90 protein-coding genes and 2 tRNA genes (1 of these 92 running past the window's edge) are annotated in these 115,343 nt (G+C 36.1%); 42 read left to right on the plus strand and 50 right to left on the minus strand.

Translation table 11 applies throughout. The features are described 5' to 3' along the window. Positions 1-392: 392 nt before the first annotated feature. The 3 genes from pth to QWY86_RS14170 all read right to left on the minus strand — a co-directional run bounded on the left by pth (position 393) and on the right by QWY86_RS14170 (position 2,844). Complete coding sequence (pth, locus tag QWY86_RS14160; protein ID WP_290242994.1) at positions 393-953, minus strand: aminoacyl-tRNA hydrolase; 561 nt, start codon at positions 951-953, stop codon at positions 393-395. A 228-nt stretch (positions 954-1,181) separates the two neighbouring features. Further along, positions 1,182-1,766: a 50S ribosomal protein L25/general stress protein Ctc gene (locus tag QWY86_RS14165; protein ID WP_290242995.1), complete on the minus strand. Its 585-nt coding sequence runs from the start codon at positions 1,764-1,766 to the stop codon at positions 1,182-1,184. A gap of 136 nt (positions 1,767-1,902) precedes the next feature. Continuing rightward, positions 1,903-2,844, minus strand: coding sequence for a ribose-phosphate pyrophosphokinase (locus QWY86_RS14170; RefSeq protein ID WP_290242996.1), 942 nt, complete (start codon positions 2,842-2,844; stop codon positions 1,903-1,905). 352 nt (positions 2,845-3,196) lie between these two features. On the opposite strand from QWY86_RS14170, the gene QWY86_RS14175 reads away from it, so the two are divergent. Next, entirely contained in the window at positions 3,197-6,226 is a 3,030-nt protein-coding gene (locus tag QWY86_RS14175) for a glycosyltransferase family 117 protein (RefSeq protein ID WP_290242997.1), read from the plus strand. Positions 6,227-6,451: 225 nt separating this feature from the next. After that, entirely contained in the window at positions 6,452-9,493 is a 3,042-nt protein-coding gene (locus tag QWY86_RS14180; protein ID WP_290242998.1) for a DUF2723 domain-containing protein, read from the plus strand. Positions 9,494-9,848: 355 nt separating this feature from the next. Here the strand turns inward: QWY86_RS14180 and QWY86_RS14185 are convergent, their stop codons facing one another. The 17 genes from QWY86_RS14185 to QWY86_RS14265 form a co-directional block, all read right to left on the minus strand. Beyond that, complete coding sequence (locus QWY86_RS14185; RefSeq protein WP_290242999.1) at positions 9,849-10,811, minus strand: acetyl-CoA carboxylase carboxyltransferase subunit alpha; 963 nt, start codon at positions 10,809-10,811, stop codon at positions 9,849-9,851. A 70-nt stretch (positions 10,812-10,881) separates the two neighbouring features. Next, positions 10,882-11,745, minus strand: a complete 864-nt coding sequence (locus tag QWY86_RS14190) for an SPFH domain-containing protein (RefSeq protein ID WP_290243000.1) — start codon at positions 11,743-11,745, stop codon at positions 10,882-10,884. A 646-nt stretch (positions 11,746-12,391) separates the two neighbouring features. Next, the gene (locus QWY86_RS14195) at positions 12,392-13,951 is read right to left on the minus strand and encodes a S10 family peptidase (protein WP_290243001.1); all 1,560 of its coding nucleotides are present in this window, start codon (positions 13,949-13,951) and stop codon (positions 12,392-12,394) included. Positions 13,952-14,080: 129 nt separating this feature from the next. Beyond that, positions 14,081-15,661, minus strand: coding sequence for a SusD/RagB family nutrient-binding outer membrane lipoprotein (locus QWY86_RS14200; protein WP_290243002.1), 1,581 nt, complete (start codon positions 15,659-15,661; stop codon positions 14,081-14,083). Positions 15,662-15,680: 19 nt separating this feature from the next. Beyond that, complete coding sequence (locus QWY86_RS14205; RefSeq protein ID WP_290243003.1) at positions 15,681-18,956, minus strand: SusC/RagA family TonB-linked outer membrane protein; 3,276 nt, start codon at positions 18,954-18,956, stop codon at positions 15,681-15,683. A gap of 182 nt (positions 18,957-19,138) precedes the next feature. Beyond that, complete coding sequence (locus QWY86_RS14210) at positions 19,139-20,197, minus strand: FecR family protein (RefSeq protein ID WP_290243004.1); 1,059 nt, start codon at positions 20,195-20,197, stop codon at positions 19,139-19,141. Between the two features lie 381 nt (positions 20,198-20,578). Then, positions 20,579-21,133, minus strand: coding sequence for an RNA polymerase sigma factor (locus QWY86_RS14215; protein ID WP_290243005.1), 555 nt, complete (start codon positions 21,131-21,133; stop codon positions 20,579-20,581). Positions 21,134-21,260: 127 nt separating this feature from the next. Next, positions 21,261-23,144: an alpha-amylase family glycosyl hydrolase gene (locus tag QWY86_RS14220; RefSeq protein ID WP_290243006.1), complete on the minus strand. Its 1,884-nt coding sequence runs from the start codon at positions 23,142-23,144 to the stop codon at positions 21,261-21,263. A 95-nt stretch (positions 23,145-23,239) separates the two neighbouring features. After that, complete coding sequence (locus QWY86_RS14225; protein WP_290243007.1) at positions 23,240-24,607, minus strand: MFS transporter; 1,368 nt, start codon at positions 24,605-24,607, stop codon at positions 23,240-23,242. A 111-nt stretch (positions 24,608-24,718) separates the two neighbouring features. Then, a complete protein-coding gene (locus QWY86_RS14230) occupies positions 24,719-26,398 on the minus strand; it encodes an alpha-amylase family glycosyl hydrolase (RefSeq protein WP_290243008.1) in 1,680 nt (559 codons plus the stop codon). 149 nt (positions 26,399-26,547) lie between these two features. Further along, positions 26,548-28,866, minus strand: a complete 2,319-nt coding sequence (locus tag QWY86_RS14235; protein ID WP_290243009.1) for a glycoside hydrolase family 65 protein — start codon at positions 28,864-28,866, stop codon at positions 26,548-26,550. A gap of 165 nt (positions 28,867-29,031) precedes the next feature. Further along, entirely contained in the window at positions 29,032-29,718 is a 687-nt protein-coding gene (gene pgmB, locus QWY86_RS14240; RefSeq protein ID WP_290243010.1) for a beta-phosphoglucomutase, read from the minus strand. Between the two features lie 147 nt (positions 29,719-29,865). Then, positions 29,866-31,710, minus strand: a complete 1,845-nt coding sequence (locus tag QWY86_RS14245; RefSeq protein WP_290243011.1) for a glycoside hydrolase family 13 protein — start codon at positions 31,708-31,710, stop codon at positions 29,866-29,868. 178 nt (positions 31,711-31,888) lie between these two features. Next, positions 31,889-32,893, minus strand: coding sequence for a SusE domain-containing protein (locus QWY86_RS14250; RefSeq protein ID WP_290243012.1), 1,005 nt, complete (start codon positions 32,891-32,893; stop codon positions 31,889-31,891). 18 nt (positions 32,894-32,911) lie between these two features. Beyond that, positions 32,912-34,495, minus strand: coding sequence for a RagB/SusD family nutrient uptake outer membrane protein (locus QWY86_RS14255; protein ID WP_290243013.1), 1,584 nt, complete (start codon positions 34,493-34,495; stop codon positions 32,912-32,914). Positions 34,496-34,508: 13 nt separating this feature from the next. Continuing rightward, a complete protein-coding gene (locus tag QWY86_RS14260; protein ID WP_290243014.1) occupies positions 34,509-37,469 on the minus strand; it encodes a SusC/RagA family TonB-linked outer membrane protein in 2,961 nt (986 codons plus the stop codon). 422 nt (positions 37,470-37,891) lie between these two features. Then, entirely contained in the window at positions 37,892-38,917 is a 1,026-nt protein-coding gene (locus QWY86_RS14265) for a LacI family DNA-binding transcriptional regulator (RefSeq protein ID WP_290243015.1), read from the minus strand. A 260-nt stretch (positions 38,918-39,177) separates the two neighbouring features. Here QWY86_RS14265 and QWY86_RS14270 point away from each other — a divergent pair, with 260 nt between their 5' ends. Next, on the plus strand, positions 39,178-39,537 hold the full coding sequence (locus QWY86_RS14270) for a response regulator (RefSeq protein ID WP_290243016.1): 360 nt from the start codon (positions 39,178-39,180) through the stop codon (positions 39,535-39,537). Between the two features lie 55 nt (positions 39,538-39,592). Here the strand turns inward: QWY86_RS14270 and QWY86_RS14275 are convergent, their stop codons facing one another. Then, on the minus strand, positions 39,593-39,958 hold the full coding sequence (locus QWY86_RS14275) for a DUF6717 family protein (RefSeq protein ID WP_290243017.1): 366 nt from the start codon (positions 39,956-39,958) through the stop codon (positions 39,593-39,595). Positions 39,959-40,020: 62 nt separating this feature from the next. On the opposite strand from QWY86_RS14275, the gene dinB reads away from it, so the two are divergent. From dinB to QWY86_RS14290, 3 genes are all read left to right on the plus strand, one after another. Then, positions 40,021-41,121, plus strand: coding sequence for a DNA polymerase IV (gene dinB, locus QWY86_RS14280; protein ID WP_290243018.1), 1,101 nt, complete (start codon positions 40,021-40,023; stop codon positions 41,119-41,121). 132 nt (positions 41,122-41,253) lie between these two features. Then, positions 41,254-41,835 (plus strand): hypothetical protein, encoded by a 582-nt coding sequence (locus tag QWY86_RS14285; protein ID WP_290243019.1) that lies wholly within the window; start codon positions 41,254-41,256, stop codon positions 41,833-41,835. A gap of 242 nt (positions 41,836-42,077) precedes the next feature. Next, a complete protein-coding gene (locus QWY86_RS14290; RefSeq protein ID WP_290243020.1) occupies positions 42,078-42,374 on the plus strand; it encodes a putative quinol monooxygenase in 297 nt (98 codons plus the stop codon). 108 nt (positions 42,375-42,482) lie between these two features. Here the strand turns inward: QWY86_RS14290 and QWY86_RS14295 are convergent, their stop codons facing one another. Further along, entirely contained in the window at positions 42,483-43,130 is a 648-nt protein-coding gene (locus QWY86_RS14295; RefSeq protein ID WP_290243021.1) for a DUF1349 domain-containing protein, read from the minus strand. Positions 43,131-43,248: 118 nt separating this feature from the next. Here QWY86_RS14295 and QWY86_RS14300 point away from each other — a divergent pair, with 118 nt between their 5' ends. The 6 genes from QWY86_RS14300 to QWY86_RS14325 all read left to right on the plus strand — a co-directional run bounded on the left by QWY86_RS14300 (position 43,249) and on the right by QWY86_RS14325 (position 46,692). Next, entirely contained in the window at positions 43,249-44,001 is a 753-nt protein-coding gene (locus QWY86_RS14300) for a response regulator transcription factor (protein ID WP_290243022.1), read from the plus strand. A gap of 75 nt (positions 44,002-44,076) precedes the next feature. Continuing rightward, positions 44,077-44,508 (plus strand): VOC family protein, encoded by a 432-nt coding sequence (locus QWY86_RS14305; RefSeq protein ID WP_290243023.1) that lies wholly within the window; start codon positions 44,077-44,079, stop codon positions 44,506-44,508. A 133-nt stretch (positions 44,509-44,641) separates the two neighbouring features. After that, positions 44,642-44,896 (plus strand): hypothetical protein, encoded by a 255-nt coding sequence (locus tag QWY86_RS14310; RefSeq protein WP_290243024.1) that lies wholly within the window; start codon positions 44,642-44,644, stop codon positions 44,894-44,896. An 80-nt stretch (positions 44,897-44,976) separates the two neighbouring features. After that, complete coding sequence (locus QWY86_RS14315; protein ID WP_290243025.1) at positions 44,977-45,396, plus strand: VOC family protein; 420 nt, start codon at positions 44,977-44,979, stop codon at positions 45,394-45,396. A 22-nt stretch (positions 45,397-45,418) separates the two neighbouring features. Beyond that, positions 45,419-45,769 (plus strand): nuclear transport factor 2 family protein, encoded by a 351-nt coding sequence (locus QWY86_RS14320; protein WP_290243026.1) that lies wholly within the window; start codon positions 45,419-45,421, stop codon positions 45,767-45,769. A 38-nt stretch (positions 45,770-45,807) separates the two neighbouring features. Further along, positions 45,808-46,692 carry a tetratricopeptide repeat protein gene (locus tag QWY86_RS14325; protein ID WP_290243027.1) on the plus strand — a complete coding sequence of 295 codons (885 nt, stop codon included), beginning with the start codon at positions 45,808-45,810 and terminating at the stop codon, positions 46,690-46,692. 11 nt (positions 46,693-46,703) lie between these two features. On the opposite strand, the gene QWY86_RS14330 is transcribed toward QWY86_RS14325, so the two are convergent. Continuing rightward, entirely contained in the window at positions 46,704-47,234 is a 531-nt protein-coding gene (locus tag QWY86_RS14330) for an NAD(P)H-dependent oxidoreductase (protein ID WP_290243028.1), read from the minus strand. Between the two features lie 87 nt (positions 47,235-47,321). Between QWY86_RS14330 and QWY86_RS14335 the strand changes: the two genes are divergently transcribed. The 4 genes from QWY86_RS14335 to QWY86_RS14350 all read left to right on the plus strand — a co-directional run bounded on the left by QWY86_RS14335 (position 47,322) and on the right by QWY86_RS14350 (position 51,154). Further along, positions 47,322-47,678 carry a winged helix-turn-helix transcriptional regulator gene (locus tag QWY86_RS14335; protein ID WP_290243029.1) on the plus strand — a complete coding sequence of 119 codons (357 nt, stop codon included), beginning with the start codon at positions 47,322-47,324 and terminating at the stop codon, positions 47,676-47,678. A gap of 18 nt (positions 47,679-47,696) precedes the next feature. After that, on the plus strand, positions 47,697-48,113 hold the full coding sequence (arr, locus tag QWY86_RS14340; protein ID WP_435406638.1) for an NAD(+)--rifampin ADP-ribosyltransferase: 417 nt from the start codon (positions 47,697-47,699) through the stop codon (positions 48,111-48,113). Between the two features lie 78 nt (positions 48,114-48,191). Next, positions 48,192-50,621 (plus strand): TonB-dependent receptor, encoded by a 2,430-nt coding sequence (locus QWY86_RS14345; RefSeq protein ID WP_290243031.1) that lies wholly within the window; start codon positions 48,192-48,194, stop codon positions 50,619-50,621. Between the two features lie 32 nt (positions 50,622-50,653). Further along, positions 50,654-51,154: a GNAT family N-acetyltransferase gene (locus QWY86_RS14350; RefSeq protein WP_290243032.1), complete on the plus strand. Its 501-nt coding sequence runs from the start codon at positions 50,654-50,656 to the stop codon at positions 51,152-51,154. Positions 51,155-51,189: 35 nt separating this feature from the next. Here QWY86_RS14350 and QWY86_RS14355 read toward each other — a convergent pair whose 3' ends face one another. Continuing rightward, positions 51,190-52,185 (minus strand): helix-turn-helix transcriptional regulator, encoded by a 996-nt coding sequence (locus QWY86_RS14355; RefSeq protein ID WP_290243033.1) that lies wholly within the window; start codon positions 52,183-52,185, stop codon positions 51,190-51,192. 81 nt (positions 52,186-52,266) lie between these two features. Here QWY86_RS14355 and QWY86_RS14360 point away from each other — a divergent pair, with 81 nt between their 5' ends. Both QWY86_RS14360 and QWY86_RS14365 read left to right on the plus strand, forming a co-directional pair. Beyond that, on the plus strand, positions 52,267-54,666 hold the full coding sequence (locus QWY86_RS14360) for a TonB-dependent receptor (protein WP_290243034.1): 2,400 nt from the start codon (positions 52,267-52,269) through the stop codon (positions 54,664-54,666). A gap of 18 nt (positions 54,667-54,684) precedes the next feature. After that, positions 54,685-56,004 (plus strand): hypothetical protein, encoded by a 1,320-nt coding sequence (locus tag QWY86_RS14365; RefSeq protein ID WP_290243035.1) that lies wholly within the window; start codon positions 54,685-54,687, stop codon positions 56,002-56,004. Between the two features lie 149 nt (positions 56,005-56,153). On the opposite strand, the gene QWY86_RS14370 is transcribed toward QWY86_RS14365, so the two are convergent. After that, on the minus strand, positions 56,154-56,684 hold the full coding sequence (locus QWY86_RS14370; RefSeq protein WP_290243036.1) for a DinB family protein: 531 nt from the start codon (positions 56,682-56,684) through the stop codon (positions 56,154-56,156). A 105-nt stretch (positions 56,685-56,789) separates the two neighbouring features. Continuing rightward, a complete protein-coding gene (locus QWY86_RS14375; protein ID WP_290243037.1) occupies positions 56,790-58,256 on the minus strand; it encodes an aminotransferase-like domain-containing protein in 1,467 nt (488 codons plus the stop codon). A 64-nt stretch (positions 58,257-58,320) separates the two neighbouring features. On the opposite strand from QWY86_RS14375, the gene QWY86_RS14380 reads away from it, so the two are divergent. Then, positions 58,321-60,189, plus strand: coding sequence for a TonB-dependent receptor plug domain-containing protein (locus QWY86_RS14380; RefSeq protein WP_290243038.1), 1,869 nt, complete (start codon positions 58,321-58,323; stop codon positions 60,187-60,189). An 81-nt stretch (positions 60,190-60,270) separates the two neighbouring features. Here the strand turns inward: QWY86_RS14380 and QWY86_RS14385 are convergent, their stop codons facing one another. Further along, the gene (locus tag QWY86_RS14385; RefSeq protein WP_290243039.1) at positions 60,271-60,969 is read right to left on the minus strand and encodes a phage tail-like protein; all 699 of its coding nucleotides are present in this window, start codon (positions 60,967-60,969) and stop codon (positions 60,271-60,273) included. Between the two features lie 41 nt (positions 60,970-61,010). Here QWY86_RS14385 and QWY86_RS14390 point away from each other — a divergent pair, with 41 nt between their 5' ends. Beyond that, positions 61,011-61,448 (plus strand): hypothetical protein, encoded by a 438-nt coding sequence (locus tag QWY86_RS14390; protein ID WP_290243040.1) that lies wholly within the window; start codon positions 61,011-61,013, stop codon positions 61,446-61,448. 74 nt (positions 61,449-61,522) lie between these two features. Here QWY86_RS14390 and QWY86_RS14395 read toward each other — a convergent pair whose 3' ends face one another. The 6 genes from QWY86_RS14395 to QWY86_RS14420 form a co-directional block, all read right to left on the minus strand. After that, positions 61,523-62,446: a DUF4238 domain-containing protein gene (locus QWY86_RS14395; protein ID WP_290243041.1), complete on the minus strand. Its 924-nt coding sequence runs from the start codon at positions 62,444-62,446 to the stop codon at positions 61,523-61,525. 72 nt (positions 62,447-62,518) lie between these two features. Then, positions 62,519-63,859 (minus strand): hypothetical protein, encoded by a 1,341-nt coding sequence (locus QWY86_RS14400; RefSeq protein WP_290243042.1) that lies wholly within the window; start codon positions 63,857-63,859, stop codon positions 62,519-62,521. A gap of 1,359 nt (positions 63,860-65,218) precedes the next feature. Continuing rightward, entirely contained in the window at positions 65,219-66,736 is a 1,518-nt protein-coding gene (locus tag QWY86_RS14405; RefSeq protein WP_290243043.1) for a RagB/SusD family nutrient uptake outer membrane protein, read from the minus strand. Between the two features lie 11 nt (positions 66,737-66,747). Continuing rightward, a complete protein-coding gene (locus tag QWY86_RS14410; RefSeq protein ID WP_290243044.1) occupies positions 66,748-69,954 on the minus strand; it encodes a SusC/RagA family TonB-linked outer membrane protein in 3,207 nt (1,068 codons plus the stop codon). 217 nt (positions 69,955-70,171) lie between these two features. Beyond that, positions 70,172-71,650 carry a family 43 glycosylhydrolase gene (locus QWY86_RS14415; protein ID WP_290243045.1) on the minus strand — a complete coding sequence of 493 codons (1,479 nt, stop codon included), beginning with the start codon at positions 71,648-71,650 and terminating at the stop codon, positions 70,172-70,174. A gap of 275 nt (positions 71,651-71,925) precedes the next feature. After that, positions 71,926-72,813, minus strand: coding sequence for a helix-turn-helix domain-containing protein (locus tag QWY86_RS14420; RefSeq protein WP_290243046.1), 888 nt, complete (start codon positions 72,811-72,813; stop codon positions 71,926-71,928). Between the two features lie 264 nt (positions 72,814-73,077). Here QWY86_RS14420 and QWY86_RS14425 point away from each other — a divergent pair, with 264 nt between their 5' ends. Together QWY86_RS14425 and QWY86_RS14430 are read left to right on the plus strand one after the other, a co-directional pair. Then, positions 73,078-74,493 (plus strand): arabinose isomerase, encoded by a 1,416-nt coding sequence (locus QWY86_RS14425; RefSeq protein WP_290243047.1) that lies wholly within the window; start codon positions 73,078-73,080, stop codon positions 74,491-74,493. Positions 74,494-74,996: 503 nt separating this feature from the next. Continuing rightward, on the plus strand, positions 74,997-76,466 hold the full coding sequence (locus QWY86_RS14430; protein WP_290243048.1) for a recombinase family protein: 1,470 nt from the start codon (positions 74,997-74,999) through the stop codon (positions 76,464-76,466). Here the strand turns inward: QWY86_RS14430 and QWY86_RS14435 are convergent. Both QWY86_RS14435 and QWY86_RS14440 read right to left on the minus strand, forming a co-directional pair. Further along, positions 76,432-76,505: transfer RNA gene (locus QWY86_RS14435), tRNA-Asn, on the minus strand. The two genes, QWY86_RS14430 and QWY86_RS14435, sit on opposite strands and share 35 nt — an antisense overlap. 162 nt (positions 76,506-76,667) lie before the next feature. After that, positions 76,668-76,741, minus strand: a tRNA-Asn gene (locus QWY86_RS14440). 145 nt (positions 76,742-76,886) lie between these two features. On the opposite strand from QWY86_RS14440, the gene QWY86_RS14445 reads away from it, so the two are divergent. Then, entirely contained in the window at positions 76,887-77,807 is a 921-nt protein-coding gene (locus QWY86_RS14445) for a PfkB family carbohydrate kinase (RefSeq protein ID WP_290243049.1), read from the plus strand. 67 nt (positions 77,808-77,874) lie between these two features. On the opposite strand, the gene QWY86_RS14450 is transcribed toward QWY86_RS14445, so the two are convergent. From QWY86_RS14450 to QWY86_RS14460, 3 genes are all read right to left on the minus strand, one after another. Then, complete coding sequence (locus QWY86_RS14450) at positions 77,875-78,108, minus strand: cytochrome b5 domain-containing protein (RefSeq protein WP_290243050.1); 234 nt, start codon at positions 78,106-78,108, stop codon at positions 77,875-77,877. A 345-nt stretch (positions 78,109-78,453) separates the two neighbouring features. After that, a complete protein-coding gene (locus tag QWY86_RS14455; RefSeq protein ID WP_290243051.1) occupies positions 78,454-79,143 on the minus strand; it encodes a lycopene cyclase domain-containing protein in 690 nt (229 codons plus the stop codon). Continuing rightward, on the minus strand, positions 79,144-79,671 hold the full coding sequence (locus QWY86_RS14460) for a hypothetical protein (protein ID WP_290243052.1): 528 nt from the start codon (positions 79,669-79,671) through the stop codon (positions 79,144-79,146). Between the two features lie 101 nt (positions 79,672-79,772). Between QWY86_RS14460 and crtID the strand changes: the two genes are divergently transcribed. Then, the gene (gene crtID / locus QWY86_RS14465) at positions 79,773-81,254 is read left to right on the plus strand and encodes a bifunctional phytoene desaturase/3,4-desaturase (protein WP_290243053.1); all 1,482 of its coding nucleotides are present in this window, start codon (positions 79,773-79,775) and stop codon (positions 81,252-81,254) included. A 498-nt stretch (positions 81,255-81,752) separates the two neighbouring features. On the opposite strand, the gene QWY86_RS14470 is transcribed toward crtID, so the two are convergent. From QWY86_RS14470 to QWY86_RS14480, 3 genes are all read right to left on the minus strand, one after another. Further along, complete coding sequence (locus tag QWY86_RS14470) at positions 81,753-82,283, minus strand: RNA polymerase sigma factor (RefSeq protein WP_290243054.1); 531 nt, start codon at positions 82,281-82,283, stop codon at positions 81,753-81,755. A 134-nt stretch (positions 82,284-82,417) separates the two neighbouring features. Then, positions 82,418-83,434: a UDP-N-acetylmuramate dehydrogenase gene (gene murB / locus QWY86_RS14475; protein ID WP_290243055.1), complete on the minus strand. Its 1,017-nt coding sequence runs from the start codon at positions 83,432-83,434 to the stop codon at positions 82,418-82,420. A gap of 73 nt (positions 83,435-83,507) precedes the next feature. Continuing rightward, positions 83,508-83,939 (minus strand): sterol desaturase family protein, encoded by a 432-nt coding sequence (locus tag QWY86_RS14480; protein WP_290243056.1) that lies wholly within the window; start codon positions 83,937-83,939, stop codon positions 83,508-83,510. Positions 83,940-84,112: 173 nt separating this feature from the next. On the opposite strand from QWY86_RS14480, the gene QWY86_RS14485 reads away from it, so the two are divergent. From QWY86_RS14485 to QWY86_RS14505, 5 genes are all read left to right on the plus strand, one after another. Continuing rightward, entirely contained in the window at positions 84,113-84,721 is a 609-nt protein-coding gene (locus QWY86_RS14485; RefSeq protein WP_290243057.1) for a TetR/AcrR family transcriptional regulator, read from the plus strand. A 110-nt stretch (positions 84,722-84,831) separates the two neighbouring features. After that, on the plus strand, positions 84,832-86,172 hold the full coding sequence (locus QWY86_RS14490) for a TolC family protein (RefSeq protein ID WP_290243058.1): 1,341 nt from the start codon (positions 84,832-84,834) through the stop codon (positions 86,170-86,172). Between the two features lie 2 nt (positions 86,173-86,174). Further along, positions 86,175-87,242 (plus strand): efflux RND transporter periplasmic adaptor subunit, encoded by a 1,068-nt coding sequence (locus QWY86_RS14495; RefSeq protein WP_290243059.1) that lies wholly within the window; start codon positions 86,175-86,177, stop codon positions 87,240-87,242. Positions 87,243-87,307: 65 nt separating this feature from the next. After that, on the plus strand, positions 87,308-90,502 hold the full coding sequence (locus tag QWY86_RS14500; RefSeq protein WP_290243060.1) for an efflux RND transporter permease subunit: 3,195 nt from the start codon (positions 87,308-87,310) through the stop codon (positions 90,500-90,502). A gap of 287 nt (positions 90,503-90,789) precedes the next feature. Then, positions 90,790-91,608 (plus strand): hypothetical protein, encoded by an 819-nt coding sequence (locus tag QWY86_RS14505; protein WP_290243061.1) that lies wholly within the window; start codon positions 90,790-90,792, stop codon positions 91,606-91,608. Position 91,609: 1 nt separating this feature from the next. On the opposite strand, the gene QWY86_RS14510 is transcribed toward QWY86_RS14505, so the two are convergent. From QWY86_RS14510 to QWY86_RS14535, 6 genes are all read right to left on the minus strand, one after another. Next, on the minus strand, positions 91,610-92,809 hold the full coding sequence (locus QWY86_RS14510; protein ID WP_290243062.1) for an MFS transporter: 1,200 nt from the start codon (positions 92,807-92,809) through the stop codon (positions 91,610-91,612). Positions 92,810-92,952: 143 nt separating this feature from the next. Continuing rightward, complete coding sequence (locus QWY86_RS14515) at positions 92,953-94,473, minus strand: choice-of-anchor I family protein (protein WP_290243063.1); 1,521 nt, start codon at positions 94,471-94,473, stop codon at positions 92,953-92,955. A gap of 439 nt (positions 94,474-94,912) precedes the next feature. Continuing rightward, positions 94,913-96,319 (minus strand): dihydrolipoyl dehydrogenase, encoded by a 1,407-nt coding sequence (lpdA, locus tag QWY86_RS14520; RefSeq protein WP_290243064.1) that lies wholly within the window; start codon positions 96,317-96,319, stop codon positions 94,913-94,915. A 144-nt stretch (positions 96,320-96,463) separates the two neighbouring features. After that, entirely contained in the window at positions 96,464-97,144 is a 681-nt protein-coding gene (locus tag QWY86_RS14525) for a VOC family protein (protein WP_290243065.1), read from the minus strand. Between the two features lie 53 nt (positions 97,145-97,197). After that, a complete protein-coding gene (locus tag QWY86_RS14530) occupies positions 97,198-98,358 on the minus strand; it encodes an esterase-like activity of phytase family protein (RefSeq protein ID WP_290243066.1) in 1,161 nt (386 codons plus the stop codon). 243 nt (positions 98,359-98,601) lie between these two features. Continuing rightward, entirely contained in the window at positions 98,602-99,456 is an 855-nt protein-coding gene (locus QWY86_RS14535; RefSeq protein WP_290243067.1) for a DUF6515 family protein, read from the minus strand. A gap of 191 nt (positions 99,457-99,647) precedes the next feature. Between QWY86_RS14535 and QWY86_RS14540 the strand changes: the two genes are divergently transcribed. The 3 genes from QWY86_RS14540 to QWY86_RS14550 all read left to right on the plus strand — a co-directional run bounded on the left by QWY86_RS14540 (position 99,648) and on the right by QWY86_RS14550 (position 104,194). Beyond that, on the plus strand, positions 99,648-101,516 hold the full coding sequence (locus QWY86_RS14540) for a CocE/NonD family hydrolase (RefSeq protein WP_290243068.1): 1,869 nt from the start codon (positions 99,648-99,650) through the stop codon (positions 101,514-101,516). A 185-nt stretch (positions 101,517-101,701) separates the two neighbouring features. Further along, positions 101,702-103,354, plus strand: coding sequence for a M1 family metallopeptidase (locus tag QWY86_RS14545; protein WP_290243069.1), 1,653 nt, complete (start codon positions 101,702-101,704; stop codon positions 103,352-103,354). 111 nt (positions 103,355-103,465) lie between these two features. Continuing rightward, positions 103,466-104,194: a head GIN domain-containing protein gene (locus QWY86_RS14550; RefSeq protein WP_290243070.1), complete on the plus strand. Its 729-nt coding sequence runs from the start codon at positions 103,466-103,468 to the stop codon at positions 104,192-104,194. 173 nt (positions 104,195-104,367) lie between these two features. Here QWY86_RS14550 and QWY86_RS14555 read toward each other — a convergent pair whose 3' ends face one another. After that, positions 104,368-105,258, minus strand: a complete 891-nt coding sequence (locus QWY86_RS14555) for a hypothetical protein (protein WP_290243071.1) — start codon at positions 105,256-105,258, stop codon at positions 104,368-104,370. A gap of 96 nt (positions 105,259-105,354) precedes the next feature. Then, a complete protein-coding gene (locus QWY86_RS14560) occupies positions 105,355-106,068 on the minus strand; it encodes a DUF2490 domain-containing protein (protein WP_290243072.1) in 714 nt (237 codons plus the stop codon). Positions 106,069-106,291: 223 nt separating this feature from the next. Here QWY86_RS14560 and fabV point away from each other — a divergent pair, with 223 nt between their 5' ends. From fabV to QWY86_RS14585, 5 genes are all read left to right on the plus strand, one after another. Continuing rightward, positions 106,292-107,485 carry an enoyl-ACP reductase FabV gene (gene fabV, locus QWY86_RS14565; protein ID WP_290243073.1) on the plus strand — a complete coding sequence of 398 codons (1,194 nt, stop codon included), beginning with the start codon at positions 106,292-106,294 and terminating at the stop codon, positions 107,483-107,485. Between the two features lie 72 nt (positions 107,486-107,557). Then, complete coding sequence (locus QWY86_RS14570; RefSeq protein WP_290243074.1) at positions 107,558-108,094, plus strand: GNAT family N-acetyltransferase; 537 nt, start codon at positions 107,558-107,560, stop codon at positions 108,092-108,094. 107 nt (positions 108,095-108,201) lie between these two features. Beyond that, complete coding sequence (locus tag QWY86_RS14575; RefSeq protein ID WP_290243075.1) at positions 108,202-108,654, plus strand: cold-shock protein; 453 nt, start codon at positions 108,202-108,204, stop codon at positions 108,652-108,654. 642 nt (positions 108,655-109,296) lie between these two features. Next, entirely contained in the window at positions 109,297-109,983 is a 687-nt protein-coding gene (locus QWY86_RS14580) for an SIMPL domain-containing protein (protein ID WP_290243076.1), read from the plus strand. Between the two features lie 98 nt (positions 109,984-110,081). Next, on the plus strand, positions 110,082-110,396 hold the full coding sequence (locus QWY86_RS14585) for a hypothetical protein (RefSeq protein WP_231464432.1): 315 nt from the start codon (positions 110,082-110,084) through the stop codon (positions 110,394-110,396). 102 nt (positions 110,397-110,498) lie between these two features. Here the strand turns inward: QWY86_RS14585 and serS are convergent, their stop codons facing one another. Continuing rightward, positions 110,499-111,770, minus strand: a complete 1,272-nt coding sequence (gene serS, locus QWY86_RS14590) for a serine--tRNA ligase (protein WP_290243077.1) — start codon at positions 111,768-111,770, stop codon at positions 110,499-110,501. Between the two features lie 154 nt (positions 111,771-111,924). Between serS and rsmI the strand changes: the two genes are divergently transcribed. From rsmI to lnt, 5 genes are all read left to right on the plus strand, one after another. Next, positions 111,925-112,632 carry a 16S rRNA (cytidine(1402)-2'-O)-methyltransferase gene (rsmI, locus tag QWY86_RS14595; protein ID WP_290243078.1) on the plus strand — a complete coding sequence of 236 codons (708 nt, stop codon included), beginning with the start codon at positions 111,925-111,927 and terminating at the stop codon, positions 112,630-112,632. Positions 112,633-112,649: 17 nt separating this feature from the next. Beyond that, the gene (locus tag QWY86_RS14600; RefSeq protein WP_290243079.1) at positions 112,650-112,946 is read left to right on the plus strand and encodes a nucleotidyltransferase family protein; all 297 of its coding nucleotides are present in this window, start codon (positions 112,650-112,652) and stop codon (positions 112,944-112,946) included. 169 nt (positions 112,947-113,115) lie between these two features. Next, entirely contained in the window at positions 113,116-113,292 is a 177-nt protein-coding gene (locus QWY86_RS14605; protein ID WP_290243080.1) for a HepT-like ribonuclease domain-containing protein, read from the plus strand. A gap of 4 nt (positions 113,293-113,296) precedes the next feature. Beyond that, complete coding sequence (locus tag QWY86_RS14610; RefSeq protein ID WP_290243081.1) at positions 113,297-113,944, plus strand: PH domain-containing protein; 648 nt, start codon at positions 113,297-113,299, stop codon at positions 113,942-113,944. 85 nt (positions 113,945-114,029) lie between these two features. After that, positions 114,030-115,343: the 5' portion of an apolipoprotein N-acyltransferase gene (gene lnt, locus QWY86_RS14615; protein WP_290243082.1), read on the plus strand. It continues 309 nt past the right edge of the window; 1,314 of the gene's 1,623 nt are visible here — the first part of the coding sequence; its start codon is at positions 114,030-114,032; its stop codon lies off the right edge, out of view.

The following is a 115,343-nucleotide window of genomic DNA, read 5'->3' on the forward strand; positions in this document are numbered from 1 at the left end:
AAAGCCTGGTGCAACAACCCTAATAATTGGTCTCAAGAAATTCTATAACATCTATCTAGGATTCGAAATCCAAAAGGATGTGGGTACACGGTAGGATTGCAGCGGGTTTACATAATAAGTGCTGTGCAATAAAAACCCACCCAAAGGCAGAACACTAAGTTAAATAGCCCGGATTGACGTGGAAATACTTTCTTTTGTACTTACCGAAAATATGCTGTCATGCTGAGGCACGAAGCATCTGCAACCGATGAAACAGATGCTACGCACCTCAGCATGACAGGAGTTTAAAAAGATTGAAACGGAAAGCGGGACAGATTTCACCTAAGGATTACCAGCCCTTAAGCTCAAAAAAAAGAAATTAATTGGCTTAATACTTTAGAATTAAAAGAGCTTTACTTATTAAACGCCGTCATAGTGTGAGCAGGTCCAATTGTAACGAAACTTTTTATCAAATCGACACTTTTATCAATTAATGCCGGCAATTCGAGTTGTTCTTGCTTATCAAACAAACCTAGCACAAAATCTACTTGCCTTCCTTTGGGATAATCGTTTCCGATTCCGAATCTTAAACGAGCATAATTTTGTCCTCCGCAAACCTCCTCAATACTTTTTAAGCCGTTATGTCCGGCGCTGCTGCCTTGTAATTTTAAACGAAGTTTGCCAAGCGGAAGTGCCAAATCATCTACAATAACCAAAACATTTTCAGGTGAAATTTTAAGTTCTTTCATCCAATAGTTAACGGCTTTGCCACTCAAATTCATGAAAGTTGTTGGTTTAATAACGTGGAGTTTTTTGCCTTTGAAACCTACTTCAGCATAATAAGCCAAACGGATGTTATCAAAGTTTCCACCCAAGTCTTTTACCAGTTCATCGGCAATATCAAAACCAATGTTATGGCGTGTGTGCGCATAATCCGGACCAATATTCCCTAAGCCAACAATAAGATATTTCATGCGGGCAAAGGTAAATGCTTAAAGCGGAAAGAACAAATAAGACGGAATATAGTCGGAAGTCCGGAGACGGAAGTTTGGATGCTAAAATACAGATGAAAAAAAAACTAGCGAAAAGAGCATAATAAAGCAACCAAAATCATGAAAATCTTTAAATCCCGAAAATCCTGCCTCAAAAAAAACGGCTCGAATAAATTCGAGCCGTTCTCTGTAATAACCAAGAAATCTTAATTATTTTTTACCTTTTGCAGCTTCAGTTTCTGCTTGTTTTAATGCTCTAGACATTGCAACAGAAACGATAGTATCTTCAGGAGTGTTAGTGATTGCGTAACCTTCAACTTTTAAGTCGCGTACACGGTATAAACTACCAACCTCTAATTTCTCTAAGCTTACTTCAACATTTTGTGGCATGTTAGCTGGTAAAGCTTTAACACGAAGTTTACGTAACTTCTGAATTAATTTACCACCCATTTTAACACCTGGAGAAGTTCCTGTTAATTTAACCGGAATTTCCATAACGATTTCTTTATCGTCAAATAACTGAAGAAAATCGATGTGCATTAAAACGTCTGTTAATGGATGATACTGAGTATCTTTTACGATAGCTTTAGTTTTTGTTCCGTTAACTTCAATTTCCACAAAATTTACATCTGGTGTGTAGATAACGCTTTTTAAATCAGAAATTACTACAGCAAAGTGTTGCTGCTCTTTACCACCATACAATACTGCAGGAACCTTACCTTCGTAACGAAGTTCCTTAGCATCGCGTTTCCCTACGTTCTCTCTTGGAGAACCGCTAATAGCGATTGTTTTCATTTTTTATTTATTTAATTGTTAGTAGTAAGTATTTGATATCAAGCATCAAGACCTCACATCTTAAACCTTTTACCTCCTACCTAGTGTTTTTATTAGCATTTAGACCTAAACCTTAGCCCTATACTTTCAACTTAATTTATACTCTAAACAAATCACTGATTGAGCCATGTTCGTTTACATTAGCAATCGCTCTTGCAAATAAACTTGCTGTACTCAACACTCTGATTTTTTCACTTTCTTGCTTCAATGGAATTGTATCAGTTACAATTAACTCTGATAAAACAGAATTTTCTACCGTTTCAATGGCCTTACCAGATAAAACAGCATGCGTACAAACTGCTCTAACACTAGAAGCACCGTTTTCCATAATTAAAGCTGCTGCTTTTGATAAAGTACCTGCGGTATCGCAAATATCATCAATCAAAACAACATCTTGTCCCTTAACATCACCAATAATCGACATTGATTCGATTTCGTTGGCACGTTTACGGCGCTTATCGCAAATAATTACTTCTGCATTAAAAAACTTCGCAAAAGTACGGGCTCTGTAAGAACCACCCATATCTGGTGATGCAATAGTTAAATTAGGCAGTTTTAAACTTTTGATATAAGGAACAAAAATAACCGAACCATCCAGGTGATCAACCGGAATATCGAAAAAACCTTGTATCTGTGCAGCATGCAAATCCATCGTCATAATGCGGTGAATACCTGCCGATTTTAATAAATTAGCAACCAATTTAGCCCCAATTGCTACACGAGGTTTATCTTTTCTATCTTGACGAGCTAAACCATAATATGGAACTACTGCAGTAATGTAATGTGCCGAAGCTCTTTTAGCAGCATCAACCATTAACAAAAGTTCCATTAAATTATCGCTGGGCTGATAAGTAGATTGGATTAGAAAAACATCGCAACCGCGGATTGACTCATCGAAAGAAGGTTGAAATTCGCCATCACTGAATTTGTGGATGGTTACATCACCAAGTGGCTTGCCGTAATGTTCAGCAATTTTTAGTGATAATCCTCTTGAACCTGTTCCGGAAAATAGTTTTACCGGGTTAAACTGCAATGGCATGATCCGTGTAGTTTACGGTTAAAAAAAATCGGATTATGTAATTTGACTTACACAATCCGATGCTAAATTTGTTGTCCGACCTGGATTCGAACCAAGACAAACAGTACCAAAAACTGTCGTACTACCCTTATACTATCGGACAAACTACTAATCGAAGATTATCTCCCCGATTGGGAATGCAAATGTAGGAAGCATATTTTAATTATGCAAGAGCGATTCCAAAAAAAAATCATTTTTTTTCATCTTTTATTTTTTGACAAAAATCTTAGCTAACCATGCAACATTCTTCCATTAAATCCGACTTTATAGGTTAAAACCTATAACTAATTTAATATCAATCATTAACCAGACTATGAATTATTCGAAAATTAATAACCTTGGCGGCTGGCTGTGTTTTTTTGTTGCTGCAACAACTTATATTTTAACTTTAGATTCTTCAGTAAGTTTTTGGGATTGCGGCGAATTTATTGCTTCGGCTTTCCGTTTAGAAGTGGTACATCAACCCGGTGCACCATTAGTTTCTATGATTCAAAAAGCATTTTCAGCATTATCTTTTGGTGATAATAGTAAAGTTGCCTACCTGATGAATGTGGCATCAGCATTAGCAAGTGCAGCAACCATTATGTTTTTATTCTGGACGATAACTGCTCTGGCCAAACGAATATTAATCAAAAAAAATAGCGCAATTAGCATTTCTGAAACCATAACCATTATTGGTGCTGGCTTAACAGGTGCTTTAGCTTATACATTTTCTGATAGCTTTTGGTTTTCGGCAGTAGAAGCGGAGGTTTATGCAATGTCGTCGCTTTGTACAGCTGTTGCACTTTGGGGCATACTTAAATGGGAAGCTAAAGCCGATGAACCCAGAGCAGACAGGTGGCTTGCCTTTGTTGCGTATATCATTGGTTTATCAATCGGTGTGCATCTTTTAAATTTATTGGTTATCCCGGCGGTAATATTTGTTTACTATTTCCGTAAAAAGCCAAACCCAACTACTAAAGGCATTCTAAAAACATTGGTTGTTTCCATTTTCATTTTAGCCTTTGTTCAGTATGGAATTATACAATATATGGTTTCAACGGCTGCATATTTCGATTTGTTTTTTGTAAACAAAATGGGATTGAGTTTTGGATCTGGTGTCTTATTTTTTGCAATACTTTTAATCGGAGGATTGGTTATTTCCATCAGATATTCTATCAAAAACAATAAGAAAGTTTTAAACCTTGCTTTACTATCTACTGTATTATTAATTTTTGGTTACAGTTCGTTTACCTTATTGATCATACGGGCGCAAGCAAAACCAAACCTCAACAATACCAATCCAGATAATGCGTTTTCATTTCTAAAATATGTTAACAGAGCACAATATGGCAGCAGACCATTAATATTTGGGGAAAATTACAATTCACCAAAAGTAGACTTAAAAGAAACTGAAAAACTTTACAGAAAGGGTTTTAGTGGTAAATACGAATCAGCAGGCAGCAATTCAAAATACATTTTCGATAAGACTACGCCAATACCAAGAATGTATAGCGACAAGGCTGAACATATCAATTTTTATAAAAACTGGATGGGCTTCGATGATTCGCACACGCCAACACTAATGGATAACCTAAAGTATATGTCCTCATTTCAAGTCGGGCATATGTACATAAGGTATTTCATGTGGAATTTCGTTGGCAGACAAAACAATATTGATGGTCAGCTTGGCGAAAATGGTGGGGGTTGGTTAAGTGGTGTTAAACCATTGGATGCGATCAGACTTGGAAATCAAAAAAACCTACCTCCGTCAATTGTAGATAACAAGGCTTACAATAGATTTTTCTTTTTACCACTGATTATAGGAATAATCGGGGCAATCTGGCATTTTAAACGCAACCAAAAACATGCTGGCGTTATTGGTTTATTATTTTTCTTTACTGGCGTTGCCATTGTTCTATATTTAAACTCTGTACCTATCGAGCCACGCGAAAGAGATTATGCTTATGTAGGCTCATTTTATGCTTTTACAATATGGATTGGCTTAAGCGTTATCGGTATTAAAGAATGGGTTTTCAAAAAACTTACGCCGAGAATGGCAGCAACCTTCGCTTCGGTAATTGGTTTATTCGCAGCACCAATAATTATGGCCAGTCAGGGTTGGGGTGATCATAATCGGTCAGAGAGTTATTTGGCAAAAGATATTTCTGCCAATTATTTAAAATCTTGCGCTCCGAATGCTATTTTATTCACCTATGGTGATAATGATACTTTTCCGGTTTGGTATGCACAAGAAGTAGGACATATTCGCCCTGATGTTCGTGTGGTTAACTTAAGTTTATTAAATTTTGATTGGACAATTGATGGTTTGCGGAAAAAGCAAAACGAATCAGCTGCTTTGCCAATCTCCATGAAACCTGAACAATACGCTGAGGGCACCAGAGAAGTGATGTATTACCAGGATTATAAAATTGCTCAAAACATTGAACTGAAACAAATATTGGAGGTTTTATTATCTGATAATGATGAAGATAAAATCACACTGCAAGACGGTTCGAAATCAAACATCCTCCCAACAAAAAACTTTAAAATTACAGTTAATAAAAAAGATGTTTTAGATACCGGAACCGTTCCGGTTGAGGATGCCGGAAAAATTGCAGGCAGCATGGAATGGATATACAAGGACAATTACGTAACCAAAGGTACACTTGCTTTAATGGATATTTTAAGCCATAACGACTGGAAACGCCCGATTTATTTTACAAACGCAATGCCCGATGAACAATATATTGGTTTAGACAGGTACTTGTACACGGAAGGATTGAATTTGAGATTGTTACCATTAATTCCAGATAATGATAAGACCGAGATATATGAACAGATAAATGTAAAACCATACTTAAACAATATGTTAAATGTTTATAAATGGGGAAATATTAAAAACGCGAAACACCTAGATAGACAATCTGCCGATGATGTAGCGATGTTTACAAATATGTTTAATGGTTTGATTGGCGAATTAATTACAGAAAACAAAATTACTGAAAGCAAAAAAGCTGTAGAGAAATATTACGAGGTAATGCCAATTAAATTTTACAGCATGCGCCATGTGATGAGTTCTTTTTATTTTACCCAAAATCTTTACCGATTAAATGATTTGAACCGGGCAAACGCCTTTATCAATAAATCTGCAGATTACATGAGCAAAGAATTAAATTACCTTGCGGATGTTACCGAGAGTAAAGACAGGCTAACCAACCAACGTGACATTCAAACCTACCTAACCTATTTTGGCGAGATGGTAAAACTTACCCATAGCTATAAACAAAAGGATTTAAGCCAGAAGCTGGAAAAGCAATATAATCAGCTGCTAGATAGATTCTCGCCGTTTTTCAACGGCTAAATTTTAAGTCTGCCAAAGAAACCCATGTTTTTAAATTTAACAGAAAAACATGGGTTTTCTTATTTAAAACTAATTTGGCGACACTAAATCATCAGCAGCAAAGAAAAATAAACCGTTAAAAATTGTAAAAACAATAAGAGATTTTCCTTATTTATCGACTATATTAATTAATTTCGGCAGCATTTTTATGTGCAATAATATTTAATTATCCATTATCAAAAACCAATGAATTATTCAAAAGTTAATAATATAGTAGGCTGGTTCTGCTTTTTAATTGCTACAATAACTTACGTTTTAACCTTAGAACCATCAGTTAGTTTCTGGGATTGCGGCGAGTTTATCGCCTCTGCGTTAAAAATGCAAGTTGTACACCAACCAGGAGCACCGCTATTTTTAATGATACAACGTTTCTTTGGTGTTTTTGCCTTCGGCGATGTTACTAAAGTTGCCTACTGGATGAATATTGGCTCTGCCATTGCCAGTGCTGCAACCATCTTATTCTTATTCTGGACTATTACTGCTTTAGCGAAAAAAACACTTGTTAAAGTGGGTGAAGAGGTTTCTACAGCCAATCTGTACAGCATTATGGGTGCTGGTATTGTTGGTGCCTTAGCTTATACTTTTTCTGATAGTTTCTGGTTTTCGGCGGTAGAATCAGAGGTTTATGCACAGTCATCATTATTTACAGCAATTGTATTTTGGGGCATTTTAAAGTGGGAATCTCATGCAGATGAACCTCGGGCAGACAGATGGTTATTATTCATTGCCTACATAATGGGTTTATCAATTGGTATTCACTTATTAAATTTATTAACCATTCCGGCTATTGCGTTTATTTATTATTTCAAAAGAGCAGATAAAGTTACCACATCGGGCATTTTTAAAACCTTAGTTGTTGGTATTTTAATATTGGGTGTTATTCAATACGGTATTATTCAGTATTTAGTTTCATTTGGTGCAAGTTTCGATTTATTTTTTGTTAATACCTTAGGATTAGGTTTCGGAACTGGTGTATTATTTTTCGCAGTTATTGTAATTGGTTTATTGGTTTGGGGTATCAGATATTCTATTCAACATCAAAAAAAACTTTTAAACTTAGGGTTAATTTCTACCGTTTTAATCATATTCGGCTACGCTTCATTTGCCATGATTATCATTAGAGCGAAGGCAGACCCAAACTTAAATAACAGTGCTCCAAAAGATGCTTTCTCTTTTTTAAGCTATTTAAACCGTGAACAATACGGAGACAGACCATTGGTTTTTGGTCCAAATTATAACTCTGAACGCATTGGTGTGGAGCAAGGCAAAACCATCTACAGAAAAGGTGCAGACAAATATGAAGTTGCCGGTAAGAAAAGTGATTATCAATACAGCGACAATACTTTTTTACCTCGTATGTATAGCGACGATCAACGTCACGCAGATTTTTATAAAGAATGGATGCACCTTGATCCTAGCAAAAAACCAAACACGGCTGATAACGTTGGTTTCTTGTTCAGCTATCAAATTGGCTATATGTACTTACGTTATTTCGGCTGGAATTTTATTGGCCGCCAAAATGATGAACAAGGACAAGGCAGCGGTTTTGAAGGTACTTCACTTAGTGGTATTAAACCTATTGATGCAATCTGGCACGGCAATCAAACCAATTTGCCACCATCAACAGTAGATAATAAAGCATACAATAGATTCTTCTTTTTACCATTGATTATTGGTTTATTAGGTGCCATCTGGCATTTCCAACGCAATCAAAAAGATGCTGGTGTTGTTGGTTTGTTATTCTTTTTTACAGGTATAGCAATTGTATTATACCTTAATCAAAAACCTCTTGAACCTCGTGAACGTGATTATGCTTACGTAGGCTCATTCTATGCTTTTGCCATTTGGATTGGTTTGGGCGTACTTGCCCTAAAGGAATGGCTGCTCAAGAAGCTAACACCAACAACTGGTGCAATTGCCGCTACAGTTATTGGCTTATTTGCAGCACCAATAATTATGGCTCAGCAAGGTTGGGATGATCACGATCGTTCTACCAAATTAGTAGCGCATGATATTGCTTACGATTATTTACAATCTTGTGCGCCAAATGCCATTATTTTCACTTACGGTGATAATGACACTTATCCACTTTGGTACATTCAGGAGGTAGAAAAAGTACGCCCGGATGTGAGAATTGTGAACTTAAGCTTATTCGATACCGATTGGTATATTAATGGTATGAAGCAAAAACAAAACGATTCTGAACCATTGCCAATTTCGATGAAGGAATCGCAATTTGTACAAGGCGAGCGTGATGTAATGCCTTACGATGATTATAAAATTGCAGGCAGTGTAGAGCTTAAAAACGTAGTCGATTTATTATTATCTGATAGTGATGAGGATAAAGTAGCGATGCAGGATGGAACAAAATCGAATTTCTTACCAACTAAGAATTTCAAACTAACCATCAATCCTCAGGAAGTTATCAGTACAGGAACAGTTCCGGCTGCCGATGCTGCTAAAATTACGCCTGCAATGGAATGGAAATTTAACAAAGGTTATGTTACTAAAGGCACATTGGCAATGTTTGATATATTAGCACACAACAACTGGAAACGCCCAATTTACTTCGCCTCTACCGTACCTTCTGAACAATATAATGGTTTAGACAAGTATTTATATAATGAAGGTTTAGCATTAAGGTTGTTGCCACTTCAGGCAGATACAACATCAGGTGAGGAAAGAGCAGAATTGTTAAATACCCCGGTACTTTATAAAAATGTAATGGATAAATTTAAATGGGGTAACATGAAAACTGCCAAGTATTTAGATCCACAATCAGCTGATGATACTTTCATTTTCACAAACATTTTTAGCAGTTTAACCGGAAGCTTAATTAAAGAAGGTAAAGTTGATGAGGCGAAAAAAGTGGTAAACAAATACTTCGAAGTAATGCCAGATAAATTTTACGGAATCCGTACGGTTGTAGTAAAATATTACATGGCAGAGAACTTATATAAGCTTGGCGAAAATGCTAGAGCAAATGATATCTTAATGAAATCAGGCGATTATATTACCAAGGAGCTAAATTACCTTGCAGATATTTCAGATTCGAAATCGAGCTTAACTGGTATGCAGAATATTCAAACTGGTTTATATTACCTTGATAAAATGGTCAAAACGTCTAAAGCATTAGGTCAGACCAAGGTGAGCACTCAATTAGAACGCCAGTTTACAGCATTAGAAGGCAGATTTAGCAGATACTTTGGTCAGCAACCTGCTGAATAATTAATAAATAAAAGGATTTTATAAGCAGTTGCATGAATGTGTAACTGCTTTTTTTATTTTCCCTCCCGTTATGTCGTCACCCTAAATTTATTTCAGGGTCTGCTTCTTAACACAAAACTTGCGAAGTTTCCAAACGAAACACTCAAGACTTCGTAAGTTTTCGTGCTCTACAAACATCGTAATTCTACAAGATATTTACCGCTTTAGGATGCGGAAATAACCGGCGAAGTCCTCTTGAATACAATTCAAAAGCAATAAAAAAAAATGAAAATTCAGCACGACGACGTGTTATAAAAAATTACCCACAAAAAAACCCGCTTAATTTAAGCAGGTTTAATATAATAATTAGTTAAATTTATTCGTTTACAAGCCCCATTTCGCAGAACTTATTAATTCTCTGCTCAATTAGTTTATCAGTTTTAACTTTGCCTAAAGCAGCTAAATCTTTTAAAAGATAATCTTTAAGCGTTTGTCCCATTAACTCAGGATCTTGGTGTGCACCACCTAATGGCTCTGGAATAATACCATCAATTAGCTTGTTGCCAAACATATCATCAGATGTTAATTTCAAACATTCTGCAGCCTTCTCTTTAAAATCCCAGCTTCTCCATAAAATAGATGAACAAGATTCTGGAGAGATAACAGAATACCAAGTATGTTCTAACATGTAAACCTTATCACCAATACCAATACCTAAAGCACCACCCGAAGCACCCTCGCCTACCACTACACAAATAATTGGCACACGTAAAACCGACATTTCAAGTAAGTTTCTGGCAATCGCTTCACCCTGACCACGTTCTTCTGCTTCTAAACCTGGGTAAGCACCCATCGTATCAATAAAAGAAACTACCGGTTTATTAAACTTTTCTGCCAAGCGCATTAAACGTAAAGCTTTACGGTAACCTTCCGGATTAGCCATACCGAAATTACGGAACTGGCGCTCTTTAGTGTTTTTACCTTTCTGGTGACCAATAACCATTACCGTTTGACCGTTAATCGTTGCAAAACCACCTATAATCGCTTTATCGTCTTTAACTGTTCTATCACCATGAAGTTCGATAAAATCATCGCAAATCATATTTATATAATCCAGTGTTTGTGGTCTATCAGGGTGGCGGCTCATTTGAACCTTATTCCAGCCGGTTAAATTTTTATATAAATTATTTGTGGTTTCATCTAATTTACCATCAAGTTCATCTAAAGTGGCAGACATATCTACCTTAGTCTTTTCGGCAACTTGCTTAACCTTTTCTATTTGCTGAACTAAATCGGCAATAGGTTTCTCAAAATCGAATGATGTTTTTATTTGCTGCATAATTGGACAGCAAAAATAAGTATTTATTTTTAGTTTGCTACAGTTAGTGTTTTATTAACACTTAAAAAAATTATTTCAAAGGCAGCATAAAGCTCGAATTTCCGCCAGCCTGCGTTGTCGGCAGCTTACCGTCCCACTTTTGAATCCATTGTTGTTGAACCAATAATGGTGTTAAAGATTGTTGCCTCAATTTATTCGCCTCAGATTCCGCTTTGGCACGTACCAATAAAGCCTGGGCTTCACCAGTTGCGGTTGCAACCTTAACTTTTGCTTCTGCATCGGCCTGTTTTGCCTGATTTTCTGCCTTTAAACGAGCTTGTATTGATGCATTTTTTTCATCAATCATTTGTCTTAAACTTTCCGGAGGTGTAATTGCAGAGGTTAACTGATCATACACGAAACCATCTTTACTCAGGTTTTTGGTTAAAATCATCTGAATTCTATCCTCAAAACGTTCGCGATTACTCATAACCGAATCAGAACTGAAAGAGTTGGCTACAATTCGGTAAGCATCATAAATGGTGTTACGCATAAATTGCTGCTCAATTTCGGCCAGCGGTTTACGGTATTGTCTGTAAATCTGTGGAACCATAGTAGAGTTTACATGGTAGTTTAACTTTGGGTCTACCTTAAATTCGGCGGCATCTTTTGTAGTTACTACAAAAGGCTCATAATCTACAGATTGCGTGTAAGTTGGGAACTCCACAATCTTGGTTGTCCAGGTATTGTACCAAACCCTACCGGTAACAATTGTAATGTTGTCAACGCCACGGTCTGAGCCATATAAATTAATTTTGATGCCTACATTTCCGGCATCAATGTTCTCGTAAGTAAAAGGTTGGATGGCATAAATAATTATTAATCCAATAAAAATTGAGCCATATCTAATAATTCTTTTAATAAGCGTTCCTCTTGCGGTTGCTTCGTATTCCATGAGCGTTAAAGTTTTTTAAATAGTTTGTTGATAGGAAAATATAAAATTACAAATGCAACAATAATTACAAATACCCCAAAGTAAACCTTCAAATTAGATGGTTGGCTAATATAATTTACCCCAAAGCTGATTAATATTATTGCAGCAATTATGCAGATTAGATTGAGAACGAGTTTCATTGTTACCTGATTTTTTAGAAAAATAGAAATAATTACAGAAACTTTCAAGTATCTTTTTTTTGAAAAGCTACTTTAGTAATGCTATGGAGGGATTTGTCCTGCTATTCGCTATATCTATTGTGCTTCCTTCGACTACGCTCAGGATGACAACACAAAAGGATAGCGCTACTATCAGGTTTAGATACTCCGGTTTATACAAATATGGAGGGTTTTCCGTGCAGATGCCAATGTTAAAGAGCCATGATTGTAGCGGAAATACTTTTTGTTGCGGCAATCGTCAAGTTTTGTGTGACAATGACAAAAAGATTGAAGCGCAAAGCAGGACTAACGATTGATAGTTGTACTGTCTTTGCGCTTCAAATAATATTAAGCTTTAAAATTTTTCTCGCAGATTTTCGCAGATAAAAACGCAGATTTAAAAAGATTGAATGTTATAAACTTTAATCCTTAAATCCATTAAATCTTGACTAAAATTTAGCCGCTTCGCCTGCTTTTGGTAATGCTTTCTTTATAAACTCACGAATATGTTCATTAGAAGTTTTTAAGTCATCTTTACGTAGATACATCATGTGTCCGCTTCTATAGCCTTGCCAACTCATTCTATCTTGCAATTTGCCCGCAGCATCTAACTGCCACATGCTGTATTTTGCATTGAAATAATCGCAAGCACCATCATAATAACCAGACTGAACCAGCAAATGTAAGTAAGGGTTTTGTGCCATCGCCTGACGTAAATTATCGCCGGTTCTGTCGCCAGAATTATCCCATGGGTGCACGGAGCCGAACATATTATACTTTAAATCGGTTTTATAATTCAACTCATTTCTCAGATACATATTTATAGCCGGCGTAAAAGAATGCAACCACGAAGTTAATTCTGCATTATAATCCGGACCATCACCAGCCGCCATTTTATCGATGCCCTTGTAACGAGAATCCAATCGACCAACGGTGAAACCTTTATCCCTTAAAAGTTCTTTCCAGAAAAAATTGGTTGGCACATTAAGGTTGTAATCGATAAAAACCTTTTCAGAAATACCTGAGTAACGAGCCATTTTAGCAGCGATTGCCTTTTTCTTTTCGACACTTAACATAGCACCCTGCGAAATTGCCGGAATCACTTCATTTATGGTAAACTGCTCCACTTCGGGAAGCATTGCCGTTAAATCTTTTGATTGTAAATCAGTAGCTAATGCTTTGTGATACCAGGCGGTTGCGGCAAAATAAGGTAACCGCAAAGCCGCATCAACCGGGCCACCACGTTCTATACCTAATTCAGTTGGCGAAACCAAAACAACGCCGTTTAAGTACATCCATTGGTTATTTTGCAATTCTAAAGCCAAGCCCGAAACACGAGTTGTTCCGTAACTCTCACCAATTAAAAATTTAGGCGATGCCCAGCGATTATTTCTGGTAACGAAAGTATTAATCCATTCTGCCAAATATTTAATATCAGCACGAACACCAAAAAATTTACTTCCCGGAATATCTTTGCTAACGGCTCTCGAATAACCTGTGTTTACCGGGTCGATATAAACGATATCGGCAACATCCAAAATAGAATAAGGATTTTCTTTGTAGCCATAAGGTTGTACGGGATAACCTTCATCATCAATATTTAAAACCACCGGACCAGTGTAAGCGATGTGCATCCAAACAGAGGCAGAACCCGGACCGCCATTAAAAGAAATAACTAAAGGCCTTTTATCGCGATTTTGAATATCACTTCTTTCATAATAAGTATAAAATAATCCGGCAATAGCTTTACCATCTTCATCCCAAACGGGCAAAGTACCAGTTGTAGCTTTATAAGGTACTGATTTGCCGCTGATATTTACACTGTGATTGGTTACAACTGAACTTTCTACCTTAATGGTTCTTTCGGTTCCTGTGGGTTTGGGTTCTTCTTTAAGGGTAATTTGAGATGTTGTTGTAGTTTCTTTTGCAGGAGTTCTTCTGGGCGCTTGCTGAGCGCTAACAAAAAAGCTTGTAAGCAAACATGCCGATAGTATAAATTTGAATTTCATTTAAAGTTTGGTTTGAACCATAAATATCAAACTAAAGCTTTTGCTATTCAAAAAAACATTGAAAATGTTACTATAAAAAACGGCTCTGCTATTCACAGAACCGTTCATTGAGATACTTAGATGTTGAAATTACTTATCCCACCAAACCCTTCCAACAAGCTTATCGCCACCTGGAACCGCTGCCGAAGCCGCTTTATAGTTTGCCGCATTAGATACACCTTCTGCCAAAGGGTAAGGAAAACGACGAGGAATTGAGCCGCCAGTGTTCGTATTTGGATATACAATTGGCACCAAAGCAGGTAATCCTGTTCTTCTCCAGCTTGCCCATGTTTCGTAAAAATCTAACATGGTGATGGTATGCGCCCAATATTGAGTAGCAATCATATCTAATCCGTTTGCTGCAACATAAGGATGTGCAATTAAATAAGCTGCTGCATCACTAGCATTTACAGCCATTGCCGCATCATACTGAGAAAGGAATGTCATTGCCGAGGTTACACCTGCATTGTAGTGCGTAGCGGCCGAACCACCGATATTGAAACGTTGCGCAGCTTCGGCCCAAAGTAATTCACTTTCTGCATACGTTAAAATAAATGTATTACCATCTCTTTTTAACATGCCCGGGTGTGGAGAAGAATAATCTGTAAAATCAGTATAAGAAGCATCCTGACGAACATCTCTACCTGCAATACCGCTCAAATCTTTACCATTTGGCATACCTTTTTGTACGGATGCTGTAGTTATAAAATTAGGGTTTTGCGTTTTGCTACCATCAGTTAAATACAATTTGGTTACGGCAATTTTGCTTAAACGTGGGTCGTTATTGCTCTTTAAGAAATTAATAAAGGTATTACTCCATCTGGTGTAGTAGTTTTCCTGACCACCATCTCCTAATAAAACCTGTGCATTTCTGTTTTGCGTAACTCGTCCACCATTTGCATCATGTTTAAAAATTGCATTATCACCTTCGCTGGTCATTGTTTTACCAACTGCTTTTGTAATGTAGGTTTGTGCAAGTGTTGCATCGGCCTTAGTTAAGCGCATCGCCATGCGTAACATTAGGCTATTGCCAAAACGCTTCCATTTCGCAACATCACCGCCAAAAACCAAATCGCCGCTTACCACATCTCCAGAGGCATTTAATGCTGTAGAAGCTTCATCAACTTCTTTCAATAAATCTGTATAAATAGCTTGTTGCGAATCATATTTTGGGTATAAAATTGCAGAATAATAACCTTTTCCTGCATCAGAATAAGGAATATCGCCATACAAATCGGTTAATCTTTCAAAAATTAAAGCTCTCCAGATTCTGCCCATATTATAAACATTGTTATACTGTGCTTTACCTCTAGTAAACTCAACCAAATCAACAGCATATTTTACCTGATCTGGATAAGCTTTTTCCCAATAAGCAGCAGTGTAGCCTTCGTTCAACATGTATTTATCTCCCGCCCAATAGCCAATTACAGATGACATGCCTTGCATCATTGTTGCAGCATAAATTAAGTTCCCTCTCCAAGTTTCGTAGGCGAAATCGGTGCTGCCTGTATATGTTAGTTGTGCGGTAGATAGAAGGTAATTTGGATTATATTGCTCCTGACTTACCGAAACCGGGTCGGTATTAATTTTCTCGAAGTCTTTTGTACACCCAGATATCAGTAGTAAACCAGATAATAAAAGTGGTACGTATAATTTTATGATCGTTTTCATTTTCAATTCGTTTAGATGATTATAACTTAACACTTAAATTCAAACCGTAAGTACGTACAGGAGGTACACCACCTAGCTCCATACCTGGAATGGTTGCATTATAACTAGATTCAGGGTCGATATTATCCGTTCTTTTCATTAGGATAAATAAGTTACGTCCGACAAAACTTACGTTTAATCCTTTAATTTTGTTGTTAAACATTTTTGCCGGGAAGTTATAACCAAGTATTACTTGTCTGAATTTGATAAAACTTGCATCCTGAACGAATTGCTTTGAAACATTGTTAGCGTAAGTGCTGTAATAATTAGCAGCATTTACCCCCAAAGCATCACGATTTTCGAGTGTTGCCTGATGTAAGCCAAAAATATAACCGTAGTAATCTGTTGCAGAAAAGATTTTTCCGCCCCATTTCCCATCAATTAAGAAAGATAGATTTACACCTTTGTAATTGAATTCGTTGTTCCAACCTGCAGCCCATTTATTATATGCTGAACCATAAGCTTTTAACTCTCCTCTTTGTGGTGCGCCATTTGCATCTTTAATGATATTACCGCTTGCATCATATAAGAAATCATAAGCCATAACCTGTGCAATAGCTTTCCCCTCCAAATTTTGTAAGAAACCAACATTACTTCTAGAGGTTGCTAATAACTGAGAAGCCGTTCCAGGCGCAAGAGTGATTACCTTATTATCATTATATGAACCATTTACGCTTGAAGTCCAACTGAAATCCTCATTCTTTAAAACTACACCAGAAACTAAAGCTTCAATACCCTTATTTCTGAGCTCGCCAATGTTTAAAACGGCACCGCTATAACCTGTTGTAGTAGAAGTTGGAACAGGCAGAATCTCATCAGTAGATTTTTTATTATACCAAGTGAAATCCAAACTTAACCTATCCTTAAAAAATTTCATTTCAGTACCAATTTCTAACTCCGTTGCTTTTGAAGCTCTTAAAGAGGAGTTTGGAATAGAACCATTAACAATGTTCCCTAACGGATTATTATTGATGGATTCGCTACGTAAATTGTAATAAAGTTGCGTTTGGAAAGGAATAGTTGCTTGCCCAACCATTGCATAACCTGCTCTTAATTTACCAAAGCTTAAAAAAGATGGTTTCCATAGTTCAGAAAACACGAATGAACCACTAACTGCAGGATAAATTACGTTAAGCTTATTATCTTTACCTGGCGTAGCAAGTGTTGAGAACCAGTCTGAACGTGCACTACCTGTTAAATATAAAACATCTTTATAAGCAAGTTCTAAAGTTCCATAAACTGATTGTGTTTCCTGATCTTGCTTATAAGCTGAAACCGATTTGCCACCTGTATTAGCTAAAGTATAAATACCGAATAACTGGAAGGATGCACCTCCATTGGTAACCGCTTCGCTTTTTGTACGACGATAACTTGCGCCAATGTTTGGTGTAATGGAGAAATCATTAACCTTAAAAGATTTACCAATTAAACCATCAACATTAATATCGGAGAATTTACTGTTTTGTTCGGTATAACCGCCATCTGCATCATAAGCTGTACCAGAAGGCGTAACCGCGATGTAGCTATCATTATATGAATCTCTACCAGCCCTACCTTGTAAAAACAAACCATTATCAAAAGTATATTTAGCACTGAATGAGCTTAATAAACGTTCTCTTTTGGTATTATGAATAAAATCATTTGCCGCAAACCATGGGTTTGTTGCATAAGGATTACCAGTATTGTAAGAAAGTTCATTTCCATTAGGTAATTTACCTGGCTGTAAGGTAGAAATATTTACACTTGTTGGTAAAAATGCAGCATTATAGTTTGCATTACCAGCGCCATCTGAAAGCATCGGCCTGTTTTTGGCTTGCTCTAAGATATAATTTACACGAGCATCAATAACCAAGTTTTTGATTGGATCAAATGTTCCTGATAAGGTAAAGTTTTGTCTATCTAATCCAGAGTTTGGCACAACAGACTTATTTGTTAAATCGCTGCCTGATAAACGAATAACACCACCAGTAAACGATTTATTTAAGGCAAGTGTGTTAGTCCAGCTTCCTCCGGTTCTGTAAAAATCTTCAATATTATTTTCCTGTGCAGTGTACGGTCTGTTTACACCATCAAATTGGATTACGCTACTGCCATCTAATCTGGCACCCCAGCTAGAACTCCCGGTTGAAGCCGCAGCTAATTGTGTAGTCGGTTTTAATCCATTTACACCCTGACCATAAACATATTGCCAGTTTGTTCTGTCCATTACCTGTTCGGCAACATAATTACTACTAAATTCTATGCTGTTTCCTTTTCCACTCTTAGTTGTAATTAAAATTACACCTGCTTTTGCTCTATTACCATATAGCGCAGATGCTGCTGCACCTTTTAGAACAGAAATACTTTCAATATCATCTGGGTTTAAGTTACTTATTGCATCACCTAAATCGGGTGCATTATCATACTGTCCACCATTATTACCAATTCCTATTGTGCTTCCAAATCCAACCGGCGCACTTTCCATCGGGATACCGTTTACCACATATAATGGCTGACTTGATGAGCCTAAACTAGAAACGCCACGAATGGTTACGTTAGTTGCAGCACCAGCACCGCCCGATGTTCCGGCAATATCTAAACCAGCAACTTTACCAACTAATGAATTCGTGATGTTATTTTCACGAGCTTGCGTTAAGGTTTCGCCACCAACTTGTGTTACTGAATAGCCTAAAGCCCTTCTTTCTTTTTTGATGCCTAATGCTGTAACCACAACATCAGTAAGCTGCTTTGTATCTTCAGCTAAAACTATGTCAATGTTGGTTTGATTACTTACAGAGATTTCTTTTGTTTGAAAACCTGCGTAAGAAATAACTAAAACTGAATTTTCAGGAGCATTCAAAGCAAATTTGCCATTAACATCTGTTGATGTACCAATGGCCGTTCCTTTTACCCTTACTGTGGCTCCAGGTAACGAACCGCCTTGTGCATCTTTAACAGTTCCAGAAATTGGAACTTCTTTATTTCTGCTGATAACAATTAAGCCTCCATCAGAAACTGAATACTTTAAATTTGTTCTGTTTAAGATTGTAGATAAAACATCTGTTACCAATGTATTAGAAACTGTAATACTTACATCCTTGTTAACAGGAACGTAAGAAGAGCTATACACAAAATGATAACTGCTTTGCTGCTCAATAATCTGTAAAACCCTGGCCAACTTCGTTTTCTTTACATCAAGTGAAATTTTTTCCTGAGAAAAAACTGATGCAGAAACATTAAGGCAGGTAATGAAAACCATAATACAGGTTAGTTTCATTAGCATAATGAATTTTAAAAGCTTCCGGTATTTCGGATGCCCTTGCAGTAAGTAATAATAAATCATATTTTTGTTTTTTTTGGTTGCATAATTATCTGGCAGCAATCTGTTTGCGCATAAACTGCCATTTGATTAATCAAAGAAAAATTTAAGGGCGGTGCGCCAACACCGTCCTTTCCTTTCTACTTCGAAATGATTACTTGATTTCCCTTTATTTCATATTTAAAACTTTCTACTTTTTGTAGTGTGGACATAACTTGTTCTATGTTTTCATTAATAAATGTTGCTGTAAAACGATACTTCTCAATTTCCGGATTGGCAAACTTAATTTCTACGTTAAACCATTTTTCCAGTACGCCTTTTATCTCATCAAAATCCTGATCGTATATTTCAATTCTATTTTTGGTCCACGCGGTTTCTACAATTGTACTATCCTTAATTAAAGTATAATGGTTAATTGTGATTTCCGGTCGTGTAGAAGCTGGTTTTAAGATTTTTTTAGATTGAGCCTGAGGCAAATTTTTATAAAAAGTAACTTTTTGACTAGGCTTTAAAGTAATTGTACCTCCGTTTCCATTAATGGCCTCCATAGTAATTAAGCCATTAATCAACGTAGCTTCTGATGTAACTTCATCTGGGTAAGCTTTTACATTAAAAGATGTTCCGAGTACATTGATATTAAAATCTGCCGTGTGAACTTGAAATGGTTTCTCTTTATCATGCACAACATCGAAATATGCCTCGCCAGTTAAAACCACTTCACGCAAATTCTCATTAAAATCTTTAGTAACAGATAGCGAACTCTTAGCATTTAATAAAACTGTTGTGCCATCAGATAATGTGATTTTTTTTCGCTCGCCGGTTTTAGTTTTAAAAACTTGAGCGATTGTTATTGGTTCATCTGAAGTTTTAGCTTGGTATTTTTGATAAATGAACCCAATGAAACCTACTAAAAGTATTGCTGCAGCAATTTTTAACCATAAAGGTTTAATTTTTAAAGTTTTCGATGTAGTATTAAAATTTTCCTTGAAACTTTTCAGCTGACTATTAATAGGCTGTTTGTTTCCGCTAAGTATAAAATATAACTTTTTAGCTTCGGTTATAACTTCAGCTTGCTCTGGATGTGCCTTAATATATTTTTCCCAATATCCTACACATAGCTTATCTGTACCAGCGCAATATTGCTGGAAAGTGCTATCAACAAGAAAGTCTTCTGAATTGAACTGACTTCTATCAATCATTATTATTTGGCTTTTATATAACAGTGCCAAAAAGCTTTACTTTTTCCTAAAGAAATTTTAACTTTTTTTTAACAATGCGATATATTGCCCTGCAACACTAAATAAAGAGGAAATAGAATTTTAGGATACAGAACAAAAATCCAAATTATTAAATGAAAATCTCGTCATTCCCACGCAGGTGGGAATCTTAATGCTATAAACTTATGAAAGCTTTAAGATTTTCGTATTTGAAAGAATTACCGTAAAGAAAACCATGATATGAAAATCTGGACCGTCATTTCGAGCGTAGCCAAGAAATCTTTGCAATATGTAAAGTTCAAAGATCTCTCCATTGCGCTATGCTCCAGTCGAGATAACGGCAAGAGAGACATGCGATATCAGTTAAGATTTTAACTCTTTCCTCAACACCTTAAGTGCGTCATAAATTGTATTGTAAGCTGTTTTAATGGTTTGATTAGTTTGTTCTGCAATTTGCTCGTAGCTTAAACCATCAAAAAATTTTAAATGAATCAATTGTTTCTGTCTGAAAGTGAGTTTTTCCAAAGCATTTTTGAGTTGATGTTTGATCAATTCATCACTTTGCACTTTAATAATAAATTCCTCATAACTCATCTCCATCCATTCACCATCTGCTCCTGCGTTATTTAGCGCAACACTCAATTTTTTCTTCCGTTCAAGAATTCGGATAAGTTTACGTTTAAGAAAGGTTCGTAGATAGGCTTCAACATTATCTACCCGGGTAAGGGTTTCGTGTTTCTCCCAAATGGTTGTAAAAACTAAATCGGTTGCCTCGCTAGCGATATCTGCATCGGCACAAACCCGAATGCCAAAGTTTACCAGCGGATAATAAAGTTCTTTATAGAGATCAAAAAAGGCATCCTTATCGGCAGAACGTAATCGTTCCCATAGCAAATGATGCGCAAGTTTGTTCTCCATATATTAGTTAGTTGTTGGGGGGTAATCCTAGCTAAAATAGAGATAAATATGTATAAAATAACCGCCAACAATCAGATTTATGCATAATAAATTAATTATTGGCGGCTTCGGTAAATTAAAGTGTGTTTTACTTTAAAGCGACCTTGCTAAAAATGTGGTATTCTCCAGGAGCCAAAGTCGCACTGTAATTATTCGCAGATAAATTTATCGTTCCGCCCAAAGCATCAATCCACGTTCCTGAAGTACCAAAATCAACATTCGTAGTTTGATTGATGACATCAAAATTTCCAACTACCATAACCGTATTTGTACCTTCAGTTAGTTTAATGTATTTAACACCACTTGTTAAATTATAAGTAGAGTTGCTTAAATTGAATATGCTGTTATTCTTCTTCAATTTGATAAACTTAGCGTATGCATCGTACAATGCTTTTCGGTTTCCATCCGAGAAATATTCCCACTTAATTGGTTTTTCGCCTGTTCTGCCATTAAAATCGATACTTACATCATAGCCTAACTCACCAAATTGCCAAACCATTTTTGGACCAGGAATGGCGAATAAAAATGCAGCCGCCATTTCTTGTCGCTTTAGTGAAGTGGACAAATTGCCTTTAACCAAATAGCTGCCAGACATATTTCCGAACGAGATGTTCTTATAATTCAATCGCTCTTCATCATGACTTTCGTTGTAAGTAATCAAACCATCAGCTTTGCTAAAACCATGTTTGGCATAAAAACCCCAGGAGAAATCAGAACCGCCCAACCAGCCCATTGTGGCTTCATTCATGTTATAATTTAGGTTATTCCAAAGCATCATGCCCTCATCTGCCAATACTTTCTCTTCTGATTCTTCTGCAAAATGTTCTAAAATCACATAAAAATTATTAGCGTCGATGCTCTTTATGTAGCTATTGTATTCTTTCCAAATGGCAACACGACTGGCATCGTACTTTCTGAAAACGGCATCATCAGCAGATGGGTTTTGCGTAAAACCTTTCGATAAATCAAAACGGAAACCATCAATTTTATATTGCTGCATCCAGAATTTAATCACATCTTTCGAGAACTTTTTGGTTGCAGCACTTTCATGGTTAAAATCATAACCAACGTTAAAGGGATGTTTAGCATCAACATTAAACCAAGGGTTGTTAGCTGTTGGTTTAGCACCATCAAAATACATTTGAACCATTGGCGATTGACCGAAAGAATGGTTGAGCACCATATCTAAAATTACGGCAATTCCTCTTCCGTGACATTCATCTATAAAATTTTGTAAGGCAGTTTTTGTACCATAATATTTATCAGCAGCAAAATAAAATGAAGGATTATAACCCCAACTGAGATTACCCTCAAATTCGTTTACGGGCATTAGTTCGATGGCGTTGATGCCCATGTTCACCAAATAATCTAATTTAGCCAGTGTTGAGGCGTAACTATGCTCTGTTGTAAAATCGCGAATCAACAATTCATAAATCACCAGATTATTTTTCTCAGGACGAACAAAACCATTATTTTTCCAAGTGTAGCTGGGTTGGTTCGCCTGCATTATACTCACAATACCAGTTGTTTTTCCTGTGGGATAGCTTTTTAAATTTGGATAAACCGATGAGGAGATGTATTTATCATTTTCAGGGTCTAAAATTTTCTCACAATACGGGTCGGCAACCTTTAATTTTCCATCAATATAAAACTGGTAAGCATATTCCGTATTTGGATTTAAATTATCGATTTGAATCCACCAGGTATTTCCATCGCTTGTTTTTTTCATTACAGAAGCCGATGTAGACCAATCGTTAAATTCGCCGATTAAAGAAACAGAAGTTTTTCCTGGCACATAAAGCGTAACAATTGCTGATGTTCCATTATTGATGAACGCCACACCATCTTTTGCACCGGCAGGTAAATCAGTTGTCGGGTTGGTTGGCGTTTCAATTCCTCCCTCAGTTGAAGATTTTTTGCAAGAGGATGTAAAGGCCGCTACAAAAAGTAGCAGATAAATTATTTTTTTCATTTGGTTAGGGATTAATCTTTGATTTACGTCATTGCGAGGTACAAAGCAATCTTTATAAATGAGATTGCTTCGTACCTCGCAATGACGAGTGTGAACTATATCGAACGATTTTCTTCAATGCTTAATTCAGCAGCTAAAGTTTCATCAGTTTTTTTAGGCTCTCTGATAAACAAGTAACAAATGATGGCCGCTAAAATCATTAAGCCACCGCCTAATTGCACCGCTAAAAGTCTATCGTTATTTAACACATTTCGCATCAACCAACCAAAACCAAGCGAGGCAATAATTTCTGGTAATACAATGAAGAAGTTGAAAATCCCCATATAAATACCGATTTTATCTTTCGGTAAGGAGCCGCTTAACATAGCATATGGCATCGACAAAATACTTGCCCAAGCCACGCCAACGCCTGTCATACATAAATACAACATATTTTTATCGTGAACCCAGGCAACGCTGATTAAACCAATTGCACCACAAAGTAAGCATAAAGCATGAGTTGTTTTTCTACCTAAAGCATCCGCAATTTTTGGCAGAACCAATGCAAATAGAAAAGTGATTACACTATAATAAGCTAAAGTTAAACTTCCGAAATCGGCACCTTGCGCATAAATTGGGTCGGCAGCATCTTTACCACCAAATACATTTACTGCAACGGCTGTAGTATAGTAAAACCACATTAAAAACAAGCCTGGCCAGGTAAAAAACTGAACCAGAGAAACTATCTGCATCCGTTTCGGCATATTTCTTAAAGCACTAAAAATTTCCTTTACGCCATTGCCAAAACCTTTATTGCCTTGTGCTGAAAGTTCTTCTTCGCGTGGCGGATATTCTTTGGTGGTGAAAACTGTCCATAATACCGCTGCGAAAAAGAAAAATGCACCGATGTAAAAAGAGAATTTTACGTTTTCAGGAATGTTGCCCTGCGCTGCCGTATTCGATAAATGGAAAACATTATTCATTAACCAAGGCAACGATGAAGCCACACTTCCGCCTAAACCAATCATCATGCTTTGCATAATAAAACCGCGGTTAACCTGACTATCGGGTAATTTATCGGTAACAAATGCACGGAATGGTTCCATGGCGATATTTCCGAAAACGTCCAAAATCCAAAGTAATCCTGCTGCCATCCATAATGCACTGCTATGTGGCATAAAAATTAAGGCAATGCTACTTACGATTGCACCAATCATAAAGTATGGTCTTCTTCTCCCCCATTTTGGATGCCAGGTTCTATCGCTCAAATAACCAATAATTGGCTGAACTAACAGACCAGTTAACGGAGCCGCCAAAAACAACAAAGGAACTTGGTCGGGGTTTGCACCAAGGTTTTCGTAAATACGGCCCATGTTGGCACGTTGTAAATCCCAACCAAACTGGATTCCAAAAAACCCAACACTCATATTAATAATTTGTGCAAGTGTTAATTTTGGGTTTTCGAATATTGTTTTTAAGCTCATTTTATATTTGGTTTAGCTCCACCCCAACCCTCCCCAAAAGGGAGTAAGTAGATGGAGTTCATTTTTTAGAGTATAATCTTTATTCTTTGATCTTTACTCCTTGTTCTTTATCTAAAATTCTATTACCTGCGCCGAAACGGGTTCAAGTTTTACAGGAATACTCGTTCCTGCCGGGATATATAATTTTCTATCGGTTAATAAATCGGTAACTGGCGATGAAGATTTCACTTTTAAAATATGGTCTGGAATTTCGATGTTGGCTTCCAAACTTTGATTTCTATCGAAATTTGCAACAACTAATAACCGCTGTTTACCAGAATATCTAATAAAAGCATACATCCTGTTATTCATATTTCCTGTATGCGGAACATCATAAATATCGCCATGTGAAACTGCATCGCTTTGGGTAGTTACTTTTAACAATTGCTGATAATAGGCTCTCAGTTTTTGTTGCGCAGCATTCAACTTATGGCCGTCAAATAAACCGCCATTCATCCATTTCTGATGATTTGGAACACCCCAATAATCGAAAATTGTGGTACGGTTGTCATCGCCGCCAAAACCCTCAGCACCTTTTCCTGGCTCGCCCACTTCCTGACCGAAATAAAGCATAACAGGCCCCGAACCTAAGGTTGCAGAAACCACCATTGCAGGTAAAGCCAATTCAGCCTTGCCTGCAAAGCCTGCAGATGCAATACGCTCCTCATCGTGGTTTTCTAAAAAGCGTAACATATTTTTGCCAAAACCAGCGCTTTCTTTCTGCCACACATAACGAATAGCCGCCACATCTGCATTAGGTTCGTTTCTAATCAATTTCTTTAAGCCATCGTATAAACCAACCTTATCGTACAGGTAATCAAATTTTCCTTGCTCTAGATACTGCTTGTAAACCTGCGGATTGTAAGCCTCACCTAAGAAAATAAGTTTTGGATTTACCGCTTTAACTTGCGGAATAACCCAGTTCCAAAAGGCAATCGGCACCATTTCTGCCATATCACAACGGAAACCATCTACCCCTTTTTTGGTCCAAAAGATTAAAATATCACGCATTTTATTCCAAACTGGAGGGAGTGGATTGAAATGTTCTTGCCTGTTATTCTGATAATCTACCCCATAATTTAACTTAATGGTTTCGTACCAATCATCATATTTAGGCGATGCCGTAAAAGCATCATTACCAGTCGCCTTGGCAGGATTTTCATCAAATTTTCCATCCTGCAAAGCAGATAAAGGCGTTGTTTGTCCGTTAGTTGGCACTATAAAATGCTGACCAGGAACATAGTAAAAATCATTTTCGGTACTAAAACCTTTGGTTACGTCATCCTTGGCCCCAAAATCGATTACGTTTTTTGGTTTCGCATAAGAATGATAGCTTCTGGCAACATGGTTTGGAACGAAATCGATAATTAATTTTAAATCCTTGGCATGCGTTCTTTTAACCAAAGCTTCAAACTCTTTCATTCGGTTTTTTACATCAACCGCCAAATCAGGGTTAACATCATAATAATCGCGGATGGCGTATGGAGAACCTGCTCTGCCTTTTACCACATCGGCATCATCAACCTTAATTCCGTATTTGGAATAATCGGTTAAAGTGGCGTGGGCAATAGCTCCTGTGTACCAAACGTAGTTTGCATGAAGCTCTTTAATGCCGTCTAAAGCCTTATCGGTAATATCGTTAAACTTGCCCGAACCATTTTGCTCAATAGTTCCGTAAGGGATGTTGGCAGTATTTTTATTGCCGAATAAACGGGGTAATAATTGATAGATAACGATTTGTTTATCGCTCATTTTTTTACTCTTTTTTTGTGCAAAGGATGATTGAGATAGCATGATAAAGGCCATGCAAAATAACATAATGAGATTGCTTCGTACCTCGCAATGACGAGTAGTCGAAACCAATTTCGATAACTCTTCCATTTTACATTTAACCTCTACAATCATACCAACTCTGCGTTACTTACTTCAATTTCAGCGTTGCCGGCTAATTGATAAATCTGGTTTTTGATACCGATTTCTAAATCAACATCATTATTATTTTTAATGTTGATGCCGTTTTCGGTGATATTGATTTTTAAAGTAGCACCTCTGAAACCAATCGTAAACGAGAACGATTTCCACTGTGTTGGTAAAAATGGATTAAACTGTAATTTGCCATCACGGACACGCATACCTGCAAATCCCTCAACCACACTCATCCAGGTTCCAGCCATCGATGTAATGTGTAAACCATCTTCGGTATCGTTGTTGTAATCATCCAAATCTAAACGAGCCGTACGTAAATAGAATTCGTAAGCACGGGCTTCATCGTTTAATTTTGCGGCTAAAATACTGTGTACGCAAGGCGATAAAGAACTTTCGTGAACGGTGCGTGGCTCATAGAAATCAAAGTTTCTTCTGATGGTTTCCAAATCGTAATCTTCCTCAAAGAAATACAATCCTTGCAAAACATCGGCCTGTTTAATAAAAGGCGAACGCAAAATTCTATCCCAGCTCCACTTCTGGTTAATTGGTCTTTCGCTTGCCGGCAAATCTTTTACTAAGGTTTGTTCCTTATCTAAATAACCATCTTGCTGTAAGAAAATGCCTAAATTTTTATCTTCAGGATAATACATTTTTTCGATGATATCTGCCCAATCTGCAAATTCTTTATCCTCTAAATTTAAGATTTTTAATAAGCTGTTATATTTTTCTGGCTGTTGATTTTTAACAATTTCCGCAGCTTCGGTGGCATATTTCATGCACCAGGTTGCCAATAAATTAGTGTACCAGTTATTGTTTACGTTGTTTTCATACTCATTCGGACCAGTTACACCCAACATTACATATTGCTGTTTTTCGCCACTCCAGTTTACACGTTGTTTCCAGAAACGGGCAATGGCGATTAAAACCTCCAAACCATATTCATGCAGATAACTTTCATCACCCGTGTAACGAATGTAATTGTAAATCGCGAATGCGATTGCACCATTACGATGAATTTCCTCAAAGGTAATTTCCCACTCATTGTGGCATTCCTCACCATTCATGGTAACCATTGGATATAAAGCTGCACCATCCTTAAAGCCCAATTTTGCTGCATTTTCGATGGCTTTACCCAATTGTTTATGGCGATAGACTAATAAGTTTTTGCTTACTTCTTGCGGAGCGGTTGCCAAATAAAACGGCACGCAATACGCTTCAGTATCCCAATATGTAGAACCTCCGTATTTTTCACCTGTAAAGCCTTTCGGACCGATATTTAGTCTATCATCTTTACCAGTGTAGGTTTGAAACAACTGAAAAATATTAAAACGGATAGCTTGTTGAGCAGCAACATCGCCCTCAATTACGATATCGCTTTCCTCCCATTTGGTTGCCCAAGCTTCGGTTTGTTCTTTTAATAAAGCATCGAAACCTTTAGCTGTTGCTTTTGCAATAACCGATTTTGTTTCTTTTAAAAGTGCTTCCTTTGGATAATTTTCAGAAGATAAATTAGCAGCAATTTTAATTAAAGTAATTTCCTCGTTAGCTTTTATATCAACAGAAAAGGTTTGTCCAACGAATTTTTCCTTGCGAACTTCTTCAATGTTAACCGTTAGTTTTTCTTCGTTTTTATAAACTTCGATGTTGCTTCCTGTGCAAACTTCGAACTCCGTTTTCTTTGTTCTAAGTTTAATGTAAGCTTCTGTTCCAGTAATTTCATCAGAAATCATTGTCCAGAATTTTTCATCGTAGTTGCTATCCTGATTTTTAACATCGCCATCAATAAACGGTGTTAAAGTGATTTTTCCATCGAAATCAACAGCAGTAATGCCATAACGAATTGCGCCAACTTCATCATCAGCGATGCTGCAAAAACGTGTAGCCTTTACTTTTACCGTTTTGCCATTTTTAAGTTTTGCGGTGAAAGTGCGCTCCAGAATTCCGGCATGCATGTTAAGTACACGTTTGAAATCGCTAACTTCTGCAGTTGACAAATCAAGAATTTCATCATCAATTTTAACTTCGATGCCTACCCAATTTGCCGCATTTAAAACTTTAGCAAAGTATTCAGGGTAGCCATTTTTCCACCAGCCTACACGGGTTTTATCTGGATAATAAACACCAGCAACATAGTTACCAGGCAAGGTTTCGCCAGTATAAGTTTCTTCAAAATTGGCACGTTGCCCCATACGGCCATTACCCAAACTGAAAATACTTTCTGAAATTTTATTTAAATGTGGATCAAAGCCTTCCTCGATTATGTTCCACTCATCCGCTTTAATGTAATTCTTCATATTCTAGTATCAAGTAGTTAGTATCAAGTATCAGTACCTGAGCTAAACTTTATTCTTTATTTTAGTAGCAAGTATTTAGTATCGAGTATTTAGTATCAAGTATCAAGACAGGTGCTATTAGTATCAACCCAAACTTGATACCTGATACTAGCTACTTGATAATCTTTACAATTCCTCTAAATCTGTAACCGTTAATTTATCTAATCCGCTAACTACAACATCTGCATCGGTGAGCACACTTTTTTCGCCGATACCTATAGCTTTCATTCCACCACGTTTTGCAGCTACTACACCGGCTACAGCATCTTCAAAAACCACACATTCTTCTGGTTTAAAACCTAAAAGTTCTGCTCCCTTAAGAAATACTTCTGGGTCGGGTTTTGATTTTGTAACCATGTTTCCATCTACAATCTCATCAAAAAAATGAGCAAGATTGGTACGTTCTAAAATGATTCCTGAATTTTTACTTGCAGAGCCTAATGCCAATTTATAGCCCGCTTTGTGAATTTCAGTTAAAAAATCAACCGTTCCAGGTAAAACTTCAGCAGGAGTCATTTTGGTAATCATATCTACATACCAACTATTTTTCAAAGTCGCCAATTCTTCTTTTTCAGCATCGGTTTTTTCTACACCGCCCCAAGCCAGAATTTTATTTAAGCTTTCAACACGACTTACGCCTTTCAATTGCTCATTTTGCTCTTCGGTAAAATCGAAATCCATGGTATTGGCCAACCGTTTCCAGGCCTGATAATGGTAAACTGCAGTATCTACCAAAACGCCATCCAAATCAAATAGACAAGCCTTAATTTTACTCGTGATTACCGAGTTGGAATTTGTATGTGTTTTTAGCATTGTATTATTTTTATTTTGCTTAATAATTTCATCGCTTTAATTGAACGAAAGTGATGCCAAATGATTAAACATTTGCAAGTCGCTTATTATGAAATAATTAAATTTTAATCAATTTTTAAATTTGTTCGCAAATGGACAAAGCAAACACTAATTTAACTCTAAAACCAAAGTTGTTTTTGCCGGAACTTTAATTTCTTTAAATGGTACAGTTTGGTTATTGATAATGTTTTTGGCCGTTGTAGTGCCTATCGTTCTTTCCGCAAAACGGTCTGTATTTAAAGTTTTTTCCTTTTCTGTATTATTGGAAATAACCATCACGGTTCCTTTTGCAGTTTTGTTATAACGGAAGTAAACATAAACATCATCCTCAGGCACAAATTGCATTAATTTCCCGGTTTGCAAAGCAGGACTATTTTTACGGTAAGTTGCCAAGGTTTTAACGTAATCAAAAGCCTCGTTTTCTTTGTTCGTTCTGCCATCTGAGATAAATTTATCTTTTTTATCACCTTCCCATCCACCAGGAAAATCAGAACGAACCAAACCATCAGGATTTGAAAAATTTTTCATTAAAATTTCCGTTCCATAATACATTTGAGGAATGCCACGCATGGTTAACAAAAGCGCCATACCCATTTTGTATTTATCGAAATCTTCATTCACTACAGAATAAAAACGACTCATATCATGGTTATCTAAAGCTATACAATTTTTGGTTGGATCTTGATATAGAAAATCGTGAGCTACAACATCATACAAACGATTAATGCCATCTGTCCAGCCGTTTTTACCATTTAAGGCTTCGTAAATTCCTTCCTTCACCGCCATATCTGTAATGCCTGGTAAATGCGTATCAAAGCCGCGATTAACGGTATTTCCTTGCGTGAAATACGCCTGATTGGCTACGCCAGAAACGAAAGTTTCGCCAAATACAGATAAGGTTGGAAATTCTGCTTTTAATTTGATTGCCCAATCTGCCATGTATTCAGGGTCGTTGTATGGATAAGTATCTAAACGTAGTCCATCAATTCCTGCATATTCAATCCACCAGATGTGATTTTGTGTTAAGTAATTTTGAACGTAGGGATTTTTTTGGTTCAAATCGGGCATGGATGGTACAAACCAACCATCCAACATTTTTTTTCTATCCGCTTCGGATGCATGCGTATCCATAACCGTTTGATCGCGGTAACTGGTTTGTGTATATTTTGGCCATTGGTGCACCCAATTTTTCATTGGCAAATCTTTAAAAAACCAATGTCCGGTACCAATGTGGTTGTGAACAATATCTTTTATCACTTTCATGCCTTTTGCATGAGCCGTTTCTACGTACCTTTTAAATAATTCGTTAGTTCCGTAGCGAGGATCTATTTTATAGTGATCGGTAGCAGCATAACCATGATAAGAAGCTTGCGGCATATCGTTTTCGATTTCCGGAGTCATCCAAACTGTAGTAATGCCTAAATCCTTTAAATAATCTAAATGATTAATTACGCCTTGTATATCTCCACCGTGGCGGTAATACATGCTATCGCGGTTTAGTGCGGTTTCGGTTAAACCTTGCACCACATCATTACTTTTATCGCCGTTAGAAAAACGGTCGGGCATCAATAAGTAAATGAAATCCCTTTGAGTTACCGCTTGAATTCGGTTTGCTGTTTTGTTACGGTTTTTTATTTCGTAATTGTACGAAAATAGTTTTTTGCCATTGGCAGAAAAATTTATAGGAAATTTACCTGCTTTTACGGATAGGGCTAACTCCAAATCAATAAAAAGGTAATTAGGATTTTCAACTTTGTTAACCTTAACCAGTTTTACACCAGGATAAGATAAGCTTGGCGTACTTGCGGCAATATTTTCGCCATGAACAAGTAATTGTAGTTTGGGATTTTTCATCCCCGAGAACCAAAACATTGGTTCGATACGCTCTAATTTTTGAGCAAAAAGATTCGTGCTTAAAAAGAGCGAAATGATTAAAATTAAATTATTTTTCATTCTAGTATGAAATGATACGTGTGAGATTAAAGAACGTAGTTTTACCAGAAAATTTGGTTGAGCATTTGAGTTTGAAACGAAAGTTATCTGACTTAATAAAAATGAGGATCTGATCATATTAAATGCTTAAGAATTTAAAACAATACCCTGCAATTTTGTTTGCAGGGTATTGATTTGATTAAAGTTTTGTCATTGTATAGGTACCACCTTTGCCGTCTGCACTCACAGTTAACACAAGTTTGTAGTTTCCTGCAGTTGCGACAGTAATGTCAGCGCCATTATTACCAATACTTGTTCCCCAATCATGGTTTTTCCTAAATTTAAAAGCACCAGGAGTTAAGGCAACAGTAGCAGTCCATGTATTGTTTCCATCATTTGTAGGTTTTAAATCAGTATCTACCGACCAGTTACTTCCTGGAATTGCATTACCAATGATTGACCAGTAATCTGCATCAGCAAGAGTATAAACGAATGTATTTAAATCCACAGTAAGTAATTTAAATCCCGCAGTTACAGAGTTTATGTCTCCACCAGAAGTACTCAATTTGCCACCACCAGCATCTCCATAGGCAACATCCCATTTTTTTGCAGGTGTTATTTTAAATTTCTGGCCATCAAACTTAATAACACCAGAATAAACGCCGTTACCAGTAATCGATACTAAACTATCGGCACTTGCCGGATTCCAACCTTGATAATTACCAGGAACATATATCCAGGCCGTTAATGGGAACGGTTTTGAATTGATAGTTACAACATTACTATAAGCTGGCGATGCCGTAGTAGAAATAGATGATTTAATTCTAAATTCTACATCTGTATTTGTTGTTGTAGAAATGCCTAAAGACAATAAAAGGTTGTTGAAATCTAAACCATTATATGCTTTAGAAGTAGTTTTTGCATCAAGCAATACTTCTTTAGGTGCTGCAAAGTTTGTTCCTTTAACGGCTAGTTGTAATGTATTCGAAACTGCTGCCTGATAACCAAAGTTTGCATCAGTTAAACTGAAGGTAACAACCGTAGCGGTAAGCTTTGATTTATCTAAAACAACACTCGTTGCTGAAGTTTGTAAAGCACCTCCACTTCCTGAAGTTGCAATTGCTCTAGTTTCATCCTTTTTACAAGACCAAAGCGATAAAGCAATGATGCTGAATGCTAAGGATTTTAAGAAAATTGATTTCATATCTTTTGAATGATTTTATTAATAACCAGTATTTTGTTTCAGATTTGGATTAGCAATCAAATCTGCAGTTGGTAGCGGATATAAATTGCGGTATGCAGGCAATGCAGTACCAGCTTTTACACCACCTTTAAATTGCCATAAATAACTTCCATCTGTATATTTTCCGTAGCGCACTAAATCTGTACGGCGGTGACCTTCCCAGTATAACTCACGACCGCGTTCATCTAAGAAAAAGTCGGTAGTTAAGGTAGAAACGTTTCCTGATGTATTACCATAAGCACGGAAACGTAATGCATTTACATAAGATAAAGCCAACGCAGTTGTTCCGCCCGTTCCACCACGCATTACTGCTTCACCATAAATTAAATATTGTTCAGCCAAACGGAAAATCGGGAAATCTAATGAACTGAATGTTCCATTTAATGATGGAGGCGTTACATTATTTGAACTAACGTTTTTAAATTTAGTTACACGTAACCCATCAGTAAATACACCAATGTCATCAATTGTATTTTTTGTACCGAAGAAAGCACCACGTTTATCTAAAGTTCCGTTTGCATCAGGAAATAAAGCAGGCAAATTAGCACGGGTTCTGTTACCACCCCAGCCGCCGTTAGGCACACCATAAGTTGCCGGATTCATATCACCATTAATGCCTGCATTAATTAAGAAAGTTGTACCACCATAATTTGTGCTGTTAACGCCATCGTAGTTAATGCTTAAGATGGTTTCAAGGTTATTTACATTGTTATCTGTTCTGAATAAATCCATGTAGTTTCCTTTTAACTGATAACCACCGTTGATAACTTTGCTCGAATATGTAATCGCCTCAGTATATTTTGCAGTACCAGTATAAACTTGTGCATTCAGGTAAATTCTTGCAAGTAATGACCACGCAGCACCTTTATCAGCACGACCGTAGTCGTTTGTACGAGGCTCCGGCAAATCTGTTTCAATTGCTTTTAACTCAGATTCTACATAATTAAACAAAGCTGCTCTTTGAATTTGTTGCGGTGCAACTTTACCAATCGCATCATTTTCAGTAACAAAAGGCGGATTGCCAAAAGCATCCATCAATACCCAATATTGATAAGCACGTAAAAAACGAGCTTCTGAACGGTATTTTGCAATTGCCGTTGCATCAGCACCGGTAATGTTACGGCTAGCTAATTTCTCAGGCGTACTTTCGCGAAGAAACTCATTAACAAACGTAATTTGTAGAATACTTCTTGAATATAAACCCCTTAAGAATTGGTTATCAACACTTGGTGTAGAATAATCTAATTCTGGAATACCAGTATCGCCCCAAGCACAGATTGCTTCGTCAGTTGTTAACTCTTGAGAAGTCCAGAACAACCTTAAAAAATCTGCAAAACCAGAGTTTAAACCACCAACATCACTGTTATCAGAACCCGAAGGACTAGTTAATGAGTAAGTAGCATATAATTTAACCAAACTATTTTTATAACCTGCTGGAGTTGCATAAACAACATCAGCAGTTGCATCGTTAGTTGGCTTTAAATTTAAAGCATCTTTCTTACAAGAATTTAAAGAAAGCAGTAAAGCGCCTGATGCTAATAATATTTTAAATGAATTTTTCATCTTAATCTTTTATTTAAAAACCAACATTTAAGCCTAAAGTGAATGTTCTTGGACGAGGATAAAATTGATAATCAATACCTGTAACCGACTCCGGATCTACACCTTTGTACTCAGATACAACAAACACATTCTGACAGTTTGCCGAAATACGCATTGTTGTATTTCCATTTGCTGAAAGTTTACCAACATTGTATGTTAACCCAACATTATCCATCTTTAAGAATGAAGCATTTTTGATGTAATAATCACTTAAATATTGGCTGGTTTGGAAGTTTGTATTGTAAATATCTCTTCCAGAATTATTCAAAATACCTTGTGTACTTAAAACATTGTTTCTGATACCAAAGTTCGAAGAAACGTTATCGTAAATGTAGTTACCGATATTTGCTCTTAAGACAGTATTTACAGTCCATTTTTTATAAGTGAACGATGTATTGAAACCAAATGTGAAGTTTGGATCAGGTGATTTATAGAAATATTGATCGCTTGTGTTAATTACACCATCGCTATTTAAATCTGCATAAACACCTTCTAAAGGCACACCGTTTGCATCATAAACTTGTTTATAAACAAAGAATGCACTTGGCACCTGGTTTACTGCGTTGTATTTAAGCGTTACACCTGTACCACCTGTAATGTCTCCTGCTGAAACTTTAGAACCAGCATCAGGATTTAAGGTCAAGTTTGTGATTTTTCTTTTGTTGTAAGCCATGTTGAAACCAAAATCCCATGTTACATTTTCTTTCTGAATGGCAACAAAGTTTAAGCTAGCCTCAATACCTTTAACTTCCATATTACCAACGTTAGTAGTTAGTAAGTTAGTAAAATTTGTACCTACCGGGATATTAATTGTGCTTAACAAATCCTTAGTTTTTTTGTAATAAGCATCTACACTACCATATAATCTTCCTTTTAAGAAACCATAATCTAAGCCAGCATTATATGTGGTTGTAGTTTCCCATCTCATATCAGGATCGTAACCAGCAGGGCTAAAATAATTATATAACGTATTGCCAACCTGATATTGACCAGTATTAGTGTTAGCATAATATCTTGAAAGATAATTGTAGTTACCAATTGTTTCACCGTCTTTATTTCCGGTTTCACCATAACTTAATCTCAATTTCAAATCAGAAACCACTTTACTATTTTTTAAGAAATCTTCGCCAATAATTCTCCATGTAAAACCTGCTGATGGGAAATAACCCCAACGGTTTTCTTCAGCAAATCTCGAAGAAGCATCAGCACGCATTGTTCCCGATAAAATATATTTATCAGCCAATGTGTAAACAAATCTTCCGTAGTACGATAATAGTTTTTGTCTTTCAACAGCGAAAGGAAATACTGGAGTTACTAATGCCTCACCTGTTCCTTTGTAAGAAGTGTAATTGAAATTTGTGGCTGAGTTATCGTAATAGCCGTAACCTGCAGTAACATCAAATCTACTGTTAATACTTTCTACGTTTTTAGCATAGTTTAAGTAAAATTCTGAGAATTTATTGTGCTCAATATTTTTTCTGTTAGAGTAAGAACCATTCGTAGAAGCGCTTTGAGCAGCAATAATTGGCACTCTTGTATAACCATATCCTTTAGATACATCATAACCTAAGTTTAAGTTGGCATGTAATTCTGGCAAGAAATGGAAAGAATAATCGAAACGAGCATTACCAAAACTTCTTGCAGCATTACCGTGATTATCTTGTTGTTCGATTAATGCAAGCGGGTTACGTGGCGCATTTGGATTTGGAACCGTTCCGTTAATCCACTCATAATAACCACCAAATTGGTTTGCTGCATAAACAGGTTTAGTAGGATCAAATTGAATAGCATTACCTATTGCCGCATCGTTTGGAAATTGAGATTCTGTTAAAGTTCCTTTTAAGCTTAAATCAATTTTTAAATGGTCTGTAAATAATTTCGGCGAAAGTGTAAAACCACCAGTTGCTCTTTTTAAATCACTTTTAATAACAACACCTTGCTGATCTAAATAACCAGCAGAAACGCGATATGGAACACCTTTAAATGAACCAGCAATACTTAAATTATTATCAGTTGTAAAAGCAGTTCTGTAAATTACATCCTGCCAATCTGTACTTGCGGTTCCTAAAAGTGCTTTCTGAGCTGCGTTGCCGTTTGCATTAACATAAGCACGAACTTCATCAGCAGATAATACATCTACCTTTTTAGCAACCGTACCAATTGAGTTGTTTGTATTGAAGTTAATTTGTGGAGCACCTGAGGCACCTTTTTTAGTAGTAATTAAAATTACACCATTTGATGCTCTAGAACCATAAATAGCAGTTGCATTTGCATCTTTTAATACCGTAAATGTTTCAATATCATTCGGGTTGATTAACGAAAGCGGACTTGGCGCATTACCAATGCTGTTTCCACTAAAAGGCACACCGTCAACAACAATTAAAGGATCGTTACTTGCATTTAATGATGCACCGCCACGAACCCTGATTGTGCTTCCGCCACCCGGATTACCACCGCCTGAAATGATGTTAACACCAGCAACTTTTCCTTGAATTAATTGCTCAGGTGTTGTAATGGTACCTTTTTGGAAATCTTTAGCACTTACTGTAGTGATGGAACCAGTCAGGTTTTTCTTTTCGGCTGTACCGTAACCGATAACAACCACTTCATTTAACTTTTGCGCATCTGGCACCAACTGAAAACTTACAGTTGAATTAGCTGCAATGCTTACTGGTTTATCCATGGTTTGGTAACCTACAAAACTAGCAGATAAGGTTAGGGAACCTGTTGATAAACCCGCCAGTTTGAAATTACCATCTGCATCTGTTGATGTGCTTCTGGTAGTTCCTTTAACTAAAATAGAAGCACCAGGTAATGGTTGGCCGGTTTCATCAAGCACCTTACCAGAAATTGATCCGGTTTGTGCTTTTACGATTAATGCTGATAAAACGAACAGCATCAAAAGCCCCTGTTTTAACAGGTAAAATACTTTCATATTCGAAGCTCTTTTAAGTATAAAAATTTGGTTAAATATTATTGTGATTTACACACCCGACTAATTTACAGCACTAAATCAGAATACAAAATTTATTTAAAAAATATATTTTCATAGATATTTGACCATTGAATTTTCGTTGAAAAATTGTGAATTTTTAAATATTACGATTTCACTTACAACAAGATTTTATTTATTAACAAGTTAATAATCAATGTGTTAAAAATACAAAAATTAAAATTAAAGTGTAATTTTTACACTAAGTGATTTTTATACTTATTTTCGGGAACGTTCCCGACTATTTTCAGCTGATTTAAGAATATTTTTCGGGAACGTTCCCGAAGAAAATCGAAAATTCTGCGTAAAATACACTAAGTGAGGATATTTTTTATCAAAAAATCACTGAAAAAACGATATGGTATCTAGTGCTTTTTAGGCGAATTTGAGGTCGAATTTCTCATGATTATTTTCGACTGTAAAACCACTTCTAATGAGCTGTTTTTATTCTCCTTTTCACCCAAAACTTTAAAGAGCATTTTGGCTGCTTCCATCCCAATTTCGGTAGCGGGTTGGGTTATTGTTGTTAATGATGGATTTAAAAGCGGAGCGATTTCCAAACTAGAGAAACTAATGATTTTTAAATCATTTGGTATAGAAATATTTAAATCATAGCAAGCATAATATGTTGCAAAAGCTAAACGCTCAACCGAAGTAAAAATACCATCAGGTTTTAATTCTGTTAAGGCTTCTTTGATAATTACACTGTTTTCTTCATAACTATTACTACAATCAACAATTAATTGTTCTTCAAAATCTAAGTTATGTTTTGCCAACGCATCTATATAACCTTGCATACGCGTTTTACCAATAGATAAACTTTTATTTACCACGAGATAGGCAATTCTCTTACAACCTTGCTCAATTAAATGTTCGGTAGCCAAGAAACTACTGTTATAATCATTCGTAATTACACGAGGGGTTTCGATGTCTTCATAAATCCTATCGAAAAATACAAGTGGCAACCGCTTCTCCCCAAACATATTTAGGTAATTATGGTCATTTGCTTCACCAGATACCGACATAATGATCCCATCCGCCCTACCATTGTGCAAATGCCTGATGAAATTAATTTCTTTATTAAAATCATCATCGGTAACGTAAATTAAAATATGATAACCATTTTCTCTGGCAACCCGCTCTATTCCATGTATCGCTTGTGAGAAATAATTATTGGCAAGTTCAGGAACAATTACTGCAATCGTTTTACTTTTTTGCTCGCGTAAATTACTGGCGTAATGGTTTGGTTGGTAGTTTAATTCTTTAGCTTTAGCCAAGATGAGTGCTTTCGTATCTGCCTTTATATCACTATTATCTCTAAAAGCCCTTGAAATTGTAGAGGTAGATAAATTTAAAGCTTCTGCTAATTTCTTTATATTAATGCTATCCATTTGGTTAACAAACCTTATAATTGTAAAAATTCTGCTGTAAATATAAAATATTATAACACTAATACGTTGAATTTTAAAAAATCGAAAAATCCTCAAAAAGCGTTAATTTTGTAAATAAACTCATACATTGAAGTTTATAAATTTGCGAAAGCAAATAAATATTTATTAATTAAAACAAAACATATGCATTAAGTATTAATACTGTATTGAAATTCAATTTTTACGTGAATCAAACAGACACTAGTACTTGAATAAATTTAATGGAAACTAAAAAAATTCTTATTGCCGACGATGATGAGGGCATAGTCGATGCGGTTTCGATGATATTAGAAGTAATGGGCTACGAAGTGGATTTTACTTATGATGGAGGTGCGGTTTTAGACGCTGTAAAGAAAAGACCAGATTTAATACTCTTAGATATTTGGATGAGCGGACATGACGGCAGAGATATTTGCAAACAACTTAAAAGCAATCCTGATTATAGTGGCATTCCAATTTTAATGATTTCTGCAAGTCGCGACATCAAACAATCCGCCTTAGACGCTGGTGCAAACGATTTTATGGAAAAGCCGTTTGAAATGGATTCATTGTTAAACAAAGTTGATTTACTATTGAATTAGATTTACTTAAACTTTTATTACATTTAATTGTTGGAAGTCGCATCGGTATTTCTACCTATGGATTTTCGCTGTCTTCGCTTTTGAAATAAATAGTTTCTGGTAGCGCTTTGAAAACAAATTCTGTAACGTAACAGAGCCAAAGTTTGTGATTTACAAGATTACCTTTAAAATGCTCAAGTAAATAATCACCTCCACCGCCTAAATTTTCTTCACGAGCATAAACAAGAACCAGTCGCTCAGCATCAGCCATATGGCTATCTGCCCAAATTATTTTACACCCATTACTTGATTTCGAAATCCAATCTAGCAATTCATCGGCTCCTTCTACCATTTGTAAATCAGCAGGATCTCCTGCCCACTCTGGTATATCTGCATACCATTCGCCTTTTGCATTTTTGTAAAATCTGATTGCTCTTTCCATATTTTGTAAAGAAAAAAAATCTAAATCAATTTTCAAGATAAAAACCCGATTTTAGATGATTAATGCTGGAGCAAGACAAACAAAGTTTTAGGAAAATCATTCATATTGATATGGATGCCTTTTATGCATCTGTAGAACAGCGGGATTTTCCTGAATACAGAGGCAAACCCCTGGTTGTAGGTGGCAAACCCGATAGCAGAGGTGTTGTTGCCACAGCCAGTTACGAAGCCCGCCAATTCGGAATTCGATCTGCAATGTCTTGCAGCAAGGCTTATCAACTGTGTCCAACAGCAATATTTGTATATCCAAGATTTGATGCATACATCGCAGTTTCAAAATCAATCAGAGAGATTTTTAGTCGATATACAGATCTCATTGAACCACTTTCTTTGGATGAAGCCTATCTTGATGTTACAGAAGATAAACTCCATATCGGTTCAGCTATCGATATTGCAGAATCTATTAAAGCAGCCATTAAAAACGAATTAAATCTTACAGCCTCTGCTGGGGTTTCAGTAAATAAATTTGTTGCGAAGATTGCATCTGATATGAATAAACCAGATGGGTTAACTTTCATCGGACCATCAAAAATAAAGGCTTTTATGGAAAAGCTACCTGTTGAAAAATTCTTTGGTGTAGGCAAGGTAACCGCAGCCAGAATGAAAGCAATGCAGTTAAATACGGGTGCTGATTTAAAAAAACTTACCGAACAGCAACTAATTGCACAGTTTGGTAAAACGGGTAAATTCTATTACAAAATTGTTCGAGGTATTGATGATCGTCCGGTTCAGGCACATCGAGAAACAAAATCTGTTGGTGCAGAAGATACATTTGCAGCAGATACAAGTGACGTTTCGGTTATGCATAATCTTTTGAATCAAATTAGTATAACGGTTGCCAATCGACTTGAGCAAAAGCAACTAAAAGGAAAAACCATCACTATTAAAATTAAGTTTGAAGATTTTAAACAGATAACAAGAAGCCGTTCCTTTATGTTTCAAATTTACAAAGCAGAGTCTATTTATAAAGAAGCTATAATTTTACTCAGTGAAGCAGAAATAGGTTTTGCTAAAGTTAGGTTATTAGGTATTACCATTTCTCGTTTCTATGATGATTTAATTGACAACAAAACAATAGATAATCAATTAGAATTTGAGTTTTAGTATTGATATCAATTTTTCATAGATAAACAAAACTATTGCCAATAAACATTTATTCGGCCATTTACGAATTATAAATTCATTCTATTAAATTATAATTCTTATCTTAACTCGTCGAAATTAAAGCATTCCTCAATGAAAGTCATGGTCAGAAAAAATGCTGAGGCATTAGAACAGGAGCTTATATGGCTTCAAAAAATAATAGACATCAGAATTAAATCTTTCTTTAATTTAGAACATGAGCATACTAGTATTTACGATGTACAACCGCCCGACATTAGTAACGACGAATCTTTTTACGCTGAAGTGCTTAAGCGAGATAACATAAGTACAGAAGAAAGAATTGTGCTACTTCTAGCGTTGGCACCGCACATCAGACCTGAAATATTTGATGTTTTTTTGGTTAAAAATCCTACCTACGATAAAAATTATACAGAATTTGGTGGTGTTAAAGATAAAAAATACGATGGTTTCATTCCAACAGGAGAAACGGCCTCCTTTATTTTAGCCGACCAAAATCTGGAAAAAAGATTTCATCTTTTTAATATCTTTTGCGATGAGCATTATTTTAGCAAGCGTAATATTTTATACATTGTGAAACCTAAAAACTACGAACCATATTTATCTGGTGCGTTAATAATTTCGCTGGAATATTTAAGTTATTTAACCGTTGGCGTTTCAAAATTCACTGCACCAAACCCCCTTTTCCAAGAATAAGTTCATAAATCAAATTTGGTATTTCCAGAATTTGCTTTTCTACCTGAGGTACTCTTGTCAATAACGATATTAAAATGATGGAATAACCTACGACAAATTGTTAACACCTTTGCTTAACCGATAATTTTTAACCGTTGAGAAATATGAATAACCTAAGATGCTGCTTCCAAATAAAGCCTTTAACAATAACGATTTTACTTGTTATATTTTTTAACGCACTAACTTTTGCACAATCTGCAAATATGGTAAGAATTGCTCAATTGGAAATCCACCCACAACATTTATTGCAGTATAAAAAACTTTTAGAAGAGGAAATTACAAACTCAATTAAAAAAGAACCCGGTGTTATCACATTATATGCAGTTGCAGAAAAAGACAGACCAAATTTCGTAATGATATTTGAAACCTATCAGGATGAAAAGGCCTATCAAAAACATCTAAAATCAGCACATTTTATAAAATATAAAACTTTAACAGAAAAGATGGTGAAAAGCTTGAAGCTTATTCCTTGTTTACCGATAAGTTTAGGCGCAAAATAAAAGCATTAACGGGTTTAGTATTAAAAAGAAAATAAGTATTAAGAGCATAATCGTAAAAAAGCAAAAAGGATTAATAAGCTACATACAAATTCAGCTATCGTCTTAATATTATTGATGTGTTTTTAACCACTCTAACCTGCGTTGGTCTGGTAAGTGCTTAACAGAAAAATTTTCAAATTTGGCTTCAAAACCTTTACCATCCGGACTTGCAGCCATCAAACCTACCATTACCGGAGCATTATCCTGCAAAGGTGCATTGCGTGTCATAATGTAGTTTTTATCATCAAGAGAATAAAAAATCTCTAATGCATCCAATCTGCGAACAACTTTTATCCAAATATACGGCGGAACCTTCTCCAAGGTTAAAACACTCCAATCGCTTTTATTATGCGTAACAACTGTACTTACATTAAATTTTCCATCAACAAATTCTACGCCTGTTTTAATGTAGTTTTTCTCATTAGTTCGTATCATTAAACCCATCTGATCGAAACGTGCTTTGTAAGCGCCTGTTAGTTTCACCTTCGCCTCAAACTCACCTCCATAATTTGCATAGTAAAAGGGAGCATCATCAACTGTAAAACCATAATGGGATATACGCCAATAATCACTTTGTGGTGTTACCTGCATTATTAGGCTGTTATTTTTAATTTGCCATTTTGCTGGCTCATTAAACCATTGCATTTTTTCCAGGCTCTGCGCTTTCAATTCTGTCAGACCTAAAATTAAGCCAAGCACTAAAAATATTTTTTTCATTGTTGAAGATTTCATGTTTTGATTCTTAAATCACCATTCTACTTTAGTAAGTTAGCAAAGTTATTTGTAGCCAATTATAAATTCAATGGTAAAAAATAACCATAGCAAGTCTTAATGAATGAGAGAACGCCTCGATATAAAACTTTTTTCACAAGCTTTCCAAAGCAATTTAAATAAGGATTTTCAGTTAGAAAATGCAAAATACGTTGCACAAATGTATAGCAAACTAGAAAACTGTATCAGTGTTTTAAGCGATTTAAAAGCAAGAGAAAGTTATATTTATTACAGCATTGTTGCAGATAAAATTGGGCTTACCAGCAAGCCTACAGAAATAAAATCCATTTGGGAGGACGAATTATTAAGTAAAGTACATCCCGAAGATCTTCAAAAAAAATATCGCCTCGAGCTTCAATTTTTTAATACAATAAACAATCTTGATGTTGCCGAGCGAACAAATTATCAGTTAATTACGCGTTTAAGAATTAAGGATTCAACAGGAAAGTACATATTGATAAAGCACAGGTTGTTATACATTTCAAGTTCGGATGATGGCAGTGTTTGGCTTGCCTTGTGCCTTTACGATGTTATCTGCGCCCATCCAGAATTTATAATTCCTGATGGCGTAATTATTAATACCTTAACCGGAAAGGTAATAGAACACGATGAACAAAAATTTAGCAATATTATCTCAGAAAGAGAAAGGGAAATTTTAAATTTGATTAAGCTTGGTTATAGAAGTAAAGAAATTGCAGATAAGCTTACTTTAAGTATTAACACTATAAACAGACATAGGCAAAATATTTTTAATAAACTGAATGTAAACAATGCGCTCGAAGCTTGCCGGATTGCAGAAACTACTGGTTTGCTATAAGATTTATAGAGCAAAACCTAAAGAAGTAAAATAATTATCCAGAATAACTAATTAACCACAACAAAATATAAACTAATGGCACTTATCAATCCTCACATTAACTTCAACGGAAATGCCGAAGAAGCCTTCAATTTCTACAAATCGGTATTTGGTGGAGAATTCTTAAAAATTATGCGTTTTAAAGATATAGCAAGCGAAGAATTTCCGGTCTCAGAAAATGAAGCAAATAAAATAATGCACATTGAATTACCAATTGGCCCCAATATTTTAATGGGCAATGATGTACCAGAAATTTTGGGAAAAACTAATGAAAACGAAAACAGAAGCAAAATTTCTATAAGCACTGAAAGCAAGGAAGAAGCTGATAAAATATTTAATGGGCTTTCATTAGGTGGACAAATTGAGATGCCGATTTCTGACAGTCCTTGGGGAACATATTTTGGAATGTTTAGAGACAGATATGGCATCGAATGGATGGTGGATTTCGCCCCAAATTCTGAGAAGTAAAACAATATTGATTAGCTAACGAACGATTTTGCTCAGATTGCAATATGTAATTGGAATTTAAACCATAATAAGACAAGACGTTTTCATCGAAAATCTTTGAATTGTTCACATAATTAAAACAATATTAATGCTAATGGAAGAAATAGAGTTAAATAAACTGACCGACCAAGAATTATTAGAAGAGCAAAAACAACTGAAATCATTCTCTATATTAAATGCTTTCCTAATTGGTGTTTTAGTGGGCATTATCTTAGTTAGTATTTACTATAGTGCTTACAATATCTCACTAATTATACCGCTGTTTCTTATTTATAAATTTGTTAACGACCCAAAAAACAAAAGGGTAAAAAAGGTTAATGAACTGCTAAAGGAAAGGAATATTAGCTGAAATAAATTATTGATTTTCACCATAAAATACAATACCTTTTAGAAAGAATTAAACAATAAGATAATCAAAACAACTACAATATGAGCAAACAAGTTTTCATCAATTTCGCGGTTAAAGACCTTCAAAAATCTATGGATTTTTATACCGCATTAGGCTTTACAAATAATCCTCAATTCTCTGATGATACCGCAAAATGTATGGTTTGGAGCGAAAGTATTTTCGTAATGATTTTAACCCATGAAAAATTCGCAACATTTGCAACAAAACCGATAGCAGATACTAAGGCTGGTTTAGCAGGTCTATTTTCATTATCAGTAGAAAGCGTTGAAGAAGTAAATAGAATCGTTGATGCTGGTTTAAAAACTGGAGGCACCGAGCCAAATGAATTAAGAGACTACGGTTTTATGGTACAACGCACCATCGAAGATTTTGATGGGCATACATGGGAAATTTTCTTTATGGATATGAGCAAGTTTCCAACTAAGCAACCAGCTAGTTAATAAATCTTAGATTTAATCAAATATGACATCTAAATACGAAGATTTAGTAAAAGAAGCTTACAATGCATTCAACACCAGAAATATTGATACGGCACTTGCTACAATGCACCGTAATGTACAATGGCCAAAAGCCTTTGAAGGTGGTTATGTTAGCGGGCATGAAGAAATAAGAGCATATTGGACGAAGCAATGGTCGGAGATAAATCCTATTGTTAAACCAATTGCTATCAATGAAAGAGAAAATGGGAGTTTAGAGATTTTAGTTCATCAAAAAGTTAAAGATTTACAAGGCAATATAATTTTTGATGGAAACATTAAACACATTTACGCCCTTGAAGATAACTTATTGAGACGCATGGATATAGAACTTTAGATAATCCGTTTAAATCCTCTAAAACATTACACCTTATTATGAAGTATCAAGCTTTTTATTACCTCGCATTTTTAACACTTTTATCGCTAAATGCATTTTCACAATCAAAAGATAATGTAGAATTGCAACAGATGTACAATGAAGACCAAAGTGCAAGACAATCTGGTAAAATTGATTGGAAAATTTTATCAAAACAGGACAGTTTAAGAGAGCGAAAAGTTTACGAATTTATTAAGGATGGAAAAATTGTAACCGGAAAAGATTATTATAATTCGGCAATGATTTTTCAACATGGAAGAGATACAACTGCTTCGGCTATGGCGGTTAAGCAAATGAAAAAAGCGATAGAACTTGACCCAACTATTAATAAATGGCTTTTAGCAGCAGCAATTGACAGAGACCTTATGAGAAGAAATAAACCTCAGATTTATGGTACGCAATATATCAAAATGGGTGAAAATGCAAAATTTGAACTTTATAAAATTGATACAACCCAGGTTACAGATGAGCAAAGAAAATATTATAATGTAGAAACCCTTGCCGAGCAAAAGTTAAAAGAACGAAGTATGAATCTGCGTTTGATTTCAGAATATCATTCAAAATCAAACACCATTGATAATACAGTAAACTTTATTAAGGCTGAACTAAAAAAAGGTGCACAATCCGAATATAATGTTTCAGAAAGTGCAATTAATAGTTTTGGTTATCAATTAATGGGAACCGATAAAAACGAGGATGCATTAAAAATCTTTAAACTCAATACAGAACTTTATCCTACAGCCTTTAACGCTTTTGATAGTTACGGCGAATGCCTGATGAAGCTTGGTAAAAAAGACGAAGGCTTAAAAGCATACAAAAAATCATTAGAATTAAATCCGAAGAATGAAAATGCAAGTAAAATTTTAAGCGAGCATAAAATGTAATGCTTACCGCTTTACAAAGCATCCAAAAACTTCAGGTAAAGCGGTACACTTTTTTCCATATATGCTGCTGTTGTATTTAAATCAATTCCATAGTAAGCAAAAAACGGCTTGTAATCTGCTTTAACATATTCAAAAGTAAGGTCGAAAGGCCGTGTGAGCTCTTCAAGCGTAAATTTATATTTTTCACCAGAATTGTATTCATATTCCTCAACACCAACTGACATTGCCAAAGCGATTTTTTTACCCATAACTTTGTAACCGCTTTTGCTTCCGTAAGCCCAGCCATGTATTAAAACTTCATCAATCCATTTTTTTAATAAAGCCGGGCAGCTAAACCAATAAACCGGAAATTGAAATACTATAGTTTCATATGCTTCTATTAATTGTTGTTCTTTTATAATATCAAGATTACCATCCGGATAAGTTTGATGCAAATCGTGAATGGTATAACGCTTAGGATATTTCTTCAATTCGGCTACCCATCTTTTATTAATTACGGATGTTTCTAAATCGGGATGTGTTACAATGATTAGGGTTTTCATAATGCTAATTTTAATCAAAGTTAAGAGCTAAACACCTGATTATGTATATTAGCAACCAATTGTAATGTACTATCAAAAATGTAAGTAATGTCTGAAATTAAACAAACCTCTACCAATTTTGCCAACAAACAAGCCTTAGCTGATGAATGCCCTGAAGTTTATGCTGCAAACTTAATTGGCGGACAATGGGCATTAGTCATTTGCTCTTGGTTGCTAAATGGTAAGCTTCGTTTTGGTGAGTTGAAGAAATTCCTGCCCAACATCACCGAAAGAATGCTCACCCTACAACTTCGTAAATTAGAGGAAAATAAAATCGTTACCAGAACCGTTTATGCAGAAGTACCGCCAAAGGTAGAATACGAATTAACCAAAATAGGTTACGAATTAAAACCCATTATCAAAGGTTTGGAAATATGGGGCGAAGCACATAAAAAGTTAGTTTAACAATCAATAAGTAATATGATGGAAAACTTTATCGAATCAAATCCGGGTCCATTTTACCACGGAACAAAGGCAAGTCTTCAACTCGGTGATTTGATTGAACCTGGTTTCAACTCTAATTACGGAAGCCAAAATAAGGCAAAGTTCGTTTACTTCTCTGCAACTTTAGAAGCCGCAACTTGGGGTGCAGAACTTGCTTTAGGCTTGGGCCATGAAAGAATCTATATTGTTGAGCCTACAGGTTTCTTTGAAAACGACCCGAATTTAACGGATAAGAAATTCCCGGGTAATCCTACAAAATCTTATAGAACTGCCCAAGGCTTGAAAGTTGTTGGCGAGGTTAAGGAATGGGCCGGACATACAATAGAGCAACTAAATACAATGAAAGCACACCTCGCAAACTTGAAAAAGCAAGGTTTCGAAGCGATTGAGGATTAAAATTTTTATTCTAACCTCAATTTAATACAGATTCTCTACAGAATTGACCTATAATTTGGCACTATAAAATTCACAATAATGAAAAAATATAGTGCCCTGATTAAAGTATTTTGCCTATTTGCAATCCTGCTTCTTATCAATCAAAACATATTTGCACAAGAAAAAAAGGTATCAATATCTGGTCAGGTTAAAGAGGCTAAGGATAAATCGACTTTGCCCTTTGCCAACGTTATTTTAAAGAAACAGAATGAAGATAAATTGTTTTCTGGAACAATTAGCGATGAAGAAGGACGGTTTACGCTAAAAGATATACCGAGTGCTGCTTACACGTTGCAAATAAGCATGGTTGGCTATCAAACCATAACAAAAAAAATTAGTGTTGGTAGCTTGAGCACTTACCTGGATTTAGGCGTAATAGAAATTAATGAGGATAGTCAAAACCTGCAGACCGTAAACATTCAAGGTGCTGCAAGTGATGGTTTGGCTAGTAAAATGGATAAAAAAACCTACGATTTATCCAAAAACACAAGTCAGTTGGGCGGTTCTGTTCTGCAAGCCATGCAAAACTTACCCGGAATTAGCATACAGGATGGCAAAGTACAACTTCGTGGAAATGATAAAATTGCAGTTCTAATTGATGGCAAGCAAAATGCAATAACAGGTTTCGGCAGTCAAACCGGTTTAGATAACATTCCTGCATCAGCAATAGAACGAATTGAGATTATCAACAATCCTTCTTCCAAATACGATGCAAACGGAAATGCAGGCATCATTAACATCATCTACAAAAAAAATAACGCTGAGGGTTTCAATGGAAAATTACAAATGGCAACCGGATTTGGAGCCTTATGGGTTAGAAAAGAGAATTCCCCTGGTATTGCGCCACAATATAGTGCTACGCCAAAATTAAATCCCTCACTATCTTTAAATTACAGGAAAAACAAATTCAACACCTTTTTGCAAGCCGATTACCTTTATACACAAACCTTAAATAAAAACGAATTTTCTCAGCGGATTTATGATGATGGCTTAATCCTTAATCAACAGGTAAAAAGAAACAGAACAACAACCTTTACAACAGTAAAAAGTGGTTTCGATTTTAATCCGAATGAACATAATAGCTTTACCTTTTCTGGCTTTTTTAACCGAGAAAAAATTGGCGATTTAGGCGATATTCCATATTACAACAGTGATTTGTCGGTAAGAAATCGTTTATGGCAATTTGTAGAAGATGAGGTTAAATATACGGCAACAGGTTCCGCAATATATGTACATAAGTTTCCACAAGCTGGGCACACCTTAAGCGCTGGTTTTAATTACACCTGGCATGGAGAAGATGAAAAGTATTTTTTCACCAACATAATGCCAACGTTTACAGGAATGGATGCTTTTAAATTATTGTCTGATGAGCATGTGGCTGATTTTAACCTCGATTATGTAAAACCTTTGGCAAGCGGAAGAATAGAAGCCGGTATTAAATTTAGAAATCGTTTTATTCCAACTGACATGCAGTTTTTCCGCGGATTAAATTCGCCAATTGATCCAAATGCCGGAGGTTGGGCAGATTATAGTGAACTTATTCCTGCAGCTTACGCCAATTACATTTACGAAAGCAAAAAAGTTGAACTCGAAGCGGGTTTACGTATGGAGTATGCCAATATAAATTACAAGGTTAACCCTAACCACAACACCTACAAAAGCGATGGTTATGATTATTTCAGGACATTTCCTAACGTGAGATTTGCTTATAAAATTGATGATAAAAACAAGCTGAGCATTTTCTACAACCAAAGGGTGGATAGACCGAATGAAGTTGATATTCGCATTTTCCCGAAATATGATGAACCCGAACTATTAAAAGTTGGTAATCCAACCTTAAGACCACAGTTTACCCACGCTTTTGAATTGGGTTATAAAACAAGCTGGAATAAGGGTTATATATATGGTGCAGCCTTTCATAAAATAATCAATGGCACCATTACCAGAATAGCGACAATTGTACCTGGAAATATCATAATTTATAATATTTTTCAAAATGCCGGCAGAAGTAATAACACTGGAGCTGAGGTACTTTTGCAGCAAGAAGTTGTACCATGGTTTTCATTTAACCTTGGCGCAATCGCTTACAAAAATTCGTTTCAGGCTTTTCAGGTTCAAAATCAATACCCGGTACCAACCCTATATTCAATGCCTTATCAATCCATTGTTTCGGGAAATGGTAAGTTAAACGGACAATTTAAGCTACCTGGGAAAACAGATATTCAACTTTCTATGGCTTATCTGGCGCCTGATATTATCCCGCAAGGCAAAATTGGAAGCCGGTTTTCAACAGATTTAGGCATTAAAAAACGAATTCAAAAAGGTAGTGGCGAACTGTTTTTAAACGCAAACGACATCTTTAACACACTTCGCATTAAAAGAGACATCCAGGGAAATGGTTTTAGACTGGTGAGCACAGATTATTACGAAACGCAGGTTTTCAGATTAGGATATAGCTACAAATTCTAAGCTGACTAAATTCAATCCATTATATTTGCCAAATGGATATAAGATTAGCACGCAAAGAAGATGTTCCATCAATCATGGAATTGGTTAAAAAAGTTGTTCCGTTAATGCGGGCGACAGGAAATTTCCAATGGGGAGATGATTATCCAAACCCTAGAGTTTTTGAAACAGACATTGAAATCGGACAATTGTGGGTTGCTGAATTAGATAACAAAATAGCAGGCTTTTCTGCAATTACAACCGACCAAGACCCCGAATATACAGATGCTGGCTGGGATATTACCGAAGAAGCAATCGTTACGCATCGCCTTGCGGTTAATCCCGATTTGCAAGGAAAAGGCATTGCCAGAGCATTAATGCAACAAGCAGAAATTGTAGCAAACAGCAGAGGCATTAAAATTTTACGTGTGGATACAAATAGTGAAAACCTGGCAACAAATGCTTTATTCCCGAAATTAGGTTACCAGTTCAGCGGCGAAATTGGTTTGGCAAAAAGACCAGGTTTAAGGTTTTTTTGCTATCAAAAACTGCTATAACTAATAAACGGTGTCTTATTGGCTAATACATTTACCTAAGTAAGCAAACCAAAGTTTTCAAAAAGCACCATGAGTTCATCGGTAAAAAGCAACAACGATAATTTGCCTGAACGTAATTTGTTAGGCAACAAACCAAAATATTTTTTAAAAGCGCTTGTAAAATGGGTAGCATGTTTATAGCCTACTTTTTCAGAAATCTCAGCTATCGTTAAATCATTCTCAATTACCATTGATTTTGCCTGCTCCATTTTATATTCGTTCAAATAACCATAAACAGTATTTCCAAATAAGGTTTTAAAATCACGTTTTAGGTTAAACTCATTTGTACCAACTTTTAAAGCAAGCGATTTTAAAGATAGCTGTTCACCGGTATTTTGAATTAAAATTTCTCTGGCCTCAAACATCTTTTCCATATCCGTTTGTTTTAATTGGGTTGGTAATATATTATTTTGCGCCTGATCAAATTGCGAAATCTGTAGCGCCAAAAGTTCTATAACTTTTGATTCTAATAGAAGTTGCTCATGGAAATCGGCATTATTTAAAGTACTTAAACGCCGCAAAACCGAACTTATTTCTGGTGTAATTGGCAAATTTAAAGAAGAAAGCACAACAGGCTTTCCACTATCATTTTGCAGCATTAATTTACGATATGCTTGGTGCTCAACAGGTATATATCTCCTTAAAAACTCTTTACTCAGATTAATACAAACAACCTCATCCTTAAAACTGCTCATCAACATTCGGTTAAACTTTAGCGTAACTTTAAATAAATTATGTTGTTGTGCCCCTATTTCTAAATCATCTGCAAAGTTGCCTCCTTTGTTAAGTCTGATGCTACCTTTCATCACAAAAATCATTTGATAAAATTCTAGCTGCGCATCATCCTCATAACCCATTTTTATTTCCAGTTTATTACTGTCTGCAACATTAATACTGTGGCTAATTGTAATCGATTTATTAAATGAATACACACTATCCGGAGTTGAATTACATTCTCCTTTAAGCGTTGTTTCTTCTCCCGATTTCGTCATATGCAGAATTTATCTTTGCAACAAAGTTATTCTTATTAAGACCTATTCTAAAGAAGAAGTTAAAAAAGTTACACATCATCAATGAAACACGCTTTACTATTAATATCATTTCTAACCTTTTCAATTGCTATAAAAGCGCAAACCAGCACTTTAATAGGTAAAATCATCGATGAACAAGGTAAACCATTCGCTGGTGCTACAATATCTATAAAAGAAATTAATAGAAGTACCATGACGGATGACGATGGTAAATATGAGATGAAGACTTTACCATATGGAACTTACAGTTTGCACATAAGCTCGCTGGTATCTGAGCCAAAGAAAGTTATTGTTAAAATTGATGCAGCTACAATAACAGTTAATTCTAAAGTAAAAAACTCATCAGATAAAGAACTCGGTCAAGTAAATATTCAAGGAAAAACGGAGAAGAAAAAGATTGAAACTTCGGGTTTTGCTGTAAATGTGATTGATACCAAAGAAGCATCGTTAAGAAACCTACAAACCAATGAACTACTAAATAGAACAGTTGGTGTTAGGGTTCGTCAAAGCGGTGGCCTTGGCTCTGATGCAAGCTATAACTTAAACGGCATGTCTGGCCGGGCAATTGGTGTATTCATTGATGGTATTGAAATCTCTACCTACGGCTCATCATTCAACTTAAATAATATTCCGCCTGCTTTAATTGAACGTATTGAAGTTTATAAAGGTGTTTTGCCTGCACACTTAGCTGGAGATTTTTTGGGAGGCGGTATTAACGTAATCCTTAAAAAAGGCGGCATGCGCAATAACCTAATTGCATCTGCTTCTTATGGTTCATTTAATACACAGCAAACAGATGTTAGCGGTATGTTCCGCGATGCGAAATCTGGTTTTACCGTTCGTGGTTCTGGTTTCTACAGTTATACTGACAATGATTATGAGGTATGGGGACAATTTGTTAGAAACGAAATGCCCAATGGACAAATGGTAGAAACCAGAGGCAAACGTTTTAATGATGCCTATAAATCCTTTGGTGGCCGCTTTGAATTAGGTTTTACAGATGTAAAATGGGCTGATAACTTAATGTTAAATTACAATTTTTCTGATACTTATGATGAAGTTCAACATGGCCAGTACATGAGCCGCCCTTACATGGGTAGGTTTACAGAATCGCAAGCACACGTTGTTGGACTTGATTTTAAAAAGAATAACCTCTTCGTAAAAGGCTTAAATTTTAATTTAAATGGGGTTTACAGCGATAGAAAACAATACATTCAAGATACGGTAAGCTATAGATACAACTGGAATGGCGAACGGGTTATCGGAATAAGAGGTGAACCACTAAGAACTTTAAATGGTGGTCAGCAAGGTTTACCAACCATGAATACCATTACCAGACAAATTGCTACACTACGTTCGAGCTTAAGCTATAACATCGTTCAAAACCATAAAATTGTTCTCAACCACATGTTTTACGTGGTTGATAGACAGGATTCTGATGCCTTGAGAACAGTTTTAGAAAGAAACTACTTATCTACAAGTGATTTAACCAAAAATGTTTCCGCATTATCTTACGAAGCAGAAACTTTTAACGGTCGTTTAAGAACCAATTTATTTGCGAAATACTATCAGCAGAAAATCGACCGTATGGACCCGATACAACAAACCATTAACGGACAACCAACAAGGGTAGAGAGAATTACAAGCGACAATAGAAATACAACTGGTTACGGTTTTGCGGCTTCTTATTCCATTATTAATAATTTAGTGCTAATTGCCTCTGCAGAGAAAGCGATAAGAATGCCCGGCGAATCTGAAATTTTCGGTAACCAGGCAGACAACTTAACGCCTAATCCATCCATCCGACCAGAGATTAGCGATAACTTCAACTTAGGTTTTAGAGCAGGCGCATACCAAATTAACGACCACCGCATTTCTGTTTCGGGTGCTGGTTTTATCCGCAATACAAAAGATAAAATTGTATTACTCTCGAACGATAGAAATATAACCAACGTAGAAACAACAAATAATGTAAACCTTTCTGGCGTACGCTCAGTGGGTTTCGAAGCCGAAGTAAACTATGTTTACCGAAAACTGAATGTGGTGTTAAACCTATCTAAGTTTAATGCTTTACTACAAGATAATGCTTCATTATTTAATGGCAGACAGATACCAAACGAACCATTTTTCACGGCTAACGGAAATGTACAATATCGATTTAATGATGTTTTACAAAAAAAATCGATGGTTAATCTTTATTACAATTTTGGTTACGTCCACCCATTTGAAACCATTTGGCAGCTTAGGCGTGATGACTTTAATGTTACTCCTACGCAGTTTATTCAAGATTTAGGTGCAAGTTATCGCTTTCCTAATCAACGCATGGTTTTGAGCTTCGATGCAAAGAACATCTTAAATAAAGAAGCTTACGACAATTTTGCTGCTCAAAAACCTGGCAGAGCCTTTTACCTGAAATTTAACTATACCATTAATAATTTTTAAAAATCTAATTTATAAAAGATGAAAAAGCAATTTTTAAAACTCCTGATGTTAGGAGCTGTTGCAACAACCGTTACGCTTGCAGGTTGTTCAAAAACCGGAGAAAATCCTCAACCTGAAGAAAACTTAGGCGATTCTAACCGTTGGATTACACTGTCTGGTGCTTTAATGGGTACAACTGCCGGTGATGGTAATGGTGGTACAATGGTTTACTCTGTAAGTGTAAACGATGCTAAGGACCCTAATAAATCTTTCAGCGTTTATGATAACGGTTTCCCGGTAAGATCTCAACGTACGGCTCGTTTACAATCATCAAATGATGGTGCAACACTATTTAACATTGCATATACAGGCGCAAATGGAGGTGAATTTTCTAAATACAAAGTTAATGGTGGTTCTAACTATTCAGAATTATCTGATAAGGTAAACATATCCAGTTACGCAACAACCTCACCTAGATGGGTTAAATTATTTGATAACGACCAAACTGGAGTTGCAGTAAACGTTTCAGGTGTAAAAATTACGACTAGCGCAAATGGTACTTATGCATATGCGAGAGGTACATCAACTGTGTTATCTTTAAATTTACAAGCAGCAGGTATTAAAACTTACGAGCAATATGAAATTCCATTAGCTACCGCAGAAGAAGCGCAAGGTTTTTACATTGGCCGTTTAGACGGACCAGTATTAAACAAAGCTGGCGATAAATTAATCATCGGTGCATCAAGAAGTAAATATAATACAACAACTGGTGTTGCAGATAATACTGGAACAGTCAAGATTTCATCTAAATCAGTTGTTGTAGATTATCCTTCTTTAAAAAATCCAAGGGTAATTTCTTCTACGGTTAGTCAGGGAAATACAAATGGCTACCGCAGCTTTAACTCGTTCTTAGCTGAGGATGGCAACATTTACCAAGCTACTCAAAATGGCACTTCAGGTTCTCATATCTTAAAAATTGGTGCAAACAATGAGTACGACAATAGTTACGTATTCAGTTTAGATGCAGCTTTAGGCGTAACAGGAAGTTATGTTGATGCTTGGAGATACGCTGGAAATGGAGTTGGAATTATTGCTTACAACATTGCTGATAAAGGCGGTTACCTTGCTCTAGTTAACTTAAATACCAGAACAGCAACAAAAGTTGCTATTCCAGATGATGCTGATTTGAGCTTTGGTCAATATCAAGGATTTGTAGTAAACGGAGATGAAATTTTCGTTGCTGTAACACCTGTTGGTAAAGATGGCAACATCTACATCATTAACAGCAGAACTGGTGTATTAACCAAAGGTGCTAAACTCGTAAACAAAATAGGGAACCATTACATTGGTGTGTTTTAATAGGTTCAATGAAAAACAAAAAGGGCATTCAAATAATTTGAATGCCCTTTTTGTTTTTGCTTTCTCGTCATCCCCGAATAGGCGGGAAACCTAAAGCACTATACAAATTGCTTTAATTCCCAATTAAGTTGGGATTGACGAGTGCTGTATTAAAATAATTTTTCTTGTGGAGGCGTTGCACCAGCTAGTCTGATGTAAACTGTAGCTTGGCCTCTGTGGTGCGTTTGATGCTCAAAACATTTATCGATAGCTTGTTTCTTGGATAAATCGAATCTACCAAAAAGCTTAACCATTTCGCTTAATTGCGCTGCTGTGAGTTTTTTAACGCTTGCTATTACAAAATCGTAGCTAGCCAAAACATCTTTAGTAACCGTTGCTTTTGATTTATCGGTTCCTTTTTCTAAAGCACCCATTGCCAACGGACTTTTCTCTCCAGTTGCGGTTGCTGCGAATGCATAATTCGCATCTGCTAGGTGAAGAAACTGATCTGCGAAAGAGCGCATTTGAGGTGTTGGTTTTAAGCTGTAAGAAGCTTCGGGCATTACATCTAAATATTCTTTTGTGTATGCTTTGGCTCTCTCCCATTCTTTAACAACTTCATCGGTTGTTGTTTGTGCTTTTGCTGCTCCCACTGTTAACACGAACAATGCAAGCAAAGTAATTTGTTTTAGTTTTTTCATTTTGTTGCTTTTAAAAACCCCAGAAAACATGAGGTTAAACAAAGATAGTTATTAATGTATTTCAGAAAACAAGCGTAAATAAAAAAGAAATTCTACAGTAATTGCTCAAAGCAGCACCAAATCCAAAGATTTTCGCAAAATTTCAACCACCTTATGCATTTCATCTTTATCTAAATGACCAAAACCTAAACGAATTGCCCGAAGATGTTTAGTTTGGTAAAGTATTGTTTTTGGCAAGAATAAACCATCTTTTGCGCACTGCTGTTTTAGTTTAATTAAGCTAAAATCATCAAGCCACTCTACCCAAATGGCTAAACCTCTTGCGGGTATTTTGAATTTTATTCTGCCATTTAGTTTTTCGTTAAGCAAGTTCACAAAATCATCTCTACGCTCTTTGTATATTTTTTTGTTTTTTTTCGCAAGGCGATGAACCTCTCCATCTTCTATCCAATGGGTTAAAACTTGTTCTTTTATGACATCAATTCCAGGTTCTAAAATCCGCTGATGCTTCTCCACTTCGGCAATAAACTCAGCTGGTGCGGTAATAAATCCATAACCAAAACCCGATGGTAAAGAGCGGGCAAATGAACCAATATAAACTACATTGGCATTTGGATTTACAGCACAAAGGGGCAAAACTGGGTTATTATCATAATGAAAATCAAAATCGTGATCATCTTCTATCACAACAAAACCATAGGCATTTGCAAGCTCCAAAATCTCCATTCTTCGCTTTGCACTTAAACAATTTGTGGTTGGATAATGATAATTTGAAGAAAGATACAATGCCCTAATTTCATTCTCATCGCAAACGCTCTTCAATTCTTTTGTGTTTAAACCATCACTATCAACTGATATAGTAATAATTTCAGCACCCCTATCAATCAAGGTCATGTTGGAACCATAATAACTTGGCGATGCAACAACTACTTTATCGCCTTGCGAGATTAATAATTTTGCTGCTAAATATAAACTCACTTCATGGCTGTTCGTAGTAATAATATTTGAAGCAGAAATACGCAATCCACGGGTTAAATTTAAAAAGTTAGAAAATTGATTTTTAAATTCAGTATGAGATTGCGATTGTTGTTGTTTCCAGCTGATGCCATTTTTCTTTCTTTTTAGTTTCGATACGTACAATCGGGCCAATATATCAGTTTGCACCAATCTTAAGTCTGGCAAGCCATCGTTAAACTGAAAAGGCAGATTACTGATTTCAATTGGGTCTTCTAAAATCAGCGAACGCTTAAAAATAAAGCTGGTATTTAAATTTTGATAAGGTTTTGTGTCTTTAATTTGCTTTTGATTTGAAAGTATAAAAGTTCCTTTGTTGGGCAAAATTTCTATGAAACCTTGCAGTTGCAAATCGTCAAATGCTTTTATCAATGTATTACGATTTACATTGAGCAGCTTGCACAACACACGTGTACCCGGAAGCTTTGTTCCCTCTGGCAATAAACCCATTTGAATGGCTTTTATAAACTCGAATACGATTTGTAAATAAACCGCAACGCCATCATTTGGCTTAAGCTGAATAAAACTTTTGAAAGGAATTTGAACCGGACTATCCATTTTATTAAAACTGGTACACTTTAATGGTACGGCAAGATACTAATTTTGCAAAAAAAACATACGAATGAAAAAACTTTACTTTGCTATTCTTTTTACAAATCTTACGGGAGCTGTGTTTGCCCAAACCAAAAAAGACAGCACTATCAACATGAACGATGTTGTAATTAATGAAAATCGATTCAACACGCCAATTTCGAAGCAAAACAGAAATATTTATGTGATAGATAATATAACCATTGCCAAATTACCTGGCAGAACACTTCAGGAAGTACTGCAATATGCTAACGGTATAGATATTAGACAACGAGGTGCTTTTGGCGGTCAGGCAGATATTAGTATAGATGGTGGCAGTTTTGAGCAAACCGTATTGCTTTTGAACGGAACAAAAATAATCGACATGCAAACTGCTCACAATATGCTAAACCTACCTATTCCGGTTGAGGCTATTGAACGCATAGAAATAATCCGCGGCCCCGCAGCCAGAATTTATGGCATAAATAGCTTAACAGGTGCAATTAATATTATTACTAAAAAGCCAACAACTTCTGGGGCATTAATTTCAACTTACGCAGGTTCAAATTTTGAAAAAAATACAGATGGTAATGGAAAAACCTTTGTGGGCGGAGGTATACAGATAGGCGGCGTACTAAGCAAAAAAAATCACCAGCATTCACTTTTTGCTTCGCATGATAAAGGAAATGGTTACCGATTTAACACCGGTTTCGAAAATAATAAATTACTATACCAAGGTAATTTTCAAATTGATGAATCGAATACAATTGATGCACTTTTTGGTTATGTAAAAAGTGGTTTTGGTGCAAACGGATTCTATGCTAGTCCTGGCGATAGAAATTCAGATGAACAAGTGCAAACCACATTAGCATCTTTGCAATCTAAACACCTAATTTCAGATAAATGGATTTTAATGCCTCGTTTAAGCTACCGCTATAATTTTGATGATTACCGCTATTTCGGACCTACAAATTTAAACGCTGGTAGAAGCAGACACTATAGCAACTCCTTTTCTGCCGAATTAAACACCACCTACAAAATTACAAGCGGCGAATTTGGCTTTGGGGCAGAGGCAAGAAAAGACGATATTAATTCTACCAGCATTGGTGAACGAAACAGGGATAATTTAGGCATTTACGCTCAGTACAGAACACAATTATTAGAAAAATTAAACGTAAATATTGGTACTTATCTTAACTACAACTCTGATTACAAGTGGCAAATTTATCCAGGCTTAGATGCGAGTTACGAAATTGCAAATGGCATTAGGCTGGTTACCAATATTGGTACAAGTCAGCGCATTCCATCTTTTACTGATTTATATTTAAACCAACGCCCTGGAAATATTGGTAACGAAAATCTTGCTCCAGAAAATGCTTTACAGGCAGAATTAGGCTTTAAAATAGATAGAGGAAACTTCAATTTTAATGCAAATTATTTCTTCAGGAATATTGATAAATTTATAGATTGGACGCGTACAGTAACCACTGAACCATGGCAGAGTAATAACATTGGAGATTTACAAACGAATGGCTTTAACTTTAGAGCAAACTATAATTTCGCGGTTGCAGAAAAATCTAAAATCAATCTTCATTTAGGTTATTCTTATCTCGACTCAGAATTTACGGGCATCAATTCGCAATTGGCTTTTAAGTATTTAATATCATCATTGAAGCACCAGGTTACAAATACTGTTGATTTTCGGTATGCAAACTTTTCAGTATTATTTGCTACACGCTTTAATCAAAGAATGTCCGGACCATCTTATTGGATAAACGATATAAGATTTTCGCAATCGGTAAATAAGTTTACTTTCTTTTTAGATGCACAAAACATATTTGATACAACATATAACGAAATAGGAGCCATACCTTTACCATCAAGATGGATGAGTTTAGGTGTAAAGTTTGTGAGCTTTTAAAAGTACTTCAACCAACAAGCGCCAAAAATTAGTTGGTTCTTGTTGGCATTTTTTAAAAATTTTACTTTTAAAATAAAATTCCTAATTAATAAATGTAATTCTAAAAGACTTTCTGAAATCTCCTGTAATCGAGGTAATTCCAGCCGTAGAAGCATGATCAGTATTACCACCGGTATTAGGTTTGGTAATTACAAACCTAAACTGATCACCTGCATCTAACTTAATAATATCAAATGGTATTGTAATTGTTTGTACCGTATTAGTGGCCATCTCCTCAAAGGTAGAGTTCACAGCAATTCGGTCTGTCCAAACGCCAAGTTTATTTACCTGAAGCACTAATCTAAGTGCTGTTTTGCTACTTGTACTGTTAATTTTCGGATTATAATTTATAAACCCAGAAATCTCATAAAAACCAGATTTTTTAATTGTAAAACCCTGTAAATCTGCATTAAATGTAACGTATGTTGGATTTGCTATCGCAACACTGCTTGTTTCCCAAGGCACTGGAATTAATGTACCCGCATTAAAACTCGTTAAGGTTGCAGATGTTAATGATAAATCTGTTGGAGATTTCATAAAAAAATCATCCGGTGATATTCGAGTTAGAATATCATCTGTGGAAGAGTATGGTTCCCAACTGCTTCCATTCCACATGTAAACATTATTAGCGGTAACCGCATTTAGGCCTGTTGTTGTATTAGTATTAAAAACCCATAAACCCACAACAGGTGTAGTAACTGGAGCGGCTAAATTTGTGCGAGTAAGGCTGACTCTACTCATTAAAAATCCTTTTAGTATTATTCAGGTTCTATACAAAGATCATGTTAGTTGCTTCTGAAATTTTAGAAGATTTTATTTACCTCCACGGCATGTTAAAGGATATAAAAGAAAAGAAAGGAATGGGCGAAGATATTGAGAAGTATATTTTTAATTCGGGAGAACTAAAGCAACTTTCAAACTTTATCAATTCGGTATGCAAACATAAAACTGAAAGAGATAATTATCATGTACATAATCATCATTTTAAACACGAATTCCAAGACTATGGAAGTTCTATTCACGAAAATCAGATCAGTATTAATTCGCTTTCATGGAATAGTACTAACGACAAAACTACTATTCTAATGCCTTCTTTAAAATATTTTGTTGAGATTATTGTTAAACTAAATGATAATTTAGACAAATTGCTGAAAGATGAGCCTGGGTACCTGGATAAGTTGGATGAGATTTTCACGCGAGACTGGAAAGAATCCACATAAATCATCGCTCTTTAAAACCCTAACTAGCTGATAGAATGATTAACCATACATCAAGGACATTATTTGTTGCAGACCTAACAGTTACCATTCCGCATTTTAAGTTCATCGTACTGGTTGATAGCCTTTAAAATATCACTTTTTTCTCCATATAAATATCGATCCGCCTTTTCAACTTGGTGCATATTATATATTGAAACGAAAAAATCCGATTGCGATATGTCATGTTCCAGCCTCAAAATTTTCAGAGGATTCGAATCTACTTCTTTATCAAAGGGGTAAAGACTGACCATATGACTCCTGTCAATTGGCAGATTAAATTTGCAATCAGGAGAATATAGTGGCCAGTCTGCGTGAACTGGCCTATCACTGGATATCAGTCCTAAATTACCTTCATAAGGCGTTACAAGTATATGATAGTCCATCTTCAACCCTGCAATTCGCTTTAACCTTCTTACACTTTCAAGATTAGCGGATTGTCTATTTGAGTTGTTGCTTTCTTTAATAGCCTCCTCGATAGTTTTTCCTTCAAGGTCATATACCGCTGAATCATCGGCAGAATAAATCTTTTTTTGTACCCCAAGTTGTTCGTGTGCCAAAAAAGCATACTCGATTGTACTGTTGAAAATCGAGTTTAATGCTTCAGCAAGTTTCGGAGTTCTAAGTTCTTGCGCAATAATGTAAACCAATATTTTGGTCTTCAATTCAGGAGTGATCAAGTCCACTTCAGGATTGATTAGGGTTTGATAGATATCATGATATATGCTTTCTATGTGCTTGGAATAGTATCTTTCAAGCCACCTTTTTTCATTTTCCGGCAAATCATCGAATGTATAATAATCTCTTATCTTACAAATATTTTTAATGTTCTGTCTGTGAATTTTTTGAACCTCACTTTGGTTGAAAAGTACATCAACAAAAAACTCGTCTTTGCGCTTTTCCACAGCAAAATTTTGCAGATAACATTTTGGCACTATGTGCTGACTGATTGGCTCACTCATTGAGTTATATTTTCAGATGGGTAATTTAAGAATAAAAACCCTGTATATTAGATTCGATTAACATTTCCGAAATTACATCTGTTTCAACATAATCATATGATATGGAAGAAAGTATATCAAGTAAGGTTTAATGGGGAAAATCAGATGCCTGGCATAAAGATCCTTGGCGACATAAATGGTATTGGTGCTATCATTGGAAAGATGTTTGTTTAAACGGTTGACACCTGCTCCACGATAAATGGCATTATCCCGCCTGTCGTAGGTATTCACTCTTGTTGCATCTTCATCCATGAGGTAATATTTTTCGCCCTGCCCCCCAATAATTCGGATTTTTATCTTTGTTGAAATTGCGTTCACTTTAACGCTGTCCATACCGCTATGCAGATATACCCTTACTTCTTTTGTAAGATTTGGACTAAAGGTTCGATTATATAGTTGTTTGCCGATTTTTCCTGATCGATTAAGTTTGGACACTTCAACTGTTAGCCCGTTTCCCGTCGCCTGGTTTAGTTCAATAAGTTCATTTTTGTCCGAGAGCTCTATATCAACAATGCGATTAAAAAAAAGATAATATTGTTTCATTAAATCCGGCAGTGCATCTCTTCTTTTTATGAGCTGATCGATCAGATTTTTTCTGTGAAGGGAATAACCTGGTTCGGGCAACTTTTCAAGTGCCGATATCAGTCGTTCGTCAGTCATAGCGGAGCAGAAATCATTCACAACACTCATCCATTCCTTTTCATCAATTTGGCTAAATATCCGGCTGTTTATTTCTCTGCCCTCCCATAAAAACCAATTGATGTCCTGAATGTCACGCTCATATCCCTGCATCATGGGTAGTAACCAGGAAGATTGCGCCATCCGCTGTATCATTCCGTCAGAACGGTAAAAAACTTGATCCCGATCCCTGCGAACGGGGAGGTAAATCATTCCCTGAGGAGATTTTTGGAGTTTCCACCTCCATTGGTCTTCATGGCGATCCCAGTCACCTAAAAGCACATCAAGTGCCTTCAGTTTAAGATACATTTGCCAGGCAATAGTGATATCATTATCCTGCGTTATTTTGCTAAGCATCTTAGCGGTATTATCTGTTTTCCCTATGGGTTCCCGTAATTCCAGCAGGCATAGCGTTTCCTGAAAGTCCTTGGCATATTCACCTAATCCTGCGTCCTTTGCAACCCATCCAATTACAGGGTTGCTATGGGGGGCACCGATCGCCTGGGCAAGCTCGGGGACAACCAGAGCCGAAAAGGGATGTTGCGCAGACATATTATCTTTAATGATATCCTTTAAAAAAGTATTTCTAAGTTGCTCAGGTATTAGACCTTCAGGATACTTCTCGATACTTCTCAGCGTCCACTCATTTCCATTTGAATCTTCAAGTCTTACTGAATGCGTTTGGTTACCCCCCACCCCTTTGGATCGCTTTTAATCCTCCCGCAATTCTGGACAATTGTATGATGGGCACAGTGGTCGGCAGTGAATAATCTTTACGATAGTTTTCACCAAAAATATTTCTGTGAAACTTTCCTACAGAATCATAGCTAGCAAGGATTCTTACTGAAATACTATCTGGCAAAATGATCGCTTGTGCGTTTGTTTGCAATCTAGTGGCACAAATCACTAGAAAGGAGAATACAATAAGTTTGTAATGGTTCGATTTCATTTTAATTTTATGGCTGTTAGAAGAAAGCAAACAACATACCTTCACAATAATCGAAATCCCCATAAGGATCTGACTGAGAGCATTCTGTCTTAAAATATTTAGTTTTAGCTGATTGGGCCACCAATCCTTATTTTTGGTACTGCCCCAGGGCTACGGTTTGCTTTGGGCCATCCTTATGAAAAGCGTATATGCTGATATCATTTTCCATTTGATAAATAATTTAATTTGGTTATGGTTTAATTTGCTAAATAAAAATACATCAAAAAAAAATTGACCATAATCATAAAACTTGATCCTCCCGTAGCTAAATTCTATTACTATTAATTTAACTAACTGAAATAAACCTTGTAAGTTATGATCTTATCCAAGTTGAATCTGTAAATCTTCGAAGCGAATAGAATGGTATGCTTACAATTTCATATGGCTATTTGCACTATTCTTAATTTACAGATTAGACTTAAGTCAACCTTTTATATCAAAAATAGGGATAAAAATAGGTGAGGAGACTAACCGAATTTGGGTAGATAATCAATGGATATAAAGTATGTAGAGAAGTGAAATTGTTTAGGTATAGCTTAACAAAAATCAATTTTTTAAAATTTTAGACGGACTTATGTTTTGGCTATGTGGTTTTCCGCAGCAGCGTTACAACTCCATTCGGATTAGTATTTGCAACCCTGAATCTCGGAGTTCTTTCATAGATTATTATAAACACTTAAAAGTTATTGAAGGAGGCCGCAGGAGGAATTCGACATAACAAGGCTTAGGGATGGAAAAACTGAACTGGATTTTGACAATTTGTACACATCTAAAAAATACGAAAGCCTTTCCCCAATTCATTTATCAATATGAATTAATGATCATTCAACACCGATCGCTTATTTAGATAAGTTTATGGTTTTCAGCTTGCTGTCCATTAGATAATTTGCATTTGGTTTTGCTTGGGAAAACCCAACCGATACAACATAAAAAACTCAATTCTTATCGATCTGGGTTAACATTTGTAATAATTTCCTTACTGACAAAATTTTACGTCGAAAGGAACAAATCTTCGAAAGAAAAGAGGACGGGCTATGCCTGTCCTCTTCATTTAAGAGCCCTCTGCCTTATTGTGGGTTCTGTGTTAGATTATCTAAAATAATTTCCCTCTGAGGAATAGGCAGCAAGGTTTTATTTGGCGTTAGTACGTATGCACCTGTTGGAAATTGTGAAGGTGCTTTTGCAATTTCTCTTTGACCATGAGCATTCATCACATCAACTGCTTTACCTGTACGGACCAAATCGAACCAACGATGGTTTTCAAATGCAAGTTCCACTTTTCGCTCTTGGTAAATCGCTTCGCGGAAAGCTGCCTGAGAATTTACATTCAGCGCTGCTACTAGATTACCCGAGGATTTAGCCGGAAGGCCTGCTCTTGTTCTAATCGCATTTAGCAAATTAAATGCCTCACCCCCTGCTGTAAAAACCTGTTCATTAAGGCATTCTGCTATCATGAGCATAACATCGGCATAACGTATTACCGGAAAGTTTACATTCGTTTGTCCGGGTTGTACAAAACCCTGATTGTATTTTTTAATGTAGGGTACAGCGACAAATCCTGCGGTACCAGTAAATCCTTCTGCTAAAGAAACATCTTTTCGTAGATCACCAGGTTCATAAGAAGAAATTAAATCCGATGTCGGTATATTCCATCCGCTACCAAAACTTAAATTTGTACCCGGATCCTGTGTAACTGCCGTACCAGAATTAAATGGCGCAAACTGATACATAAAGTTGCTTGAAAGATTTGTACCTGCAGTTGAGTAATATTGAATCTCAAAAATAGATTCTGCATTGTTCTTGTTTGTTGTTAAATAGATACTAGCATAACTTGGTAATAAGCTATAACCAGTTACTTTCCTCAAAGCGGTTAAGGCTTCGGTAAACTTTTTCTGCGTCATGTAGACCTCGCCTAACAAGGCGTTTGCAGAACCTTTAGAAACTCTGCCTTTCTCTGAAGCTGGATAACTGCCCACTTCCGGCAGATTAGTTGCAGCATCATTCAAGTCTGAAATAATTTGTGCATAAACCGCATCTACCGTTGCTCTTCCTTTAGATGGTGCATCAGTTGGTGACTTCGTTACTTCAAGTCTCAATGGCACCCCACCAAACTGTCTCACCAGATTAAAGTAATGGAAAGCCCTCAAGAATTTTACTTCTCCGATGGCTTGTGTTTTGCCCGCAGCCGACATTGTGATACCATCTACGTGATCCAACACATCATTACACCTGAATATAGAGGTGTAAGTATCCCTCCAAAAATCCTGTATCAGCGTATTGGCAGAATTAGCAAGAAACTGATCTACCTGCTCCCTGTTTTCCTGCCCTCTTTGAGGCGCATTATATTGAAATGTAGTATTATCAGAGCGCATTTCACCAAATAGCCAGAAGCTAAACGTTCCCAGCCCGCGTAACGAACTATATGCACCATTAACGCCTTGCTTAAGATCTGATTCCGTTTTCCAAAAGTTTACATCTGTTAAACTGGATTCGGGCGTTTGATTCAGAAAATCCTTTTTACAAGCGGAGAATGTTGCAACAAAAAGGAAAAAAGTAATTGATAAATATCTTGAATAAGTTTTCATATTCTTTCTAATTAAAAGGTCATGTTAATACCTGCAGTTATAATTCTAGGAAGCGGATATGCTGTGAAATCGCGTCCGGGTGTTAATGCAGAAAAGCCATCATTGGTACCTGCTTCCGGGTTTGCACCACTGTATTTTGTGAATGTTACAAGATTTTGAACGCTCGTATACAATCTAAGGGTTTTTATAAATTTCGATGAGGTGATAAACTTCTGTTTGAAATTATACCCCAAGGAAACATTTTGAATGCGCAAGAAGCTTGCATCTTCTATCCATTGAGAATTCACTTCACGATAGAGCGTTCTGCCCCCGTTTGTGGTAGGTGCAAAACCATTTTCTGGATTAGAAGGCGATCTCCATCTGTCAAGCACACGGCGATCAACGTTGAAAACCCCGTCAGTATTCAAGAAGAATTCATTACCTGTCTTCATAATCTGCCCACCTTGGGTTCCAACGATTAAAATGTTTAAGTCGAAATTTTTATAACCGAAATTATTGGTAATTCCATATGTGAAATCAGGCTGAGCATTTCCAATTACAGTAAAATCTTTTACCTCTTCGATGATTCCATTGCCATCGATATCTTTATATCGAACAGAGCCGACTACCGATGAGCCATGCTTAGGCTGACTGGCAAGTTCCGCTGCATTTTGGTAGATACCATCGAACTGGAAACCAAAAAATTGTCCGATTGGTTTACCAACTTCTGTTTTGTGTGTTGAATAACCACCACCACTTCTTCCGCTATATATCGGCGCATTATTATTGCCTGGATTAAGTTCTAAAACAATATTTCTGTTAATACTGATGTTTGCATTTGTGCTCCAGGTAAATTCACCTGTTAAATTTTTTGAAGTCAATCCAATTTCAAAACCTCTGTTTCTAACTTTCCCCAGATTGATGGTTGAAGTAGAGAAACCCGAAGCCGAAGGAAGTTCTGCATTTAACAGTAAATCACTAGTTATGCGGTTATAGAAATCGAAGGTTAAACCTAATCTGCTTTTAAATACCGATAAGTCTAAACCTAAATCCAGTTCATCTGCTTTTTCCCATGTTAAATTCTGGTTGGCTATCGAGCCTGAAACTCTACCATTGGCCAAGCCTCCACCAAAAGAATAATTTGATGAACCTATGCTTGCTGCATACTGATAATTCGGAATGTTAAAATTACCAGTACGGCCATAACTCGCTCTCAATTTTAAGTCACTTAACCAAGTCGCATTTTTTAAAAATTGTTCTTCGGATGCTCTCCATGCAAATGCGGCCGATGGAAATGTACCATAACGATAATTCGAGCCAAAGCGTGAAGAACCATCAGATCTTACTGTTGCGGTTAGTAAATATTTATCCTTAAAAGTATAATTTACCCTTGCCAGATAAGAAATTAATGCCCATTTTTCAATCCCTGCCCCTGCACCATTAAGCAAAGTAGAAGCGTTTATAGTCTGAATTAAGTTATCAGGATAATTTGTTGCGCCAAAATTAAATCCTTCGTAGCGTTCTTGCTGCGCAGTATAACCTGCAACAGCACTAATTTTATGGTCAGTACCAAATTCTTTATCATAAGATAATGTGATTTCCGATAACCAGTTAGAAGTTGTATTCTGAGCAGTACTAGATGAAGGTATTGAAGGATTTGGATTGGTATTTCCAGTTTCGCCGATTACAAATGATGGACTAAATGCGAATGAACTGTTGTTGATATAGTCATAATTGAAGCTGTATTTTGCTTTAAGTCCGTCGATGATTTTATACTCTGCAAAGGCAGTTGCCAAACCTCTGAAATATTTCGCCTTTGTACCTGCAAATTCGAGCGTATTTAAAGGATTACCAGCTCCGATTGCACCTGGAGAAGTGATGAAAGTAGTTCGGTTACCTGCTGCATCTGTGATAGGTACAATTGGACTAAGCCATAAAGTACGGGTTAATATATCTCTTTGACCGGATTCAAAACCATTTCTATTTTGAATTCCACCACTTGGCGCTATACTCAGACCAACCTTTATTTTTTTGCTGAGGTCTGATTCGATGTTAAAGTTTACAGAATATCTTCTGTAATCTGTATACCTTATTGTGCCTTGCTGCTCAAGTCGACCAACTGAAGCCGAATATCTTGTACTCTCAGAACCGCCGCGAATACTTGCATCAATATTACTTTGAGTGGCTGTTCTCAGTACTGCATCATACCAGTCGGTTCCTTCGCCATACTGAGCAGGATTTCTGAATTCTAATGGAATGTCAGCATCCGTGGTTGTTTGTCCGTTAGCAGCTCGGGCATCAATTATCATTTCTTTTCTAAATTGTGCATATTCTGTACCGTTCAATACATCTGGACGACCTTTTTGCGGCACCTGTTGAGCACCAATGTAAGAGTTGATGCTTACCACTGGCGGGCCGGTTTTACCGCGTTTCGTAGTGATTACAATTACACCATTTGAACCACGTGAACCATAAATTGCAGTGGAGGATGCATCTTTTAAAACTGTTACGGTTTCAATATCATCCGGACTAATAACATTTAAAGGATTATAAACCTGACCACCTGAATTCGAAATGGCAAATCCATCCACAACATACAATGGATTATTCCCGGCAGTGATGGATCCTGTCCCTCTAATTTTTACATTTACACCACCTCCCGGAGCTCCGGTTGGCGCACTTATCTGCACACCAGCAATCTGACCAACAAGCTTCTGGTCAATTGAACTAACTGGCAAATCCTTAACCTGAGCAGAAGAAATTGTGGAAACTGAACCGGTTAAATCTTTCTTTTGTGTCGTTCCGTAACCTACAACTACAACATCATTCAGATTATTTTCAGCATCAGCTAACTGTATTGAAGACAGATTAGCCGATGCGGGCAGTTCTTTCTGCGTATATCCTTGAAAAGATATAACCAACATATCATCTGCTGCAATACCCTTTATCGTAAAGCGACCATCACTATCACTCATTGTAGCTATCCTACTGGATTTTACGCGGATTGTAGCGCCTGGTATAGGTTGTCCGTCTTTATCCACAATTCGCCCTGAAACATCTATGCGCTTAAGTTTTAGCAGAACTTTATGTTCACCCTTTTCAATTACAGGATTTGCAAAGCTCATTGTACTGAAGGCTGCAAGCGAGCAGCTGAGCATAAAGACTGCAGCCTTTGTTGCCCGAAAGCCACCCCTGCTTCTTACAAGAGCATATGCATTCTTTAAAGTAAATTTTTCCATGGTTAATTTGGTTTGTTAAATGATTCTTTGTTAGTTCGGGATAATTATTCCGGCTGGAAAACCAGCCGGATAAACATTACTAATCAACTATCCAATACCGCTATTGATAGTATATTTTCGGCAATCCTCGCCTGATGGGGAATGAACATAGCAATCCCTCATCGCATATTTTTCGGGCGATTAACTGTAATTATTTGTGCTTAAAAATTAACTTCTGCTATTTAATTGTATAGCTATATTTAATTTTCCTGTTTTTTTCTGGTTGAAAACTCTGCCCGGTGTCCTTGCTAGATGCGGTGAAATCTGTTGTATTTTCTACTAAATTTCCTAGCGCAAATCCATAACAGCCTTTGCTGGTTTGGGTGGAAATAATTACCTGGTATTTTTTGCCTTTCGCTAAAACAATCTTTGGAGTGGTTTTTATATTCTTCGCAGACCAACCTATTGAATCCCGCGGAATAGATATTTTTTTCAGCAACTTGTTTTTTGATGTGAGACTATCGGTAAATTCGTAGAAATCCAATATGAGATCGGCATCCGGATAGCCACTTTTAAGCGTATTAAGTACGAATGAATTTAGCATCCCGGATTTGCCTGCCGTAAATATCTGGCTACGCTGCTTGGTTTTATCTAAATCGCAGCTTGCAGAAAATGCTTCGGGCGATGAATCTCCACCTTTTTTAACTGAAAAGGTTGTCAGACAGTTCATAGGATTAATAGACCCGTCTTCGGCAAAGCTCAGTGGCGCCCAATAGTAATTAGCCTGCGCCTCATTTTTTGCTGCATTGTTCCATAAATCGCTGCCATACAGATATATTGTTTCCGAATTCACCTTCATTGTCGATACGAAAGACGGTTGTCCTCCACAAGAATTATCGCTGATTCTTTTTCCATCTGACCATGGCCCCAAGGGAGATTTAGCTGTTTTGTAAGAAGTTCCTGTCCCTGAACAATAGCCACAATTGGGATCTGAATAAGTTATATAATAAATACCATTTCGTTTGAATAAGGCAGGGGCTTCCGTTTTACCTTCGGTAACAGCACTTGAAACTTTTCCGTTGCCCGAAAGATAATCTTCTGTTAGTTGTTCTACAACAATGCTACCTTTTGTTCGCCAATCTGTAAATGCAAGGTATCCTGTTCCATCGTCGTCAATAAAAAGATCATGGTCTCCATTATTCAATCCTGCAGCAGGCATCTTACTGTTAACTGCAATTTTGGGTTCAGCAACTTCGATAAACGGCCCGATTGGTGATTTACTCGTGAAAACCCGGTAACCGCTAACATTATCATAAACGTTTATCCAAAGCACATAATTTTTGTTCTTTTTATTATAGATAACGTGCGGACGGAAACAACCGTAAGTTTTTCCATCACATCTTGATTGCCAAAGTGGCGTTTGAGCATCAAATAAAAAACCTTCATCTTTCCAGTTCACCATATCTTTTGAAGAATATGTTTTAAAACCACAGAAAGGGGCTGTTTTATTATTCCATTCAAAACCACAATCGTAGCTTGTTCCGTACAGATAATAGGTTCCGTTGAAAAGCGCAATTTCTCCATCATGTGCATCAACTGCATTTCCGAGCGCATCAAACCTGGTGATTTGTTTACCATCCGAAGAGAAATTGGCCACTTGTGAGTTAGAGATTAAACTCTGGCATAAAAATAACAGTAGAACAATGTAGAATTTCATAATATAATTGGTTAGTCGTTTTATTAATTAACAGATATCGGTCAGTAAAACGTTTAACCAAAAATAAGTTCTTAATAAAAAGTCTTTTTATATTATTTGATAATTGTTGTATATTTTATGATTTATGGATTATAAATAAAAGTATAGGTATGAACCCTTTTTATAACTTGTAAGCTTATTTAACTATTTGCCCTTCCCAACATTCTAAAAAGCTGATATCTTTCTTCTTTGAGAAAAATTGTGAAGACCATTTGGCAGTTCAGCAATTTTGATTATTAGCTACTAGAGATGAGATTTATTTTTCTGAACTCTGTCGGGTTAAGTCCAACCTTTTCCTTGAAAATCTTTGAGAAATAAAAGCTTGACTGAAAGTTTAATTCAAAAGAAACACTTTTAACAGGTATGGTTTCATTTCTTAAAAGTTCCTTGGCTTTTTCTATTTTCAGTTGAATATAGTATTGACCTGGGGACAGCCCCGTATGTTTTTTAAACAACTTTCTAAACCAGGAGTACCCAACATTTAAATCTTCTGCAGCTTGCTCTGGTGAGTACGCATTACAGATATTTGACCTAAACAATAGTCTTGCTTTATTAATAACCAGCTCATCCTCCTTTGTAAGCCCGAAACTTTGTTTTGATACACAATAGCAAAAGCCAATAAGATGCAGTGCAGCACCTGATACCAAAGGTTGATAACCTGGTCTTTCATCCCTGATGTTTTCAATAATGGTATTATAGAGGTCTAATACCGCATCGTTAAATCCAATATATAAAATTGGGGCTTTTGGATTAAGGTAACCAGATACTACAAGCTGATCTAATATTTTACCATTCAGTCCGATCCAGTGTTCATCCCATCCGGTATTTTCATCTGGTCTGTAACGATGCCTTTCATTGGGAAATAGAAATATGATTGACCCGGCGGCAACGGTCATCTGTTCACAACTTTCGGATTCGAATAAACCCTGACCATTAGTTATGTATATTACCTGATATTCTTGAAGTATGCGCCATTTATCCCATTTAAACTGATGATGACCAGGATGATTTTTAAATGGATAATCAGCTGAAGCCTGAATGCAGGTGCGTCCCGCATTCAATACAGTTAGCCCCCAGCTTTCATCCTCTTGACTTACAGGAAGGTATTTGAAAAAATTAATCATCTTAATATATTAATTTAAAGCAGCGATGTACAAAACAAGCGACTAATCAGGCTAATCTTATACCTACAGCTTTTCGGGTAATTCCATAGATTAAGGACATCACCAATTAAAAAATGAGCTACTCGCAAATAAAACCAAAAAGATTTGAAAAACCATAATAAGTCAAATTCTACAGTCTTTTTGTCAAATTCAACATTTATTAAAACGGTGCAGTAGATACCTTTGAAACCAACAAATTTTAAAAGCATGGTGTTAAATTCAAAAATGAGAATTGGATTATTTTGTGTTGGACTTGATACCTATTGGGAGCAGTTTGCAGGTTTAAGGGAAAGGCTAATTGGTCACCTGGATTTAATAGAAAATAAACTTCAGTTGCATGACGCCGAAATCATTAATCTTGGGCTAATTGATGACGCGGATACAGCTTTTATTGCCGGAGACCGTTTCAGAGCTGAAAATATAGACATTTTGTTTCTTTACGTTTCTACATATGCACTTTCTGCAACAGTATTACCTGCAGTGAGAAAGGCTAACGTACCCGTTATTGTGCTCAATTTGTCACCTGGAACCAATATTGATTATGAAATTTTTAATAAAATGGATAATCGGACTAAAATGACTGGCGAGTGGCTTGCCTATTGCTCGCCATGCTCGGTACCGGAGATTGCAAACGTATTTAAAAGATGCAAAATCCCTTTCTTCCAGGTTACCGGCATGCTTGAAAATGATGAACATGTGGAAAGTGAAATTAAAGAATGGATAGAGGCCACTAGAGTTGCAAAAATTATGTACTATAACCGCATAGGTATTATGGGAAATTATTATGGTGGCATGATGGATATTTACACAGACCTTACCCTTCTAACATCAACATTTGGTGGTTATATGGAGGTTTTGGAAATGGATGAACTCTCCGCTTTGAAAAAGACAGTAACGCCTGAAGAAACACAAAAAAAACTTATTGAAATCAATAGTGCATTCGATGTAGAGGAAGATTGCATACCCGATGAATTAGCCCGAGCTGCAATTACTGCAGTTGCACTTGATAAACTTGTGGCTAAATACAAACTCGGTTCTTTAGCCTACTACTATAAAGGAACGGGCAATTTAGATAATGAAAGCACTGCAAGCGCTGTTATCCTAGGCAACTCTCTTCTTACTGGTAGAAATATACCGGTGGCCGGAGAGTTTGAAGTAAAAAATGTGCATGCGATGAAAATCATGGATAGTTTTCAAGCTGGTGGCTCCTTCACGGAGTATTATGCTATGGACTTTAAAGATGATGTGGTACTCATGGGCCACGACGGCCCCTGTCATCCAACAATTGCGGAGGGAAAAATAAAGGTTAGACCGTTAAAGGTTTACCATGGAAAAGTAGGTCAGGGTTTGTCGGTTGAAATGTCGGTTGCCCAAGGTCCTGTCACCTTACTTTCTGTAGTAGAAGATGGTGCTGGAGGCATGCTTTTGTTGATGGCCGAAGGGGAATCAGTAGAAGGAAAAATCCTTGAAATCGGAAACACGAATTCAAGATATCGCTTCTCTATTGGAGCAAGAAACTTCGTTGAAAGTTGGAATAGCCACGGACCAGCGCACCATTGCGCAATCGGAAGGGGGAATTTAGCTTCAAGGATAAAGAAATTGGGGTTGATATTGAAGATTCGCACCGTGCAGGTGTGTTAAATTGTAATTTTGATGGGATTTCTAGCTTTTTAATGACATTAGAATAAATACATTAAACCTATTTCTTCGTTTTAACTGTTTAAAAATCCTTTAAAAGCATCAAATTTAATAGGTTTAGAAGCCATATACTATTTATGCAATTACTTTAATATTTCTTCTATCTAAATGGTAATCCTCATCTGCAAAGCGATAACCGAACCAGTTGCTTTGAGGTTCGGATGAAGCTTTAATCCCACTATTTTTCTGTGATAATCATCAGTCGCTTTTAATGATCATTCATTAAACTGTTATGTTATCAAATGTCTATAGATTAAAGAGGGCAAATTAGTTGCTCAATTAGACACAAAAACTTTAATTTATCTCAACAGGCAATATTGGTAAAGATATCCACGCCAAGGCAATGTCCCTTTTCATATGGCCAATACCATTCCCTGCTAACCCATCGTAGAGCATAGCTAGCTTGTCACCAACGCGAATTACAGTTGGCATTCCTATAGCACCTTTTGCCCACTTACTGCAAGCAAAACATACAAATCAAAAAAGTAATCTTTGAAGACCATTCCGCTAAAACCTTCATCCGACCAGAATGGACGAAACTTGTTCTAGAGCTTAAGAAAAGTAAAGGAAAATCCAGTTTGGTACTATTTACCAAATGGGACCGATTCAGCAGAAATGCACCTGATGCTTACCAAATGATCGCACTTTTAAAATCTTTTGGTGTGGAACCGCAGGCAATAGAACAGCCTTTAGATATGTCTGTCCCAGAAAATAAAATGATGTTAGCCATTTACCTCACCGCTCCGGAAATTGAGAATGACAGGCGAGGTTTAAACACTTTCTATGGCATCAGAAGAGCACGCAAAGAAGGCAGATGGACCAATACCGCACCAGTTGGCTATAAAAACCTATGCACGCCAGAAGGCAGAAAATACATTGGATTTGACGACAAGCAAGCAAAAATCATGAGGTGGGTTTTTAATGAGCTGTCATTAGGGACTTATTCTTCTCAGCAGATTTTCAACCGGGCAAGTGAAATGGGATTAAGCTGTAAGAAAAACAGATTTTTGATTGCCATCAGAAGCAAGGTGTATATCGGAAAAGTTCCGGTTAGAGCTTTCAAAGATGAAGAAGAACAATGGGTCAAAGGTCAGCATAAGCCATTGATATCAGAAGAACTCTTTAATGAGGTTCAGACCATACTGGATGGCAGAAAGAGAATTGCAAAGACAACCATTTATGCGCATGAGCGCATGCCATTACGTGGTTTCCTTAATTGCTCAAGGTGTGATAGAATCGCTACCTCAAGTGCATCCAAAGGAAGAAAAGGATATTATTACTATTATCATTGTTCATCAGCCTGCGGATGGCGGATTAAGGCAGAAGACGCCGACAACGTTTTATTGGAAATCATAAAAGAACACGTCCTGCGCCCGGTTTCCAGCGAGCACTTTAAAATCGCCATAAAAGACTGGCATTCCAACTTTGGAAAAGATGAAAAAGAGCAAAAGATGGCCTGTATACATGCCATATCGGATTTAAACAACAGAATTACTCAAGCCAGAGAGCTTTTGCTTGCAGGAGATATTGATGCTTCAGATTATAGCACCATAAAATCTGAAGCAGAGAACAAGATAATGTCGCTTGAAACCAGGCTTGCTATTGTTTCATCAGATTTAATTAGTGCTCAAGAGCTAGACGGCTTACTTAACCAGGTTATTGAGAAAATAACACAGCTTCTTGCATTATACTGCAATTCAGACAGTTACGTAAAAAGAAAGATAATTGGTTCGATGTTCAGGAAAAAATTCACTTTTGAAGAGCTCAAACATCGAACCGTTTTGAGAAGCATTCCATATCAGATGAGTTACCTGATTAACAGCAAGATAGCCCATAAAAAACAAAGGGCAAGCGACCGTATAACGTGCTTGCCCACTCAGGCTCCCTCTGCTGGGCTCGAACCAGCGACCCTCTGATTAACAGTCAGATGCTCTAACCAGCTGAGCTAAGAAGGAATGTTTTCTTTCAACCTTTCTATTCCCTCTGATTAATCCCGTACCTACGGGACGCTAACCAGCTGAGCTAAGAAGGAATATTTATCCTGGTTTAAAAAATTTTCGCCAAAATCATTTGGCAATTTATTATAAAAAATCCCCACATTGCTGTGAGGATTTTTGCTCCCTCTGCTGGGCTCGAACCAGCGACCCTCTGATTAACAGTCAGATGCTCTAACCAGCTGAGCTAAGAAGGAGTGCTGGTTTTTCCCTAAAACGAGGTTCTTTGTGCCTTGCGGCTCGCATACCCTTGTTCGTTTTGGGAATGCAATATTAGGGCTTTTAAATTATTTATGCAATATTTGCAGTGAAAAATTTTTAAAAAAATTCAAATTAAAATATATGAGCCTGATAATCATAGGTACTGTAGCTTTTGATGCTATTGAAACTCCTTTTGGAAAAACAGATAAAATTGTTGGTGGAGCTGCAACTTACGCAAGTTTAGCTGCTTCTTACTTTTACAATAAAGCAAAAATTGTTGCAGTAGTGGGTGATGATTTCGCAAAATCGGATATCGACACCTTTAACAACCACGGAATAGATACTGAAGGTTTACAGATTAAAGCCGGAGAAAAATCTTTTTTCTGGTCGGGTAAATACCACAATGATATGAACAGCCGTGACACTTTAATTACGGAACTTAATGTTTTAGAAAATTTCGACCCAATCATCCCAGAGAGTTACCAGGATTGCGAATACCTAATGTTGGGCAACTTAACACCTCAGGTTCAGCAAACAGTTATTAAACGCCTTAAAAACCGTCCAAAACTAATTGTAATGGATACCATGAACTTCTGGATGGATATAATGATGGATGATTTATTAGAAACCATCAAATTGGTAGATGTTTTAACGATTAATGATGCTGAAGCTCGTCAACTTTCTGGCGAATATTCATTAGTTAAGGCGGCTCAGAAGATTTTAGCAATGGGGCCAAAATATTTAATCATTAAAAAAGGTGAGCATGGTGCACTGTTATTCCACGAAGATCAAATTTTCTCTGCTCCTGCCCTGCCCTTAGCTGAGGTTTTTGACCCAACTGGTGCTGGCGATACGTTTGCTGGTGGTTTTATCGGATACTTGGCTAAAGTTGGCACAATTAACTTTAACAATATGAAAAATGCCATTATTTACGGTTCGGCATTGGCTTCATTCTGTGTAGAAAAGTTTGGTACCGAAAAATTATTAAACTTAACAGAAGAAGAAGTTGCAGGTAGAATTCAACAGTTTGTAAACTTAAGCTCATTTACAATAGAAGCTTAGAAAGCATTCAATATTCTTTGAGCCACAGATTGTCAGATTTCTTTCTGTCAATCTGTGGCTTATTAATTCAAAGCATTTTGGCAATTGGCATAAATTTCTCAAAAACAGCTTCCGTATGAGGCGCATCTGCCAATTCCTCCGTTAAATCCTGTCCGGCCCAATGCTCGTAGTGCTTTCCGTTGCGCCACAATCTACTATCAGTCATATCATATATTAATCCCTTGTAAGCCACCCAAATTTGCGGCTTATCTTGTCCGTTGCGCAATGCAAGTTGAGCTTTTGTATAAACAGGTAATTCCATTTTAGATTATTTAGAAGCATTTTATTCTGCACATCATTGCGGGGCACGAAGCAATCTTATTTTTTAAGTTAATAACATAATCGCACATAGATTGCTTCGAACCTAGCAATGACGATTGGCTGAGTTATTTCCAAAAACAGCAGTTCATTTGTTCAGTCGCGAATTGCAAATTCCTTTGTTTACAAAGGTGATTGTAATGGAAATCTTTTTTGCTGCAGCTACAGTAGATTTTCAGCCAACAATCACAAAAAAATTGCAATGTAAAGCAGGACTAAAGCACCCTAGAAATACTGCCATTCATTTCCAAAACACAACTTTTATTCTTAGACGATTAGTTTAGAAAAACTAGTCTATCTTTTTAGCTGCCCTGCTTTTAAAAAATTCGTAAAGAAACACATTCATTAACAAAAGACTCATTAAGTAAAAATGGTCTTCGAAAGGAATGGTCCCTACACGCATATTTAAAGTTTCGTTATCATTATAAATCACAACCGGAATTGCAGTTAAAAACCCATTTACAATATAAAATGGCAGCAAAGAAACCAAATATGCCCGGTAAAATCTATACATGAAACGGAGTTTCGAATTGACGTATTCTACGTAAAAAAGAACCACAAACAGAAACCCAAAATTAATAACCGTGTACCATTTGCTGCAGCCAAAAAACAGAATGGCTATGCAAACGCCAAGCAGCAAATTACTTAAAGCTAAGCTGTATCGTTGCAAATCATTTTTAGGGAAGTAAATATTTAAACATTCGTAAATAAAGATACAAGCGTAAGGCACCGTTAGAAAGAATAAAATTTCTTCTAGTGGGAGTCCGAAAAAGCTAATGCCAACTAAATAATCGGGATTGAAGGACCAAACGTTTAGTTTTACAAAAAGTAAATCCCATACTAAAAACACAAGTCCTGTTACCAGTATTGCCGGCAAAATAAATTTCCATTTACTAAAAAAGTAAACCTTTTTATCGAACGATAGTATAAGCGGAAATAAGATTACACCAATATTTATAAGCAGGTATATGTAATTCATTTAAATGTGTTTTTTTAAGATTTTTATTTCTGCAGCCGAACAGCGTTTGCTATCAATCATAAATTTAGCTACGTTTTTAATCAAAGTATTATCGGCCAAGCCAAAGTTATTGTTTTGGTAATGTTTCACGATTTCTTTCCTATCAACATCTAAATCTTTACTAAAACCTAAAAAACCAGGTGTGTAATGCTCTATTGAAAATCGCATAAACCTGATTTCCATATTCTCTTTATCCATATTTATTGCTGTTTGCATCATTTTTAACGAACGTTTTACATACTTAATTTTGTTGTACGGATTCCATGAATGTTTGGCTTTTAACGCTTCGAGTGTACCGGCATAACCAGTAATTAATGCCGTTTTATTTGGCATAGCGTTCAATTTATCAGAAAGTGAATCAGTAAGTTTCGAATCTTCTACAGCCTTAACCAACTCTGTTTTTAAAATGGTGATTTCTTTAACTGAAAGCTGCGCTTTTACGCACATGGTTAGCGTTAAGAATAAAAAAGTTAGAATTTTAAATTTCATTTGTGTGGTAAAGGTAATAAAAGTGTTTTGATATAGATATTAATCGTAATGAGCATTGGTAAAACCAAAACAAATCGATTAAAATTTGCTTTATTTACGCAATGGATAAGAAAACCAAAGTAACCATTATTGGAGCAGGTTTTGCAGGCTTAGCTGCCGCGGCAAATTTGGCAAAAGACGGTTGTGCTGTTACTGTTGTAGAGAAAAATGAAATGGCTGGTGGCCGAGCCAGAACATGGAGCAATGACGGTTTTTTATTTGACATGGGCCCAAGCTGGTATTGGATGCCGGATGTTTTTGAAAACTTTTATCAGCGGTTTGGCAAAACCACAGCAGATTTTTATGAATTAAAACGTTTAGCTCCCTCTTATCGAATTTATTTCGGAAAGGATGATGCATTGGATGTTCCGGCAACAGAAGCCGAATTATATGAACTTTTCGAGGCTTTAGAACCGGGCAGTTCTAACAACCTACGTAAGTTTTTAAAACAGGCGAAATACAAGTACGATGTTGGCATGAACGAATACGTTTATAAACCATCGCACAGTGTGATGGAATATTTCGACCCTCGCTTAGCTGTAAGTGGCATTAAACTTCAGCTAATTGGGAACATGAGAACGCATGTTGAGAAACTCTTTAATAATGAACAATTACGCAAGCTTTTAGAATTTCCGGTTTTATTTTTAGGTGCTACACCACAAAACACACCAGCTTTGTATAGTTTAATGAACTATGCAGATTTAATTTTAGGTACGTGGTACCCGATGGGTGGCATGCATAAGATTGTAGAAGCCATGCAACACATTGCCGAAACGCAAGGTGTTAAATTCGAATTTAATACGGAGGTAAAGAAAATTGAGGTGCATCAGCAGAAAGCCGAGCGAATAATTACCAATAAGGGGATTATTGAAACTGACTTTATTGTTGGCAATGCAGATTATCACCATATCGAACAAACGCTATTAGATAAACCATATAGAAAATATGATGAAAAATATTGGGATAGCCGAACAATGGCACCCTCATGTTTACTATTCTACATTGGCCTAAATAAAAAACTAAAAAACATCCTCCACCATAATTTATTTTTTGATGAAAACTTTGATGAACATGCTGCAGAAATTTACACAAATGCTAAGTGGCCATCAAAACCATTGTTTTACGCATGTTGTCCGTCGGTAACAGATTTGAGTGTTGCACCTAATGGATGCGAGAACCTTTTCTTTTTGGTTCCGGTTGCACCAGGTTTGAAAGATAGCGAAACCAAAAGAGAAGAATACTTTAACTTATTAATGGAACGGTTTAAAAATTTAACCGGTAATGATATTAGTGATAGTATTTTGTTTAAAAGAAGTTATGCGATGGACGATTTTGAAAACGACTACCATGCTTTTAAAGGAAATGCGTATGGTTTAGCTAACACTTTGAAACAGACAGCGTTTTTAAAGCCAAAAATGAAAAGCAACGTAACGAATTTATTATATACCGGACAATTAACCGTTCCAGGGCCTGGAGTGCCACCTGCAATCATCTCTGGAGAAGTCGTTGCAAAAGAAATAATAAAAAAGTTAAAAAAAGCTTGACAAATTTAAAATTTCCCTTATCTTTATAACCACAAAACAAAAACAGTGCATTTAAGCTTTAAAACACATTAGTTATAAAGGTTTGCATTTGTTTCGAAATAAGAGAGAAGGCAAATTGTTGAAATAAAACATAAGAATCAACTAACCAAATATATGATAAGCAAAAAGGCCAGGATTTATTCCAGGCCTTTTGCTTTTAATGACTTTTACAACTTACACCACATAAGAAATTTAAGACCATTTATAGAAATATTGAAATATCTCTATACCAATGAAATGATTTCTTTGATAAGAATGACCATCCGATTTTAATTAGCCCCGATAGAATGGAAAGCCCTGAAGCTTGAGTAAAGAAAGATGAGGACTTGAAATAATAGCGGCACTGTTGAAACCGAAAAAGCTTCTGAATTTGCGCTTCAAATAATTTTTATGAAAATTTACTTATAAAAAAAGCCCAGATAAAAATCTGGGCTTTTCTGTTTTAAAGTGGATGTATTTTTACGCCATCTCTTCTACAGCGATGTCTTTTGAGTAAGTTTTAAGGTATTTTTTTAGAATTCCTCTTGCTACGTGTATACGCGTTTTAACGGTTCCGATTGGAATATTTAACATATCTGCAATTTCGTGATATTTAAAACCTTCGAAATATCGGATGAATGGCACATAATATTCTTCTGGAAGTGTTGCAAGCGCTTTATCAATATCACTCAATACAAATTTACTTTCTGCCTGATTTTTTGTTGCACTGTAGGAAAGGTTTGCAGAAGAGATATCTTCGCTCTGCGTTATTAAAGTATTAGTTTTAACTAAACGACGGTAGTTGTTAATGAAAGTGTTTTTCATGATGGTAAACAACCAGCCTTTTAAATTAGTGCCTTCTTTAAACTTATTATAATAAGTTATGGCTTTAAGCATGGTATCCTGAACTAAATCATTTGCGTCTTCTGCATCTTTAGTAAAGTTCAAAGCATACGATCTTAGGGATACTGAATGGTGGTTAACTAGATGGTTGAATTCAAATTTTGTCATGATATTTAGCTTTAGGTACGATTTAAAAAAAACAAATATTTTGTTCTCTATTTCGTATTAAGCTAAACAAACTTAGTACCAATTTTTTTTGGCACGATGCCAATTCGCCTTTTAAAAGCTCAGACAGCTTTTCGTCACAGGATATTTACTTCTCTTTCTAAAGTGACTCCAAAAGTAGACTTTACACTGTCTATTATTTGTTCCGAAAAATTATACACTTCTGATCCTGTGGCATTTCCATGATTAACCAATACCAAAGCCTGATTTTTCCAGGTTCCGGTTTGACCGTGAATTTTACCCTTCCAACCACATTGCTCAATGAGCCAGCCCGCTGCAAGTTTTATTTTTCCGTCGGCTGTTGGATAATGTACAACATCTGGAGTTTTAGCTACAATGTCTGCAAATTCGTACTTTTCTATAACCGGATTTTTAAAGAAACTTCCGGCATTACCAATGGTTGAAGGATCTGGAAGTTTACTTACACGAATGTGCGATACTGCAGCAGATACATCGGCTATGCCCGGTTTTTCTATTCCTCTTTTATGTAATTCTGCTTCGATGGCACCATAAGAGGTATTTACATTGGCTTCAGTTTTTAATTTGAAGGTTACAGAAGTGATAATGTACTGTCCTTTTAACTCGCCTTTGAATACACTTTCCCGGTAACCAAAATGACAATCATTAAATTTGAAGGTTTTAATCTCTCCGGTTTTAATTTCGAAAGCTTCACAGCTTTCAAAAACATCCTTCAATTCAACTCCGTAAGCGCCAATATTTTGAATTGGTGATGCGCCAACTGTGCCGGGTATAAGACTTAGATTCTCTACACCTGCAAAATTATGCTCTACGCAATAGTTAACAAAATCATTCCAAACCACGCCACCGCCTGCAGTTACGAGAATTTGGCTTCCGTTTTCCGTAGATTTTATACCTTTTATACTGATTTTGATAACCAAGCCATCATAATCTTTCGTAAACAACATGTTGCTGCCACCACCAATAATTAGTATTTTTTGTGTTGATATAATTTCGCTCTTGAAAAGCTCCTTTAAATCTTCAACTTCAAATATCTCGGCAAAATAATTGGCCTTAACATCTATACCAAAAGTGTTATAAGGTTTAAGCGAAATATTTTCTTGTATTTGAAGCATATTGATTTTGTTATGCCGACAAAAGTAAGAAATAATAGATATAAGTTTATTTACAGAAACCTGGTTTCCGTTATTACTTTTTTAAGACTTTATCTTGCACAAACAATAAACCAAATGCCCTACCCTTTTTCTTGCCCATATTTTTATGGTGGATTTTGTGTGCCTTCCTAATCTTTGTTAAATAGCCATTTTTTGATTTAAATGGTTTGATTCGTTGATGCACGAACCAATCGTGCACCACAAAATAGATTAAGCCATAAACTGTAATTCCGGCACCAATGGAAAACCTATAACCAATGTTTTCTCTATCAATGTACATCAGATAGAGTGAAGACAATGCAAAAAGTAGTGCAAAAACATCATTCCATTCTAAAAAAGACTTCGAATGTTTATGGTGGCTTTTATGCATAAACCATAACGGTCCGTGGAATAAATATTTATGTATTGCCCAAGAAAAGCATTCCATCAAAACGATGGTTAAAAAAAAGATTATTATATTATTCATATAATGCATAGTGGAATGATTAAACCATAACGCAATATAAACCAAGAAGAAAGCAACAAACTGTCATAATAATGTAAGCTTATAATCCGTTTATTAATCGAATGATTAACATTTGAAATTTTAGATCTACTTTTGACTAATATATTAAAAAAGTCAGAAAGTAGAAAAGTAAAATGATTGTAGCCGATAAAAAAAGGGAACAAATTATTGAAGGTGCCATTAAGCGTTTTAGCCATTTTGGTATCAACAAAACTACGATGAACGATATTGCAGAAGATTTAGCTGTTTCAAAACCATCCCTTTACTATTATTTCCCCGATAAAAAACACCTGATACTTGGTGTAATTGAAAAAGTATTTACCGATTTTTTTGAAGCGATACAGAAAAAGTATAATCCAGAGCAAAACTTAGAAACAACTTTGGTTAATACGATTGACGTTCGAAACACATTTTTTCAGAAATATTATATGCTGAAAATTGCCGAAGGGATACCTGATTTATTAAATGACGAGGTTATTAAGGCTAAACTTAATTCGTTAAAGGATTTGGAAAAAGATTTCTTCGCAAAAGTTTTTACAAAGGCGAAAGAAAAAGGCGAAATCGACCATCCGGACATGAGTCACGTATCGGAATTGTATTTAGAGAGCTTGATGGGATTAACGACAATGTGTGTTATGGAAACAGGTAAGGACATTTTCCCTGATAAAAAGGCTTTAAACAGAATGAGCCAGAAGCAAAAAGACCTTTCTATAATTTTTACTAAGGGATTAAGATGTGAGTGAGAATTTGAAAGTTAAAAGTGATAAAAGAGCAACAACTGACGAAAAATGAATAACTAACAGAGCAAGGAAAACGAAAATTAAATAAAACCCAAAAACAAAATCAATATATTATGCTTAGAATAAAACCGGTAAAACTAATGCTCCTGCTTCTTATTGGCATTACTTTACCAAATCTGTTGGCTGCACAGCAACGGATTACTTTAAAGGAGGCGCTTACCTATGCGCTGCAAAACAATATTAAAGTTCGTAAATCGAAACTTGATATAGAAGGCGGAAGATACAAGGTTGAAGAAGTTAGAGCACAGGCTTTACCGCAAATTACAGGTAATGCAGGTTTAACTTACAACCCAATCATTGGTCAGTTGGTTGCCAACTTCGGCGGACAAACACAAGCCATCAAACTTGGTCAAAACTGGAATTCAACAGCAGGTGTACAACTTTCACAGCAGTTATTCAATCAGCAGGTTTTTACTGGTTTGCAAGCTGCACGTTCTAGTGAAGAATATTACAACTTAACTTCTCAATTAACCGAAGAGCAAATTATCGAACTGGTTGCAAATAATTATTACCAGGTTCTGGTAAACAGACAACAGTTAAATGTGATTGATACGAACATCAAAAATGTTAAAACTGTGGAAAAGGTAATTTCAAATCAATTTAAAAATGGCTTGGCCAGAAAAATTGATGTAGATAGAATTACCGTTAATTTAACCAATTTAAATACGCAAAGGGATCAGGTTGTTAATGCCATCATCCAATTAGAAAATCAATTAAAATTTTCGATGGGTATGCCAGTTTCTACGCCTATTGAATTACCTGCAGCAGAATTAACTCAGGTTACACAATTACCCGTGTTTACCGATTCGATTGATTTAGCAAACAGAACTGAAATTAAACTCCTGAACAATCAGGATAAGTTACTTTCGCTGCAAAGAAAAGCTTACTTGGCAGAATATTACCCTTCATTATCTTTAACAGGAAACTATACTTATTCAAGCCAAAGTGATGGTTTTGATTTTTTAAGTTCTAATGCCGCAGCCATTGGATATGGTGCATCTGCAATAGGTTTAACCTTACGCGTTCCAATTTTTAATGGATTTTTAACACGTTCAAAAGTTCGCCAGGCAAATGTTGATATTCTTAAAGCAAAAGAAGATAGAAAAGAAAACGTAAATGGATTAAACTTAGCATACGAAAATGCTAAAATCCAACTTCGCAATAACTTAAACACCATCAATTTGCAACGTAAAAATGTGGAGCTTGCCGAAGAAATTTACCGAAGCACGCAAAACAATTACAACAACGGGTTGGCAACATTAACAGATTTGCTTGATACAGAAAACTCATTAACCTCATCGCAAAACAGTTACACTCAGGCTTTATTAAATTATAAAATCGCCGAAATACAATTAATAAAATCAAACGGAAATATTAAATCGCTAGTACAATAAAAATGAAAAGGATTATTACTATTATAATTGTAGTTGTTGTTGCCTTAGGTGCAATAGCTTACGTTTTAAGCAACAATAAAAAGAAAAACGAAGCAAAAACTGCATTTATCGCAGAAGGTGGAGGCGCCGTTGCTGTTCGTGTTGCTACTGTAGAGAAAAAAGTTGTCGATTTGGATTTTGTGGCGAACGGAAACTTTGTTCCAAAGCAAGAATTAAACTTTCTATCAGAAAATGCAGGTCGTGTTTCTAAAATTTATGTCGATGAAGGTGCCCGTGTTAGCAAGGGCCAGGTTTTAGCTCGTATAGATGCTGAAATTATTAATACGGATAGAGAAACAGCTCAAGCTTCTTATGATAATGCAAAAAGAGATGAAGCAAGATACCAAAGTTCTTACGAAACCGGTGGCGTAACGCAACAGCAGTTGGACCAAGCTAAATTGGCTACCAGAAATGCAAAATTGCGCCTTCAGGCTTCTCAACGCAAGTTAAGCGATGCAAATATCAAATCTCCGATTAATGGAATTATAAACAAACGATACATTGAAGTTGGTGCATTTGTAACCGCACAAGGAACACAATTATTCGAAATTGTTGATGTTTCTAAATTGAAATTGAAAGTAAATGTTAACGAATCGCAAGTAGCGAGTTTAAAAATTGGCGATAACATTGAAATCAAATCTTCAGTTTTCCCTGATGACAAATTCTCTGGAAAAGTAACTTTCATTGCTGCTAAAGCTGATGCAACATTGAACTTCCCGATTGAAATTGAAGTATCGAACAACACAAAAAACAGCCTGAGGGCTGGTATGTATGGAACGGCAGTTTTTAGCTTCCCTAAACAAGTACCAAGTATTTTGGTGCCACGTACTTCATTTGTTGGTAGTGTAAGCAGCAATCAGTTATTTGTTTACGACAAATCTAACAACACTTCTAAAATAAGAAAAGTTGTTACTGGCCGTATTTTAGGCGATAACGTAGAAGTTTTAAGCGGATTAACTGAAGGCGAAACTGTAATTACCAGTGGTCAAATCAATTTAGCAGAAGGCACTGCAGTTAGTATTGTTAAATAATTCAGCTTGCATTTCATTAACCCTTGCTTGTAAAAGGATAATGATATATCAACATAAAAAATAAAATGAAGATAACAGACATATCTATAAAAAGGCCCTCGCTGGTAATTGTGGTATTTGCCGCACTTACTTTACTTGGGCTGTTAAGTTACTTTTCGTTGGGTTATGAATTACTTCCAAAATTCTCAAACAACGTAGTATCTATCTCAACCATTTATCCTGGGGCATCGCCGGCAGAGGTTGAGAACACGGTAACCAAAAAAATTGAGGATGCCGTATCATCCATGGAAAACATTAAGAAGTTAAATGCAGTTTCTTACGAAAGTTTATCGGTAGTAACCATTACCTTAACTGATGCGGCAAACATCGATATATCACTAAATGATGCGCAACGAAAAGTAAACGCAATTCTTTCTGATTTACCCGATGATGTAAAAACACCATCACTTAGTAAATTCTCGTTAGATGATTTACCTGTAATTACCATGACTGCTTCGGCAAATATGGATGATGTTACTTTTTACGATTTAATTGACCAAAGAATTGCGCCCGTGATTTCGAGGGTAAGTGGTATTGCCCAAGTAAATCTTGTGGGTGGTTCTGAACGTGAAATTCAGGTTGCATTTGATGCCGCCAAATTGCAGGGCTATAATCTTGCCGTGCCCCAGGTTCAACAAATGATTTTAAGCTCTAACTTAGATTTCCCTACCGGAAGTGTTAAAACGCTCAATCAAGACGTTTTAATTCGTTTATCAGGTAAATACAGAAGCTTAGATGAGTTAAGAAATTTAGTAATTACAACAACTAAAGATGGCGCACAAATTCGTTTAGGCGATGTAGCCGATGTTCAGGATTCGAAAAAAGAAACGGAAAAACTGGCTCGTATTAATCGTCAGTCATCTATTGCCATCCAAATTATTAAACAAAGTGATGCAAATGCGGTAAAGGTGAGTGAGGGGGTACATGCCATCATCGCAAAACTTAAAACAGAATATGCCGCACAAAAGCTAGATATTAAAATCGTTAACGATAGCTCTATTTTCACACTAGAATCGGCCGATGCGGTAATCCACGATTTAATTTTGGCCGTTGTATTAGTGGCATTCGTAATGCTTTTCTTTTTGCACAGTTTACGTAATGCGTTAATTGTAATGGTATCTATTCCGGCATCGTTAATTGCAACCTTTATCGGTATCAGTTTATTCGGTTATACCCTAAACTTAATGTCGTTATTGGGTCTATCGCTGGTGGTAGGTATCTTGGTAGATGATGCCATCGTGGTACTGGAAAACATCCAGCGACACATGGAAATGGGCAAAAACAAAGTAAGGGCAGCTTCAGATGCGACAAGGGAAATTGGTTTCACGGTTGTATCAATCACGATGGTAATTGTGGTGGTATTCTTCCCTATCGCGGTAAGTTCGGGCTTGGTATCTAATATTTTGCGCCAGTTCTGTGTAGTTGTAATTATTGCAACATTACTTTCGTTAGTTGCTTCATTTACCATTGTTCCATTACTTTTCTCTAGATATGGAAAGTTAGAGCACATTGAAGGTAAGAATGCATTTGGCCGTTTCATTTTATGGTTCGAAAAACAACTTAAAAAATTCACCATTTGGATTACCAATATCTTAAACTGGTCTTTACGTCACAAAGCATTAACCTTAATTATGGTTTTCGTGTTGTTCCTAGGTTCATGTGGTTTATTGGGTGCAGGGTTTATCGGTTCTGAGTTTTTCCCAAAATCGGATAAAGGTGAGTTTTTGGTACAAATTGAATTACCAAAAGATGCGCCATTAGAACAAACCAACTTCTACACACAAAAAGCAGAAGCTTTCTTAGATAAACAACCGGAAATTATTCAGTTAATTACAACTGTTGGTCAGGCCAGTGGCGATTTTGGTGGAACGCAAGCAACAGCTTACAAATCGGAGATTAACGTTAAGTTAGTGGAGCGTAAAGAACGCGAAGGTATGTCGTCTGATGTATTCGCAACCAAAATGAGCCGTGCTTTAGCTAAAGAACTGGTTGGTGCAAAAGTTAAAACAGTGCCAATTAGTATTTTAGGTATTGCCGAAAATGCGCCAATTAGTCTGGTGGTAATGGGCTCTGATTTAGATAGTGCCTTAAAATATGCAGAAGGTGCAAAAAACTTATTGGCGACCATTCCTGGAGCTACCGAGATTAAACTTTCTGTAGAAAAAGGTACTCCAGAAATTAATGTTCAGGTAGACCGCGATAAAATGTCGGCAGTTGGCTTAACATTATCTACAGTAGGTTCTACCATGCAAACTGCTTTTGCTGGTAATACCGATGGTAAATATAGAAAGGGCGAATACGAATACGACATCAACATTCAATATCAAGATTTTAACAGAAAAGATATTGATGATGTACGTAACCTGATTTTCGTTAACGATAAAGGTGCACAAATTAAGTTATCTCAATTTGCAAGCATTACCGAAGGTTCGGGTCCAAGTCAATTAGAACGTTTAAACAAATCAACTTCTGTATCGGTTCAAGCGCAATCAATTGGTCGCCCAACCGGAACTATTGTTGCCGATTTTAAGGCAAAATTAATCGAGTTACAAGAAAATGGTAAATTAAAAGCGCCAGTTGGCGTTAGTTATACCTGGGGTGGGGATGAAGAAAACCAGGCTGAAGGTTTTGGTACACTTGGTATCGCCCTATTGGCATCTATCATTTTGGTTTACTTCATCATGGTAGCCCTGTACGATAGTTTTATCTATCCTTTAGTGGTAATGTTCTCTCTTCCTTTAGCCTTAATTGGTGCCCTATTAGCCTTGGCCTTAACCAACAACTCATTAGGGATATTTACCATCCTAGGGTTTATTATGCTTATGGGTTTGGTAGCGAAGAATGCAATCATCTTAGTCGATTTTACCAACCACATGAAAGCAGAGGGAAAATCTACCATAGATGCCTTAATATTAGCTAACCATGCTCGTTTACGCCCAATCTTAATGACCACCATTGCCATGATTTTTGGTATGCTTCCAATTGCATTGGCAAGCGGTGCCGGTGCCGAATGGAAGAATGGTTTGGCATGGGTTATTGTGGGCGGTTTAACGAGTTCGCTGTTTTTAACTCTAATTGTGGTACCGGTGGTTTACCTGGTCTTCGATAGAATGTTGGATAGATTTGGCTTCAACAAAAAAGTAAAAACTATTGATGAACTGCTTGAAGAGCCTTACGACCATAAAGACGTTTTGGAATACGATGCAGATTTAGATCACTAAAATCTTTAAACATCCAGATTAACAATCACCTAGAGCTGCCTTCCCAAAGGGCAGCTCTTTTTGTTTGATTAAACTTCCGAAGTTTATTTGCTAAATAAGCTATTCAATTTGCATTTATTCTTTTTGAAAATGTAAGTCAGTTTTTTATCGCTTAACCCAGTCGGGCTGTTCGCTAAATCCCCGAAGAAAAATCGGGGGATACCGCTTCCATCCCGTTTAGGTACAAAGTGAGCGCAAAAACACCAGATGCCAAACAAAATATTATATCAATTTGTATATTTAGGCATATGCTTAAAATCATCCTCTGCGCATTACTTTTTAATATCGCTCTAACTGTTTCAGCACAACATCCCCCGGTTTTCGAAGCCATGACAATGGATTCAACATCCTTTCAGCTTTACGATTTAAAAATCAACCTCGTAAAATACAGTTATAAACCAAACGGAATTAAATTTTTGGTTGTTCATGATAATGAGGATACGGGTGTAAAAGCCGGGTTTGATTACATCAGATGGAATGGTGGGGAATTGATAGATAGTCAGTATGGTGGCGTTAGAGATTATAACTTTACTTACATGGACGATGTTTATCGCATTGACCCAAATGCAATTTATACTGAAAGAGGTGTTAACACTAGATTGAAGAAAGATGATTTTAGCTCCAACGAAGTTGAAAAAGCCTTGAATGAGGCTGGAAAGAAAATCGTAGAATTTTACAATCCTAAAGAAATTGGCTACATATTAACGCTACACAATAATGCTGATGGTGGCTTCGGAATTTCATCTTATTTGCCAGGTTACGATTTATCCAGCACAGCTGATTCTGTTTATTTAAATGCGGAAATGGATGGCGACGATTTGCTTTATGTTACCGATTTAAAGTTATTCAATAGCTTAAAAAAGGCAAATGTAAATGTAATTCTTCAATCTAAATTTGGAGAAAATGACGGTTCGCTTTCTGTTTATGCGCAACTAAATAATATACCGTATATAAATGTTGAAGTTCAGCATGGGCATATTGAAGAAAATTTAAGGCTAATTGAAATTGCTGTAGCCGCACTCAAAGAGCACAACATGATTAAAACACTGATTACTAAAAGAGAGTAATCTAATCCATTGCTCTGATTTTACCAACAATAAAACTTACCAGTAATCCAAAAATTCCAATTACCGCATAAGAATACTGCAAGCTTGATAGCGCAGAGATATAACCAATTAATGGCGGCCCCATTAAAAAACCCAGATAACTCACGCTAGATACCATCGCAATTGCAATACCAGGCGCAACTTTTCCATTTTTCCCTGCAACGCTATAAACTGTTGGAACAATGCTTGAAACACCAATACCAACTAACATAAAACCAATTGTTGCCGGGATAATGTAGGGTAGAAAAACAGATAAAAACATTCCTGATGAAATAATTAATCCACTAATTTTAATGGTTCTTTTTCTGCCAAGGTTCTCGATAATTTTATCTCCTACAAATCTCCCGGTAGCCATCATAATCATAAAAGAGGCATAGCCAAGTATAACTAATGATGTTGGTGCTTTTACAATTTCCTTAAAATAAACGCCGCTCCAATCAAACATTGCACCTTCGGTGGCCATACTGCAAAAGCCTATAATTCCAAGTTGTAGCAGCGAACCCTCGGGCATGGTAAATAATTTTGGTTTACGCTCGCTTTTAGCACCTTTACCTGGTACTAAGTGTTTATAATTAAAAAATACATTACACCATATCAGAAAGGTTATTATCCAAAAATGATGGTAAGGAACAATATGCAGATTAACCATTAGCAAACCCACCAATGCACCCATAAAACCGGCAATACTCCATGCACCATGAAAAGAAGTCATAATTGGGCGACCAAATAACTTTTCCGCTTCAGAACCTTGGGTATTTACGGCAATATTGCACATATTACCAACAATACCGAAAAGCAAAAGAAATGCAGCCAAATGCCATGATGCCGTAGCTAAACCTAAATTAGAAAGTGCAATAACGTAAAGTGGTGCAGTAATGGTTAATATTTTCTTACTTCCGTACTTTGTTACTAGCCTACCAGAAATGGGCATGGTTATCAACTGACCAAGTGGCAATGCTAATAAAATACTGCCCAACTCTCCATCTGATAAATTTAAAGTATGTTTAATATCAGGAATTCGGCTTGCCCAAGAAGCAAAAGCAATACCTTGCCCGAAATAAAATAATGATACTGCAAGGCGAATACGATTTGGAGAAGTAATTTTAACAGGTTTGTTTTCTTCTTGATTCAATAATTCCTGATTTATATTAAGTTCTTCCAAAATGTAATATTAATAATGACGCATTTATTTTGTGACAAAGATCATTATTTGAAACGGTAATAGAAAGGTATAATTATAATTTATATATAATTATTAAACTAAAAAACCCGCTGAGCAGCGGGTTTTCATTTAAAAGACAATCTTTATATTTTATTTGGCTGAAAGAATTTTACAGTTCCGTCGCCTTCACTGGCAACGACCAATAAACTTCTACCATTTGGGCTATCTTTAGGTTTTACAAATAGTAAACCTTCAGGTGCATCACCAGAAGCAAATAATTGAACAAATTTAGGCGATGCTGGTGTTGTTACATCATAAATTGCAATCATATCCACACGCTCCATACCAATAAATGCTAAAGTTCTACGATTAACCTGCGCAACCGTTACACCTTCTACTTCAACTCCCTTATTATCTGAACGCGTATCATCATATTTGCCTGCATCGATTACTCGCTGTTCTAAATCTTTACCCACATTTGCAATCAAAGCACCTGTATTTGCGTTAATTATACTCATGCTTCTACCACCTGTAGCGTATAATTCATCATAATCGCCATCGCCATCTGTATCGCCATAAGCTTTCGTAACAGTTAATCTACCCAAGTTCCCATCTAATTGCAGGGTTGCAGCAGTTGGGAATTTTGTAGGATCAAGCTTTAAACTTTTTACTCTTGCTTCTTCATCATAACCTTTCCAGGCTCTTGTATCACCTTCATTCGCTAAAGCTAAATAGTTGTTTCCTTCAGTAGAAAAATATGAAATGGCATCAGGCAAATAAAACGCCTTAATTGGCCATGTGCCCAAAGCTATTTTATTATCTAAATCACTTACATCAAAAGCATTTTCAGCAAGGCTGATGTCTCTTGTTCCCAATGGATTAATCTTTGTGATTGTTCCTGCCACAATATCAACTTCTGCAACACCATTGTTTTCCTGCAGCGTAACGTATGCTTTTTTTGAATCTGAACTTACGGCAATATATTCTGGTTCAATATCTTGAGCAAATGTTGCTTTTGGTCCATAAATTCTAAAACCACCTGCAACTAATGCTGCTTTTTGAGATTCAAATGGAGAAAAATCTAAAGTTTTAACAGAATAATTATCTTTTACATTTATAACTGAAATGCTGCCGTTCGGATCTACAGTGTAAGCATCATTTGGTTCGCCCTCATTTGCAGATAAAATGTAATTTCCATCCGGACTAAAAGTGACCATATCTGGCATTGCCCCAACAGTGATTTTTTTAACTTCTGATAAATCTGAAGTTTTTAAAACGACAACATTACCATTACCCTGCTTATCGGCACCATCTAATGCAATAGCCAGCAAACCATTGCTTACAGCAACACTATTTATACCAGCATTACTTGCAAAAGTTAATGTTCTTGTTTTACTTACCGTTGGATAGTTTGTTAAATCTACAACTTCAACTTTGGCGCCTCCTTCATTACTTACCACAAATAGTTTTTTTGTTGATGGATCATAAGCAGAAATTTCTGCCGACGTTTCTCCGCCCAAATCAATTGATGCAGTTTCTTTAAAGCTTGATATATCTTCGGCAACAATTAGGTCTATTTCCTCAATTGGTTCTGAAGTTTTTTTGCAGGCGGTTAATGCAGTTGTAGCCAACATTAAGGCTACAAAAAGTTTTTTACAGTTCATGGTTTATTACTTATCTAAACGGCAAAAATAGATTTGTAATCTGCTGTTTTTTAGGCTCAAAATGTTATCATTTGGTTAAGAAATGATTAATGGCATCTTTCCGTAAATTGAAGCAGACTGTAATCAACTACAACTTTAAAAGATTCCTCCACTACGGTCGGAATGACGACTGCCTCTCCTCTTTCGTCAACTCGACTGGAGCGCAGCGAAACGGAGAGATCTTTTAAGTCTGGTAAAAAAAGATTTCTCCACAAGATCGAAATGACGACAGTTGCATTTCAGTTTCTCAACCGAGGAGATACCGAATAAGAAATTAGCATTAAGATTCCCGCCTTCGCGGGAATGACGAGAAGTGAAAAATACTTTGCAAACAAAAAAGCCGATAATTGCTTATCGGCTTTTCTTTTGGTTTGTGAAGACACAAACCAAGGCTAGTATATTAAATATGTATTGCTCTGTTATCAGTTGCAGCTAAAGCAGCTTCTTTTAACGCTTCTGTGTAAGTTGGGTGAGCGTGACAAGTACGGGCAATATCTTCTGCTGAAGCACGGAACTCCATTGCAATAACTGCTTCTGCAATCATATCCGCAGCACGTGGACCTATCATGTGTATGCCTAAAACTTCATCCGTAGTTGCATCAGCCAAAACTTTTACGAAACCATCGGTATCCATACTTGCTTTAGCACGACCGCTTGCTTTGAATGGGAACGAACCTGCCTTATATTTTGTACCTTTTTCCTTCAATTGCTCCTCAGTTAAACCAACAGAAGCAACTTCAGGCCAAGTATAAACAACACCTGGAATTAAGTTATAATTAATGTGTGGTTTTTGGCCTGCGATAGTTTCTGCTACATAAGTACCTTCATCTTCTGCTTTATGCGCCAACATTGCACCTGTAATTACATCGCCAATTGCATAAACACCTTTAACAGAAGTTTCTAAATGCTCATTTACCGGGATTTTTTTACCGCGTTCTTCAATCGTGATCCCGATTTTATCTAAACCTAAGCCTTCAGTGTATGCCGTACGACCAACAGCTACGATGCAGTAATCGGCTTCTAAAGAAAGGCTTTCTCCTTTTGGCGTTTCTGCAGTTACGGTTACAACCTTACCTTTTGTAGTAGCGCCAGTAACTTTATGACCCATGTAAAACTCCATGCCTAAAGATTTCTTTAAAACACGCTGAAGTTCTTTACCCAAACCTGCATCCATTGTTGCAATAATTGACGGCATAAACTCTACAACCGAAACTTTTGTACCTAAGCGGGCATAAACTGAACCTAATTCTAAGCCGATAACACCACCACCAATCACAACCATTGTTTTTGGAACTTCTTTAATATTTAAAGCTTCGGTTGATGTGATGATGCGTTTTTTATCGATTGGTAAAAATGGCAACGCCGTTGGTTTAGAACCTGTAGCAATAATTACATTTTTAGCGGTTAATGTTTCTGTAGAACCATCGCCTTTAGTAATTAAAACTGTGTTTTTATCTACAAAAGAGCCTAAACCTTCGTATGAATCGATTTTATTTTTCTTGAATAAATAAGTGATACCTGCAGTATTTTGAGATACAACGTCATCCTTACGAGCAATCATTTGTTTCATATCAACTTTTAAATCTTTCAAGTTGATACCATGAGTTGTAAATGTATGAGCGGCGTTATGGTAGTGCTCAGAAGAATCTAACAAAGCTTTTGATGGGATACAACCTACATTTAAGCAAGTACCTCCAAAAGTTTTATATTTTTCGATAACTGCAGTTTTTAAACCTAACTGAGCACAACGGATTGCGCCAACATAACCGCCCGGACCTGAACCGATAACAACGACATCGTATTGCATAATTTCTTTAGAATTTTGATTAGCCAAATGTAGGGAAAAAGGCGGAAAGCTGAAAGGCAGAAGCTTGAAGGTAAAATATTAAAATCAAAACCAATGCAAAATTTACGTATCCATTACCATAAAAACAATTATTGAATTTTTCACCTAGCAGATATTTTTGGTTCGGTATCCATTTTCAAGTTCTACCAAATTAAGGTTAAAAAACTTTTGAAAATGAACCGAATTTAAGTGATAATTAAAAGCTTCTTCATTTATAAAGATTTCAGAAATTATTATTTTAATTGGGTCGGTTATGGTTTGCTTAATATCAAACGCAATATTTCCAGGTTCAGAAATGGTAAACTCTTTTAATTTTCTCAATTCATTAATTGCTTTCTTGATTAAAGCTGGATTTTTAAGGTTTAAAACTGCTGTAGAATAAAAATACTCATCAGTTTTTGCAGGCTCGATTAAATCCCAAAGGTTACCATATAAATCTTCAAAAACTGCAACTGTACCATAGTTTTCAAAAACAGGTTCTCTAACAATTTTAATTCTATTATCTACCAAATTTTGATAATCTCGATTAAAATTATCAGTATGTAAAAAAAGAAAAACCCGTCCTCCTGTTTGATTTCCAATCCTGCTTGCTTCTTCATCATTTTTTGCCTTCGCTAATAATAATGAAACACCGTTTTCTCCTTCAGGCCCTACTAAAACCCATCTTTTATCAACAGCTAAATTAGTATCTTCCAACAATCTGAAATTAAGCATATTCGTATAAAACTCAATTGCTTTATCGTAATCATCTACAATTATAGAAATGTGTGCTAAATGTTGCTTCATCAGTTTTTAATCATTAAGTTTTAGTTTGATTAAAGATTCTACACCGCTAATCTTTAGGGCTCTACTTCAAAAAGAAAAAATTGTTGTGTTTGGTTTTTAGAGAAGTTATTATCAACACAGAAGATTAAAGTTTTGTGCCCGTTTGGTAAATCCGGACCAAAAGTTACGCCTTCAAAATTATCGATGTGTTTGCCGATTGTATCAAAGTCAAATAAAAGCTTTTTCTTTAATGTTTTTGGTGGATTTTTTATGAACGATGCATTGTCTATCACATTTTCTGCACCTTTTAAATCGACCAAAAATAACTTGATAAAGGTATGGTCATCATGTCCTTTCGCCCAGGCACGCTCCATCACGAGCAAAGTATGGTTATTAATTGCCAAAATTTCAGAAATGCCATTCACATTCCAGTCGCTTTGAACAGTTGGCTCTACAGGCAACTCGCCTAAATTATAGGCATATTGAGCAATATTTTTTTTTGTACGAGCATCAAACTTTAAGATTCGGGTAATTGCACCACTATAACCAAAAGCTGCCGACTTGCCATCCTGGTACAAAGGTTCTTCCAAACTTGCGTAAAGTGTTTTATAATTATCGGCGAAAGTTATGCCTTCAAAAAGCGCATTTTTACGTGCTCCATTTTCTCCTTTAGTAAAATGAAAACCTTTTGGCAAAGGAATCGTATCTAAAAATTTTCCATCAGCAGAAATAAAAGTTAAGGCCGGTTGAATGATTAATGAATCGCCATTTTTAAATATTCTTTCTCCTTCGTTACTCCAAATTAATTGATTTTTGTTTGGATTGAAGCGCACTGATTCACCGTCAGCCTTTAAGCTTTTTACCGTACCAAATTTTGGATATTCTTGCCCGCTTTCCTGCAAAATTGGAATTAGCCCATTAATTTCTACCGTATCAATTTTATTGTTTTTTATATTGATGTTGGCAGTATAAATTCTTGCTGTGCTAAATTGGCTAGGGTCATCACTAATTAAGAAATAACGATCATGCTTCACATCATAATCAATGCCCGATAAACCGCCAACGGAAGTACCTTTGAATTGTAAATCAATTGGTATAATAAATTCATCTAAAAATTTTATAGATGAAATAGTTGTTTCTTTCTGTTTAGCTGTATAACGTGTACCTGAACACGATGTTAAAAACCCTAAAAGAACAATGTAAATAAGCGATAGTTTGGTAGATAAAATTTTCAAAAGCCTTTATTTTGGAGTAAAATTATATTTTTTCTTGTAAAAATATTTATTGTGTAAAGCGAGTTTTAGGGCATTTTGCGTCATTCCCCTACTTGATAGGGAATCTTAAAGCAATAAGTTAGAAAATATTTTTAAGATTCCCGCCTACGCGGGAATGACGAAGCCATTTAATTTTCACAAAAAATATTTTGCATAAAAAACCGCTTCAATATTAAATTGAAGCGGCTTATAAACTTGAGATATTTAATATAATTTACCAATTACACGATAACTGGTCTTATTACCATCAATAACTTCTTCGTAGTAAACATCATCTGGCGAAACAAAATATTTATCATTTTTAATAGTTACTTCTCGGCAGCCTTCTGGTAAAACCGAAATAATATCGCCAATCTGATGTGTTACAACCGGGCCATCGGTGGTATTTAAAACACCATCTTTTCCTGCCACAACATAAACTGTTTTACCATCTTTATTGGTCGATTGTGTATAATACACGCCTTTAAATTCGTAATAATCTACCCCATCAATCGTTACCAATTCTGCCTCATCGGGCAAGTTCGGAACTTCTGCACCAACCGGTGGTATTACAACTTGATAGTTGTTTTCATACTGACGATAAAATAATCCTCCTGAGTAATAATACTGGTTCGGGCCATAATAAAATGGATAATAACCAAAAGGCAATACATTTAACCTAAAACCAATGAATGGTCTGTAAAAATTGTAATAGCCGTAATTAGGGCGACCATAAAACCGATAACCCGGGCTGTAGCGATACCCTGAGCGATAGTTATATCCGGGACGATAACCGGGATTTGGGCGATAACCGGGTCTTTCTGGTCTTCCACCGTAACCATAATTACCACGATTTGGACCTTGAGAAATTCTATTATTTGACGGAGCTTGCATAGATGGCTGGCGTGACATTCCCCCACCTCTTGATGGCGCAACACTTCCTGAACGACCTCCTGAAAAACCTCCACTTGAACTTCCTCCCCTACTTGGCCTTTGTGCTGAAGCGCTTTCTACATTAAATGTTGCAACAATTGCTGCTACAGCAAAAGCAACCAATCCTTTACTTAATAACCTTTTCATTTTATGTGTTTAACTTAATTAATAATATGACGATGAAAATTTGCAAAAGATTATCCCATAACTTTATTTAACTAAATTTTGATAATGGAATGACGAATAAAACTACACCTAACAAAGCTTTTACCACTCCTTTTTCTAAATCTTTTGGCTTATCTCTATATTTATAACTTATTCCTAAAATCAACTGTTTAATGAACCTGAGAAAAATTTTATCCTTTATCGTTTGTGTATTCGTTTCAAATGTACTTGCAGCACAACAAAGTGATTCGGCTTATGTTATTGCAAACTACACCAAAATAGAACAGCAAATACCTATGCGTGATGGCGTTAAGCTTTTCACCTCGATTTATATTCCCAAAAATCAAACCAAAAAATATCCATTTTTAATTAATCGAACACCTTATACCGTAGCGCCTTATGGCGAAGATAAATATAAGCTGAGTTTGGGTAATTTCCCTGCAATGATGCGGGAAGGCTTCATTTTCGTTTATCAAGATGTACGTGGAAAATGGATGAGCGAGGGTACATTTGAGGATATTCGTCCGCAGACTTTGAAAAAAGGTAAGAAAGATATTGATGAAAGCACCGACACTTACGACACTATTGATTGGTTGGTAAAAAACATTAAAAACAACAATGGAAATGCAGGTATTTATGGTATTTCTTACCCTGGCTTTTACTCAACAACTTCGTTACCAAATTCGCATCCGGCATTAAAGGCAGTATCTCCACAAGCCCCTGTAACCGATTGGTTTATTGGCGATGATTTTCATCATGGCGGAACTTTATTTTTAATGGATGCCTTCAGTTTTATGAGCAGTTTTGGCGTTCCTCGTCCGAAACCGATTACGCCAGAGAAAGGACCAAAACCTTTTCAGTTCCCAATTCAGGATAATTATCGTTTTTATTTAGAAGCAGGTTCAGTTAAAAACCTTAAGGACAAATATTTTGCAGATAGTATCAAATTCTTCAATAACTTATTTAAACACCCAAATTTAGATACATTCTGGAAAGCAAGATATATTCTTCCACATTTAAAAAATGTAAAACCTGCAGTTATGGTTGTTGGTGGCTTTTTCGATGCAGAGGATGCTTACGGTACATTTGCAACTTATAAAGCAATTGAGAAACAAAACCCGAATACAAACAATATTCTGGTTGCTGGTCCGTGGTATCATGGTGGTTGGGTGCGTAGCGATGGCTCATACTTCGGTGATATCAGGTTTGGCAAAAACACCAGTATTGATTATCAGCAGCAATATGAGCTACCATTTTTTAAGCATTACTTAAAAGGTGAAGGCGATTTTAAGGCCGGTGAAGCAAATATTTTTGTAACCGGAAGTAACGAATGGAAGCAATTTACGAGCTGGCCACCACAAGAAGTGGAAACTAAAAACCTTTATCTACAGCCTAACGGGAAATTGGCTTTTGAAAAAGTTGGCAGAACAGACAGCTGGGATGAATATGTAAGCGACCCTAATCATCCGGTTCCTTATCAGGATGGTGTGCAGGGTAAGCGTACCCGTGAATACATGATTGATGACCAAAGATTTGCGGCTCGCAGACCAGATGTTAAAGCTTACCAAACCGATGCTTTGAATGAAGATATCACTTTAACCGGGCCGGTGTTGGCAAATCTTGTAGTTTCTACAACCGGTACGGATGCCGATTATGTTGTAAAATTAATTGATGTTTATCCGGAAAACGAACCAAACCCGATACCAAATCCAAAGAATATTATAATGGGTGGTTATGAAATGTTGGTTAGAGGTGAGATTTTAAGAGGTAAGTACCGTAACAGCTTTGAAAAACCTGAAGCTTTTACTCCAGGGCAGATTACCAAGGTTAATTATGCATTACCTGATGTAGCACATACATTTAAAAAAGGGCATAAAATTATGATTCAGATTCAGAATTCATGGTTCCCATTAGCGGATAGAAACCCACAAAAGTTTATGAATATTTACGAAGCTGAGCCTGCAGATTTTCAGAAAGCAACGCATAAAATTTTTCATGATGCTTCTAATAGTTCTTATATTTCAGTATCTGTTTTAAAGTAGATTTATAAAAAAATCACCCCCCAACCGCTCCTTGAAAACATGGAGGGGAGTTCCGCTCCTCATGTTAAAAAAATATCATAAGATTCCCAATAGAGGACTTAAATATTTGAGAATAAAAAAATAATATTGCACTATCCAAATCCCTCCTAATTTAGGAGGGGCAAGGGATGGTTAAATACAACAAGATGAAAAAACTTATTACGCTTTTTGCCATTACGCTATGTATCTCTATTGCAAATGCACAAATGCTCGGCAAAAATCAGGAAAATTCTCGGGCAGACAGTTTACGTGGTACACTTACTCCACTTAGAACCTGCTACGATATTAATTTTTACCACTTAGATGTTAAGATAGATATTGACCAGAAATCAGTTTCTGGCAGTAATGAATTTGCCTTTACTGCAACACAAGATTTTACAAAACTTCAATTCGATTTATTCGATAATTTGAAAGTAGAGAAGGTAGTATTTCGAGGCAAGGATTTGAATTTTAGAAGAGAATACAATGCCGTTTTTGTAACTTTTCCTAAAATCATAAAAAAGGGAAGTAAAGAAAAATTTACCGTGTTTTATTCTGGAAACCCTCGTGTAGCTAAAAATGCCCCTTGGGATGGCGGTTTCATTTTTAAGAAAGATGCTGATGGAAATCCATTTGTATCCGTAGCCTGTCAAGGATTAGGCGCCAGTGTTTGGTGGCCAAATAAAGACCACCAAAGTGATGAGGTGGATAGCATGAACATCAGCATCAGTGTGCCTAAAGATTTGCAAGAGATTTCTAATGGAAGATTATTAAATACGGTTGATAAACCGGACGGATATAAGCAATATAACTGGTTAGTGAGTAACCCAATTAATAACTATGATGTAACTTTTTACATTGGAAAATATGCGCACTGGACAGATACTTTCGAAGGTGAAAATGGCAAATTAAGTATTGATTATTGGGCCTTAAAAACAGATAGTGCCAAAGCCCGCCCGCATTGGAATGCTGATGTAAAACCCATGTTAAAGTGTTTTGAATATTGGTTTGGGCCTTATCCCTGGTATAAAGATGGTTACAAACTTGTTCAAGCGCCACATTTGGGCATGGAGCATCAAAGTGCGGTTGCTTACGGTAATCAATTTAAAAAAGGCTATTTAGGACGAGATTTAAGCGGAACAGGCCACGGATTAAAGTGGGATTTTATAACCATACATGAAAGCGGACATGAATGGTTTGGAAATAACATTACCTCCAAAGATATTGCAGATATGTGGGTGCACGAAGGTTTTACCAATTATTCGGAAGTACTTTTTACAGAATGTACAGAAAATAAAACTGCAGCAAACGAATATGCAATCGGTTTACAAAAAATTATTCAGAACGATATTCCGGTTATTGGTCCGTATGGTGTGAATAAAGAAGGTTCTGGAGATATGTACCCGAAAGGTGCTAACCTGATTCACACCATCCGCCAGTTAATAAATAATGATGAAAAATTCAGACAGATATTACGCGGATTGAATAAAACATTTTACCATAAAACGGTTACAACCGCTGATATTGAAAATTACATCGCAAAGCAAAGTGGTTTAAAATTGAATAAGATTTTCGACCAATACTTGCGTTATACCAATATTCCGGTTTTAGAATATAAGATTGCGAATAATATGCTTTCTTATCGTTGGATAACTGATGTTAAAGGATTTGATATGCCAGTTAGGGTTACTTTAAACAGTGGAATTTATACATTAATTAAACCAACTAATGATTGGAAAACAGTTAAAATTGATAACAGTATAAATGCTGATAACTTTAAACATGATCCGCTATTTTATATCAAAACAAAAAAAGGATAAAAATTAATTAGTTGTTTTCACAAAAAGATTGAAGATTGTGCAACGTTTAGCAAAAACGATCGTCTTATAATTAAAATCTATAACCCAGAATTGAAAACATAATCTATAAGTATGAAAAAAATATTTGCGTTTGCATTTGCTACACTGATAGCAGCAACAAGTTTAAACACATTTGCAAAAACTGAAATCACCATTTCTACCTCAAAAAAATCTGAAGATAGAGATGTTAAAAACTTTAGTGGAATTGCATCTGCAGGACCTATCAATGTTATCGTTACTTTAGGAAATACAGAAAGTTGCCGTTTCGAAGGTGATGCAGAGGCGATATCTACCATTATCACCGAGGTAAAAGGTAATGTTTTAATTATCCGGCCGGAGAACAGCGTTACCAGCTGGTCTAGAAAATATGAGGATAAGAAAATTACGGCATATGTTACTGCTAAATCTATCAGAAGTTTAACAATGAGCGGCTCTGGCAGTTTAGTTGTAAATGGTAAAATCTCTACAAACGATTTAACTACAACATTAAGTGGCTCAGGTAGCATTAAAGCAACTGCCGATGTCGACAATTACAATGGGGTAATCAGCGGTTCGGGTTCTTTAAACATTACTGGGAGTTCTGATAGAGCAAAGATTGTAATTAGCAGTTCTGGTAGCTTTGCAGGAAAGAGCTTCTCTGTAAATAACTTAACTTCAACCATCAGCGGTTCGGGTACGGTAAACATTAATGCTGAAGAAAATATCAGAGCGGTAATTAGTGGCTCAGGCAGTGTAAATTATTCTGGTAATCCACAAGTTGAAAAAACAATTGTGGGTTCTGGCAGGGTTAGGAAAATATAATTCAATTTAAAAAATTATAAAAAGCGCCCTGAAAATAATCAGGGCGTTTTTTTTTGTTAAATTACATCAATAAAAATTATTGAAAGCCTCAGAAAAGATCTATACAAGGCAGATATCGATTTAAGTAAGGCTGAAAATGCTGTGCTTTTGTACTTCGAAAAAATCAAAAGTTCTTAAAATTGGAAACCAATTACCCACATATTTTCAAGGTAATTAATTTTCTGACTGGCTTTATCCAATTCATCCCAACCTGTTGTGTGCACATTGGTTAAATTTGTTGCGCCAACTTTGGTTGTATTTTGTAGGTAAATGTGTTTCCAAACGTAAAATTTTAATCCAATTTTTGCAGAAACGCCATAGCCAGAAATGCTAAAATGATTGTTTCTTCCTTGGCCAAATAAACGCACATCAGAACGTGGGACCAATAATCCACCCCCTAACCCAGTTTCTAAAGTTAAAGATGTATTGCCTCCAGGTGCAACCCAAATATCATCGTAACGTTCTATCTCTATATTTGCATAGTTAAAACCATCAGTATGTTCGTAAGTTAACATGCTTTCTTTAACATTAATCATTTGTCCGTTATACGTACCTGCTAAATTACCTGTTGGAGCATTATCATGTGAAATATTTGGCCCGATATAACCATTTATAGCAACGGTTTGAGGAATATCCACGACATATTTCATATGATCCCAGCCAATGGAAATACTATAATTATCTTTTATAAAATATCCGGCTCTGATATTATATTGTGGCACAGTTATCAAACTTGGGTTTAAATAGCTCCAATCTAATTTTGTTTGCCTATCTCTAGCCGTTACATCACTTAAAGTGAAATCATAATTTGGACCTTGGAAGCGAATATCACTTTTTCCGTACCAAGAACTGTTGTAGCCCCAATGAAAATAAAAATCGCCTTTGCGAGAAAAGTTGCGTTTATGTTGTGGGTTAAAAAGACTTTTTGAAGTTGGCGTATTAACTACAGACGAAGGACGAACCTCTTGTGCTTGCATACGTTTACCGAACAAGAGCGCTAAAAACAAAATGGAAAACTTTTTCACGCGGCAAAGTGAAGAAAAACTAACAACTATTACAAACCGTTTAACAATTTGTAATAGTTACTGTACAGAAAATGACTTTAAAACATTAAAACGAAATTAAAATCTTGTATATACTGCCAGTTGTATAATGTTATTTAAAGTATTATTTGTTTGCCCTTTAACTGCCTGATTCATGTAGCCCGCCTCAACATCAACCTTGTTCGAAAAACGGTAACCCAAAGCCAAATACGCCCGATTTTGGTCGAATACATGATTATTCAGCTCATTATTATTTTGAAGATTTAGAAAAACCTCATTTTGCAAGGCAACAAATGCACCCTTTGTAAATGTTGGTTCCGCCTTTTGCAAGGGCTGTATTAGCCTAAAAAAGTAGCGAAAACGCTGAGAAAATAGGTCATCATTGCCGCCACCTCTACCTATAAATCTTTGCTCTAACCTAATACGATGAGTAAAAAATACCGAACTCATTTTATGATTATAAATATATTGTTCAAAAATTCGGTGTTCGTTTAATGAGATTGCTGCATCACCTCCGGCAGGAAACATTTGAGTAGTTTGCCATAAATAACCCAAAGCAACATTACTATTTTTGTTGATAAAATATTGCAGTGCTGGTCTAACTAAGGTATTTCTTACATGGTCCCATTTATCAGCTGAGCGAACCTGGAAGTCGAATTGTAAGCCCCATTTCTCATTAAATTTGGTATTATTAACAACCATAAACCAACCTGTATTTTGGTATTGCGTTTGGGCTGAAAGTTTTCCAATAAACATTAATAAAACAACGGTAAGTAATTGTAGTTTCTTCATATTGTGTAGTCGGTTTTATCTGTGTTTGGCTAAATTAGAAAATTTCTACTACGCATTAAATTTAACTTTAATTTAATATTGAGTTTGAAACCATAAACCCAACTGAATGATGTTTATTTAAATTTCATTTAGCGTTAAGCAATTAAAAATTTATCTTCGTTAAAGATTTCGGTATTTGTAACCACTTGCCGAGATACAATACAAAACGTAAAATCAAAAAACAATGATTATTGAACCTAGAATGAGGGGCTTTATTTGTTTAACTGCTCACCCAGATGGTTGCGCACAAAACGTAAAGAACCAAATTGAATATGTTAAATCAAAGGGCGAAGTTAGCGGACCTAAAAAAGTTTTAGTAATTGGCGCATCAACCGGATTTGGTTTAGCATCAAGAATTACTGCGGCTTACGGCTCAAACGCAGCAACTATTGGTGTATTTTTTGAAAAAGCACCTTCTGAAGGTAAAACAGCTTCTCCAGGATGGTACAATAGTGCGGCATTTGAAAAAGAGGCTCATGCGGCTGGTTTATACGCTAAAAGTATTAATGGCGATGCCTTCTCTAATGAGATTAAGCAAAAAACAATTGATTTAATTAAAGCAGATTTAGGACAGGTAGATTTAATTATTTACAGCTTAGCCTCTCCGGTTAGAAAAAATCCAAATACTGAAGTTTTACATCGTTCTACTTTAAAACCAATTGGCTTTACATACACCAATAAAACGGTTGATTTCCATACAGGTAACGTAACTGAAATATCTATCGAGCCAGCGAATGAAGAAGATATTGCAAATACAGTTGCCGTTATGGGTGGCGAAGATTGGGCAATGTGGATTGATGCCTTAAAGGCAGAAAATTTATTGGCAGATGGTGCTACAACAGTTGCGTATTCATATATAGGCCCTGCATTAACTGAGCCTGTCTACCGCAAAGGCACCATTGGTCGTGCAAAAGATGATTTAGAAGCAACCGCATTCACCATCAGCGATAAACTAAAAGACATTAATGGAAAAGCCTACGTTTCTGTTAATAAAGCCTTGGTTACACAAGCAAGTTCTGCCATTCCGGTTATTCCGCTTTATATTTCATTGCTATACAAAATAATGAAAGAAGAAGGCATACATGAAGGTACGATAGAACAAATTCAGCGTTTATTTGCCGATAGATTATATAATGGCGGTGATGTTCCTGTTGATGAAAAAGGCAGAATCAGAATCGATGATTGGGAAATGCGTGATGATGTTCAAGCTAAAGTTGCAAAACTTTGGGAAGAAGCAACAACCGAAACTCTACCGGCAATTGGAGATTTACCTGGTTACCGCTCTGATTTCTTAAGCTTATTCGGCTTTGAGGTTGATAAGGTGGATTACCAAAAAGATGCAAACGAAGTTGTAAAAATTGAAGGTTTAGTAGAGTAATTACAAAAAACTTTTTATTAATAATACTAAACGGCTGGCAAATTAACCAGCCGTTTTTAATTTCCTTTAATTATGAATTTTAATTTACAGCCAATTTTAGAAAACGATTTACTAAGCATTGTACCATTAAAATCTGATGATTTCGAAAAGCTCTACGACGTTGCCAACGATGAATTACTTTGGGAGCAACACCCCAATAAAAACCGATACCAACGCCCTATTTTTGAAAAATTTTTTCAAGGTGCAATGGAATCAGGAGGGGCATTTATTGTTTACGAAAAACAAAGTGGTAAAGTGGTAGGCAGTTCGAGGTTTTATGAATTAGATGAAGCTAACAAAACCGTTGCCGTTGGCTACACCTTTATTGGAAGGGAATTTTGGGGCAAAGCGCACAATAAAGCCTTAAAAACATTAATGTTTAACCACGCTTTTCAATTTGTAGAAAAAGTAATTTTACATATTGGTGCCACCAATTTTCGCTCGCAAAAGGCAATAGAGAAACTCGGTGCAAAAAAAGTAAGCGAAATTGAGATTGCATATTATGGCGAACCATTAAAGTGGAATTTTGCATACGAGGTAGATAAAAAGGAGTGGCAATCTGTTCAATAATAAAACCGTAGAACCTAATAAAATCGTATTTGTACTTTAGTATTGTTATATTTGTATAATTCTCCATTCCACTCACCCTTTTTAACAACAAAACGATTAAATAATATATGGCTAAATCTCAGGCAACATACAGCAAAAAAGAGAACGAAAAAAAACGATTAAAGAAACAAAAAGACAAACAAGAGAAAAAAGAAGAGCGTCAGGCTAATGCGAAAAAAGGTTTAGCGCTTGAAGATATGATGGCTTATGTTGATGAAAATGGCAACATTTCTTCTACTCCACCAGATCCGAAAAAGAAAAAAGTTATTAATACCGAAGACATTCAAATTGGAATTTCTAGACAAGAAGATATTGTTGATGAAAACCCAGTTAAAAAAGGTACAGTAACATTTTTCAATGATAGTAAAGGTTATGGTTTCATCAAAAATACTGAAACTCAAGATAGCATTTTTGTTCACGTTAATGGATTAACGACACAAATTAAAGAAGGCGATAAAGTTACTTTCGAGGTAGAGATGGGCCAAAAAGGACCAACTGCTGTTAAAGTTTCTAAAGTTTAATTTAATCTTCAAATGGATAATTTATAGCTAAAAAGCTCATAGATTCATCTTCAAATCCTGCAGAAATTCTGCTGCGCAAGGTTTTATAATCATTTATAATTCCGTCTATTTAAGCATAAAACCTGGCGCATTTTTTCCTTCTAAAGGAAATCCATCTTTTAAAATATTTTTTTTTAGAAAATCAGGGTTCGGTTCGCTTAGGTTATTTCAGCCCCGCCACCGCTATTAGTCCTCATTTCGCTGCGCTCCAATTCCGGGCTATTACGCTTTGTCGGGTTTATTTTTCAAAAATTGTGGTTCTTTTGCAAAAAACAGGTTGCATATTTTTTAAATTCTCCACTCTCCTCGGTAGAGATTAGTTACTTATGTGTACAATCTTTTGTAAATAAACCTGATAGCAGTGAAAAGCTCCCATTTTATTCGGGACTTGAAACGGATAGCAGGACTGCTTTTGCCATGAACAAAAGCCGTTCATTTCCAAAATCTTAAAAAATTTTAAATCTCGGTGTGGAATTTGCTTTTAACTTTCATCATTACAGCACACACAAAGAAAATAAGATTATGAAACCTGCATAAGCAATGCAATTAAAAAAAGCAAACAGCTTATGCAAGCTTCATGACAATTAAAAACACTAAAAAGTTATGAAAAAGTTAATAGCAATTGCATTGGTAACATTGGTAGGTTTATCAACAGTTAATGCACAGCAAGTAGATTTAAGAAGAAAAATTAATGTAAGCGGCTCGGCCGAGACCGAAGTTACACCCGATATTATTTACATCGGCATTTCGCTTAAAGAATACTTAAACGGAAAGAAAAAAGTAGAAATTACTGAACTGGAAAAACAACTTTACGCTGCGGTGCAAAAAGCCGGAATAGCGAAAGAAAATTTAACAGTTAGTAACTTAAGCAGCTGGAATTATGCTACTGAAAAAAAGAAAAATCCTGATTTTTTAGCAAGCAAACAGTACCGTTTAAAAGTTAGCGACTTAAACAAATTCAATTCTATTATTGAAGCTATAGACGCTAAAGGAATTGCAAGTACAAACATTGAAAGTTATGATTACTCAAAAATTGAAGGGCTTAAAAAAGAACTTAAAATTAAGGCGCTTTTGGCCGCTAAAGAGAAAGCAACATATATGGTTGAAGCACTAGATGGTAAATTAGGTGCTGTAATTGATATACAAGACGGTGGAGATAATGTTATACAACCTGTTTACAGAAATTATATGATGAAAGCGGAAATGGCTGACGCAGGTGCTGCACCTGAGATAGATTTTAAGAAAATTAAGTTAAATTTTACGGTTAACGCAGTATTTGAAATAAAATAGTGCTTTAAATTTTATTTCAAACTTTTTTTGAAACCTACCAACACATTTTGGTAGGTTTTTTGTTAAGGTATCATCGAAACACTAAAATTTTATAAATTATGAAAAAATTCATTTACACGTTAGCCCTAGTTTTCTCTTTAGCAATTAGTTTTAACTCTGCACAAGCAGCAGATAAAAGAGCTAAAAACCCAACCGAGTTAACTGCTGAACAAGCTTTACAATTAGAAAAAATTAAAACCCGCGTTGAAGAAATTAGAGACATGGATAAATCTAATTTAACAAGAGCTGAGCGCAAAGCACTTCGCAGCGAATTGAAAGAATTAAAAGGCCAGGCACGTGCAGTTTCTGGTGGTGTTTACCTTTCAGTTGGTGCTATTATCATCATCATTTTATTATTAATCTTGATTTTATAATCCAAGAAAAAACATTACACCTATCTATATAAAAACGAAAAGCTTTGCATTACTGCAAAGCTTTTTTTATTAGTTAATAGTTCGTCATTGCGACGATTGTTTTTAATCAATAATATCGAAGCCTGTATAGCTCACCAATACTTCTGGAATTTTAATTCCGTTTTCTGTTTGATAGTTTTCTAAAATTGAAGCAACAATTCGAGGCAAAGCTAATGCACTACCGTTTAGAGTATGTGCCAATTGGGTTTTACCTTCCTTGCCTTTAAAGCGAATTTTTGAGCGGTTACTTTGGAAAGTTTCTACATTAGATACTGAAGATACTTCTAACCAACGCTCTTGTGAAGCGCTCCAGGTTTCCATATCATAAGTCATTGCAGAACCGAAACCCATATCGCCACCACATAAACGTAGAACGCGGTAATGTAAACCAAGTTTTTGCAATAAGCTTTGTACATAGGTACTCATATCTTCCAAAGTTTCGTAAGATTTATCTGGGTGCGTTACCTGTACCAATTCTACCTTATCAAATTGATGCAAGCGGTTTAAACCACGCACGTGAGAACCATAAGAACCCGCTTCTCGTCGGAAACAAGGTGTATAAGCCGTATTCTTAATGGGTAACTCTTCTTCTTTTAAAATTACATCTCTGTATAGGTTGGTAACCGGAACTTCAGCCGTTGGAATTAAATATAAATCATCAACCGTTGAATGGTACATTTGACCTTCTTTATCTGGTAATTGCCCCGTTCCAAAACCTGATGCAGCATTTACCAAATGCGGCACTTGCACTTCTTTATAACCTGCAGCAATTGCTTCATCTAAAAAGAAATTAATTAAAGCACGTTGTAACCTCGCCCCTTTCCCTTTATAAACTGGGAAACCTGCACCAGTAATTTTAACGCCAAGTTCAAAATCTATGATATCATATTTCGCGGCCAATTCCCAATGGGGTTTCGCATCTTTTGGTAACTGAGCTGGTTCTCCATGTACTAAAACAACCTCATTTTCTTCTGCTGTTGAACCTTGAGGTACTAAATCATGAGGTAAATTAGGAAGCAACACTAATGAATTAAACTGTGCTGTTTCCAGTTCATTTAATTTTTCAGTAAGAATTTTAATATTTTCTTTGTGTGAGGCTGTTTGTGTTTTAATGGCTTCGGCTTCTTCTTTTTTACCATTGCGCATTAAATCGCCAATTTGTTTTGCAGCTGCATTTGCTTCAGCAGAAAGATTATCAAGCGAAGTTTGAGTAGAACGACGTTCTTCATCAATCTTGATGATTTCATCAACCAACTCTGGTTGTTTAAAGTTACGCTTACTTAAACGTTCTAAAACTTTCTCTCTATTTTCGCGGATATAGTTAACTTGCAGCATTATTCTAATTTTTTCACAAAGATAAGATTGAATTACGAATTACGAGTTACGATTTTAGATTTTTATGCCGATGTACAATCCTATTCGCAAATCAAAAATTCTATTTAATCAGGAATATGGTAATCGTAATTCGTAAATATAAAATCTAAAATCAATGGGCAAACTATTTCTTGTACCTACGCCGATAGGCAATCTGGAAGATATGACATTTAGAGCAATCCGTATATTAAAAGAATGCGATTTAATTCTTGCAGAAGATACACGAACCAGCGCACCAATGCTTAAACATTTTGGCATTGATAAAAAGGTGTTTTCGCATCATCAGCACAATGAACATAAGGCAACCTCTGAAATTATAAAGTTTTTAAACGAAGGACAAAAGATTGCCTTAATCTCTGATGCCGGAACGCCAGCCATTTCCGACCCAGGTTTTTTCTTAGTTCGCGAAGCGATAAAAAATGATATCGCTGTTGAATGTTTACCGGGCGCTACTGCATTTGTACCTGCTCTAGTAAATTCGGGTTTGCCTGCAGATGCTTTTTGCTTCGAAGGTTTTTTACCCGTTAAAAAAGGAAGGCAAACGAAATTTAAGAAACTGGCAGAAGAAGAACGAACGATTATACTTTATGAAAGTCCGCACCGTTTATTAAAAACTTTGGATGAGTTTGCGCAGTACCTCGGAGAAGACAGGCAAGCATCAGTAAGTAGAGAATTAACTAAAATGTTCGAAGAAACTGTTAGAGGAACTTTAGTGGAGATAAAATCACACTTTGAAAACAATGTTTTAAAAGGAGAATTTGTAATTTGCATTGCGGGTAAAACTGCATCAAAAAGTAAAAATAAATATGAAGATGCTGAGTAATTTTTAGAAAATGAGTTATGGAAAGTTTAATTTTAAATCATTTACCAGAAATAAAAAACCTCTTTAAAAAACACGATGTTAAAGATGCTTATTTATTTGGGAGTGCAGCGAAGAATAACTTGAAGGAAAATAGTGATATTGATTTCTTAGTTAATTTTTCAAATAAATCTGACTTTGAAAGCTATGGAAATAACTATTTTAATCTCCTTTACGCTTTACAGGATTTATTAAAAAGAAATGTTGATTTATTAGCAGAAGAAACGCTAAGCAATCCTTACCTTATCGAGAGCATTAATCAAAGTAAAATAAAATAAATATGAGTGTTTTAGAAGAAAAGAAGCTTCTTACAGATATTAAGATTTCAATTGAATCGATATTTGAGCACCTGGAAAATAATTTCAGCTTTGAAATTTATAAGGCAAACAAAACTAAAAGGCGAGCTGTAAACGAGAGCTTGAAATTATAGGTGAAGCCATTAATAAATTGCTAAAAATTAATCCACAAATTCATATTACTTATTCAAGACAAATTGTTGATTTACGAAATAAAATTATCCATTCATACGACAATGTTAATGATATGGTTATTTGGAAAATAATAATTAAAGATATACCAATTTTACAGGAAGAGATAAATAGCTATCTCAAAGAAAAAAATTAAAAAAATGATTAGTATAGATAGATTTTTAAATGACGAGCAAGATCCAAAAGCTGTTGAAAAGGTTATTGGAAAATTAAATGACCTTTTAACAACTGGTGAAGAAATTTTATATCTGGCCGTTCAGAAAAAACCTGCCGTAAACTTGTTACCAGATAGTATTGCAGTATCAAACAAAAGAATTTTTTACTGCGAGCCGGGCAACCTCGGACTTACCATGAACTTTAAAGACATTTCCTGGAAAAGCATTAAAGAAGTTTCTTTTAAAGAAGAATTTTTCGGTTCGAAATTTATTTGCGTTCCGCAGCATGGCGAAAATATTGTTACTGAATTTATTCCGAAAGTACAGGCAAGGAAATTACACCAGGCAGCAACTGAGCAGTTAGAAGCTTATAAAGAATTAGTTAGACAACAATTACTCGAAGAAAACAGGGCATCGGCGGCGGCAGTAAATTATAATACACCCCAAACTTTTGCCGAAATACCAGTTGTTGAACAAATAACTCCAGAACCAATTCAAATTGCAGAAGTTGTTGAAGAACCTGAAGATGAAACTACATTAAAGTTGCGTAAATTAAAAACTTTGTACGATAAGCATTTAATTACACAAGAAGAATACGAAGCTAAAAAAGCAAATATTTTAGATAGTTTGTAGAATTAGGCTTTCTATTTACTGTCACGTTGAGCTTGTCGAAAGGCCTAATGCTTCGACAAGCTCAGAATGACAAACTTCAAAAAAAATGAAATCCAAACAAACCTACCTCCTAGCCTTATTAAGTGCATTTTTGCTTTGGCTAGCATGGCCACCAATTCCATTTACAACACCTTTGTTGCTAATTGCTTTAGTACCTTTATTTATTGCCTTGGATGATATTTCTTCGAGACAAATTAAAAAACGCGGTAGAGTTATCTTTTTAACAGCAGGGCTAACCTTTATAATTTGGAATTCAGCATCAATATATTGGGTTTATAATGCAATTAGTGCTTATAACACAGGATTTGTTGGAGGAATAATCTCAATATTTGTGTCTCTAATTCCTTTTGGTTTAGGCGCCCTTTTAATGACTTTCGCTTTCTGGTTATTTTATAGATTAATTAAATATACAAGTAAGAAGATTGCTTATTGCGGACTAATTTCGTTTTATATTGCCTTAGAATATCTGCAGCAAACCTGGGATTTAGCCTTCCCATGGATGACTTTAGGGAATGGTTTAGCGGGAATGCATCAACTTGCGCAGTGGTACGATAGCACAGGAATTTATGGCGGCTCACTTTGGATTTTACTAAGCAACATTCTAGCTTTCGAAGCCTATAAAAAACTTAAATCGCAAAGCGGATATTTAAAATACAGAGCTTCGGGGATTTGGGCATTAGCCGTTTTAATTCCTATCGGGATATCCTTAACAAAATATTATAACTACAAACAAAAAGGAACACCGAGTAATGTGGTTGTGGTACAACCGAACATAGATCCTTATCAAAAATTTGAGAGTATTTCGACCAATGAGCAACTTCAGATTTTAACGCATTTATCAGATTCCATCGGTCAAAGCAACACAGAATATTTCATTTGGCCTGAAACAGCTTTACCAACTTACGATGATGAAGACCGGATTCATGATTCTCCGACACTTTTTAGTCTTCAAAGCTTTTTAAGTAAATATAAAAACGGAACACTTATCACCGGGATAGAATCAATCAAATGGTATGCTGATAAAAAAACAATTTCTGCCAAGCCAAAAGACGGAATGTTTGTAGATAACTTCAATTCTGCCATGCAGGTAGAAAACTCCCCCAATGTTCAGTTTTACCATAAATCTAAGCTTGTTCCAGGAGTTGAAAAAATGCCTTTCCCCAAAGTATTCTCATTTTTAGATGGCATATTTGCCCAACTTGGCGGTGCGGTTAGTGGATGGGGATGGCAAGAAGAACCTAGTGTGCTTTATTCGCAAAGTGGTATTGGTGCTGCTCCTGTAGTTTGTTATGAAAGCTTGTGGGGCGATTGGATTGGTAAACAGGTAAAAGAAGGTGCACAATTCATCGCAATTATTACA

It is taken from the genome of Pedobacter aquatilis, assembly GCF_030409415.1.
In the GTDB taxonomy this organism is placed as follows: Bacteria; Bacteroidota; Bacteroidia; order Sphingobacteriales; family Sphingobacteriaceae; genus Pedobacter; species Pedobacter aquatilis.

Coding starts and splice junctions, on each gene's coding strand:
- QWY86_RS14380 (WP_290243038.1), top strand. CDS start 58,321: ATGAAAAAACTTTACTTTGCTATTCTTTTTACAAATCTTACGGGAGCT.
- QWY86_RS14540 (WP_290243068.1), top strand. CDS start 99,648: ATGAACCTGAGAAAAATTTTATCCTTTATCGTTTGTGTATTCGTTTCA.
- QWY86_RS14295 (WP_290243021.1), bottom strand. CDS start 43,130: ATGAAAAAAATATTTTTAGTGCTTGGCTTAATTTTAGGTCTGACAGAA.
- QWY86_RS14195 (WP_290243001.1), bottom strand. CDS start 13,951: ATGAAATTCAAATTTATACTATCGGCATGTTTGCTTACAAGCTTTTTT.
- QWY86_RS14420 (WP_290243046.1), bottom strand. CDS start 72,813: ATGATTAATTTTTTCAAATACCTTCCTGTAAGTCAAGAGGATGAAAGC.
- murB (WP_290243055.1), bottom strand. CDS start 83,434: ATGCTTCAAATACAAGAAAATATTTCGCTTAAACCTTATAACACTTTT.
- QWY86_RS14265 (WP_290243015.1), bottom strand. CDS start 38,917: ATGGATAGCATTAATATAAAGAAATTAGCAGAAGCTTTAAATTTATCT.
- QWY86_RS14525 (WP_290243065.1), bottom strand. CDS start 97,144: ATGAAGCAACATTTAGCACACATTTCTATAATTGTAGATGATTACGAT.
- QWY86_RS14545 (WP_290243069.1), top strand. CDS start 101,702: ATGAAAAAACTTATTACGCTTTTTGCCATTACGCTATGTATCTCTATT.
- QWY86_RS14350 (WP_290243032.1), top strand. CDS start 50,654: ATGGATATAAGATTAGCACGCAAAGAAGATGTTCCATCAATCATGGAA.
- QWY86_RS14415 (WP_290243045.1), bottom strand. CDS start 71,650: ATGAAATTCTACATTGTTCTACTGTTATTTTTATGCCAGAGTTTAATC.
- QWY86_RS14365 (WP_290243035.1), top strand. CDS start 54,685: ATGAAAAAGCAATTTTTAAAACTCCTGATGTTAGGAGCTGTTGCAACA.
- QWY86_RS14310 (WP_290243024.1), top strand. CDS start 44,642: ATGGAAGAAATAGAGTTAAATAAACTGACCGACCAAGAATTATTAGAA.
- QWY86_RS14260 (WP_290243014.1), bottom strand. CDS start 37,469: ATGAAAGTATTTTACCTGTTAAAACAGGGGCTTTTGATGCTGTTCGTT.
- QWY86_RS14165 (WP_290242995.1), bottom strand. CDS start 1,766: ATGAAAACAATCGCTATTAGCGGTTCTCCAAGAGAGAACGTAGGGAAA.
- QWY86_RS14385 (WP_290243039.1), bottom strand. CDS start 60,969: ATGAGTAGAGTCAGCCTTACTCGCACAAATTTAGCCGCTCCAGTTACT.
- crtID (WP_290243053.1), top strand. CDS start 79,773: ATGGATAAGAAAACCAAAGTAACCATTATTGGAGCAGGTTTTGCAGGC.
- QWY86_RS14175 (WP_290242997.1), top strand. CDS start 3,197: ATGAATTATTCGAAAATTAATAACCTTGGCGGCTGGCTGTGTTTTTTT.
- QWY86_RS14610 (WP_290243081.1), top strand. CDS start 113,297: ATGATTAGTATAGATAGATTTTTAAATGACGAGCAAGATCCAAAAGCT.
- rsmI (WP_290243078.1), top strand. CDS start 111,925: ATGGGCAAACTATTTCTTGTACCTACGCCGATAGGCAATCTGGAAGAT.
- QWY86_RS14300 (WP_290243022.1), top strand. CDS start 43,249: ATGAGAGAACGCCTCGATATAAAACTTTTTTCACAAGCTTTCCAAAGC.
- QWY86_RS14335 (WP_290243029.1), top strand. CDS start 47,322: ATGTCTGAAATTAAACAAACCTCTACCAATTTTGCCAACAAACAAGCC.
- QWY86_RS14450 (WP_290243050.1), bottom strand. CDS start 78,108: ATGGAATTACCTGTTTATACAAAAGCTCAACTTGCATTGCGCAACGGA.
- QWY86_RS14395 (WP_290243041.1), bottom strand. CDS start 62,446: ATGAGTGAGCCAATCAGTCAGCACATAGTGCCAAAATGTTATCTGCAA.
- QWY86_RS14550 (WP_290243070.1), top strand. CDS start 103,466: ATGAAAAAAATATTTGCGTTTGCATTTGCTACACTGATAGCAGCAACA.
- QWY86_RS14455 (WP_290243051.1), bottom strand. CDS start 79,143: ATGAATTACATATACCTGCTTATAAATATTGGTGTAATCTTATTTCCG.
- QWY86_RS14515 (WP_290243063.1), bottom strand. CDS start 94,473: ATGAACTGTAAAAAACTTTTTGTAGCCTTAATGTTGGCTACAACTGCA.
- QWY86_RS14245 (WP_290243011.1), bottom strand. CDS start 31,710: ATGAAAAATAATTTAATTTTAATCATTTCGCTCTTTTTAAGCACGAAT.
- arr (WP_435406638.1), top strand. CDS start 47,697: ATGGAAAACTTTATCGAATCAAATCCGGGTCCATTTTACCACGGAACA.
- QWY86_RS14410 (WP_290243044.1), bottom strand. CDS start 69,954: ATGGAAAAATTTACTTTAAAGAATGCATATGCTCTTGTAAGAAGCAGG.
- QWY86_RS14290 (WP_290243020.1), top strand. CDS start 42,078: ATGGTAAGAATTGCTCAATTGGAAATCCACCCACAACATTTATTGCAG.
- QWY86_RS14485 (WP_290243057.1), top strand. CDS start 84,113: ATGATTGTAGCCGATAAAAAAAGGGAACAAATTATTGAAGGTGCCATT.
- QWY86_RS14390 (WP_290243040.1), top strand. CDS start 61,011: ATGTTAGTTGCTTCTGAAATTTTAGAAGATTTTATTTACCTCCACGGC.
- QWY86_RS14470 (WP_290243054.1), bottom strand. CDS start 82,283: ATGACAAAATTTGAATTCAACCATCTAGTTAACCACCATTCAGTATCC.
- serS (WP_290243077.1), bottom strand. CDS start 111,770: ATGCTGCAAGTTAACTATATCCGCGAAAATAGAGAGAAAGTTTTAGAA.
- QWY86_RS14480 (WP_290243056.1), bottom strand. CDS start 83,939: ATGAATAATATAATAATCTTTTTTTTAACCATCGTTTTGATGGAATGC.
- dinB (WP_290243018.1), top strand. CDS start 40,021: ATGCTGGAGCAAGACAAACAAAGTTTTAGGAAAATCATTCATATTGAT.
- pth (WP_290242994.1), bottom strand. CDS start 953: ATGAAATATCTTATTGTTGGCTTAGGGAATATTGGTCCGGATTATGCG.
- QWY86_RS14370 (WP_290243036.1), bottom strand. CDS start 56,684: ATGAAAAAACTAAAACAAATTACTTTGCTTGCATTGTTCGTGTTAACA.
- QWY86_RS14325 (WP_290243027.1), top strand. CDS start 45,808: ATGAAGTATCAAGCTTTTTATTACCTCGCATTTTTAACACTTTTATCG.
- QWY86_RS14425 (WP_290243047.1), top strand. CDS start 73,078: ATGAGAATTGGATTATTTTGTGTTGGACTTGATACCTATTGGGAGCAG.
- QWY86_RS14205 (WP_290243003.1), bottom strand. CDS start 18,956: ATGAAACTAACCTGTATTATGGTTTTCATTACCTGCCTTAATGTTTCT.
- QWY86_RS14225 (WP_290243007.1), bottom strand. CDS start 24,607: ATGAGCTTAAAAACAATATTCGAAAACCCAAAATTAACACTTGCACAA.
- QWY86_RS14330 (WP_290243028.1), bottom strand. CDS start 47,234: ATGAAAACCCTAATCATTGTAACACATCCCGATTTAGAAACATCCGTA.
- QWY86_RS14210 (WP_290243004.1), bottom strand. CDS start 20,197: ATGATTGATAGAAGTCAGTTCAATTCAGAAGACTTTCTTGTTGATAGC.
- QWY86_RS14200 (WP_290243002.1), bottom strand. CDS start 15,661: ATGAAAACGATCATAAAATTATACGTACCACTTTTATTATCTGGTTTA.
- QWY86_RS14305 (WP_290243023.1), top strand. CDS start 44,077: ATGGCACTTATCAATCCTCACATTAACTTCAACGGAAATGCCGAAGAA.
- QWY86_RS14570 (WP_290243074.1), top strand. CDS start 107,558: ATGAATTTTAATTTACAGCCAATTTTAGAAAACGATTTACTAAGCATT.
- QWY86_RS14560 (WP_290243072.1), bottom strand. CDS start 106,068: ATGAAGAAACTACAATTACTTACCGTTGTTTTATTAATGTTTATTGGA.
- QWY86_RS14505 (WP_290243061.1), top strand. CDS start 90,790: ATGCTTAAAATCATCCTCTGCGCATTACTTTTTAATATCGCTCTAACT.
- QWY86_RS14185 (WP_290242999.1), bottom strand. CDS start 10,811: ATGCAGCAAATAAAAACATCATTCGATTTTGAGAAACCTATTGCCGAT.
- QWY86_RS14580 (WP_290243076.1), top strand. CDS start 109,297: ATGAAAAAGTTAATAGCAATTGCATTGGTAACATTGGTAGGTTTATCA.
- QWY86_RS14500 (WP_290243060.1), top strand. CDS start 87,308: ATGAAGATAACAGACATATCTATAAAAAGGCCCTCGCTGGTAATTGTG.
- QWY86_RS14255 (WP_290243013.1), bottom strand. CDS start 34,495: ATGAAAAATTCATTTAAAATATTATTAGCATCAGGCGCTTTACTGCTT.
- QWY86_RS14235 (WP_290243009.1), bottom strand. CDS start 28,866: ATGAAGAATTACATTAAAGCGGATGAGTGGAACATAATCGAGGAAGGC.
- QWY86_RS14495 (WP_290243059.1), top strand. CDS start 86,175: ATGAAAAGGATTATTACTATTATAATTGTAGTTGTTGTTGCCTTAGGT.
- QWY86_RS14285 (WP_290243019.1), top strand. CDS start 41,254: ATGAAAGTCATGGTCAGAAAAAATGCTGAGGCATTAGAACAGGAGCTT.
- QWY86_RS14445 (WP_290243049.1), top strand. CDS start 76,887: ATGAGCCTGATAATCATAGGTACTGTAGCTTTTGATGCTATTGAAACT.
- QWY86_RS14180 (WP_290242998.1), top strand. CDS start 6,452: ATGAATTATTCAAAAGTTAATAATATAGTAGGCTGGTTCTGCTTTTTA.
- QWY86_RS14275 (WP_290243017.1), bottom strand. CDS start 39,958: ATGGAAAGAGCAATCAGATTTTACAAAAATGCAAAAGGCGAATGGTAT.
- QWY86_RS14585 (WP_231464432.1), top strand. CDS start 110,082: ATGAAAAAATTCATTTACACGTTAGCCCTAGTTTTCTCTTTAGCAATT.
- QWY86_RS14250 (WP_290243012.1), bottom strand. CDS start 32,893: ATGAAATCAATTTTCTTAAAATCCTTAGCATTCAGCATCATTGCTTTA.
- QWY86_RS14315 (WP_290243025.1), top strand. CDS start 44,977: ATGAGCAAACAAGTTTTCATCAATTTCGCGGTTAAAGACCTTCAAAAA.
- QWY86_RS14190 (WP_290243000.1), bottom strand. CDS start 11,745: ATGGAATACGAAGCAACCGCAAGAGGAACGCTTATTAAAAGAATTATT.
- lpdA (WP_290243064.1), bottom strand. CDS start 96,319: ATGCAATACGATGTCGTTGTTATCGGTTCAGGTCCGGGCGGTTATGTT.
- QWY86_RS14215 (WP_290243005.1), bottom strand. CDS start 21,133: ATGGAGAACAAACTTGCGCATCATTTGCTATGGGAACGATTACGTTCT.
- QWY86_RS14600 (WP_290243079.1), top strand. CDS start 112,650: ATGGAAAGTTTAATTTTAAATCATTTACCAGAAATAAAAAACCTCTTT.
- QWY86_RS14375 (WP_290243037.1), bottom strand. CDS start 58,256: ATGGATAGTCCGGTTCAAATTCCTTTCAAAAGTTTTATTCAGCTTAAG.
- QWY86_RS14230 (WP_290243008.1), bottom strand. CDS start 26,398: ATGAGCGATAAACAAATCGTTATCTATCAATTATTACCCCGTTTATTC.
- QWY86_RS14170 (WP_290242996.1), bottom strand. CDS start 2,844: ATGCCATTGCAGTTTAACCCGGTAAAACTATTTTCCGGAACAGGTTCA.
- QWY86_RS14460 (WP_290243052.1), bottom strand. CDS start 79,671: ATGAAATTTAAAATTCTAACTTTTTTATTCTTAACGCTAACCATGTGC.
- QWY86_RS14575 (WP_290243075.1), top strand. CDS start 108,202: ATGGCTAAATCTCAGGCAACATACAGCAAAAAAGAGAACGAAAAAAAA.
- QWY86_RS14320 (WP_290243026.1), top strand. CDS start 45,419: ATGACATCTAAATACGAAGATTTAGTAAAAGAAGCTTACAATGCATTC.
- QWY86_RS14490 (WP_290243058.1), top strand. CDS start 84,832: ATGCTTAGAATAAAACCGGTAAAACTAATGCTCCTGCTTCTTATTGGC.
- QWY86_RS14270 (WP_290243016.1), top strand. CDS start 39,178: ATGGAAACTAAAAAAATTCTTATTGCCGACGATGATGAGGGCATAGTC.
- QWY86_RS14405 (WP_290243043.1), bottom strand. CDS start 66,736: ATGAAAACTTATTCAAGATATTTATCAATTACTTTTTTCCTTTTTGTT.
- QWY86_RS14220 (WP_290243006.1), bottom strand. CDS start 23,144: ATGAAAAAAATAATTTATCTGCTACTTTTTGTAGCGGCCTTTACATCC.
- QWY86_RS14355 (WP_290243033.1), bottom strand. CDS start 52,185: ATGACGAAATCGGGAGAAGAAACAACGCTTAAAGGAGAATGTAATTCA.
- pgmB (WP_290243010.1), bottom strand. CDS start 29,718: ATGCTAAAAACACATACAAATTCCAACTCGGTAATCACGAGTAAAATT.
- QWY86_RS14535 (WP_290243067.1), bottom strand. CDS start 99,456: ATGAAAAGGTTATTAAGTAAAGGATTGGTTGCTTTTGCTGTAGCAGCA.
- fabV (WP_290243073.1), top strand. CDS start 106,292: ATGATTATTGAACCTAGAATGAGGGGCTTTATTTGTTTAACTGCTCAC.
- QWY86_RS14345 (WP_290243031.1), top strand. CDS start 48,192: ATGAAAAAATATAGTGCCCTGATTAAAGTATTTTGCCTATTTGCAATC.
- QWY86_RS14360 (WP_290243034.1), top strand. CDS start 52,267: ATGAAACACGCTTTACTATTAATATCATTTCTAACCTTTTCAATTGCT.